General features: G+C 40.5%; 110 protein-coding genes, 1 pseudogene and 1 other annotated feature (2 of these 112 running past the window's edge). Of the genes and pseudogenes, 33 read left to right on the top strand and 78 right to left on the bottom strand.

Translation table 11 applies throughout. The annotated features are described in order from the left end of the window. The 4 genes from essC to AA0Y26_RS03480 form a co-directional block, all read right to left on the bottom strand. Positions 1–3,420 carry the 5' portion of a type VII secretion protein EssC gene (gene essC, locus AA0Y26_RS03495; RefSeq protein WP_413365166.1) on the bottom strand. 1,059 nt of this gene lie to the left of the window's left edge, so 3,420 of the gene's 4,479 nt are visible here — the first part of the coding sequence; the start codon lies at positions 3,418–3,420; the stop codon falls past the left edge of the window. Positions 3,421–3,577: 157 nt separating this feature from the next. Continuing rightward, a complete protein-coding gene (gene essB / locus AA0Y26_RS03490; protein WP_413365164.1) occupies positions 3,578–4,909 on the bottom strand; it encodes a type VII secretion protein EssB in 1,332 nt (443 codons plus the stop codon). A 12-nt stretch (positions 4,910–4,921) separates the two neighbouring features. Beyond that, positions 4,922–5,161: an EsaB/YukD family protein gene (locus AA0Y26_RS03485; RefSeq protein WP_413365162.1), complete on the bottom strand. Its 240-nt coding sequence runs from the start codon at positions 5,159–5,161 to the stop codon at positions 4,922–4,924. 75 nt (positions 5,162–5,236) lie between these two features. Continuing rightward, complete coding sequence (locus AA0Y26_RS03480) at positions 5,237–5,530, bottom strand: WXG100 family type VII secretion target (RefSeq protein ID WP_413365160.1); 294 nt, start codon at positions 5,528–5,530, stop codon at positions 5,237–5,239. A 219-nt stretch (positions 5,531–5,749) separates the two neighbouring features. Here AA0Y26_RS03480 and AA0Y26_RS03475 point away from each other — a divergent pair, with 219 nt between their 5' ends. Further along, a complete protein-coding gene (locus AA0Y26_RS03475; protein ID WP_413365158.1) occupies positions 5,750–6,106 on the top strand; it encodes a DUF5082 domain-containing protein in 357 nt (118 codons plus the stop codon). Between the two features lie 495 nt (positions 6,107–6,601). Here the strand turns inward: AA0Y26_RS03475 and AA0Y26_RS03470 are convergent, their stop codons facing one another. The 5 genes from AA0Y26_RS03470 to pdhA all read right to left on the bottom strand — a co-directional run bounded on the left by AA0Y26_RS03470 (position 6,602) and on the right by pdhA (position 13,104). Continuing rightward, on the bottom strand, positions 6,602–8,017 hold the full coding sequence (locus AA0Y26_RS03470) for a hypothetical protein (RefSeq protein ID WP_413365156.1): 1,416 nt from the start codon (positions 8,015–8,017) through the stop codon (positions 6,602–6,604). A 197-nt stretch (positions 8,018–8,214) separates the two neighbouring features. Next, complete coding sequence (gene lpdA, locus AA0Y26_RS03465; protein ID WP_413365155.1) at positions 8,215–9,627, bottom strand: dihydrolipoyl dehydrogenase; 1,413 nt, start codon at positions 9,625–9,627, stop codon at positions 8,215–8,217. Positions 9,628–9,632: 5 nt separating this feature from the next. After that, the gene (locus tag AA0Y26_RS03460) at positions 9,633–11,000 is read right to left on the bottom strand and encodes a dihydrolipoamide acetyltransferase family protein (RefSeq protein WP_413365153.1); all 1,368 of its coding nucleotides are present in this window, start codon (positions 10,998–11,000) and stop codon (positions 9,633–9,635) included. A 17-nt stretch (positions 11,001–11,017) separates the two neighbouring features. Further along, a complete protein-coding gene (locus AA0Y26_RS03455; RefSeq protein ID WP_413365151.1) occupies positions 11,018–11,995 on the bottom strand; it encodes an alpha-ketoacid dehydrogenase subunit beta in 978 nt (325 codons plus the stop codon). A gap of 2 nt (positions 11,996–11,997) precedes the next feature. Next, complete coding sequence (pdhA, locus tag AA0Y26_RS03450) at positions 11,998–13,104, bottom strand: pyruvate dehydrogenase (acetyl-transferring) E1 component subunit alpha (protein ID WP_413365149.1); 1,107 nt, start codon at positions 13,102–13,104, stop codon at positions 11,998–12,000. Between the two features lie 378 nt (positions 13,105–13,482). On the opposite strand from pdhA, the gene def reads away from it, so the two are divergent. Further along, positions 13,483–14,037 (top strand): peptide deformylase, encoded by a 555-nt coding sequence (gene def / locus AA0Y26_RS03445; RefSeq protein WP_413365147.1) that lies wholly within the window; start codon positions 13,483–13,485, stop codon positions 14,035–14,037. A gap of 159 nt (positions 14,038–14,196) precedes the next feature. Here def and AA0Y26_RS03440 read toward each other — a convergent pair whose 3' ends face one another. Then, complete coding sequence (locus AA0Y26_RS03440) at positions 14,197–14,967, bottom strand: Cof-type HAD-IIB family hydrolase (protein WP_413365145.1); 771 nt, start codon at positions 14,965–14,967, stop codon at positions 14,197–14,199. 365 nt (positions 14,968–15,332) lie between these two features. On the opposite strand from AA0Y26_RS03440, the gene AA0Y26_RS03435 reads away from it, so the two are divergent. After that, on the top strand, positions 15,333–15,542 hold the full coding sequence (locus AA0Y26_RS03435; RefSeq protein ID WP_413365143.1) for a DNA-dependent RNA polymerase subunit epsilon: 210 nt from the start codon (positions 15,333–15,335) through the stop codon (positions 15,540–15,542). A 6-nt stretch (positions 15,543–15,548) separates the two neighbouring features. Further along, positions 15,549–17,216 carry a ribonuclease J1 gene (gene rnjA / locus AA0Y26_RS03430; protein WP_413365141.1) on the top strand — a complete coding sequence of 556 codons (1,668 nt, stop codon included), beginning with the start codon at positions 15,549–15,551 and terminating at the stop codon, positions 17,214–17,216. Between the two features lie 86 nt (positions 17,217–17,302). On the opposite strand, the gene AA0Y26_RS03425 is transcribed toward rnjA, so the two are convergent. Beyond that, complete coding sequence (locus AA0Y26_RS03425) at positions 17,303–17,959, bottom strand: potassium channel family protein (RefSeq protein WP_413365139.1); 657 nt, start codon at positions 17,957–17,959, stop codon at positions 17,303–17,305. Positions 17,960–18,032: 73 nt separating this feature from the next. Then, positions 18,033–18,479: a redoxin domain-containing protein gene (locus tag AA0Y26_RS03420; RefSeq protein WP_413365138.1), complete on the bottom strand. Its 447-nt coding sequence runs from the start codon at positions 18,477–18,479 to the stop codon at positions 18,033–18,035. Between the two features lie 496 nt (positions 18,480–18,975). On the opposite strand from AA0Y26_RS03420, the gene AA0Y26_RS03415 reads away from it, so the two are divergent. The 6 genes from AA0Y26_RS03415 (at position 18,976) to AA0Y26_RS03390 (ending at position 24,647) form a co-directional block, all read left to right on the top strand. After that, the gene (locus AA0Y26_RS03415) at positions 18,976–19,518 is read left to right on the top strand and encodes a helix-turn-helix domain-containing protein (protein WP_413365136.1); all 543 of its coding nucleotides are present in this window, start codon (positions 18,976–18,978) and stop codon (positions 19,516–19,518) included. 15 nt (positions 19,519–19,533) lie between these two features. Next, the gene (locus tag AA0Y26_RS03410; RefSeq protein WP_413365134.1) at positions 19,534–20,637 is read left to right on the top strand and encodes an ABC transporter ATP-binding protein; all 1,104 of its coding nucleotides are present in this window, start codon (positions 19,534–19,536) and stop codon (positions 20,635–20,637) included. After that, entirely contained in the window at positions 20,627–21,430 is an 804-nt protein-coding gene (locus tag AA0Y26_RS03405) for an ABC transporter permease (protein ID WP_413365132.1), read from the top strand. Before AA0Y26_RS03410 ends, AA0Y26_RS03405 begins: the two co-directional genes overlap by 11 nt. Further along, positions 21,430–22,227 (top strand): ABC transporter permease, encoded by a 798-nt coding sequence (locus AA0Y26_RS03400; protein ID WP_413365131.1) that lies wholly within the window; start codon positions 21,430–21,432, stop codon positions 22,225–22,227. Before AA0Y26_RS03405 ends, AA0Y26_RS03400 begins: the two co-directional genes overlap by 1 nt. Next, the gene (locus tag AA0Y26_RS03395) at positions 22,224–23,300 is read left to right on the top strand and encodes an ABC transporter substrate-binding protein (RefSeq protein ID WP_413365129.1); all 1,077 of its coding nucleotides are present in this window, start codon (positions 22,224–22,226) and stop codon (positions 23,298–23,300) included. Before AA0Y26_RS03400 ends, AA0Y26_RS03395 begins: the two co-directional genes overlap by 4 nt. 144 nt (positions 23,301–23,444) lie before the next feature. Then, on the top strand, positions 23,445–24,647 hold the full coding sequence (locus tag AA0Y26_RS03390; RefSeq protein ID WP_413365127.1) for an MFS transporter: 1,203 nt from the start codon (positions 23,445–23,447) through the stop codon (positions 24,645–24,647). A gap of 135 nt (positions 24,648–24,782) precedes the next feature. Here AA0Y26_RS03390 and AA0Y26_RS03385 read toward each other — a convergent pair whose 3' ends face one another. The 12 genes from AA0Y26_RS03385 to AA0Y26_RS03330 form a co-directional block, all read right to left on the bottom strand. Next, positions 24,783–25,901 carry an N-acetyldiaminopimelate deacetylase gene (locus AA0Y26_RS03385; RefSeq protein ID WP_413365126.1) on the bottom strand — a complete coding sequence of 373 codons (1,119 nt, stop codon included), beginning with the start codon at positions 25,899–25,901 and terminating at the stop codon, positions 24,783–24,785. A gap of 12 nt (positions 25,902–25,913) precedes the next feature. Continuing rightward, entirely contained in the window at positions 25,914–26,630 is a 717-nt protein-coding gene (dapD, locus tag AA0Y26_RS03380; RefSeq protein WP_413365124.1) for a 2,3,4,5-tetrahydropyridine-2,6-dicarboxylate N-acetyltransferase, read from the bottom strand. A gap of 77 nt (positions 26,631–26,707) precedes the next feature. After that, complete coding sequence (locus AA0Y26_RS03375) at positions 26,708–27,598, bottom strand: LysR family transcriptional regulator (RefSeq protein WP_413365123.1); 891 nt, start codon at positions 27,596–27,598, stop codon at positions 26,708–26,710. 181 nt (positions 27,599–27,779) lie between these two features. Beyond that, on the bottom strand, positions 27,780–28,223 hold the full coding sequence (gene cbpB, locus AA0Y26_RS03370; protein WP_413365121.1) for a cyclic-di-AMP-binding protein CbpB: 444 nt from the start codon (positions 28,221–28,223) through the stop codon (positions 27,780–27,782). Between the two features lie 274 nt (positions 28,224–28,497). Further along, positions 28,498–28,731 carry a short-chain dehydrogenase gene (locus AA0Y26_RS03365; protein ID WP_413365120.1) on the bottom strand — a complete coding sequence of 78 codons (234 nt, stop codon included), beginning with the start codon at positions 28,729–28,731 and terminating at the stop codon, positions 28,498–28,500. 375 nt (positions 28,732–29,106) lie between these two features. Next, entirely contained in the window at positions 29,107–30,738 is a 1,632-nt protein-coding gene (locus AA0Y26_RS03360) for a putative bifunctional diguanylate cyclase/phosphodiesterase (protein WP_413365118.1), read from the bottom strand. 97 nt (positions 30,739–30,835) lie between these two features. Further along, entirely contained in the window at positions 30,836–33,013 is a 2,178-nt protein-coding gene (locus tag AA0Y26_RS03355) for an RNA degradosome polyphosphate kinase (protein ID WP_413365116.1), read from the bottom strand. Positions 33,014–33,015: 2 nt separating this feature from the next. Beyond that, the gene (locus AA0Y26_RS03350; RefSeq protein ID WP_413365115.1) at positions 33,016–34,557 is read right to left on the bottom strand and encodes a Ppx/GppA family phosphatase; all 1,542 of its coding nucleotides are present in this window, start codon (positions 34,555–34,557) and stop codon (positions 33,016–33,018) included. A 225-nt stretch (positions 34,558–34,782) separates the two neighbouring features. Next, the gene (locus AA0Y26_RS03345) at positions 34,783–35,691 is read right to left on the bottom strand and encodes a chemotaxis protein (protein ID WP_413365113.1); all 909 of its coding nucleotides are present in this window, start codon (positions 35,689–35,691) and stop codon (positions 34,783–34,785) included. Between the two features lie 153 nt (positions 35,692–35,844). After that, positions 35,845–36,714, bottom strand: a complete 870-nt coding sequence (locus AA0Y26_RS03340) for an NAD(P)-dependent oxidoreductase (protein WP_413365111.1) — start codon at positions 36,712–36,714, stop codon at positions 35,845–35,847. 242 nt (positions 36,715–36,956) lie between these two features. Beyond that, positions 36,957–37,148 carry an aspartyl-phosphate phosphatase Spo0E family protein gene (locus AA0Y26_RS03335; RefSeq protein ID WP_413365109.1) on the bottom strand — a complete coding sequence of 64 codons (192 nt, stop codon included), beginning with the start codon at positions 37,146–37,148 and terminating at the stop codon, positions 36,957–36,959. A gap of 68 nt (positions 37,149–37,216) precedes the next feature. Continuing rightward, positions 37,217–37,405 (bottom strand): hypothetical protein, encoded by a 189-nt coding sequence (locus AA0Y26_RS03330; RefSeq protein WP_413365107.1) that lies wholly within the window; start codon positions 37,403–37,405, stop codon positions 37,217–37,219. A gap of 315 nt (positions 37,406–37,720) precedes the next feature. On the opposite strand from AA0Y26_RS03330, the gene AA0Y26_RS03325 reads away from it, so the two are divergent. The 3 genes from AA0Y26_RS03325 to AA0Y26_RS03315 all read left to right on the top strand — a co-directional run bounded on the left by AA0Y26_RS03325 (position 37,721) and on the right by AA0Y26_RS03315 (position 39,371). Next, positions 37,721–37,909, top strand: a complete 189-nt coding sequence (locus AA0Y26_RS03325) for a YkvS family protein (protein WP_413365105.1) — start codon at positions 37,721–37,723, stop codon at positions 37,907–37,909. A gap of 81 nt (positions 37,910–37,990) precedes the next feature. Beyond that, positions 37,991–38,602: a CPBP family intramembrane glutamic endopeptidase gene (locus AA0Y26_RS03320; RefSeq protein ID WP_413365103.1), complete on the top strand. Its 612-nt coding sequence runs from the start codon at positions 37,991–37,993 to the stop codon at positions 38,600–38,602. Positions 38,603–38,660: 58 nt separating this feature from the next. Further along, positions 38,661–39,371: a hypothetical protein gene (locus AA0Y26_RS03315; protein ID WP_413365102.1), complete on the top strand. Its 711-nt coding sequence runs from the start codon at positions 38,661–38,663 to the stop codon at positions 39,369–39,371. A 41-nt stretch (positions 39,372–39,412) separates the two neighbouring features. Here the strand turns inward: AA0Y26_RS03315 and AA0Y26_RS03310 are convergent, their stop codons facing one another. Next, positions 39,413–39,859, bottom strand: a complete 447-nt coding sequence (locus tag AA0Y26_RS03310; protein ID WP_413365100.1) for a MarR family winged helix-turn-helix transcriptional regulator — start codon at positions 39,857–39,859, stop codon at positions 39,413–39,415. 72 nt (positions 39,860–39,931) lie between these two features. Beyond that, positions 39,932–41,338 (bottom strand): ATP-binding protein, encoded by a 1,407-nt coding sequence (locus tag AA0Y26_RS03305; RefSeq protein ID WP_413365099.1) that lies wholly within the window; start codon positions 41,336–41,338, stop codon positions 39,932–39,934. 209 nt (positions 41,339–41,547) lie between these two features. Here AA0Y26_RS03305 and AA0Y26_RS03300 point away from each other — a divergent pair, with 209 nt between their 5' ends. After that, positions 41,548–43,284 (top strand): DUF4080 domain-containing protein, encoded by a 1,737-nt coding sequence (locus AA0Y26_RS03300; RefSeq protein ID WP_413365097.1) that lies wholly within the window; start codon positions 41,548–41,550, stop codon positions 43,282–43,284. 34 nt (positions 43,285–43,318) lie between these two features. Here AA0Y26_RS03300 and AA0Y26_RS03295 read toward each other — a convergent pair whose 3' ends face one another. From AA0Y26_RS03295 to AA0Y26_RS03255, 9 genes and pseudogenes are all read right to left on the bottom strand, one after another. Further along, positions 43,319–44,662 (bottom strand): TrkH family potassium uptake protein, encoded by a 1,344-nt coding sequence (locus AA0Y26_RS03295; protein WP_413365095.1) that lies wholly within the window; start codon positions 44,660–44,662, stop codon positions 43,319–43,321. A gap of 108 nt (positions 44,663–44,770) precedes the next feature. Continuing rightward, positions 44,771–45,526, bottom strand: a complete 756-nt coding sequence (locus tag AA0Y26_RS03290; protein ID WP_413365094.1) for a TerC family protein — start codon at positions 45,524–45,526, stop codon at positions 44,771–44,773. A 290-nt stretch (positions 45,527–45,816) separates the two neighbouring features. Further along, positions 45,817–46,098, bottom strand: a pseudogene (locus tag AA0Y26_RS03285) (SDR family oxidoreductase); the annotation flags it as partial. 120 nt (positions 46,099–46,218) lie between these two features. Continuing rightward, entirely contained in the window at positions 46,219–49,272 is a 3,054-nt protein-coding gene (locus AA0Y26_RS03280; RefSeq protein ID WP_413365092.1) for an efflux RND transporter permease subunit, read from the bottom strand. Between the two features lie 339 nt (positions 49,273–49,611). Further along, a complete protein-coding gene (locus AA0Y26_RS03275) occupies positions 49,612–51,183 on the bottom strand; it encodes a peptide chain release factor 3 (protein WP_413365090.1) in 1,572 nt (523 codons plus the stop codon). A gap of 137 nt (positions 51,184–51,320) precedes the next feature. Continuing rightward, a complete protein-coding gene (locus AA0Y26_RS03270; protein WP_413365089.1) occupies positions 51,321–51,890 on the bottom strand; it encodes a VanZ family protein in 570 nt (189 codons plus the stop codon). 234 nt (positions 51,891–52,124) lie between these two features. Next, complete coding sequence (locus tag AA0Y26_RS03265) at positions 52,125–53,594, bottom strand: UDP-N-acetylmuramoyl-L-alanyl-D-glutamate--2,6-diaminopimelate ligase (protein WP_413365087.1); 1,470 nt, start codon at positions 53,592–53,594, stop codon at positions 52,125–52,127. 2 nt (positions 53,595–53,596) lie between these two features. Then, complete coding sequence (locus AA0Y26_RS03260; protein WP_413365085.1) at positions 53,597–54,658, bottom strand: M42 family metallopeptidase; 1,062 nt, start codon at positions 54,656–54,658, stop codon at positions 53,597–53,599. Positions 54,659–54,961: 303 nt separating this feature from the next. Further along, positions 54,962–55,114, bottom strand: a complete 153-nt coding sequence (locus AA0Y26_RS03255; protein ID WP_413368385.1) for a hypothetical protein — start codon at positions 55,112–55,114, stop codon at positions 54,962–54,964. Here AA0Y26_RS03255 and AA0Y26_RS03250 point away from each other — a divergent pair. Beyond that, positions 55,052–56,338: a two-component system sensor histidine kinase NtrB gene (locus tag AA0Y26_RS03250; RefSeq protein WP_413368029.1), complete on the top strand. Its 1,287-nt coding sequence runs from the start codon at positions 55,052–55,054 to the stop codon at positions 56,336–56,338. The two genes, AA0Y26_RS03255 and AA0Y26_RS03250, sit on opposite strands and share 63 nt — an antisense overlap. Before the next feature lie 266 nt (positions 56,339–56,604). On the opposite strand, the gene AA0Y26_RS03245 is transcribed toward AA0Y26_RS03250, so the two are convergent. Next, complete coding sequence (locus AA0Y26_RS03245) at positions 56,605–57,993, bottom strand: aldehyde dehydrogenase (RefSeq protein WP_413365084.1); 1,389 nt, start codon at positions 57,991–57,993, stop codon at positions 56,605–56,607. 229 nt (positions 57,994–58,222) lie between these two features. Here AA0Y26_RS03245 and AA0Y26_RS03240 point away from each other — a divergent pair, with 229 nt between their 5' ends. Together AA0Y26_RS03240 and AA0Y26_RS03235 are read left to right on the top strand one after the other, a co-directional pair. Continuing rightward, a complete protein-coding gene (locus AA0Y26_RS03240) occupies positions 58,223–58,372 on the top strand; it encodes a hypothetical protein (protein ID WP_413365082.1) in 150 nt (49 codons plus the stop codon). A gap of 163 nt (positions 58,373–58,535) precedes the next feature. Continuing rightward, positions 58,536–59,039: a hypothetical protein gene (locus AA0Y26_RS03235; protein ID WP_413365080.1), complete on the top strand. Its 504-nt coding sequence runs from the start codon at positions 58,536–58,538 to the stop codon at positions 59,037–59,039. 135 nt (positions 59,040–59,174) lie between these two features. Here AA0Y26_RS03235 and AA0Y26_RS03230 read toward each other — a convergent pair whose 3' ends face one another. Further along, entirely contained in the window at positions 59,175–59,750 is a 576-nt protein-coding gene (locus AA0Y26_RS03230) for an RloB family protein (protein WP_413365078.1), read from the bottom strand. A 799-nt stretch (positions 59,751–60,549) separates the two neighbouring features. On the opposite strand from AA0Y26_RS03230, the gene AA0Y26_RS03225 reads away from it, so the two are divergent. Beyond that, positions 60,550–60,867 (top strand): CotD family spore coat protein, encoded by a 318-nt coding sequence (locus tag AA0Y26_RS03225; protein ID WP_413365077.1) that lies wholly within the window; start codon positions 60,550–60,552, stop codon positions 60,865–60,867. A 215-nt stretch (positions 60,868–61,082) separates the two neighbouring features. Here the strand turns inward: AA0Y26_RS03225 and AA0Y26_RS03220 are convergent, their stop codons facing one another. From AA0Y26_RS03220 to isdC, 7 genes are all read right to left on the bottom strand, one after another. After that, complete coding sequence (locus AA0Y26_RS03220; protein ID WP_413365075.1) at positions 61,083–61,910, bottom strand: EfeM/EfeO family lipoprotein; 828 nt, start codon at positions 61,908–61,910, stop codon at positions 61,083–61,085. 11 nt (positions 61,911–61,921) lie between these two features. Continuing rightward, entirely contained in the window at positions 61,922–62,608 is a 687-nt protein-coding gene (gene srtB / locus AA0Y26_RS03215; protein WP_413365073.1) for a class B sortase, read from the bottom strand. Between the two features lie 10 nt (positions 62,609–62,618). Next, on the bottom strand, positions 62,619–63,389 hold the full coding sequence (locus AA0Y26_RS03210; RefSeq protein ID WP_413365071.1) for an ABC transporter ATP-binding protein: 771 nt from the start codon (positions 63,387–63,389) through the stop codon (positions 62,619–62,621). An 18-nt stretch (positions 63,390–63,407) separates the two neighbouring features. Further along, entirely contained in the window at positions 63,408–64,364 is a 957-nt protein-coding gene (locus AA0Y26_RS03205) for a FecCD family ABC transporter permease (protein ID WP_413365069.1), read from the bottom strand. 67 nt (positions 64,365–64,431) lie between these two features. Further along, complete coding sequence (gene isdE, locus AA0Y26_RS03200; protein ID WP_413365067.1) at positions 64,432–65,328, bottom strand: heme ABC transporter substrate-binding protein IsdE; 897 nt, start codon at positions 65,326–65,328, stop codon at positions 64,432–64,434. Between the two features lie 144 nt (positions 65,329–65,472). Then, on the bottom strand, positions 65,473–67,293 hold the full coding sequence (locus AA0Y26_RS03195) for an NEAT domain-containing protein (RefSeq protein WP_413365065.1): 1,821 nt from the start codon (positions 67,291–67,293) through the stop codon (positions 65,473–65,475). A 16-nt stretch (positions 67,294–67,309) separates the two neighbouring features. Then, entirely contained in the window at positions 67,310–68,086 is a 777-nt protein-coding gene (isdC, locus tag AA0Y26_RS03190) for a heme uptake protein IsdC (RefSeq protein WP_413365063.1), read from the bottom strand. 345 nt (positions 68,087–68,431) lie between these two features. Between isdC and AA0Y26_RS03185 the strand changes: the two genes are divergently transcribed. From AA0Y26_RS03185 to AA0Y26_RS03175, 3 genes are read left to right on the top strand one after another with little or no spacing between them, the layout of a single operon-like run. Then, positions 68,432–69,775, top strand: a complete 1,344-nt coding sequence (locus tag AA0Y26_RS03185) for a spore germination protein (RefSeq protein ID WP_413365061.1) — start codon at positions 68,432–68,434, stop codon at positions 69,773–69,775. Next, positions 69,772–70,881 (top strand): GerAB/ArcD/ProY family transporter, encoded by a 1,110-nt coding sequence (locus tag AA0Y26_RS03180; protein ID WP_413365059.1) that lies wholly within the window; start codon positions 69,772–69,774, stop codon positions 70,879–70,881. Before AA0Y26_RS03185 ends, AA0Y26_RS03180 begins: the two co-directional genes overlap by 4 nt. Continuing rightward, on the top strand, positions 70,862–71,986 hold the full coding sequence (locus tag AA0Y26_RS03175; RefSeq protein ID WP_413365057.1) for a Ger(x)C family spore germination protein: 1,125 nt from the start codon (positions 70,862–70,864) through the stop codon (positions 71,984–71,986). The genes AA0Y26_RS03180 and AA0Y26_RS03175 overlap by 20 nt, the downstream gene beginning before the upstream one ends. Before the next feature lie 227 nt (positions 71,987–72,213). On the opposite strand, the gene AA0Y26_RS03170 is transcribed toward AA0Y26_RS03175, so the two are convergent. Then, the gene (locus tag AA0Y26_RS03170) at positions 72,214–72,870 is read right to left on the bottom strand and encodes a thermonuclease family protein (protein ID WP_413365055.1); all 657 of its coding nucleotides are present in this window, start codon (positions 72,868–72,870) and stop codon (positions 72,214–72,216) included. 96 nt (positions 72,871–72,966) lie between these two features. Continuing rightward, on the bottom strand, positions 72,967–73,548 hold the full coding sequence (locus AA0Y26_RS03165) for a phosphatidylglycerophosphatase A (RefSeq protein WP_413365053.1): 582 nt from the start codon (positions 73,546–73,548) through the stop codon (positions 72,967–72,969). A gap of 197 nt (positions 73,549–73,745) precedes the next feature. Here AA0Y26_RS03165 and AA0Y26_RS03160 point away from each other — a divergent pair, with 197 nt between their 5' ends. The 3 genes from AA0Y26_RS03160 to AA0Y26_RS03150 all read left to right on the top strand — a co-directional run bounded on the left by AA0Y26_RS03160 (position 73,746) and on the right by AA0Y26_RS03150 (position 75,498). Further along, a complete protein-coding gene (locus AA0Y26_RS03160; RefSeq protein WP_413365051.1) occupies positions 73,746–74,465 on the top strand; it encodes an alpha/beta hydrolase in 720 nt (239 codons plus the stop codon). Positions 74,466–74,549: 84 nt separating this feature from the next. Next, positions 74,550–75,065 (top strand): YjcG family protein, encoded by a 516-nt coding sequence (locus AA0Y26_RS03155; protein WP_413365049.1) that lies wholly within the window; start codon positions 74,550–74,552, stop codon positions 75,063–75,065. Between the two features lie 4 nt (positions 75,066–75,069). Beyond that, positions 75,070–75,498, top strand: coding sequence for a GNAT family N-acetyltransferase (locus AA0Y26_RS03150; RefSeq protein WP_413365047.1), 429 nt, complete (start codon positions 75,070–75,072; stop codon positions 75,496–75,498). A 188-nt stretch (positions 75,499–75,686) separates the two neighbouring features. Here the strand turns inward: AA0Y26_RS03150 and AA0Y26_RS03145 are convergent, their stop codons facing one another. The 6 genes from AA0Y26_RS03145 to AA0Y26_RS03120 all read right to left on the bottom strand — a co-directional run bounded on the left by AA0Y26_RS03145 (position 75,687) and on the right by AA0Y26_RS03120 (position 78,411). Continuing rightward, positions 75,687–75,932, bottom strand: a complete 246-nt coding sequence (locus AA0Y26_RS03145; protein ID WP_413365045.1) for a stage VI sporulation protein F — start codon at positions 75,930–75,932, stop codon at positions 75,687–75,689. A gap of 12 nt (positions 75,933–75,944) precedes the next feature. Further along, on the bottom strand, positions 75,945–76,121 hold the full coding sequence (locus AA0Y26_RS03140) for a YjcZ family sporulation protein (RefSeq protein ID WP_413365043.1): 177 nt from the start codon (positions 76,119–76,121) through the stop codon (positions 75,945–75,947). Positions 76,122–76,186: 65 nt separating this feature from the next. Next, a complete protein-coding gene (spoVAE, locus tag AA0Y26_RS03135; protein ID WP_413365042.1) occupies positions 76,187–76,552 on the bottom strand; it encodes a stage V sporulation protein AE in 366 nt (121 codons plus the stop codon). Positions 76,553–76,564: 12 nt separating this feature from the next. Further along, on the bottom strand, positions 76,565–77,557 hold the full coding sequence (locus AA0Y26_RS03130; protein WP_413365040.1) for a stage V sporulation protein AD: 993 nt from the start codon (positions 77,555–77,557) through the stop codon (positions 76,565–76,567). Beyond that, complete coding sequence (gene spoVAC, locus AA0Y26_RS03125) at positions 77,551–78,006, bottom strand: stage V sporulation protein AC (RefSeq protein ID WP_413365039.1); 456 nt, start codon at positions 78,004–78,006, stop codon at positions 77,551–77,553. Before spoVAC ends, AA0Y26_RS03130 begins: the two co-directional genes overlap by 7 nt. Beyond that, positions 78,007–78,411 (bottom strand): YhcN/YlaJ family sporulation lipoprotein, encoded by a 405-nt coding sequence (locus tag AA0Y26_RS03120; RefSeq protein ID WP_413365037.1) that lies wholly within the window; start codon positions 78,409–78,411, stop codon positions 78,007–78,009. It abuts the gene before it with no gap. A gap of 130 nt (positions 78,412–78,541) precedes the next feature. Between AA0Y26_RS03120 and AA0Y26_RS03115 the strand changes: the two genes are divergently transcribed. Continuing rightward, positions 78,542–79,051 carry a CotY/CotZ family spore coat protein gene (locus AA0Y26_RS03115; protein WP_413365036.1) on the top strand — a complete coding sequence of 170 codons (510 nt, stop codon included), beginning with the start codon at positions 78,542–78,544 and terminating at the stop codon, positions 79,049–79,051. A 48-nt stretch (positions 79,052–79,099) separates the two neighbouring features. On the opposite strand, the gene AA0Y26_RS03110 is transcribed toward AA0Y26_RS03115, so the two are convergent. The 6 genes from AA0Y26_RS03110 to AA0Y26_RS03085 form a co-directional block, all read right to left on the bottom strand. After that, positions 79,100–79,390 carry a hypothetical protein gene (locus AA0Y26_RS03110; protein ID WP_413365034.1) on the bottom strand — a complete coding sequence of 97 codons (291 nt, stop codon included), beginning with the start codon at positions 79,388–79,390 and terminating at the stop codon, positions 79,100–79,102. 47 nt (positions 79,391–79,437) lie between these two features. Further along, on the bottom strand, positions 79,438–80,814 hold the full coding sequence (gene mgtE / locus AA0Y26_RS03105; protein WP_413365032.1) for a magnesium transporter: 1,377 nt from the start codon (positions 80,812–80,814) through the stop codon (positions 79,438–79,440). Positions 80,815–81,063: 249 nt separating this feature from the next. Then, positions 81,064–81,954: an RluA family pseudouridine synthase gene (locus tag AA0Y26_RS03100; protein ID WP_413365030.1), complete on the bottom strand. Its 891-nt coding sequence runs from the start codon at positions 81,952–81,954 to the stop codon at positions 81,064–81,066. Between the two features lie 12 nt (positions 81,955–81,966). After that, the gene (locus tag AA0Y26_RS03095; RefSeq protein WP_413365028.1) at positions 81,967–82,761 is read right to left on the bottom strand and encodes an NAD kinase; all 795 of its coding nucleotides are present in this window, start codon (positions 82,759–82,761) and stop codon (positions 81,967–81,969) included. After that, positions 82,758–83,429 carry a GTP pyrophosphokinase family protein gene (locus tag AA0Y26_RS03090; protein ID WP_413365027.1) on the bottom strand — a complete coding sequence of 224 codons (672 nt, stop codon included), beginning with the start codon at positions 83,427–83,429 and terminating at the stop codon, positions 82,758–82,760. Before AA0Y26_RS03090 ends, AA0Y26_RS03095 begins: the two co-directional genes overlap by 4 nt. Before the next feature lie 68 nt (positions 83,430–83,497). Then, complete coding sequence (locus tag AA0Y26_RS03085) at positions 83,498–83,932, bottom strand: hypothetical protein (protein ID WP_413365025.1); 435 nt, start codon at positions 83,930–83,932, stop codon at positions 83,498–83,500. Positions 83,933–84,009: 77 nt separating this feature from the next. Between AA0Y26_RS03085 and AA0Y26_RS03080 the strand changes: the two genes are divergently transcribed. The 4 genes from AA0Y26_RS03080 (at position 84,010) to AA0Y26_RS03065 (ending at position 86,704) form a co-directional block, all read left to right on the top strand. After that, the gene (locus AA0Y26_RS03080) at positions 84,010–84,597 is read left to right on the top strand and encodes a CYTH domain-containing protein (RefSeq protein ID WP_413365023.1); all 588 of its coding nucleotides are present in this window, start codon (positions 84,010–84,012) and stop codon (positions 84,595–84,597) included. An 11-nt stretch (positions 84,598–84,608) separates the two neighbouring features. Then, a complete protein-coding gene (locus AA0Y26_RS03075; RefSeq protein ID WP_413365021.1) occupies positions 84,609–85,325 on the top strand; it encodes a lytic transglycosylase domain-containing protein in 717 nt (238 codons plus the stop codon). A 160-nt stretch (positions 85,326–85,485) separates the two neighbouring features. Next, complete coding sequence (locus AA0Y26_RS03070; protein WP_413365019.1) at positions 85,486–85,890, top strand: globin; 405 nt, start codon at positions 85,486–85,488, stop codon at positions 85,888–85,890. Continuing rightward, the gene (locus tag AA0Y26_RS03065) at positions 85,883–86,704 is read left to right on the top strand and encodes a DsbA family protein (protein ID WP_413365017.1); all 822 of its coding nucleotides are present in this window, start codon (positions 85,883–85,885) and stop codon (positions 86,702–86,704) included. The genes AA0Y26_RS03070 and AA0Y26_RS03065 overlap by 8 nt, the downstream gene beginning before the upstream one ends. Before the next feature lie 458 nt (positions 86,705–87,162). On the opposite strand, the gene pepF is transcribed toward AA0Y26_RS03065, so the two are convergent. From pepF to spxA, 4 genes are all read right to left on the bottom strand, one after another. Continuing rightward, positions 87,163–88,971: an oligoendopeptidase F gene (pepF, locus tag AA0Y26_RS03060; RefSeq protein WP_413365015.1), complete on the bottom strand. Its 1,809-nt coding sequence runs from the start codon at positions 88,969–88,971 to the stop codon at positions 87,163–87,165. Between the two features lie 62 nt (positions 88,972–89,033). Then, complete coding sequence (locus AA0Y26_RS03055; RefSeq protein ID WP_413365013.1) at positions 89,034–90,143, bottom strand: competence protein CoiA; 1,110 nt, start codon at positions 90,141–90,143, stop codon at positions 89,034–89,036. A gap of 197 nt (positions 90,144–90,340) precedes the next feature. Beyond that, positions 90,341–90,994 (bottom strand): adaptor protein MecA, encoded by a 654-nt coding sequence (gene mecA, locus AA0Y26_RS03050; protein ID WP_413365011.1) that lies wholly within the window; start codon positions 90,992–90,994, stop codon positions 90,341–90,343. A gap of 490 nt (positions 90,995–91,484) precedes the next feature. Continuing rightward, positions 91,485–91,883, bottom strand: coding sequence for a transcriptional regulator SpxA (gene spxA / locus AA0Y26_RS03045; protein WP_036155737.1), 399 nt, complete (start codon positions 91,881–91,883; stop codon positions 91,485–91,487). 439 nt (positions 91,884–92,322) lie between these two features. Continuing rightward, positions 92,323–92,534: a binding site (T-box leader), on the top strand. Positions 92,535–92,581: 47 nt separating this feature from the next. Here spxA and trpS point away from each other — a divergent pair. Beyond that, complete coding sequence (gene trpS / locus AA0Y26_RS03040; RefSeq protein ID WP_413365008.1) at positions 92,582–93,571, top strand: tryptophan--tRNA ligase; 990 nt, start codon at positions 92,582–92,584, stop codon at positions 93,569–93,571. A gap of 333 nt (positions 93,572–93,904) precedes the next feature. On the opposite strand, the gene fabF is transcribed toward trpS, so the two are convergent. Both fabF and AA0Y26_RS03030 read right to left on the bottom strand, forming a co-directional pair. Further along, the gene (gene fabF / locus AA0Y26_RS03035) at positions 93,905–95,140 is read right to left on the bottom strand and encodes a beta-ketoacyl-ACP synthase II (protein ID WP_413365006.1); all 1,236 of its coding nucleotides are present in this window, start codon (positions 95,138–95,140) and stop codon (positions 93,905–93,907) included. 16 nt (positions 95,141–95,156) lie between these two features. Continuing rightward, positions 95,157–96,092 carry a beta-ketoacyl-ACP synthase III gene (locus AA0Y26_RS03030; protein WP_413365004.1) on the bottom strand — a complete coding sequence of 312 codons (936 nt, stop codon included), beginning with the start codon at positions 96,090–96,092 and terminating at the stop codon, positions 95,157–95,159. A 206-nt stretch (positions 96,093–96,298) separates the two neighbouring features. Between AA0Y26_RS03030 and AA0Y26_RS03025 the strand changes: the two genes are divergently transcribed. Beyond that, the gene (locus AA0Y26_RS03025; protein ID WP_413365002.1) at positions 96,299–96,490 is read left to right on the top strand and encodes a YjzD family protein; all 192 of its coding nucleotides are present in this window, start codon (positions 96,299–96,301) and stop codon (positions 96,488–96,490) included. 143 nt (positions 96,491–96,633) lie between these two features. Here the strand turns inward: AA0Y26_RS03025 and AA0Y26_RS03020 are convergent, their stop codons facing one another. The 3 genes from AA0Y26_RS03020 to AA0Y26_RS03010 all read right to left on the bottom strand — a co-directional run bounded on the left by AA0Y26_RS03020 (position 96,634) and on the right by AA0Y26_RS03010 (position 101,218). Further along, the gene (locus AA0Y26_RS03020) at positions 96,634–98,637 is read right to left on the bottom strand and encodes a catalase (protein ID WP_413368027.1); all 2,004 of its coding nucleotides are present in this window, start codon (positions 98,635–98,637) and stop codon (positions 96,634–96,636) included. A gap of 184 nt (positions 98,638–98,821) precedes the next feature. Continuing rightward, positions 98,822–99,043 carry a hypothetical protein gene (locus AA0Y26_RS03015; RefSeq protein WP_413365000.1) on the bottom strand — a complete coding sequence of 74 codons (222 nt, stop codon included), beginning with the start codon at positions 99,041–99,043 and terminating at the stop codon, positions 98,822–98,824. 51 nt (positions 99,044–99,094) lie between these two features. Then, positions 99,095–101,218, bottom strand: coding sequence for an ATP-dependent Clp protease ATP-binding subunit (locus tag AA0Y26_RS03010; protein WP_413364998.1), 2,124 nt, complete (start codon positions 101,216–101,218; stop codon positions 99,095–99,097). Between the two features lie 172 nt (positions 101,219–101,390). Between AA0Y26_RS03010 and AA0Y26_RS03005 the strand changes: the two genes are divergently transcribed. Then, a complete protein-coding gene (locus AA0Y26_RS03005) occupies positions 101,391–102,089 on the top strand; it encodes a Crp/Fnr family transcriptional regulator (protein ID WP_413364996.1) in 699 nt (232 codons plus the stop codon). A gap of 169 nt (positions 102,090–102,258) precedes the next feature. On the opposite strand, the gene AA0Y26_RS03000 is transcribed toward AA0Y26_RS03005, so the two are convergent. After that, complete coding sequence (locus AA0Y26_RS03000) at positions 102,259–102,573, bottom strand: metal-sulfur cluster assembly factor (protein WP_413364994.1); 315 nt, start codon at positions 102,571–102,573, stop codon at positions 102,259–102,261. 55 nt (positions 102,574–102,628) lie between these two features. Continuing rightward, positions 102,629–103,384 carry a prolyl oligopeptidase family serine peptidase gene (locus AA0Y26_RS02995; protein WP_413364992.1) on the bottom strand — a complete coding sequence of 252 codons (756 nt, stop codon included), beginning with the start codon at positions 103,382–103,384 and terminating at the stop codon, positions 102,629–102,631. 125 nt (positions 103,385–103,509) lie between these two features. Here AA0Y26_RS02995 and AA0Y26_RS02990 point away from each other — a divergent pair, with 125 nt between their 5' ends. After that, a complete protein-coding gene (locus AA0Y26_RS02990) occupies positions 103,510–104,316 on the top strand; it encodes a Cof-type HAD-IIB family hydrolase (protein WP_413364990.1) in 807 nt (268 codons plus the stop codon). A 62-nt stretch (positions 104,317–104,378) separates the two neighbouring features. Here the strand turns inward: AA0Y26_RS02990 and AA0Y26_RS02985 are convergent, their stop codons facing one another. From AA0Y26_RS02985 to AA0Y26_RS02945, 9 genes are all read right to left on the bottom strand, one after another. Continuing rightward, positions 104,379–106,196, bottom strand: coding sequence for an oligopeptide ABC transporter substrate-binding protein (locus tag AA0Y26_RS02985; protein ID WP_413364988.1), 1,818 nt, complete (start codon positions 106,194–106,196; stop codon positions 104,379–104,381). A gap of 183 nt (positions 106,197–106,379) precedes the next feature. Beyond that, a complete protein-coding gene (locus AA0Y26_RS02980) occupies positions 106,380–107,303 on the bottom strand; it encodes an ABC transporter permease (RefSeq protein WP_413364986.1) in 924 nt (307 codons plus the stop codon). Between the two features lie 35 nt (positions 107,304–107,338). After that, a complete protein-coding gene (gene opp4B, locus AA0Y26_RS02975) occupies positions 107,339–108,301 on the bottom strand; it encodes an oligopeptide ABC transporter permease (protein ID WP_413364984.1) in 963 nt (320 codons plus the stop codon). 1 nt (position 108,302) lies between these two features. Then, entirely contained in the window at positions 108,303–109,259 is a 957-nt protein-coding gene (locus AA0Y26_RS02970; RefSeq protein WP_413364982.1) for an ATP-binding cassette domain-containing protein, read from the bottom strand. Then, complete coding sequence (locus tag AA0Y26_RS02965; protein WP_413364980.1) at positions 109,237–110,268, bottom strand: ABC transporter ATP-binding protein; 1,032 nt, start codon at positions 110,266–110,268, stop codon at positions 109,237–109,239. Before AA0Y26_RS02965 ends, AA0Y26_RS02970 begins: the two co-directional genes overlap by 23 nt. Positions 110,269–110,927: 659 nt before the next feature. After that, complete coding sequence (locus tag AA0Y26_RS02960; RefSeq protein WP_413364978.1) at positions 110,928–112,406, bottom strand: alpha-amylase family glycosyl hydrolase; 1,479 nt, start codon at positions 112,404–112,406, stop codon at positions 110,928–110,930. 281 nt (positions 112,407–112,687) lie between these two features. Further along, the gene (locus tag AA0Y26_RS02955) at positions 112,688–113,071 is read right to left on the bottom strand and encodes a YisL family protein (protein ID WP_413364976.1); all 384 of its coding nucleotides are present in this window, start codon (positions 113,069–113,071) and stop codon (positions 112,688–112,690) included. Between the two features lie 283 nt (positions 113,072–113,354). Then, the gene (locus tag AA0Y26_RS02950) at positions 113,355–114,257 is read right to left on the bottom strand and encodes a fumarylacetoacetate hydrolase family protein (RefSeq protein WP_413364974.1); all 903 of its coding nucleotides are present in this window, start codon (positions 114,255–114,257) and stop codon (positions 113,355–113,357) included. A 57-nt stretch (positions 114,258–114,314) separates the two neighbouring features. Further along, positions 114,315–115,343, bottom strand: partial view of a DUF418 domain-containing protein gene (locus AA0Y26_RS02945; protein WP_413364972.1) — the 3' portion only. Its footprint extends 144 nt past the window's final position; the window shows 1,029 of its 1,173 coding nt (coding positions 145–1,173); its start codon lies off the right edge, out of view — the gene reads right to left on this strand; it ends in the stop codon at positions 114,315–114,317.

The following is a 115,343-nucleotide window of genomic DNA, read 5'->3' as shown; positions in this document are numbered from 1 at the left end:
ATAAATCCCAAGCGATTGGCCATCCCTTACAAATTGATTGAAGAATTGCTCGATATCCTGCATTTCCTCTTTCACAAAGTCGAAGTTTTCCACCACGATAAACAGTACCGGCAGGCGCTCTTTACTAATACGGTTGTACAGCTTGATATTGCTCACTTCATATTCCTGAAGCAGCTGCTTTCTCCGTTTGATTTCTTCGCGGAGGAAGCTCATCAGCTTTTCAATCTTGCGTGTATCCTCCATTGTGAAGAAGTCTGCGACATGCGGCAGCTGTTTTAACGGCAGCAGTGAACCGTTTCCGAAGTCTAGTAAATAATAATGCACTTCCTCCGGTGTATAGTGCTGCGCAATACCGAGCAGAATCGTTAGAGCCGTATAGGATTTCCCATAGCCGACTGCACCAAAAATACCGATATTGCCGTCGTCCATCAGGCGGTAGAAGTAAGGAGCCTGACTCTGCTTTTCCGGCTCATCCGTGACAGCGAGCGGGATAAGTTCCGGCGATGGCACTGGATAGGTGCTGCTTGCTATTCTTTCAGCAAGCGGCGGCAGCCACGGACTCTTCAGCATCTGGATTTCATGTTCTTCATGGTGCATTGCAATTTGCTCCACAATTGCATCAATTTCTGTTATACGTGTCTTTCGATTTGGTTCTTTGGTCGAAACGTTTGATAAAGGAATAAGCCCTAAATCTGTTACAAGGGCAATTTCATTTTCCCCCTCAGAATGTTCTGTTAGGTAAGGGGCTCCACTCCATGCAGACTGGAATAGTTCGTAAACCTCATTGTTTCCGACCTGTAAATAGCCTCTACCTGTCACAGTAATAGCCGCAGCATCAGCGTTTTTCAGGATTTCCTTACTGTCGTTTGCATCCTGCACCTTCAACGCAACCTTAAAGCGGGAATTACTCCAGATTTGGTCGTCAATGATTCCCCCTGGCTTTTGTGTCGCCAAAATAAGATGGACACCTAGACTCCGCCCAATCCGTGCGGCACTGACCAGCTCCCGGATAAATTCCGGCTCTTCATTTTTCAGCTCTGCAAATTCATCGGAAATAAGGAACAGATGCGGCAGCGGTTCCTTTGCAATCTGCTGCTTATATAACGTTGTATAGTCGTCAATATGTGATACCTCATATTGATCAAATAGACGCTGCCTTTGCTTTAATTCACTTCGAATGGAGGCAAGCGCCCGGTTTGTAAAGTTCACACTGCTTTCTATATTTGTAATTGTTCCTAAAAGGTGCGGCAGCTTTTTGAAAGGCTTTGCCATTCCGCCGCCCTTATAGTCAATCAGCAAGAACGCCACTTCGTGAGGGTGGAAGTGAACGGCCAGGGACAGGATATACGTCTGCAAAAATTCACTTTTCCCTGAACCGGTCGTACCTGCGAGCAATCCATGCGGACCATGTGCTTTTTCATGAAGGTTCAAATGCACGTAGTCATCCTTCCCCTTCAGTCCAATCGGCACGGCAAGCGATTTTGAAGACTCATTCGATACCCAGTTTTCATAAATCGGCAGCTCTTCTACCTGACTGACATTCATCATTTCTAAAAATGTCACACTTGTCGGGATAGAGTTTGTCATTCCGACCTGATGGTGAAGTGTACGCAGCATCCTTGCAAAATCTTCATTGTCTTTTGTGCGATGTCTATCCAGCTTAAACGGAATATCAACTGTCCGCTGGTTGCGCAGCAGGATATCTCCTTCTGTATCACTGATATAGCGAACCAATGTATGGATATTATCGGACAAGCTCTCTTTTGCATCTGTCGCAAACATAACCGAAATACCGATATTCGCGTAATCCCCTTCTAAGTACTCTAAAATGACGTGGTCCGCAATAAGCGCCGGGTTGGTCACAATAAAGACAATCTGAGGTGTAAAAATCAGGTTATCTTCCTTCTCCATCAAATCCCGTTCCCGGATCATTTCGTAGATGGATGTCAGTAGCTGGTCCCGTGTTGTTTCATTATAGATGAAGCCCCTTGCATGCCGATTTGGCAACACAAAATGCGGCAGCCATTTCATCCATTCGAATTCCTGATAGTCCTTCTCGTCAAAAATGAAAACAAATCGGACATCATGATAGCTATGAAAGAATGCCAGCTGACCGACGATTTGGTGAATTTCGTTTTTTACAACTCGATCTTTCCCAATCAGACCGACTGGACCAACTGAAAAATCGGCAACAATCGGGACTTCTTTTACTTCTTTATAAAGTTTTTCTAAATGCTGCGATTTCTCAATTAAATCATCCAGCTCCCGGTTGGCCATATCATTTGAATTGAGCGTAACCGTATAGCTGGCTGGCATACTGCCCGTTCCGAGACGGAATTGAAGGAAGTCCCTGCTTGTGAGGGAGCGTTCCCAAATACGATCGGATATTTCAGATGTCAGGTACTTCATCCGTTCGAATGCAGGAAAATGGAATTCCATCGCAAATTTTTGCTGATCAGTCAGTGACTGCAATTCCTCACGTTTATCCTCTAAATATTTTCTGTACACACGCACCCTTTTTTCTTCTCTTTCCTTATGGCGCTTTCGGTCTTTAAAATATTGTACAGAGGAAGTAATCATTGTCATGATAAACATCACCATTGAGACAATAATAAAAATACCGCGCGGCTGAATGATGGCAACTACCCCCATCGCAATAAGCATCACTAATGGAGGTAGAATAATAAGCCATAATCCCCTATTAGACATTTCAGTTTCTTGGGCGGGGAAGGAAAGCGAAACTTTCTCTTTGGGCAATTCATAAAGCATCCGTGGTGTCCGTCGGTAAATTGGATATTTCTTCTTCATTTCAGAATAAGGTACCTTGATTAAAGCAAGAGCTGATTCATACTGCTCATAGCCGATTACCTGCAGCACATCTTCTGCTGTAAAACGGAGGAGCAAGCAAGGTGTGAAAATCCAATCTCCAACCTCAATTTTTCGCTTGCCCCCGATTTTTTTACCATTTACATAAACAGAGCTGTCTTCTGGATTGATCATCCACTCGTCTTCATGCTTAAGGAAAGAAAACTGAAGCTGTCCCTTTGCCCCCAATTGATGTTCTGCTTTAAAAATATCAGCCATTTCCAAAGAATCGGAAACAACAATTTCCTCACGTTCTCCTACGTAATAATCTGCCGTTTCACCTTCTGACCGTAACTGAACGATTGTAAGGCTCCGATTGCCGTCCAATATATCAAACGGTCGATTCGCCTCCAAATTACCAATAATCTTGCCGCCTTGTCTGACTTTGTATCCGACAGCATCTTCGGTAATCGTAAGAAACCCATTCGTAAAAGGGAATTGCCTTATCGTCACTGTACGGTCGATTTCACCGCCTATGGTAAACGATTCCATCTTCTTTTTATCCGCTTGCATTATTTGGTAATTATTACCGTAAAAAAATAAAAATACGCTCAATTATTCCACCTTCTCTTGCTTAAAGGTCGCTCCCTCTTATCCTCCATTGAATAGAAGGGGCATACTGCACTCTTAACCAAACCAATGAAGAAATGAGTGAGACAGCATACTGTCAAAATCTGACAAGTGCTTACCAGCTGCATTTCCCTCGCTTGCTTTATGGTGTTGGTGATTCTTCTTTTTGTGTTTCAGCTGGCTTTGCTGGCTGCTGTTCGGGCTGTGTCTGTGCCGGCGCTTCAGATGGAGCATTTGTTCCTTGCTGTTGTTCCTCCACCGGTGCTTCACTATTGTTCTCAGACGCTTCAGCCTTTTCATTTTCCATTAATTCTTGCAATTCCTCGATCTGCTTTTCATAGTCTTTCTTTTCAATATCAATCTCGCTCAGAAGACGTTCACGTTCCTCTTCCTTTAAATCACTATCTAACTTAACCTCTTCCTCATAATGTAATAGAGCCAGCATTATTAAATCTAGATCTTCTAATTGGCGTGAAAGTGTCAAGGCTTTTTCTGCCTGTCCTCGTCCGAGGAAGATCCAGTATTGATAGTAACGAGGGTCTGTCTGTAAAGTAATCGTATTCAGAACATTATCCTTCTGATCTTCTGTCAGCGTTTCATTTATGATATGGGCGATAGATAGCTCGTATTGAATGACTTTCGGCATATCCTCTACCTCATAATCTGAAAGCGTGTTGATGACCTCACTGTATTTCTTTTGAAGGAAATGCTCTTGTGCATAGACATAAGCATCTTGTCGCGGTTCTAAAATAAATACTGAATACCCATTGTAAATACCTGAAGGAATAATTAATAATAAAAGAGCAACGATAGAATAGCGGAGCCAATTACGCTTCACCACTGTCATTTTTGTGAAATTCTTTTCTTCCGCCACAATTTTTTTCATTCGCTTTTGGATGATCGTTAGTAATTCTTCCTCATCCTTAGCCTGCAAGATTTTTTCAACTATCGGTGTTCGTACAATCGAATCGGAAAATTGATGATATTGATCGAAACTGTATTTTGGCTCAATTGCCGCAGCGATTAATGCCTTTGTTTCACGCAATGTACGCTCCGCGTTCTTTTCATACGGCGGAACACTTTCCTTCACACCATAATGCAGGAAGGTCGGTGTCATACTTTCATCAATGACGATGTTTTCTGGACAAACAAATAGATGAAGACGGTTCGATGAATGAGCCGTAACTGCCTTTACTAAATGCGCTGCAAACATCCACCTGCTTTTTTCCTCGTGCTTTATAACCTGGTCGAAAGACATATGATATTTTTCTGGGTGAAATGTCAAGATTAGTTCGTCTTCTGTAAAGGCGATTTCTTTTCGAATGAAGGGATTGGCGCTTTTCAATAACGCCACTTCTAGCTCATCTTGAAACTTAATTTTTTCTTTTTGGAAAGTGATCGTGATACGTTCCGGAGCCGTCTCGATCTTCGCTTCCAGCTGATTTTCAAGATACGTTTGTTTTTTTTCTGTCATCGTATTACTCCCCTACAATATTTCTAGACGATCTCCTGTTGTGACACCACTGGCTGCCAGCTGCTCACTCCCGGATAACATGATTTTTTTATTTTGCACACGTATCCAATATCCCTCTCTTGGAATATCCGTTATGGCTTTCACCTGCCAGACAACATCGACTAATTGCTTAACGGAGTAATAGTCGGAAAGACGGATATCAAAGCTTTCCCCTGTGTAATTCTTTAAATCTACTGTTATTTCTATGTACAATCTATATCACCTCAAAATAAAAGAGCGCCTTTCCTAAAAAACGACGCTCTTCCTGTTTCCTCATGTAGATGATGATTAACCGCGAATTTGACCCGCAATTTGACGATCTGCATCTGCAAGTGCATGTGCAGTCTTTTTCAATTGTGTAGAGACATCTTGTAAAAGTCTTTGCATATCAACGAAAGAAGGTCTTAATGTCGAATATTGATCAGCGAATGCTCGGCTAGATTCACCTTCCCACATTCCTTGTAGTTCTTCAATCATTTTGTCTAGACGAATAATCTGTTCATCTACCTGATTACTTTCATCGGTATAGCGTCCCGCCATTGCTTCCAATTCTGCAGGGGTAACTCGAATAATTCCTGACATAAACATCTCTCCTTTTACAAAATTTAACCTCATTCTAAAATCAACTTTTATGTAGGTCAATAACAATAATGAAAATCAGTTATAATTTACCAACACAGTTAGTAGTATTTTACCCATTCCCACCTTCTCGAAACTGTAGTAACCTACCATTTTAAAATAAATTTTATATGCTATAGTTAATAGTATATGGAAACAAAATCCTTTTAAACGTTAGAGGTGATGTACGTGTCTTTAGCATTTTATTATGCGCTCTTAGCGAAAAAGCAGAGCGATCTGCTGCGCCTGGAAACATGTGAAAGCAATTTACAAACGAAACAAGGGGAATTTGCCGATAATGAAAGCCTTATGACCGAGCCTTCACTGACAACCACAACATGGCATGGGAATTGGGCACAGGCTTTCGATGATATTCGAGAGAATGGTATCCTTGCCAGCTATATTGAAATCGAGACCACACAATTCAGTGCTACGTTTGAAGCTTTGGCTGCAAAGATTAAAGAAATTAAAGAAGAGATCGAACGAATCCAGCAAATTATCGCCCAGCTGCTTGCCGAGCAAAGCGCCCTTTCACAATGAGCCCTCCCTAGTTACTTGAAACATACAAGCACAATTAACTTGCTTCGATGAGTGAGTTTCTTACTATATATAAGGGCAGCATAACGATCGATTGCAAGGTATTTTAAACGCCGCCTTTACTGTAGAAAATACTTCTGGTGTTTTGCCTTATCATTCAGAGCACGCTGATTTGAACATTATGAATCCCTTTTATACACGAGTGGAATTTTGTCTAGTCTTTGGGACACTACTTGCAATTGTCCCTTTTTTATGTGGACTAAAAAGGCCGAAGCTAAAACCCATTATGGCGTGTGCGGCTAACACCATGTTGCCCACAAGCCTTTCTACATGCTTGTGGCAATAATAATAAAAACAAGCCTGTCCTGCTGCCTTTGAATCTATAGAAAAATAGATTCCTGAAATATCCACATGGAGTATGAGATCATTAGATAAAGAGCTTAATCAACTCAAAAAACGGTAAACTTAACGTTTACCGTTCTCTTAATAACTGCTGTTTTAACTCAGCCCATTATAATCTACTGTACCCGCTGCTATCTCACCATTTAACAGAGTATATCGTAAAGGCAGTAGATTAGCAGTTAAATTGAAGGCTGCCGTTAAACCTGACGTATTTACTGGATAGGTAATGCTTGGCATATCAGCTGCATTCGCTACACGTGAATTTTCTGCGTTAGCTGCAACATTTGTGCTGGATGCGCTCGTTGTAAGAATTACAATTCTATTAGTTACAGGCTCATTTCCTTCATGTACAACAGTATATTCAAATTCATCAAGCTGACCTACAGAAGCTGAATCACCAGAAGATGTGTATGTGTAGTCACCCGTAGCAGGATTTATTGTAAGCTGTCCGTATTTACCTTCTATCACCGTTGTTTCATCTTCACTTTCTATAGGTGAAGCATTTTCGCTAGTAAGCGATCTAACTTGCGAAATGGATGCACCGTCTGTAAATGTAACCGTACCTTGTCGTTGAATAGTTTCTCCTCCAGGAATATTACCTGTATACTCTCTTAAAGTAGTATCAGTAAAACTAAACGCGCCGCCGCTGATTAAATCTAAATTAAAATTACTATCAGGAGACGTGACAAATTCATATTCCCCTGGTCCAAAATAAGGTGTTCTAAAGTTGTATTTATTTTGAATAGGGATCCCTAAAAGAGTAAGATAGTCAAAGTTATCATCCCATACTTTTTCATAACCTTCATTTGTTTTTTTATACACTGCCAGGCCAACTCTTCCTGTCCCTACTACACCGCTTACAGTTGCTCTCACATTGAATTTGAATTCTTTTCCTTCCTCTACGATAAAGTTTGCTCCGACATTAGGCGTAGAAAGAACATCAGCACTAATGAGAGGGCTCAATGTCGCGTCAAGCGTTGTAAAGCTTAAATCTGTTGTACCTCTTTGAATACCGCCTAAATCTTCGGTTCTTTCATCGTATCCATAGTTTAAAGAAATTTGGTTTACTTCATACTCGGACCGTATCGCCTGTGTGCTTTGTTGCTTAGCATTATTGTATCTATTAATAGCAAGCTGTAAGAGTATTGTTGCCTCCTCGATTTCTTCTCTTGCTGCACTTTCATTTCCTGCAACTTTTCTTGCATCGCTGATAGCGTTATCGAAAGTATCCGATTCTTCCTGTGTTGTCCACTCTTCATTAGAAGCTACATCACTGCCGTTTTCTGAAATTGTCGCTCGTTCTACCTGCTCAGCTTCAACTATTAATTCCTGTAAGGCATCTCTACTTGCAGAAAGGTCTTCATCTGTTTGTGTGCCTGGCTGCTTTGCATTATTGTAAGCCTCAACAGCCTCTCTTAAATCTGCTGCTGCTGCATCCACTTCTGCTTGAGTCGTTTCCTCGTTTTCCAGTACTCCTCGGGCCTCATCCAGGGCTGCCGTAAAGGTATCCAACTACCTTCTTTTAATAAGATATATACAATGTCACAGGTTTAACTTGCTGGATTGTCTATTAATGAAGGGAATTTGTCTATTAACTCATTAAATTTGTCTATTATAAGCCCAGCTTTGTCCATTATCCCCGTCTCACAGATGCCTAGAAAAAAACACTGTTCGGCAATATGCCGAACAGTGTTTTTAGTATTGCTATATTATTTAGATACGATGTGGATTGGGTTGCCAAGTAATACTTCAGCAGCTTCCATCGTAATTTCACCTAATGTTGGGTGAGCATGGATTGTTAACGCTACGTCTTCTGCAGTCATGCCGCCTTCGATAGCTAAGCCCATTTCAGCGATCATATCAGATGCACCTGCACCTACGATTTGAGCACCGATTAATAGACCGTCTTCTTTACGGGCAACTAGTTTAACGAATCCTTCTGTTTGGTTAAGCGCTAATGCACGACCATTTGCTGCGAATGGGAATTTCGCTGCTTTTACTTCGATGCCTTCCGCTTTTGCTTGATCTTCTGAGTAGCCTACAGTCGCAAGTTCTGGATCTGTGAAGCATACTGCTGGAATTGCCAGGTAATCTACAACTGATTTTTCGCCAGCGATCGCTTCTGCTGCCACTTTACCTTCGTATGAAGCTTTGTGTGCAAGCTGAGGACCAGATACGATATCACCAATTGCATAAATGTTAGGTACTGAAGTACGGCATTGTTTGTCAACTTCAAGTAAGCCGCGTTCAGCAAACTTGATACCGATTTCTTCCAGACCCATTTCATCTGTATTTGGACGACGTCCTACTGTTACTAATACATAGTTTGCTTCGACAGTTTTTTCTTCTCCGCCTGCTTCGTATGTTACAACTACGCCGTTTTCATTTTCTTCTACACCTTTAGCTGATGCGCCAACTACTACTTCAACGCCTTTTTTCTTCAGGCCTTTTTTCACAACTTGCGTCATTTGTTTTTCAAAACCAGCTAGGATGTCTTTTCCACCCTCGATGATTGTTACTTGTGAACCAAGGTTTGCGTACGCAGAACCTAGCTCAGTACCGATGTAACCGCCGCCGATTACAACTAATTTCTCTGGTACTTCCGGTAAAGAAAGCGCGCCTGTAGAGTTGATTACACGTTCAGTGAATTTAAATGTTGGAATTTCAACTGGACGAGATCCTGTTGCTAAAATAGCGTTTTTGAATGTGTAAGTTTGTGCTTTATCGCCATCAATTACACGTACAGTGTTAGCATCTACGAAATAAGCTTCACCTTTTACGATATCCACCTTATTTCCTTTTAATAGGCCTTCAACCCCGCCTACTAGTTTAGAAACAACGCTATCTTTGAATGCTTGTGCTTTAGCCCAATCAAGCTTCACTTCTGATGCTACTACACCCATATCATCTGAATGTTTCGCTTGCTCGAAGCGGTGACCTACTGAGATCAATGCTTTTGATGGGATACAACCTACGTTTAAACATACGCCGCCTAATGCGCCGCGCTCTACAATCGTTACCTTTTGTCCAGTTTGCGCTGCACGAATTGCTGCAACGTAACCACCAGGGCCTGCACCAACGACAAGAGTATCAATCTCGATTGGGAAATCTCCTACTACCATTTTTATTACGCCTCCATTAATAAAAGTTCTGGTTCACTTAGCAAACGCTTTATATGATTTAAAGCATTTTGCGCAGTGGCTCCATCGATCATGCGATGATCAAAGCTCAATGATAATGCTAACACAGGTGCTGCTACAATTTCACCATTTTTTATTACAGGTTTTTCAGAAATTCGACCAATTCCTAAAATAGCAACCTCTGGATGGTTAATGACCGGCGTGAACCATTGGCCTCCGGCAGATCCGATATTTGTAATCGACATGGAGCCACCCTTCATTTCAGCTGGTGCCAACTTGCCTTCACGTGCCTTTGTTGCTAATTCATTAATTTCGCCTGAGACAGCAAAGACAGATTTACGATCAGCATGTTTGATAACAGGAACCAATAAGCCTTTTTCAGTATCGGCTGCTATGCCGATGTTGAAATAATGTTTTTGAATAATTTCTTGCGTTGCGTCATCCAATGAACGATTAAATTCAGGGAATTCACGCAGCATAGACACTAACGCTTTTACGACGTAAGGAAGATATGTTAGCTTTACGCCTTTTTCTGCCGCAATTTCCTTGAAGCGTTTGCGATGTGCTACAAGCGCTGTTACATCTACTTCATCCATTAGTGTAACATGGGGCGCTGTTTGTTTCGAATGGACCATCGCTTTAGCGATTGCCTTACGAATACCGCTCATTTTCTCACGTGTCTCCGGGAAGTCACCTTCTAAGTTGACAGCAGCAGGTGCTGTTTGTACTGTTTCTTCCGCAGCTGATGTTGTTTCTTCTGCTTGTGGAGCTTCTTCTACGTGGCCTCCAGCCATGAATTTCTCCACATCTTCTTTTAGCACACGGCCATTTTTACCTGTACCCTTTATTTGACGAATATCAACATCGTTTTCACGAGCAAATTTACGGACAGACGGCATTGCAATAACGCGGCTGTTTACATCCTGTTCACCTGCTGAGATGACAACACCCTTTTCTTTATCTCCAGCATCGCCTCTTTGCGGTGCTTCTTCTTGTTTTGCTTCTTTTTTATCGATCTCTTGACCTGCTTCAGCAGTTCCTTGAACCTGAGATTCTGTCTCAGCTTCTCCTTCTTCGCCAGCATGGTCATCGCCCTTTAATTTTAAATCCTCGTAGCCCGGCGCATCAAAGCGAATCAGCACATCGCCTACAACAGCGACTGTCCCTTCTTCAACTAAAATCTCTTCTACAGTGCCTTCTACAGGAGAGGGAATTTCAACGACTGCTTTGTCATTTTGCACTTCACATAAAATATCGTCTTCTTGAACTTTGTCTCCCGGTTTTACGAACCATTTAACGATTTCACCTTCGTGAATGCCTTCACCGATATCCGGTAAGCGGAAATTGAATGCCATTATTTATTCACCTCTTCTTAGAATGTTAGAACTTTTTTCGCCGTTTCCACTACGTCTTTGTAGTTAGGCAGCCAAACACCTTCTGCCTGTGGGAATGGATAGATTGTATCTGGTGCCGCTACGCGAAGCACTGGAGCTTCCAGACTTAAAATAGCGCGCTCTGTAATTTCAGCTACTACGTTCGCCGCAATACCCGCCTGCTTTTGAGCTTCCTGCACAACAATTGCACGGCCTGTTTTCTCCACTGATTTAATAATTGTGTCGATATCTAATGGCTGAATCGTACGAAGATCCACTACCTCGACCGAGTATCCTTCTTTTTCTAATTCCTCAGCGGCCTTCAAACTTTCATGAACCATTAAGCCATATGCAATGATTGTAAGGTCTTTTCCTTCACGTTTCACATCCGCCTTGCCGATTTCAATCGTATAAGACTCTTCCGGTACTTCTTCCCGGAATGAACGATACAGTTTAAGATGCTCTAGGAAAACAACAGGGTCGTTATCGCGGATGGCCGAGATCAACAATCCTTTTGCATCGTACGGCGTTGATGGCACGATAACTTTTAAGCCTGGCTGCTGTGTCATTAATCCTTCTAGCGAATCTGAGTGCATTTCTGGTGTATGCACGCCGCCGCCAAATGGTGAACGAATTGTAACAGGAGCATTATATGTGCCTCCAGTACGGTAACGCATACGCGCTAACTGACCGTTAATGGAATCCATTACTTCGTATACGAAACCGAAGAATTGGATTTCCGGTACTGGACGAAAGCCTTGAAGAGAAAGTCCGATCGCTAGGCCGCCAATGCCGGATTCTGCAAGTGGTGTATCAAATACACGGTCTTTACCAAATTCTTTTTGAAGGCCTTCCGTTGCACGGAATACACCTCCATTTACCCCAACGTCTTCACCGAAAACTAGAACATTCTCATCGTTTTTCAGTTCACAGCGGAGTGCATCTGTAATTGCCTGAATCATCGTCATTTGTGCCATGCTTATTTCGACTCCTTCTCTTTATAGATTTCAAGTTGTTCTTTCAAGTTATATGGCATTTCGCTTGCATACATATTTTCAATCAACTCCGACACCTTCTGTTTCGGCGCCTGATCTGCTTTCTTGATTGCTTCTTTGATTTCTTCTTTTGCACGCTCGATTACTTCTTCTTCTTTCTCTTTTGACCAAATGCCTTTTGCTTCTAGGTATTTACGGAAGCGAACAATTGGGTCCTTCAGTGACCATTCATTATCTAAATCTCCCGTACGATAGCGCGTTGGATCATCTCCGGCCATTGTATGCGGACCATAGCGGTAACATAATGTCTCGATTAATGTTGGTCCTTCACCGTTTACTGCACGCTCACGCGCATCTCGTGTAGCTGCGTAGACCGCCAATGGGTCCATACCGTCTACTAAAATACTTGGAATACCTGCCGCAATCCCCTTTTGAGCAAGTGTTTTTGCAGCCGTCTGTACTTCACGCGGCGTTGAAATAGCAAATTGGTTGTTTTGAACGAAGAAAATAGCTGGTGATTTAAATGCACCTGCAAAGTTAATGCCTTCATAGAAGTCCCCTTGCGATGAACCGCCATCTCCCGTATAGGTAACAGCAACTGTCTTTTGTCCTCGCTTCTGAATACCTAGTGCTACACCGGCAGCCTGCACATATTGCGCCCCGATGATAATTTGCGGCGGCAGAACATTTACACCCTCTGGAATCTGGTTTCCTACAAAATGACCGCGGCTGAACAGGAATGCCTTCCATAGCGGCAGACCATGCCATACGATTTGCGGTACATCACGATACCCAGGTAAAATCCAATCTTCCTTCTCAAGAGCAAATTGTGAAGCTAATTGAGATGCTTCCTGCCCTGCAGTCGGCGCATAAAATCCCAGACGTCCTTGACGGTTTAATGAAATAGAACGTTGATCCAAAATACGTGTATAAACCATACGGCTCATCAGTTCTACTAGTTCCTCATCTGACAAATTAGGATTTGCCTCGTCGTTAACAATTTCCCCTTCTTCATTTAAAATCTGGAACATATGAAATTTCTCTTCCACTTCACGCAATGTTGCAGTAGGATCGAATTTATTTTCTCCCATAGTTAACTCTCCCTTTCAACTGTATTATTTTTTTACAAAAATTTATTAGTACAACTTTTTCATAATTTGAGTATAAAGAAGAAAAGAGCATCGGTCAATCATTGATTCTTTTAGAATTTCATTATTTTTTCTTTTTATCAGAAAAATTATTAGTTCTTAAACTGTTATATATCAATGCAGTTACTGTATCACCTCTGTGTTATAAACAAGCTGCTGTAAAATAGTTGACTGCCTAAAGAAACGTAATGTTTCTACTATTCCCATTCCCCGCATTGTACAACTACCTTTTTTCAAATTTCTCGAAGTTTTTTTCATTGCCGTAGACGAAGAGTATTGTATACTTAGCATATACAGAAGAAAGTGAAAGGAAGTTTTTACATGATTTTAATGGAGGACATCGTTCGTGAAGGTCATCCGGCGTTACGTGCACGTGCAGAAGAAGTTGTATTTCCTCTAACAGAGGAAGACCGCAAGCTGGCTCATGATATGTTAGAGTATTTAATCAACAGTCAGGACCCGGAAATGTCGGAAAAATACAATCTGCGCGGCGGGATAGGTCTTGCTGCAAACCAGGTGAACAGCTTAAAGCGTATGTTTGCATTACACCTGGCAGATGAGAAAGGCGAGCAGTTGAGCTTTGTTGCAATAAATCCTAAAATTGTCAGCCATTCGGTTGAACAAACATACATTACATCCGGAGAGGGCTGCTTGTCTGTTGATCGAGCCATTCCGGGATACGTTCCGCGCCATGCACGGATTACGGTTAAATTTATGACAGTAGACGGCGAAGAAAAGAAACTGCGCCTATCAGGTCTCGCAGCTATTGCATTTCAGCATGAGCTTGATCACCTAAACGGCGTTATGTTCTATGACCGTATTGACGAAAAAGATCCATTTAGTGATATCCCTAATTCCCTACCGTATGAAAGATAAGAAAAACGTACTCGCAGCCGGCTTAGCTGCTTGATTTTCGATGCTAAAAAGCTCGACTATGTAGAGAATTCGATAACTTTAAAATTTATACCTTCCAACTATTTTTAAACCGGGGAAATTTCCCCGGTTTTTATTGTAAGAAATACATTTACTTTTTTATTAAATTATTTCCAGCTTCTTCATTACTTTATAAATGCCATCTTCATCTACATGAGGAGCTATTACATCCGCTACTGCCTTTGTCTTTTCATGGCCATTTGCCATCACTACGCCTGTCCCAACAGCTTCCAGCATTTCGATGTCATTCAGTCCATCTCCGAAGGCCACCGCATCTTCCATTGTTTTTCCTACATGGTCGAGTATTTTTTGGATACCGCGCGCTTTCGAGCCGTCCTTTGGCAAAATATCACATGAATACGGATGCCATCTGACGAATTGAACTTGCGGGAATATTTCACGATATAAAGGTTCATCCTTTTCCTGCATAAATATTAACGTTTGATAAACCGGCTTTAGTTTAAAGAAAGAGGCATCAATCCTCGGATAAGGATATTTAAGTGTAGCTAGGCTTGTCTCTACCTTTTCATCATCCGGGAAGGAGGCGATCATTTCCCGCTCATCTAGAAATACGACAGGCTCTCCACGACTTTCACCGAACGCAATGATTTTTTGCAGATACTCACTTGGAATAGAATCTGTGAAGATTACCTCCCCTTGATAAACGACGTACTGACCGTTGAACGTTACATATGTATCAATTTCAAGTTCTTCTAACAGCTCTTTAATCATGAAAGGCGCCCGCCCAGTGGCAATGGCGATTTCATACCCATTTTTCCTAGCGGTGAACAGAGCTTCCTTTGTTGAAGCCGGGAGTTCTTTTTCGCTATTATAAAGCGTGCCATCCACATCAAAGAATAATATTTTTTTCATATATTCCACCCTCTCTTTTTAATAAAGACCTTTACAAATTTCTGAAAATTCGATATAATGAATATAAGGAGTGATGCACTATGTTAAAACGACTCAAAAAGAAATTGTTGAAACGGTTGAATGGCATCCTCGGGAAAAAATCAATTGCGTAAGCCCTTCAGTTTTTGAAGGGCTTTTCTTTATTTTAGGATAGCTGCGTGATAATATAAAGGAAATGCATTTATTCGACGAATTCTTTACACCTCTTTATGTGATTTATACTTCTTCAGACATATGCTTTTACAGAAGTATTTGAGATGACAGAAGACCTGTGTAAAGCAGGACCTAAATGCAACCACTATGTACGTATCAAAAGGAGAGTAATTATGATTTATAAAGTTTATTATCAAGAAAACATGAATGAGATTCCAGTTCGCGAAAACACAAAATCATTATACGTAGAGGCATCTTCAGAACGTGAAGTTCGTGAGTTTCTAAAAGAACGAAACTACAATATCGAGCTTGTGCAATTACTTGAAGGAAATTACCTAGAGTATGAGCGCAACAGCCAGAACTTCCGTCTGGAGAACGCTTAATCGCTTATGAAGTTTGTTAAAAACGATCAAGCGGCTGTTTTCGCACTCGGCGGACTGGGCGAAATCGGCAAAAACACATATGGAGTTCAATTCCAAGATGAAATTATCCTAATCGACGCAGGTATTAAATTCCCGGAAGATGACTTGCTTGGAATCGATTATGTCATTCCTGATTACACATATTTAGTACGAAACGTTGATAAAATCAAAGGTTTATTTATCACACATGGTCACGAAGACCATATCGGTGGTATCCCTTATTTACTGCGTCAACTGAATATACCTGTTTACGGAGGCAAACTTGCCTTAGGCTTGTTACGGAACAAGCTGGATGAGCATGGACTGCTTCGTACAACAAAGCTTATTGAAATTAAAGAAGAAGATGTTATCAAATTCCGAAAAACATCTGTAAGCTTCTTCCGTACAACGCACAGTATCCCGGATGCATTCGGCATTGTTGTGAAGACACCACCTGGAAATATCGTCCATACAGGAGATTTCAAATTTGACTTTACGCCAGTAGGTGAACCAGCCAACTTAACAAAAATGGCGGAAATCGGGCGTGATGGTGTATTATGTCTGCTTTCAGATAGTACAAACGCTGAAGTACCAAACTTTACGATGTCTGAACGTAAAGTGGGCGAAAGCATTAATGATATTTTCCGTAAAGTGGACGGACGAATCATTTTCGCAACCTTCGCATCAAATATTCACCGTTTACAGCAAGTAACTGATGCAGCAGCTGCACATGGCCGTAAAATCGCTGTTTTTGGCCGTTCTATGGACAATGCTATTACAATTGGACGTGAGCTTGGCTATATTACTGCACCGAAGGAAACATTCGTCGATGCGCAAAGCATCAACCGTCTTCCAGCAAATGAAGTGCTAATTTTATGTACGGGATCACAAGGTGAGCCAATGGCAGCGTTGTCGCGTATCGCTAACGGAACACATCGACAAATTCAAATTCAGCCTGGAGATACAGTTGTATTCTCATCTTCACCTATTCCAGGGAACACAATTAGTGTCAATAAGATTATTAACCTACTATTCCGTGCAGGAGCCGAGGTTATCCATGGGTCATTGAATAACATTCATACATCTGGTCACGGTTCACAGGAAGAACAGAAGTTAATGCTTCGGTTGATCAAGCCCAAATTCTTTATGCCGATCCACGGAGAATACCGTATGCTGAAAATGCATACAGAGCTTGCTGTTGATTGCGATGTGCCGCATGAAAATACATTTGTTATGGAAAACGGTGATGTATTAGCATTAAGTGCTAATGAAGCGCATGTAGCAGGCCGTATCCCATCAGGTGATATATATATCGATGGCAGTGGTATTGGTGATATCGGCAATATCGTACTGCGTGATCGCCGTATCCTTTCAGAAGAGGGACTTGTCATTGTCGTAGTAAGTGTCGACATGGCAAATCAAAAAATCGTTTCTGGACCAGATATTATCTCTAGAGGATTTGTTTATATGCGCGAGTCCGGCACCATGATTAATGAGGCCCAGAAAACACTGGCACAGCATTTGAACAGCACGATTCAGGAAAAGTCTCCACAATGGACAGAGCTGAAAAATGAAATTACAGACGTTTTAGGTCCTTACCTTTTTGAAAAGACAAAGCGTCGTCCAATGATTTTACCGATCATTATGGAAGTGTAAAATAATATACTGCAGCCAGTCTCCTAAGGAGACTGGCTCTATAAGAAAGGTTGCTCCCATATTATTGGGAGCAACCTTTTTAACTGTTAAAGTACCTTTTTCATGAAGCGATTGATGTCTACATCTGCACCGATGACTAAAAGAAGATCACCCATTAAAATTGGATCTGTCGGTTCAGGTGTAATAAGAATTTCTTCCCCCCTTTTAATCCCTACAATATTGATTCCGTATTTTGCCCGGATATCCAAGTCTACAAGGGAACGGCCGGCAATTCGGTCACTTACCTTTATTTCCATAATGGAATGCTCGTCCGATAATTCTAGATAGTCAAGCACATTATTAGATATCATATGATTAGCAATCCGAATCCCCATATCCCGCTCAGGATGAACAACAAAATCAGCGCCGATTTTCCGCAGTACTTTCTCGTGGTAGTCGTTGTTTGCTTTCACTGTAATTTGCTGTACACCTAGTTCTTTAAGAATCAGGGTCGTTAAAATGCTTGATTGGATATCCTCCCCGATTGCCACAATAACATGTTCGAAATTTCGCAGACCAAGCGATTTGATAACTGCCTCATCCGTTGTATCTGCTACTACCGCTTGTGTTGCAATATGTGCAAAATCATCTACACGCTCAGGTGAATAATCGATGGCCATAACATTAGCACCTTGGGAAATTAGTTCCTTTACAATGCTGCCTCCGAAACGTCCCAGCCCAATTACAACAAATTCTTTTCTCATTTGTATTCCCCCTGTTCTTCTGTGATTTCAGTGTATATCAAATTAAAAAAAATAAAAAGGCACGGCATACGCCCTACCTTTTATATTCTTCAATGACACGTTGAATGCGCTTTTCAAGCATTCGTAAAGCAGCCCCGCCTGCCTGATAATGCCGAAGCTGACCCTTTTCATCAAATAAATAATATGCTGGTACATATCGATTGCTGAAACGATCTGTAATGAGGAAGTCATTATCTACGACAATTGGATGTTTCATTTTATAGTACTCTACCACGGCCTTCACATTTGGAAGAATCATGTCTTCTTCAGTACGAGGCATATGGACCGCTATGACATTTAATTCACTTGCATATTTATCCCCCAACATACTCACCGTATCTAATCCGTACTTACATAAATCACAGCTAACCGACCAGAAGTGTATGAAAGTCGGCCTTTTTGCAAGCATTTCTGCTGTCATTTTTTTATTATTTAACCAATTGGCTCCATCTAATGAGGGCATTGGAGCACGCATTTTCATATCCCATCCTCCTTGCTCCCTGATATGATATGCAGAATTGGCTAAAGTGTCGCTTGGTCAGACCGTCAATTTGCAGGACATACCCCTCCTGATTGCACTGCCTGAATCATTCTTACTATTTCATCAACATCCCGCTCAATATTATGATGGAAAATTATTTGGTAAGACTGCTCTCTTTTAAAGCTGATGATAAGCAACCCAGACAGGGATGTCCCCCTCTTCTATCAAAACACCATACGCCTTTGATACATGATAGCCCATATCGGCAACGGCAGAAAAATTCAATTTTCCTCCTCCATTTTCCTTTCTACATTCAGTTACATTTTTAACTAATTATGAGTTTTAATATTTTTTTTCGGCTTTACCAGTAAAAACCTCTTGTAATCAGGGGAAAATTCGTTATAATAATTATGTTTTGTAAACTTAAAGTTTGGTAATAGTAAACTTTAATACTTTTTGTTTAGCATTACTAAACCAAGCAGGAGGGATGTGCCTAATGCAAATCGGAGCAAAAATTAAAGCTTTACGATTAAAAAAGGGGCTCACGCAAGAAGAGCTTGGGGAACGTACGGACCTGACAAAGGGTTACATTTCACAACTTGAACGCAACCTAAACTCTCCGTCTATTGAAACGCTATTCCATATTCTCGAAGTCCTTGGCTCTACGCCTAAGGAATTTTTTGATGACACACCTGATGAGCAACCAGTCGTTTATACGAAGGAAGACCACACAAGCTATACCGACCACGACAAAAACTATTCAATTGAGTGGCTGATCCCGACCTCTAATGAAAAGGAAATGGAGCCAGTCATTCTAACTTTACAAAAAGATGGTGAATTCAAGCAGTTTGAACCCTCATTATCTGAAACTTTTATTTATGTAATAAAGGGCCGCATCCGCGTCGTCATCGGCACAGAAGAATATATCGCAGGCGAAGGCCACTCGGTTTATTACGAGGCATCTTCAAACCATCAGATTTTTAATGCACACAACGGACTGACAAGGGTGCTGCTAGTAGCTACTGAATCTTATTTGTAATGAGGAGGACAACTAATGGATAACACGATTATTCGTTTTGAAAACGTAACAAAATCTTATAATGACGGGACGACCGTCCTAAAAAATATCAACTTTGAGCTTGAAAGAGGCAAATTTTATACATTATTAGGTCCCTCCGGCTGTGGAAAAACAACCATTTTACGTATTATTGCCGGGTTTACAGATGCCACGACAGGTGATGTATATTTCAATGGCAAACGTATAAACAATGTGCCTGCTAATGAAAGACAAGTGAATACCGTGTTTCAGGATTATGCGCTGTTTCCTCATTTAAATGTTTTTGAAAATGTGGCATTTGGTCTTCGAATCAAAAAAGTAAAGGAAACGGAAATTAAAGAACGTGTCCTGGAAGCATTGAAGTTCGTTAACCTAGCAGGCTATGAAAACCGTGAAATTTCTGAGATGTCCGGAGGTCAGCGTCAGCGTGTAGCAATTGCCCGCGCGATCGTTAATGACCCCGAAGTAATCCTATTAGATGAGCCGTTATCTGCCCTTGATTTAAAGTTACGAACTGAAATGCAATATGAGCTCCGCGAGTTACAGCAGCGTCTTGGCAAAACATTTGTTTTCGTCACACACGATCAGGAAGAAGCCTTGGCAATGAGTGACGAGATTTTCGTCTTGTCTCAAGGAGAAATTATGCAGTCAGGAACTCCAGTCGATATTTACGATGAACCGATCAACCGCTTTGTTGCAGACTTTATCGGTGAATCCAATATCGTAGACGGTGTAATGATTGAAGATTATAAAGTACAGTTTGCCGGCAAAGTGTTTGAATGTGTGGATGGCGGAATGAAGCCAAACGAGAAAATTGACATCGTCATCCGTCCAGAAGATTTAGAAATTACATCGGTAGATAAAGGCAAATTAATTGTGCGTGTTGATACGCAGCTATTCCGTGGTGTTCACTATGAGTTATCAACATACGATAAAGACGGCAATGAATGGCTTGTTCATTCACTGAAAAAGGCAGAAGTAGGTGCAGAAATCGGTTTGGACTTCGATCCAGAAGCAATTCATGTTATGCGTCTGAACGAAACAGAAGAAGAGTTCGACAAGCGCTTAGAAGCTTACGGGGAAGACGATCATGCAGAGTAAAAATCGCACAGCGTTATTCCCTTATGTCATTTGGATTGCCTTATTCGTTATTGCACCGATTGCCTTAGTACTTTATTATTCCATGCTTGACCTTTCTGGAAATTTCACGCTGGAGAATTATAAAAACTTCTTCTCCGCTATTTATTTAAAAATGACATTCACAAGCTTCTGGTATGCATTTCTCATTACTTTCTTTACATTATTGATTGCATACCCGACTGCTTATTTGCTGACAAAGACAAAGCATAAGCAGCTATGGCTGATGCTGATTATCATCCCATCTTGGATCAATCTGCTGTTAAAAACATATGCATTCATTGGAATCTTCGGCTTGTATGGTCCGATCAATGCCTTCATTGAAGTATTCGGCTTTGATCCTCAGCAAATTTTATTTACTGATTTTAGCTTTATTTTTGTATCGGTATATATCTTCATTCCATTCATGATCATACCGATTTTCAACTCGCTCGATAAATTAAACCCGTCCCTTGTTTTTGCTGCGAGAGATCTTGGGGCATCCAGCTGGACAACATTCCGCCGTGTCGTATTCCCATTAACGATTGACGGTGTAAAATCAGGAATTCAGGTAACATTCATCCCTGCCCTATCACTCTTCATGATTACTCGCTTGATTGCAGGAAATCAGGTTATTACCCTCGGAACAGCCATTGAACAGCAGTTCCTTGTTTCTCAGAACTGGGGGATGGGTTCTACAATCGCCGTATTCCTAATTGTATTCATGGTACTGACGATGATGGTTACGGGACAAAAGAAGAAAGGAGGCCGTGTATAATGAATAAATTATCTGCAGCCTCTAAAGGATATTTGGTTTTAGTGTTCATCGTCCTATATGCACCGATTTTTTATTTGATTTTCTATTCATTTAACAGCGGCGGCAATATGAACGATTTTGAGTCTTTCACTTTGGAACATTACAAGGCTGTATTTGAAGATACACGCCTGCTCGTCATTCTGATCAATACTGTGTTGATCGCTCTATTATCTGGTCTGATTGCCACAATTATTGGAACGCTCGGTGCTATCGGAATCGTTTCGATGAAGGACAAAAAATTACGTAATACATTTCTTTCATTAAATAATGTATTGATCGTTTCTCCAGATGTTGTGATCGGGGCCAGCTTCCTTATCCTATTTACGATGATCGGGGTAAAGCTTGGCTTCACATCTGTACTTGTATCCCATATTGCATTCAGTGTACCGATTGTAGTACTGATGGTATTGCCAAAGCTATTAGAAATGAACACCTCCCTTATTGATGCAGCCCGTGATTTAGGGGCGACAAAACGGGATGTATTAACGCGTGTTATCCTTCCGTATATCGCACCGGGTATTTTTGCCGGCTTCTTCATGGCCATTACGTATTCACTTGATGATTTTGCTGTGACATTTTTCGTGACAGGCAACGGTTTCTCAACTCTTTCTGTGGAAATCTATTCGATGGCGCGCGCCGGCATTAAATTAACAATTAATGCTATTTCCGGTCTTGTCTTCTTAGTAACAGTCCTAGTGGTAATCGGCTACTACTTTGTCAATAACCGTACGAAAGCAAGAATGGGGGAATCTAAATGAAGCAGCTCGTACAGGCAACCAGCGCAATTATTGTCGTCTGCCTTCTTTTATTCTTTGCTTCAAGATCTTTAGAATCTGCCGGGGCGAAAGGCAGTAAAGATACGCTGACAGTCTATAACTGGGGCGAATACATCGATCCTGAATTGATCGATGCGTTTGAAGAAGAAACAGGTATTCATGTTGTATATGAAACATTTGATTCAAATGAAGCAATGTATACGAAAGTTCAGCAGGGCGGCTCATCTTATGACATCGCTGTTCCTTCCGAATATATGATTGAGACGATGATTGAAGATGATATGCTCATCGAACTTGACCATTCACTGATTCCGAACATGAAGAATATTGATCCCTACTTCTTGGACTTACCATTCGACCCAGGCAACAAATACTCTACCCCTTATTTCTGGGGAACCGTCGGTATTGTGTATAATCCATCAATGGTACCTGAAGATTTGACGTTTGAATCATGGGAAGATTTATGGGACGAACGTTTAAAAGATAAAGTATTCCTAGTGGATGGCTCCCGTGAAGTCATTGGGATGGGATTGAATTCACTCGGCTATTCCTTGAATCTGAAGGACGATTTGGCACTTCGTGAAGCAACAGATAAGTTAATCGAGCTAACACCAAACGTTAAGGCTATTATCGGTGACGAAATTACACCGCTTATGATCAATAATGAAGCAACCGTTGCCCTTACGTGGTCCGGCCAGGCAGCCGATATGATGTGGGAAAATGAAGAACTAGATTTCGCGGTACCTGAAGAAGGTTCAAATTTATGGTTTGATAACTTTGTTATTCCAAAAACATCCAAGAATATTGAAGGAGCACATGCCTTTATTAATTTCATGCTGGATGCAGAAAACGGAGCGCAAAATGCTGACTATGTCGGGTATTCAACACCTAATGCTGCTTCTTGGGAGCTCATGGATGAAGAAGTTATTAGCGATGAGCGCTTCTATCCAGATGTTGAGCTTCGTGAACGCCTAGAGGTTTACGAAAACTTAGGCCTCAAATGGCTTGGTAAATATAATGAATATTTTCTTGAATTTAAGATGAATCTAAATTAGATAAAGAACGCACAGCTTTCTGCTGCGCGTTTTTTCATTCCTTTTACCGATATTTCTAATAGAGACACTTACAGTATAATTATGTTAGACTATGTGTATTATCATTTCAAAAGTCGAAATAGTTCATAAGAAAGGCGGTGTGTCATGGCTAAAGCTAATAACAATGTGGCCCTTTATGTATTAATGTTTAACCTTTTCATAACAATGGGAGGCATTGGTATTATCGTACCGGTTATGCCCGCATATTTACAAGTATTTGGTGTAGGAGGACAAGTCCTCGGATTTCTAATTGCAGGCTTTGCACTGGCACAATTTTTACTTTCTCCTATTGCGGGGGAATTGTCTGATCGCCACGGAAGAAAGATATTTATTATCGGGGGACTTGTCGTCTACGGTCTAGCCCAAATTTTATTCGGCCTTGCTGATGCAGTATGGGTATTATTTATTTCCCGTTTCCTAAGCGGTGCAGGAGCTGCCTTTGTTATGCCTCCAATCATGGCCTATGTTGCAGACATTACGACAGTAGAGCAACGCGGAAAAGGCATGGGGATGCTCGGAGCTGCCATGAGCCTTGGCTTTACAATTGGGCCTGGACTCGGCGGGGCTTTATCGGGAATCAATTTACATTTTCCTTTTTATGTAGCGGGAAGCGCTGCATTGATTGCCGCTATCTTATCATGGCTGATCTTGCCGAATATTAAAAATGCCGTCGATACGGCTGCTGCAAGACCACCACGTGAAAACTTAGTAAAACAAATGGTGAAATCAACAAAAACATCATACTTTGTATTTTTAATTGTCGTTTTCACTTTCAGTTTTGGCATCTCTAACTTCCAGGCAACATTATCACTTTACCTGGATCATAAATTTGACTATACACCATTGGATATTTCCATTATTTTAACAGTTGGCGGATTTGCGGGAGTTATTCTTCAAATGTTCGTCATTGATAAATTGTTTAAGAAATATGGTGAAATGAAGGTTATTTTAGTCAACCTTTTATTAGCAGCTGCGACGATGCTGCTTGTCATTTTTGTAAGTGGCTTCTTCATTGTTTTAGTTGTTGCTACTTTGTTCTCTATTGCAACGACGTTTATCCGTCCAGCAGTAAATACGCTAATCAGTAAGGTTGCAGGGAATGAACAAGGCTTCGCTGCCGGCATGAACAATGCTTATATGAGCCTTGGTAATATGTTCGGACCTGCATTAGCTGGTATTCTCTTTGACTGGAATATGGAATCTCCGTATATTTTAGGAACGGTTGTATTGGCTGGCTGTTTTGTACTTGCCTATACATGGACAAACAGGAAAGCCTCCTATCTGCTGCAGCCATCGAAATCGGCTTAATTAAAAAAAGGGTCGCTACGAGAAATATTCTCGAGCGACCCTTTTCTTAATAAGAGGAAGAATAGCGTACTGCAGCTATCCAATTTATGAAAAAAGAGATGCCAGGAAGCTTTCGCTTTCTAGACACCTCCCATTTTATAAGCTTCGAATAAATGCCTCAACAAACCCTGTATTGAACGCCAGCAGCTCTTCATCAGGATTCATCTTCGATTGATGTAGTCCGTATGAGCAATTGGCACCGCTCCAAAACATAGCTCCTGGGATTTCCTTAACAAAATACCCGAAATCTTCCCCTGTCATAGCAGCCGGACAGTGATAGTCCGTTGCCCCATCGTATTCCTTTGCAAAGGCTAATAGACGTTCTGCACATGCAGGGTCATTATTTACTTCATAATACATTGAGCCGTAGTCGATAACCACTGAACATTCGAAAGCGGCCTCTATACCAGCGCAAATTGCCTCTATTCGACGCTTTACCTCCTGCATGGAATCAGCATTCAATGTTCGAATTGTACCTTCTAAACGGGCATTTTCTGCAATAACGTTCTGCACTGTACCGGACGTCATTTTTCCAACAGTAATGACAACACTATTCATCGGATCAATGTTACGGCTGACGATTGTCTGCAGCTGAAGCAAAAGATTCGCTGCAGCAATGGTCATATCCCGTGTTTTATGAGGATAAGCAGCATGTCCGCCAACGCCTTTTAAGTCAATGAAGAGCTCTGATGTATTAGCGAATAGCAATCCTGGACGAGTAGCCACCGTGCCTACGGGATATTCCGGTGCAATATGGAGCGCATAGATTTCATCGCACACAAGATCTGGCCTCTCTTCCTTCAGCCAATTTAACATTGGCTCTGCGCCCCCAGGACCTTCCTCGGCAGGCTGGAAGTAGACAATGACATTTTGCTTTGGTCGATTGGCAGTAAAAGCTTCGACAAGACTAAGTGCAACTGTCATATGACAATCATGGCCGCATGCATGCATATGGCCTGCATGCTTAGACGCATAATCAACACCTGTTTCTTCTGTGACAGGCAGTCCATCGATATCCGTCCGCCAGCCAATCGTTTTAGTTGGACTCGTACCAGCAATGCGTACGATAACACCTGTACGCCAAGTTGTAACTGCCAGATGTTCCTGCGGCAATTCTGCTAAAAATGCCAAAATATACGCCTGTGTTTTAAATTCCTGAAAACCGAGCTCCGGAATTTGATGCAGGGCCCGGCGGATTTCAATCAATGTTTGCATGCATTCACCTTCTTAAATATTTCGTAATGCGTCAATTACTTCTGTTTTTGACTTTGTTTTTTCATCTAACTCTTTTAGTACGCGGGCTGGAACCCCTCCAACTACTGTATAAGGAGCTACGTCTTCAATAACAATGGCCCCTGCAGCTACAACAGCACCTTTTCCAACACGTACGCCTTCTAGTACGACTGCATTGGCACCGATCACTACATCATCTTCAATAATAACCGGCTGTGCGCTTGGCGGCTCAATTACGCCGGCAAGCACTGTACCAGCACCAATATGACAATTTGCACCAACCGTTGCACGTCCGCCAAGAACAGCACCCATATCGATCATTGTTTTTGGACCGATTTCCGCTCCAATATTTATAATTGCACCCATCATGATGACAGCCTGGTCACCAATTGTAACTTGATCACGAATAATTGCACCTGGTTCAATACGAGCATTCACATGTTTCATATCTAGTAATGGTACACCTGAATTTCTTCTGTCGTTTTCAACTACATAGTCTTCGATTTTTTCGCCATGGCTTTGCAGAGCTGCCTGTATTTCGCTCCACTCACCGAACACAACTGCGCTATTACCTTCGCCGAATACCTTTGTATCTTGTCCGTATGATAAAGATGCTACATCTTCACCTTTTACGTATACTTTAACCGGTGTCACTTTTTTTGCAGTGGAAATAAACTCAATAATTTGCTGTGCATTCAACTTTTCGCTCATCTTATTATAACCTCTCTCTATGTAAGAATAATTAACACGTTTTGATTGTACTAAAATTTCTGTCAAATATCACGTAATTAATTTTTATATTCATATAAACAGCGCGCATGATCCTGTACGACATCAACGAAAGCCTGGACCTGACGCAGTTCGAAGGCAGATTCATAGCCGATCAGCCATGTATCCCGTGTCAGCCCCATATCATTATCAGAATGAAGGAGCGGTAACTTATTTACCTCCTCAGAACCATTCAATGTAATAGAAGGTAAAATGGCAAAACCAATCCCATTGAGCGCCATCTGCTTGCACGTTTCAATTTGGTCAACGATGATTTGATGCCGTGGATTTTGATTGAAATGGCGCTGCCACCACTGTAGAATTTCCTGATAATAATCCGAATCACTTTTAAATTGGATGAATGGCCGGTCAGTTGTATGTAAATCATCCAGCGCCTGGATTTCCTTATCGACTAAGTACATCATGTCCCGAAATAAGTGGATTTTCTTCCCTTTCCAGTCCGCCTGCCCACGTACGATACCGATATGTGCTTCTCCTTCATACAAGGCTTTAACAATCTCCGAGCTCCAGCCTGTCATCAGGGAAATTTTTGTATCCGGATATAATGTAACAAAGTCCTTTAACACTTTTGGCAGCCAATTTTGTCCGACGATGGAGGCACATGCAATCTTCAATGTCCCGTGCACCTTTGAATTCAATGCCTGGATTGTTTCAAAGACTTCCTCGCGTCTTGCAATCTGTTCATTTGCATACTGAATGACAAGCTCCCCTGCCGGAGTTGGTGTCAGCCCTCGCTGCGAACGAAGGAATAGCTGTGTTCCCCATTCTTTTTCAATAGACTGTAAACGCTGAGATAGGGCAGGCTGAGTTAAAAACAGTCGTTCTGCCGCTTTTCGCATATTTCTTTCTTCAGCGAGCACTTTAATGATTTCCGCTTCCGTTGCTGTCATCAAATTCCCTCCTTCTTGTTTAATCGATTTTTGCGTTACTGCGCCTTGAGGATTTTCTTTCGCCAAACGTTTGAACATTCGTTAAATAAAATCTTTCTATAGCAGCCGTCTATAGATACAGGACCTCTGCTGAAAGAAGTTAAAAATCGACAAAACCCTTTATGGATTTTGCCGATCATTTTTATCCTTCACTTTGATAAATATATTTTTTTAGTTGTTTTAAAATGACACGACGAGTCATAATACCAGCAAAGGTTCCATCCTCATCCACTACGCAAAGAAAAGCATGGTTAATGACGAGATCAAGAGCACGTTTGAAAGTATCTGTAATTTTTAAATAAGCGACTTCCCTTTCCATTATATCATCTACCTTAATATCTGGTAGACGGTCATATTCAATTCGCTCTAAGCCCAAAATTGCTTCCGTAATCATTTTACTGCTAAGCAATCCCTGTAATCGGTATTTAATATCCAATACAGGTATAGATGAGTAACCTGTACGCGTCAAGACAAGTAATGCATGTTCCGCACTGTTTCCACTTTGGACATGGGCAACCTTCTCAGATGAAATAATAAAGTCTTTGATAGGTATATCCAATAATTCTTTGTTGTTTGTTGAAAGCATGTCATTCTACTCCTTTACTGCCCAAAAATCGAACAGGATAGTACACTCGTAATTATCATATCACACTTGCTTTTAGAGTGCCTATGCATAGGAGCCCTGAAATTCATAAATTTTTCCTTTTATTATTATATAAGAGGCTGCCGCGGTTTCAACATAAATACTGGAAAGCCCGCTCCCCTTTTCTACGGGCAAGCTCGTTAAAAAATGGAAGCAGGAGCACTATAGGCCATATAATTAATCGCCTGCAGTGCTCCTTGTTGGTTAGAACCTTCCGTTATCTACTTGCCGCTGCGTAATAGAAAATGACGATTGCCATGAATATTCCGACAACAAAGTACATCATAATAATAGGGTTCAGCAAAAACGGGTGACGGGCAACTGCCGAACTAATCGTGTCATGCTCCGAACCACGGCGATCAATATGTTTTCCAACAGCTACAGTCGAGTAAGCCGCAATTCCGCATAAAGCAATGACAATAATGCACGCTCCCCACCATAATGCATTCATCCAAACATCCCCCTTTCGTTTCTATTTAGTATGAGCTTATCTGCCGCAAATTTATGCAGTCAGGGCACGAGCGGATTTACGATCTTCATTCGCCAAGGATGCTGTTTCTATCATGCTATTATAACAAGCAGGATTGCTTATTGAGTGAGCTATCTACATAGTAAGAAATGAACGAGTATTTTATATGTATTTTGTAAAAGGAGATATATTGCAGGAATCGGCAAATGCAACACGTAATATTCGCTTTTCGGTACAGCGTAGTATACGGATATAGCCAAAAATGTACATTTCAAAGAGGGCTAATAACTTTGAGCAGACAAATAAAAAAGCTATCCTAGAAAAAGTCAGTTCAATGACTTTCAGGACAGCCCTTCGTTAATTCATTAAGTATTGTGTAATCATTTGTTCAACTGGGAGCGGTTTGTCATAAAGGTAGCCCTGAACTTTTTTACAGTGAAGACTACTCAAAAACTTTTCTTGATTTTCCCGTTCCACACCTTCTGCTATCACTTCTAAACCGAGGCTATGAGAAAGGGAAATAATCGCCTCGACAATCGCTTCATTCTTCTCATCCTTCTCGATATCAGCTATAAACGATTGATCAATTTTTATAATATCAATTGGATAGGTTTTTAAATAACTTAAGGAAGAGTAACCTGTACCAAAATCATCTACCGATACATAAACCCCTATCTTTTTAAGCTTTTGTAACGCAAGTGTAGTATCCTCTACATTTGTCATAGAGCTTTCCGTTATTTCCAGCTCTAATAAAGCAGGATCTAGATCATAGCGCTTAATCAACCGCTCAATCTTGTTTACGAAATCCGCCTGCCTAAATTGCTTTGGTGAAATATTTACAGCAATGCGGACCGGTCTATATCCTTTTTCTCGCCACTCCTTCATATACTTGCCGACTCTCTCTAGTACCCAATCACCAATCTCTAAAATAAGACCCGATGATTCTGCAAGGGGAATAAATTGGCCGGGTGTGACAAAACCAAACTTTCGATTATGCCAGCGAATCAATGCTTCAAAACTATCAGTTCTTTTAGACTGTAGATCAATTTGAGGCTGAAAATGGATGGACAGCTCATCTAATTCAATTGCTCTCCGCAGATGAGCCTCTAGCAATGCTTCGTTCGGGAATACTTGATTCATTTCTTTTTGATAGAAGCTATAATGGTTCCTGCCATGACTTTTTACATGGAACAATGCCTGGTCTGCATGGTGGAGCATTGTATCCAGCTGCGGGCTTTGTTCCGCAATACTAATAGCGATACCGATTGAAGCAGTCACATAATAATCTTGCTGTTCAACAACAATCGGTCTCTTAAGCAGCGTCAAAATGTGCGCGGCTAGCGTCTCTACTTCTTCGTGCTCCTGATAATGGAAGGTAAAGACAAATTCATCCCCGTTGTAGCGAAAAACCTCACACTTCTCATTTCGCAGTCCTTTAAACCAGCTGCTAATAATGGCTATCATTCCATCCGCCATTGGCTTTCCAAGCGATTCATTAAATTTCTTGAATCGATCCAGGTTGACAATCAGAAGCGCTGTATTCAGCCCCTTCTTTTGTTCCATCATGGCTTCCCAACGATCCTGCAAAGCCCGGCGGTTCAATAAACCTGTTAATTCATCTTCGTAAGCAAAATGCTCATGGTCGGTGACTGGTCGTAAAACGACAAAGAATAATGGTTCGTTATTTACTATAAGGTTCTGGATATAGCAGGCATACTGCTTTCCTGCTTGAATATTTATGTATTGTACTCCTCGGCTTTCTTCGGCAACGAAAGCACGTATCACTTCCCAATCCTCTGCCCCAAAGAAGCGCTCAGCCTCCAATTTTTTTTCTGGAAAATTACCGAACAATCGGATGGCCCTTTCATTTGTTTCTTCAACGATATAACGGCACTGCACTTCTTTCAACATGACAACAGCATCGAATGGATTTAGTCGAATGATTTGCTGTAAAGCCTGTTCTCTCTCTTCTGGTATGATTCTTATCACCTCGGACCCTCCCATCCAACAATCACCATGATGCTTTTTCATTTTATATAGCCTCACTAATCAGCAAGGCTATACTAATACCAGTCATCACTCTACTCTACTCTTCCACAGGCTCTCCAATTGCCTCCTGCAAGAAGATTTCCTGGCTATTGATTTTCTTGTCGCTATTATGGTCTTCTTTATAGTGATATTTTCCATTCGAATCCTGTATACGGGCTTTTTGAGTATCCTGCAGCTGCAGTTCCATAATGCGCTGAATTCGCTTTTTAATATCCGCAGCATAAACAGGAAATAAAATTTCTACCCTTTTAATCATATTACGTGTCATCATATCTGCTGAAGATAAAAAGATTTTATTTTCACCATTGTGGTGGAACCAATAAATACGAGAATGCTCCAGGAAACGCCCAACGATGGAAGTGACCGTAATGTTTTCACTAATTCCCGGAATGCCCGGCCGTAAGCAGCAAATCCCCCGGATGATCATCTCCACCTTCACTCCGGCTATCGATGCTTCATAGAGTTTCATCATTAAATCTTTATCCGTTAAGGAATTCATTTTGACCCGGATAAAACCGTTGCCATGTTTTTTATGACATTCGATTTCCTCATCGATGAGACGGATGAATTCGTCCCGAATATCAAATGGCGCTACGACAATATGATGGAATTGTGGTTTTTCTGTGTAGCCGCTTAAATAATTAAAAAAGTTAGTTGCATCGATACCGAATTCCTTATTAGAGGTGATGATGGCCATATCCGTATAAATCTTCGCTGTAGCGTCATTATAGTTTCCTGTGCCAAGGTGGACAAACCGTTCAATCTTCCCTTGGCGGCGGCGGACAACTAATGTAATCTTTGAATGCGTTTTTAAATTGTTCATCCCATAAATAACAAGACAGCCCGCCTGTTCAAGCAGTTTTGCCCAGTGAACATTGTTCTCTTCGTCAAAGCGTGCTTTCAATTCGACTAACACCGTCACCTGCTTGCCATTCTCAGCTGCTTGCTTCAACGCTTGAATAATAGGAGAATTACCGCTCACACGATATAACGTTTGTTTAATTGCAAGTACAGATGGATCGCTTGCTGCCTCTGTAATGAAATCCACAATCGGGACAAAGGATTCATAAGGGTGATGGAAAAACAAGTCCTGAGTCAATGACTTTTCAAAAATATCTTCATCTGATCCTAAGTCCAGCGGTGGTTGAGAGATAAAGCTTTCATACTCGAGATGCTCGCGTCCTATAGAAATAGCCTTTACAAAGGAAAACATAAATGTTAGATCAAGAGGACCATCAATTTTAAATACATCTGATTCGCTGATTTCGAATTCATCGAGCAAATAAGCAAGTACCTCTTCATTCATTTCGCCATCACGTACTTCCAGACGTGAACCGACTCCCCACTTACGTTTTTTTAGTTCTTTTTCGATTTCAGAAAGAAGATCTTGAGCTCCTTCTTCATGAATCGTCAAGTCTGCATTTCTTGTCAGTCGAAATGCCTGTGATGACTTGACCTTATAACCGAAGAACAATCGATCGATATGGCTTGTAATTACATCCTCTAACAACACAAATATTGCTTCATCTTCATCAGATGGTACTTTAATAAACCGATCTAATACTGATGGAACTTGTACAATGGCGACACGATCTGGATTTTCTCCATCCGCCTGATTATTTTCCAACCTAACAAGAAGGTTTAATGTCTTACCAAGCAGTGTGGGGAATGGGCGATAGGCATCCACAGCTACCGGCGTTAGCACAGGAAAAATGGTTTCTTCAAAAAGTTCATTAATATATTGCTTTTGTTCTATCGACAAATATTTGAAATCTTTTATATGAATCTTTTCCTCTGGCAGACACTCATCGACTAAAAAACGGTACACCTCTGTTTGGCGACGTACGAGTGCTTGTGTACGTTCTGCAATTTTCGCTAGTTGCTCTTTAGGTGTGAGACCGGATTTATTTTCAGGTTTATGGAAGCCCGCTCTAATTTGATCTTGAAGACCGGCAACACGTACCATAAAAAATTCATCAAGGTTTGAGCTGAAAATTGCCAGAAACTTCAAACGTTCTAAAAGCGGATTATTTTCATCCTCTGCTTCCTCGAGTACACGTTCATTAAAGGCCAGCCAGCTAAGCTCCCGGTTATTATAATATTGAGGTTTTGCAATTTCATCGAGTATTGCTGTGTTTTCAAAATCGGTCGCCGCCGTCTCCGCAAGCCCAGGGTTCAAGTATGCCTTTTGCAGTTCTTCAAAATTGATTGTCATACTCATTTCCACCTTTCTTCTTTAAAATGAAGCTGCACCTCACGCTTAAATACACGTTCAATATGTTTTTTTGCCTTTTCTGCCTGATATATTTCGGCTATTGCGCTTCCTTTTATAATCACCTGTATATGAATAACTTGATCAATCATTTCTAATGTTACCTGCTTCGCTACGTTTCTTTTAGATACGTTTAAAGCATAGACGAATTTCAATAATGCCCCGAAGTCTCTTAATTCCTTCAATTCCTCTCTCGTTAGCCACGTCTGGAATGGAGCTGAAAAGCGGCGGAAGTAATCACGATTTTTATAGGAAGCTAATAGTGCCAGCTTGATTCGATTAATATGGTTCATCCCTGCAATAGACTGATTCGACAATAGGTAAAAAGTATGTTGGCTCGAGGAGTCGAGCTCAATATACTCACCGATCCCAAATACCTTTGCTGCCCGTTGAATTAATCGCAGATCCTCCTCTTTATAGTTGAATAATTCTAAGTCACAGCACTCTCGATATAGCTGTCCACTTAACTGATGAAGAGTGTCCATTTCTTCCTCAGAGCGCCCATATTCAAAAGCTATCCTTTTCGCATTTTCCGCAAAAACATTATATTTATCAAATGCTTTTGCATCTCCCTGCAGCACCCGATTAATAATGAGTCCTTCACGCAGTCCTTTTTTGCTTAATTGAAAGTTCTCTGTACCTACTACATTCATAAGTGTCGTAAATACCTCCAGGGCTGGCACAATAATATCAGCCCTATCAGTTGATAGCCCATCTAGTTGTTTTAGCTGTTCAAATGTCATTTTGCTGAGATTTCTCTTCAACCCTAGTAAATCTGCTTCCCGCATTTCATATTGATGAATACCTGAAAGAGGATATTGGATTTGCTGCTGATGAACCTGCGCTACATTCCTGGCACTTCCACCAATCGCAATGATCGGCAAATTCACTTTCCGAATCCAATTTAGCGTTTCAAACTGTTGTTTCACATAGACGTGCAGTGCCTGCCGTTCCTCCTCATTCATAATGGAACCACTGACGAATTTTTGCTTCAAGCTCACTGTGCCAAAAGGGAAGCTATAGGTTTTTTGAAGCTTTTTGTTTTTGAATAGCGTTATTTCTGTAGAACCGCCGCCTATATCGATTGTGACAGCTGAAGGTGTATCCATGGAATTAACGACTGCCAAGAAGCCAAAATAGGCTTCCTCCTCTTCAGACAGAATGTCCAGTTCTATTCCCGTCTCCCTCTTCATGCGTTCTACAACTTCATCTCTATTAACCGCTTGGCGTACTGCAGCGGTAGCGGCAGCAAGTATATCTGTCACTCCATAATCCTCTAATATTTGCTTGAATGACAAAAGTGTTTGCGATAAAAGACGTATGCCCTCTTCGCTCATTTCACCGGAAGGGAGCAGATACGTACGCAGGCGTGCTGCTGTCTTGATGTTGCCAAATTCATGAAGCCCTTCATTTTTATCGTATTTATACAGCACAAGCCGAATTGTATTCGAGCCGATGTCAATAATAGCTGTTTTTAAGTTATTCATGCGGTTCACTTCTTTCTCTCTTTAATCAGCAACACAGCTATCCATTAACATTCATCCCGATTTTTCTCTATCATACAAAACTCCGAAACCTTTTCATTTTAGATGCGGTCTATTGCGCTTCAAGCCTTACTATACATTTCTATCTTTACTTTGAAAAAAAAGCCGGAATACCATAATAGCACCCGACTTTTCTCATCATATTTTACTGATTACAGGCACTGTTATTTAGAGAATCAATTGATCCATACGTAAAATAAGTTCTGCAATTTCCGGTTTTGAAATTTGATCCTCTGCTCCTACTTCCTCCCCTTTATGGCGAAGGTCGTCTGTGATTAAGCTCGAGAAAATGATAACTGGAAGCTTCTCCAAATCTGGGTTAGATTTAATTTTCTTTGTTAAATGATGCCCGTCCATTTGCGGCATTTCAATGTCTGTTACCACCAGTTGAACATGCTTTTCAATATTTTTATCGGCCTTTACAAGCGCCTCCAAATAGTCGTACGCATCCCGGCCATTTTCAAAGAAATCTACATTTGCATACCCTGCTTCTGACATCGTATCGAACAGCAGTTTACGCAGCAGCGGTGAATCTTCTGCAACAATCACCTTCTTTTCAGTACGATCACGCTTCCCTAACTTTTTCACCGATTCTACACTGATACTAGAGGCTGGATTAATATCCACCATAATGCGCTCAAAATCAAGCAGGAGAATCATCTCATTATTGTATTTTACTACCCCAATAACCTGTGATGCCCCGCCTTGATACATATCCGACGGCTTTTCAATCTGATCCCAAGAAATACGGTGAATTTGTGTCACATTATCAACATGGAATACAACACGCTGCTTATTAAATTCCGCAACAATATATTTTTGCTGTGGATTACGCTCTGCATGTGGGATGCCTAACACTTTCAGCATATCTACTACTGGCAGAACCTCTCCACGAAGCTGGATAATCCCCTCTACATGCGGATGTGCATGAGGAATAAATGTCACATTCATAGGCTGAATAATTTCTTTCACCTTAATTACATTAATACCAAACTTATTATTAGCGACTTCAAATTCTACAATTTCAAGCTCATTTGTACCGCTTTCTAATAAGATACCTTTGTTTTCCTTTACCAAAACTTGCCCGCCCCTTTCGACGTTTACCTATATATACAGTAATTGTATCATAGACAGGGCATTTCTCCTATATTCGATTTTTAGGATAATTCCGAAGGGCATGTGACAAAATGGGCGTTTTTTCACAAAAGGAACATTGCTTTTTTGCTTGTTCTACTTTTCTGTATAGTATTGAATTAATGCCTGTGTTCCTTTTTCCCCATAACCTCTTCTCACCAGCTCTTCATATAAATCTTTGGCTAATGTAAGGCCCGGCAGCTGAAGGTTCATTCTTTCCGCCTCTTCAATGGCAACTTTAATATCCTTGACCATATGCTTTATATAAAATCCTGGTTCTAGATCACCCTTTAGCATTCGCGGTGCCAGATTAGTTAATGACCAGGATCCTGCAGCCCCGGAAGTAATCGATTTCAGGACATCTTCCATAGAGAGACCAGCCTTTAAACCATAGGCCATCGATTCACATACTCCAATCATTCCTGAGGCAATGACAATTTGGTTGCACATTTTAGCATGTTGCCCGGCACCAGCCGAACCATGGTAGACTATATTCGCACCAAATATTTCAAGAATAGGCAGCAGCTGATCGAATATTTCTTTTTCTCCTCCAACCATAATAGAGAGTGTGCCATTTTGCGCTCCTACATCTCCACCAGATACCGGGGCATCTATAATATGTATCTCTTTTTCTCGACCCAGCTCAAATAATTTTTTCGCTAGACTTGGCTCTGATGTCGTCATATCTACAGCAATAGCACCGGTTTTCGCTGTCCGAAAAATTCCATTCTCGCCTGTAAACACTTCCTCCACATCTTTAGGATAGCCTACCATCGTTAAGATAATATCCTGCCCTTCACTTGCTTCAGCAGGTGTCGATGCCCACTTCGCTCCGAGTTTCACAAGTCCATCTGTTTTACTCTTTGTCCTATTATAGACTGTCACTTCATGACCAGCCTTGAGTAAATGTTTAACAATGCTTGTACCCATTACACCTGTACCGATAAAGGCAATATTCTTTTTCATTTTACATTCCTCCTTTTTATTAGTGTATCAAATCTCAAGAGGAATAATCTGAAAAATTCGAATGGATGTAAAATTTTATAAACTGACCAGATTAGGAGTCGGATTAAAACATCTTTATTACTTTATTACAAAAAAAGAGAGCAGCTGCTTCTCGGCATCTGCTCTTAAGGGGGAAATGAGAATGTTGCTGTGTTCAAAAGTATTATTCCCACTATTTTAAGACTTAAACATTTTTTTAAAATTTATTGCAGAAAGTTTTTTTGAATAAATTCATTTTCCTTTTCATCCGTACTTAGCATATCGAATTCATTTAGCAATTCATCAAGTCTTCTACTTAGTTGGATTGTTTTTGCATTTTGAAAGCCATGCTTCAAACCGGATTGAATCATGAGTGTACGTGTAAGTTCTACTTGCTTTAAAATGCCTTTTTCCATTGGTTGCCCCCCATATGAAATAAATTATTAGTTTATTATACGATAAATTGAATGTAATGGGAAATATTTCATGTTCTAGGAGCCTTTAAAAATGTAAAAATTATATTCCCGCCTTGTTTCGCTTCCCCACGGAAATGCTTAAACTGCGAATCCTTTACTAAAACCTCACGAAAGGCTAAAAATTCCGCCTTTGAAATTTCTACCTTCTCTATCTCACCACTTCGTAACTGATCTAATAATTGTTTATATGTTTCCAAATTTTACTCCACCTTTTCCTTAGTAACCCACCCCTATTATACAATTGAAACACTTGTATGAGGTGAAAAGACAAATTTTGATGTTAATTTTCCCGAAGCTGTATTGGCTTTCTCAGCGCGGCGCATGCTCCTGGCTCTTGTAACATTATAAGAAAAAGAAGCTGGCACTTTCCATCTCTAAAAGCTATACGGGAAAATAGGCTTAAATTATAAAAAAATACTATTTCTTATTATTAATTATTCAAAAAACTCTTTACCTTTTCCCAAAATTGAGGCACACTGTAAAGTATTAGTCGATAAAGGAGCTGACTGCTTGTGAAAATAGCTGAAGTTGGGAATGTTGTCGAATTTAAAGACGGTCTGCAGGGACTAGTGGAGAAAGTAAACGAAAATTCCGTTATTGTTAATTTGACAATCATGGAAAACTTCCACTATCTAGAAATGGAAGAAAAGACAGTGGTAAATCATAAAAGATATAAAATACTACATAGTAAAGATGCATAAATGTTTTCACTCCTTTTCATCTTAAAAAGATGATGAAGGGGTGTTTTTTTGTTACACTGTAATCCAGGAGGGAACTAGAAAATGATGAAACATAAACAAACGATCGTGCTCCTTCTATCTTTACTTTTCGTTTATGCTATGCTGATCTACACATTTGGGGAGGAAGCTATTTTTTGGTACTTGTATGCTTTTACTCTCTTAGTGGGAATCGCTATCGCCCTTATTTTTGGGAAGCTCGAGGACCAGCTTCCAACTTGGCGTTATTTAATTTACGGAATAGGGTATGGAACGATTACATACGGCCTTGTCAAATTAGGATATGTATTGCTTCCGTATATCGATAGCTCCGCTGAAAAAGACATCGCCAAATTTCTGGCAACATATGGACCAACAAATATTTGGCATTATTTAATGCTAATTTTCATTATCGTAATCGGTGAAGAGATTTTTTGGCGCGGCTATGTTCAGCAACAATTAAAGCGCTTTACTTCTCCTTTATATGCGGTATTCATAACTGCTCTTTTATTTTCCATTTCCCTCGCAGTCAGCGGTTTCCTGCCAGGCGCTCTTGCAGCGATTATTGCTGGCTTAATATGGGGTGGATTATATGAATGGAAGAAGAGTCTGCCATTGATTATTGTCGCCCACCTTACTTTTGTGTTGTTATTATTTCTAATTTTGCCTATTATTTAATTAAACGGAACTTACTTCCCTGCAACACGTCAAATTATTAACAAGGAGGACAAGAAGGATGAAAAAACAAACATTACTTTTTACATCGGCATTATCAGCAATGCTCCTACTCGCAGCTTGTAATACTACGGAGGAAGATAATACTCCAGTTGACGAACAAACAGCAGGTTCTGCGGATGAAACAACAGAAACGCAAGACGAAAACAAAGGTAACGAAGAAGAAACATCTAACGAAACTTCTGAGGAAGCAGCATCCAATGAAACTTCTGAAGAAAGTGCAGGGGAAAGCGCTCCATCTACTATTCAGTATGTAGATGAAAAAGGTCAGGAAACAGAAGCGAAATTATCTTGGACATCAAGTCCAGAACAGGATTACGAAATTGCTTTAGCGGAAGGCTTTACACTGACAGCTGAAGAGCCTGGTAGCGATATGGTCACATATGATGCTAACGATCAAATTTCAATGCGTATTGAAACATTTTCAAAAGATGAAACACATTACGAAGAAATGGCACGACAAACGGAAAGTACAGTAGGAGTTACCGCGCCGGATGGCCAGTATCAGCCTTATGATATTCAAAGTTTAATAGAGAAAAATAAAGAAATCCAGCATGCTACTGGATTCATTGTGACATTTGCTGAAGATGAAGAACAAGTAGTTACAGTCATCTATGAAAAAGAATCAAAGATTGTCCGTTTAACTGTATTTGACCGGACATCCTCAGAAGTAACAAACGCCCTGTTAGAAATGGGCCTAACAGTTAAATAACTGAGTAATAAAAGGAGCCTGCTAAATGCATGCTCCTTTTTTTAGTATGACAAATCTTTAATTGATCGCCCTAGCTTTTTTAACAGCTCAATTGCTACTTCTTTTTCCTCGGGTGATAAGGCACCCATCAGCTCGTGAAGTTCTTTTTCATGTTCGGGAAAAATTTCTCCCATAAAAGCAGAACCTTCTTCAGAAATCTCTGCATATGTTACACGGCGATCCGTCGGACAGGATACGCGTTTTAGAAGGCCTCGCTTCTCTAACTTGTCCACTACATATGTAATGGATCCGCTTGCAAGCAGAATCTTGTTTCCGATTTGTTGTAACGGCTGTCGTCCTTTATGATAAAGTAACTCTAATACGGCGAATTCCGTAGGGTTTAGACCTTTTTGCTGGAAAAATTGATTTGTCGTCTCACTAATCGCTTTTTGAGCACGTGATAATACGATAAATAGTTTAAGCGATTGTTTTACCTCTTCTGTTGCCATTGACAAATCATCCTCTACTTTTTATTCTAATTGCTATTATAGCCAGTAGAAAAAAGCTTTGTCAAAGTGATTTTAACCGGGCAATACATTTCCGCGCTGCAGAATTACTTGATTTGTGAGAGCATTCGGGAATGTAAGGATAAACGTCGTCCCAATATTCAACATGCTCTCTACCTCAATTACCCCGTTTAAATCATCCATAATTTTTTTCACAAGCGGTAAACCCAGCCCTGTTCCTTGATCTTTTGTTGTAAAGAATGGCTTAAATAAGTTTTTGTATGCTTCCTCACTCATTCCTACTCCTTCATCTTGTACACAAAGCTGAACATAGTGTGAAGCGGCATGAAGCCGAATAGAGATATTCCCTTGATTATTCATTGCTTGAATTGCATTTTTTATCAGGTTGATCAACATCTGCTTAAGTCGGCCTTCATTCCCTAACACGATATGGGGAAGCTGTTCATCAACTTCTAATTGTAGAATGACATTGTGCATTAATGCTTCAAACTGCATGAAATCAATTGCTTCTTTAGAAAGTGCCACTAAATCTACCTTTTTCAATGAAGATTTGCGCGGAGCCGATAAAAATAACAGTTCAGATAATATAGAATCCAGCCGTTGGAACTCCTCATCCATAATAGAGAAGTAGCTTTCCTGCCCTGCTGGAGCCTCGCTTTTAATCAGTTCCATAAATCCTTTTAAAGCGGTTAACGGATTCCTAATTTCATGAGCAATGGAAGCACTCATTTGGCCTAACTCTTTTAAATAACATTGTTCCTTAACCTGCGCCTGCAATCTCATGTATGCTGTATGATCAAAAAGGGAAATAATATATAAATCATTATCATGATCATACATGGCCTTTATTTCATAATAAAAATGTTCTGCACTATCACTTTTTTGAAGGAGTAGTGTAGAAGGCGTCTTTTTTTCTATATTTTCAAAAAATTGAGAAGCTGCTGAATACTCGTACGTAAAATATTTCAGCATCTGCTTATAATGTTTTGTAAGTACCTCTGTCTTACTAAAACCGATGTATTGCAGAGCTTTTTGATTTACATCCAGGATATGTCCCTTTGCATCAAAAACCACCATACCTAACTCAATCTGGTTGAACATCGAAATACCTGGCCAACTTGACTGTACTCGAGCCGGTTGCTTTATATCTTGGACTGTAACAATTACAACATCATAGAGCTCATCATAATTACCGCTAACGGTAATAGTAGTCGGAGTTGATGTTTGTACCTGAATTTCACTACAAGCCTCAGATTGCCTGCATGCTTGTTCTATGAATTCCTGCCATATCTTAATAGATTCCTCGGCAATCGGTAAAAAACATTCGTTCTCTGTTAGCTCTAGCAAATTTCTTGTTTGCTTACTGATAAAAAGTATTTCCAAAGATTTAGAAACAAATATCGTACATTGATTGGCTAGCTGTGAATCTTGGTGGAAATCTGTGCTAGGGGTTAATACCATGGTCATTCCTCCCTTTCTTTCAAGCTCAGATAACGTATTTTATGTTGAAATCTCTCATCTTATACATACTATTTATTTTTTTCCTAATTATATCTTACAAGTAGTATAAATTATTCCATAATTTAGGTTTGAATAGAATGGGTAATTTTTATCATATTGTTCACCCACCATTACACTGTTACAATATAGTTCGTGAAGGAGATTAGAATATGAAAATAATTTTAGCTACTCTAAATGCCAAATATATTCATACGAATTTGGCCATCCGTTATCTTAAAGCAAGCGCTCGTCCTGAATTTGACGCTGAACTTGCCGAATATACAATCAAAGACCCTGCTTTTAATATCGTCTCGGACTTGTTTCAAAAGCAGCCTGATGTCGTTGGATTCAGCTGTTATATTTGGAATATCGAAGAGACTATTAAAGTCGTGCGCATGTTGAAAACTGTGCTGCCGCAAACAAAAATTATACTGGGCGGTCCGGAAGTCTCTTATGATGTCCATGATTGGCTTCGAAAAATACCAGAAGTAGATTTTATTATTATGGGGGAAGGAGAAGTTTCTTTCAAGGAGCTAATGCATCACTTTGATGGCAATCTCCCTCTAGAAGAAGTACGCGGTATTTGCTACCTAGAAAATAATAAGGTTAAAATCCATGCACAGCCGCCTAAAATAGATCTTCGGGAACTAGCATCACCGTTCCGTTTTGAAGAGGATCTCCCTCATTTGGGCAAGCGTATTCAATATATTGAAACGAGCCGGGGCTGCCCTTTCCAATGTCAGTTTTGTCTATCAAGCATTGAGGTTGGTGTCCGCTATTTTAATCGTGAGAAAATCAAAGAGGATATCCGCTTCTTAATGGATAACGGGGCACGGACGATTAAATTTGTCGACCGTACTTTCAATATCAGCCGCAGCTATGCAATGGAGATGTTTCAGTTCCTCATTGATGAACATAAACCGGGTGTCGTATTCCAGTTTGAAATTACCGCTGATATTATGCGCCCTGAAGTCATCCAATTTTTAAACGATAATGCACCTGCAGGACTTTTCCGCTTTGAAATCGGTGTACAATCGACAAACGATTTGACAAATGATTTGGTAAAACGCCGTCAAAATTTTGATAAATTAAAACGTACCGTGACGATGGTAAAAGAAGGAGGTAAAATTGACCAGCATCTTGATTTAATCGCAGGTCTCCCTGAAGAGGATTACTACTCCTTCCGGAAAACGTTTAACGACGTATTTGCCATGCGCCCAGAAGAATTACAGCTTGGCTTCCTAAAGCTTTTACGTGGTACTGGGCTTCGTCTTGAGGCACAAAAATATGGCTACACATATGTTGACGTAGCTCCGTACGAAATCTTTTCCAATAACGTCCTCCCTTTTGATGATATCGTGCGCATCAAACACGCAGAAGACGTTTTGGAGAAATATTGGAATGCCCACCGGATGGATGGGACAATGGAATACTTAGTTACAGATGTATTTGAGACGCCTTTCGACTTTTTCCAAAGCTTTGGTACGTATTGGGAAGACCGAGGATGGTCCCGTATCGGTCATCAGCTAGAGGACTTATTCCTAAGATTGCTGGAGTTCTTAAGTACCTTGCCGCATGTCGATTTGGGTATTGTTAAAACCCTAATGGTAATCGACTACTTTAAACCGATGTCATTCATCCCACGCAAAACGTGGTGGGATGAACGTGTATCAGAAGATAAGGCAAAAGAACTTTATAAAGCAATCCGCTCAGATGCATCAATAGCAGGTAAAGAATTCGCCTCGATGAACATCAGTGAAAAGGACCTGTTTAAGCATTCTCTTATACTGCCATCAAGTCTTTCTATTAAAGAATTGCGTCAAGGACAAGTAGTTAAAAAAGAAGGTTATTTATTCACATACTTCCGCCAGGGACAAGCTCCATATATAGCGGATGTGAAACTATAAAAAAATCGTGGGCACTTGCCCACGATTTTTCTTTTTATCCAATAATCACGCGTTCTTTAGGATAATGATAAGTTACCCTTTTCGACTTTCCTCCTAATGTGTAAAGGAAAGAAATAAGGCCAACTCGCCCAATAAACATGAGAACTATAATCACTATTTTCCCGACAATAGATAAGTCATTTGTAATACCCAGGCTCATTCCGCATGTTCCAAAAGCTGATGTAATTTCAAAAATGATCTGCGTTGTCGTGGCATGAGGCTCTGTGATTAATAAAATCATCGTTGCTCCAAGCACCATAAACAGCGCAAGGAAAATAACTGCAAAGGAACGAAATACATCGATTTGATGAATTTCTCTACCAAAAATCTGTACTTCATGTCTGCCATTTGCAAATGTAATCAAAAATAGGATGGCAAGGGCAAATGTGGTCGTTCGAATTCCCCCGCCTACCGAGCTTGGGGACGAGCCAATAAACATAAGAAAGCTCATGAAAATATCAGTCGCTTCACTGAATGTCCTCACATCATATGTTGTCAAGCCGGCAGATCTTGTCGACACTGAATGATACATGGCGGAAAAAATAGCTTCATGCCATTTCATTCCTTTAAATGATTGGAAAATCTCAAGTATATAAATACCAAGAGAACCAATGACAAAAAGCGCCCCGTATGTAACTGTCGTAATTTTAGTAAATAAGCTGAACCGGAACCCGGGTGTCCTCCGCAAGAGAAATGCCTTGATTTCAATTAATACTGGAAATCCAATTGCTCCCAATACAATAAGCAGCATTGTAACAAACTGTACAAAGTAATCTAAATGAAATTGTTGCAGGCTCATCCCCGTTATATCAAATCCGCCATTAGTGGTTGCTGATATAGAAGTGAAAACACCATGACTAAACGCTTCCCCCCAGGTCTCATAATAGCGTTTAAAATGAATCGATAAAACGAGCGCTCCAAATGCCTCAATGGCCAAAAGAAGCTTAGCAATTTCCTGTATGAGCTGGACAACTCCCGCTATGCTCGTCTGATTATGGTCAATCATAATGAGCTGCCGTTCCCGCATTCCGATTTTTTTCCCCACCAGCAGCCAAATAAAGGTACCAAGCGACATAATGCCAATTGCACCAAACTGTAGGATAATGACAAGCATGACAATCCCAAAACCTGTGTATGTCTCGGATATATCAAAGACGGTGAGACCTGTTACACTAACAGCGCTGACCGCCGTAAATAGCGTATCAATAGCTGAGACCTCTACACCTGGCTTAAGTACCCACGGTAAACTCAGTAAACCAAATGAAACCGCTATTGCTATGAAATAATATGAGACGAGCATTTGGAACGGCGTGATTCCCTGCTTTGTTTTCTTTTTCATTCGCACAGCCCGTTCTCCTCCTAAAAAAACGTATATAGCGAAATTTACCACAAAAATAAAAGATGCGCTATAGGTGTTATACCACCTTTAGCACATCTCCATTCTTACTTAAGCCTCTTTTTTATTTTTCACTACACTAGTTAAATAGCCGCCAATCGCAAGTCCAAGCAGCACTACCCAGAAAATAGCTTTCCATGTTGTGGAATGCGGGAAGTGCGGGTCAATAATTGCAAGTTTCTCATGCCCTAGTGCCAATACCGCTAATTTTACTCCAACCCATCCTACAATCAGGAATGCGGCTGTTTCAAGAGTCGGGTAATCGTGCAGCACTTTTACGAACCATTGAGCTGCAAAACGCATAATTACTAGTCCAACAAATCCACCAAGGAACATTACAGCAAACGGACCTGCATTAATACCGCCGATTTCGAAATCCCCAAGATGAGGTAATGTCATAGCGATTGCTACGGCAGCAAGCATAGAATCGATTGCAAAGGCAATATCAGCAAGCTCTACCTTTACGACTGTCATCCAGAAGCTAGATCCCTTGCCCTCTTTAATCTCGTCATCGTCGGCCTTCTTAAAGTGATTATCATACAGATGTTTGATAGAAATGAACAACAGATATGCTGCTCCGATCGCTTGAATTTGCCAGTAATTAGCCAAAATCGTAATTAAGAATAGCGCGATAAAGCGGAATACGAATGCTCCTAATAGCCCGTAGAATAGAGCCTTTTTCTGTTGCTCACGTGGTAGATGTTTTACCATTACCGCCATTACTACCGCGTTATCAGCAGCAAGCAGCCCCTCTAGAAATACGAGTACGAGCAGGACCCATGCGTACTCTAACAAAATTGCTTCCATAAACGTAAATTCCTCCTTTTTTTGTATAACCAATTTTTGTCCAACTCAACAAGGCAAAGCTGAAAAATCCGTTTAAAGACAAAGAAAAAGACCCATGCCTAAAAAATAGGCAAAGGTCTTGCTAAGCACAATTTTATGCTATCACACCCGATGGCTCCAAACCATGTCATGACGAATGTGAAGTAAGTAGTTTCCTACTTATAGCTACTCCCCTTTGACAAAATGTCAACGGATATTCAGTTACTTTGTAATACAAGTATAAACGATACCCAGCAAAGAATGCAACTATATTATTTGATAGGAATTAACAATTCTTTGTGATTTTTATTTTTCTTATAAAACTCTACTAATATGGGCATTATTTCAACTACTGCTGGACAAGAGATATTAGTATTCCTTAAGCATTTCTGAACAGTGCATACATCGAACCCAGCATTCTCTCCTGTCTTAGTAGGCCCGCAAACAATTCCTAGTCGAATAACCGTGAGAGGAATTTCTGATCTCAACTCCTCCACATGCACTTCTGCTTTATGCTTTGTTTCTTCGTAATCATTCTTTGATGCAAGCAGGTGTACGAGCTCTGTCTCTAAAAGACGCCTATATCATCTGCATGCTAAAAGGCGGCGGGCTAAGTGACTTGCTATAAACCGAGGAAATTCAATCAATAGGATGCACCCACCTTTCACTTCCCCTTATGAAGCCCTTTTCCTCGTTTCTTGATCGATCAAACTATAGATGATTGGGACAATAAATAGAGTCAGCAGTGTCGAAGTAAATAATCCCCCGATTACGACAATGGCCATTGGCTGGTTCATCTCGGTTCCTTCCCCAATTCCGAGAGCCAGCGGCACAAGACCAAGCATTGTAGTGAGTGCAGTCATTAAAATAGGACGTAAACGGTCCTGTGCACCAACTATAATGGCGTCATAAGTACGATACCCTTCTGCCTTCTTCTGATTAATATAGTCAACAAGGACAATACCATTGTTTACTACAATACCAACGAGAACTAGAATCCCGATCACAGCCGTGATACCAAGTAATGTATTTGTCAGCCATAATGAAGCTGCCACACCAATTACCATTAGCGGTACACTTAAAATCATGATAAATGGATATCTCAATGATTCAAATTGGGCCGCCATAACAATATAGACTAATATAACGGCTAGTCCGACAGCAAGGTACAAATCACTTTTTGCATTTTCATAAAGCTCCCGGTCTCCACTGAATACAATTGACGTTTCTGAAGGTAATTCCGCCTTTTCAATTGCTGTGTCTACTTTTTTCGAAATACTGCTTAGTGACTCAGCATTTTCGTATTGAAGAAAGAAAGCAACGGCAGCTGCTTGATCTGATCTACGGATAGATGTCTGGCTGGCAGCAATGGAGACGTCGGCTACATCTTGCAGTTCAACAAATACACCGGCTGCTGTGCGAAGTTTCATTCTTTTTACAGATTCTACATCCGTCTTATACGTATCACCAAACCCTGTATAGACCGATAGTACTTCGCCATCATCTGCTAATATTTGAGTAGTTAATACCCCCCGCATCATAGAATAAACGGTTTGGGCTATTTGAGCCGGCATCATGCCATATTCATTTGCCGCCTCACGATTGACAGTAATTTGAATTTCATCAGCCGTGGCATCTAAATCTGTCGTAACCTCTAAAATGGCTTCTACCTTTTCTAGCTCAGCCTGTATTTCCTTCACCGTCTCGTTCAATCGAACTTCATCCGAATCTGTCACCCGGAAAGTCATAGTATTCGGTGATGAACCAGACGACGTAGTTAATGAAAAATCAACCTCTCCCCTGTCACCGACAATTCCCTTCACATCTGCCTCTACTACTTCTGTAAACTCAAAGATTGACCGATCGCGTTCTGATAGCGGGACAAGTTTTACATAGAGCTGAGCTTTATTTGAAGTTGAAGTTCCTCGTGAAAGGGCTTGCTGGTCGCCGCCGATCATGCTAACTAATACGTCCACTTCCGGCTCCTTTTCTATCCGCGTTTCTACTTGTGTGATTATTTCTTCTGTAGCAGCAAGAGACGTTCCACGTGGCAACTCTACATCTACCGTCACATATCCCTCATCTGTCGGCGGGATGAACTCTGTGCCTGTCTTAAACAGCGCAAAGCAGCTTGCAGCAAATATTGCCCCAATTACAAATAAAACAAGGAAACGATTGTGCAATGTCCAGTTTAAGGCTTTTCGATAAGACTGATAAAATGCTGAATGGGCTCGCTGCTCATTTAAATTTCCATTTTTCGTACTTAAAAATTTACTAGCAAGCATCGGCACTACCGTAAGAGCCACAACCAGCGATGCAAATAGGCTAAAGGAAATTGTCAGCGCAAATTCAGTGAAAATCCGGCCAATCAGCCCTGAGGTAAAGATGACAGGAACAAATACGGCCACCGTTGTCAGCGTAGATGCAATAATGGCCACTCCAACTTCTTTTGTACCTATCGAAGCTGCCTCTTTTGGAGATTTACCAAGCGCTATGTGCCGTTCGATATTTTCAATGACTACTATGGCATTATCGACAAGCATCCCTATCCCAAGCGCCAAAGCACCAAGTGTCAAAATGTTCAGCGAAAAATCCGCGAAGTACATAAGGACAAATGTTACGATGACTGAATACGGAATTGCGAGTCCGACAATCATAGGGCTTTTTAAGCCCCGCAGGAAAATAAACAAAATAAGCATGGCAAAAATGGCACCGTAAAGCAAAGAAAATCCAATATTACTAATAGCCAGGTCGACATAATCTCCTTGGTCATATAAAATATCTGCCTGAACACCGGAAAACTCAGGCTTAGCTAATAATTCATCCAGTGCTTCTTTGAAGTTTGTTGATACTTGCGCAGTATTTGCTCCCGATTCTTGCAGGACAGACATTAATACCGCGCTCTGCGCACCTGCGCGGGTAATGATTTCCTGCTCTTGCTCTGCCCGCTCTACATTCGCTATATCCTTCATTTTTATTTCCTCTCCTGTCAACGGATTGACAGAGAGCGTAAGATTAGCTATTTCTTCTGCAGAAGTGAAGGTGCTTACTATACGTGTCGTTAACATGCGCCCTTCCTCTGTATTGACGGACTCACCTGGAAGAGAGATATTGTTCGCCTGAATGAGCTGAACGATATCTGATTGGGCTAAATTGCGTGCCTCCAGTGCTTCTGCGTCTAGGGCAATCTGAATTTCTTCAATGATTTTCCCTGACACATTCACACTGGCCACACCATCTTGCCGCTGCAGCTCTAATTCCAATTGCTCTGCAATCTTTCGAATATCTACCTCGTCTGTTTCAGCTCGCAAAGCCAGTTGAATAATAGGCAATTGAGAAGGATCAAATTTTAAAAAGCTTGCATTTGCCTCCTCCGGCAGGTTAACCATATCCAGACGCTGAAGCACCTCTGATTGAACCTCACTTATATCTGTTGACCAATCGAACTCCAGCACAATAAGATTGGTGCTTTCTTGAGATGTCGATTGCAGCTTCTGTATACCAGGCAATGTAGCGAGACTGGACTCCAGAGGCTTCGTTACTTTTTCATTTACCTCTGTAGGACTGGCCCCTGGATAAGTAGCCACCACTACCCCAATCGGTGGATTCAGCTCCGGAATGAGGGTAATTGGTATTTTCAATAATGATACTGCACCCAATAAGATGACGAGCACCATTGTTACAAATGTAAACACAGGCCGCTTTATTGAAAAATCAGTTATTTTCATATAGAAATCCTTTCTAGCTGTATGCTCGCTTATATATTCGTTTCTTGTCGATTTATTCCTTTCTTGATAAAGGGAAATCTTTTCTCTACGAGGTAATGTTGCCTTATTTTAGCCAAAATTTCAAATTTCTCTTCCTTTTTAGCTTTGCACATAAACCAAATGCTCTCAAATGCTTGCCCACTCCTGTTAAGCGCCAGAGGCTTTAACCACGAAGATTGGAAAGCCTATAATACGTTCTTCGGCAGAGCGACGATTTCCAAATGATGAAATAGAAAATGGTCTCTAATTTTCTGAACAGCAAAAAAACCGTTTCCTGCTAAGTAGGAAACGGTTTGAAAATTATAGTAGGCTATATAGTTTGATTTGCTCGTTTTTCTCTGAAAACCAACGCATAGCAAATTCATTTTCAAATAGGAAAACAAGGTTGTCATAACGGTCCTTCACAAGCATCGAACGTGCAGAGTTCATTGAATCCTTCACGTCTTCTTCATTTTCGACCCAACGTGCCATTTTGCTGCCGATCGGCTCCATACGCACTTCTACATTATACTCATTTTTCATACGATGCTCGAATACCTCGAACTGTAACTGACCAACTGCTCCCAAGATTACTTCTTCTGTATGCAGCGTCTTGAAGTATTGGATAGCACCCTCTTGCACTAGCTGCAGCACGCCTTTTTGGAATTGCTTCCCTTTCATAACGTTTTTCGCTGTCACACGCATGAAAATTTCAGGCGTGAACTGAGGCAGCTTTTCAAATTGAAATGTCTTTTTCCCGCCGATGACCGTGTCGCCGATTTGGTAATTTCCTGTATCATATAGACCGATAATGTCACCAGCAACTGCGATATCCACTGTTTCACGATCATCTGCCAAGAACTGTGTAGATTGTGTTACTTTAAAAGACTTGCCTGTACGTGCGAGCGTCATATTCATCCCACGCTCAAATTGTCCTGATACAATCCGCACAAATGCGATACGATCCCGGTGTGCTGGATTCATGTTTGCTTGAATTTTAAAGATAAAACCTGAAAAGTCCTTATAATCAACTGGATCAATGAACTGCTCATCTTCTGTAATCCGCGGCTGCGGTACAGGTGCAAATTTCAAATACGTATCCAAGAATGTCTGTACACCGAAGTTCGTTAATGCAGAACCGAAGAATACAGGTGTTAACTCACCACGGCGGATTTTCTCCTCCGAATATTCATTCCCAGCTTCATTTAATAATTCGATATCATCCATCGCCTGCGTATAGTAGGATGTTACTTTCATTGGGTGATCCACTGCCAGCTCTCCGTTGTCATCTACGGGCAAATAGCGGTCTGCTTCTTCTGTACGGAACTGTTCGATTCGTTTATTGTATCGATCATAAATACCGAGGAATTCTTTTCCCATACCAATTGGCCAGTTCATTGGATATGCATGGATACCGAGTACTTCCTCTAGCTCTTCAATTAGCTCTAGCGGCTCTTTCCCTTGACGGTCAAGCTTATTAATAAATGTAAAGATTGGAATACCCCGCATTTTACATACTTTAAATAGCTTCAGCGTCTGCGCCTCAATCCCTTTGGCAGCATCAATAACCATGACGGCACTGTCTACTGCCATCAATGTACGGTACGTATCTTCCGAGAAATCTTGGTGACCTGGTGTATCCAGGATATTAACACGGCATCCTGAATAATCAAACTGCATCACTGAAGATGTTACCGAGATCCCACGTTGTTTCTCGATTTCCATCCAGTCGGAAGTCGCAAATTTCCCTGTCTTTTTTCCTTTTACTGTTCCGGCGTCGCGAATAGCGCCCCCGAATAACAGCAGCTTTTCCGTAATCGTCGTTTTACCAGCATCAGGGTGACTAATGATAGCAAAGGTACGACGTGATAATATATTTTGTTCTAACGTCATTCGTTTCGTCTCCTTTTTCAGCGGATAAGCAATGAATTGATAATACATCCGCACGAGAAAGACACCAATTGCCCCTCTGCTGCAGGACATGTGCCTTTCCAACATACTTACTTATTTTAAAAGAGTTATGCTGCCCGTTACAACCTTTTTTGCTCATTCTTCATAAATTTACTAAGCCAGACCATTATTCGATAGAGGAAGCAGCCGATTAAAATGGCTATTGCATTCAAAATGACATCGTCGATATCCGTACTTCTTCCGATAAAATACTGTACCCCCTCAATAAATAAAGGGATAGCAAGAGCTATGATAAACATTCTTCCCCATTTTCTGAAGGAAGACCATAAAAGCGGAATAAAAAAGCCAAATGGGATAAAGAGAACCACATTTCCTGCCAAATTATAAAAGGCTATACGGGCGAGCGGCCCCTGAAGCTGTTCTGTGTAGGCAGAAATAGTAGCAAAAGGTACAAGGTTATTACTTCTGTAAGTATGAGCGGCCACTTCAATATGGCCGTTTCCTATCCAAAATTGTGGAATAATCGTTTGTGAAAAAATACTGACGCTATAGAAAAAGAACAGCAGCATGGTAACTTCCCTGCCAGTACTCTTTTCCTTGTTTCTTAACCAAAGGAAGCGTGCAATCACATAAACCGGTGCCAGGATTATGCAATAAACAACTGTGCTTCTTAAAAATTCTTCTATCATCCTGTTCACCTCTCTATCTATCACGCTTTTTACTCGCGAAAGTTTCCTTATTTCTCCCATAACCGAGGCTGATAAGTGGTATTTTGTTATTTTCTTTTAAGAAGGTTATTGCAATAGAGCTTCATTATGGCAGCTACTTGATCAAATAAGCCAGTGCAGCCAGTTTTTTATGAAGTTTCCAGTTAGGCTGTCAAAAAAGAAAGGGCTTGCCCCTTTTAGGACCAGCCCCTCTTCTTATACGAATTTTAATTTCCCTGCTTCAATAGCGATTTGCGCGTCGCTGTGTGGATATTTTTTGTTTTCGATAATCTGATAATCTTCATGTCCTTTACCCGCAAAAATAATGATATCACCAGGCTCTGCGATTTCCACTGCATGGCGCACTGCTTCTGCACGGTCACCGATGCACGCATAGTTATCATGGAGCATTCCTTTTGCCAGATCACCTGTAATACTGTCATATGCTTCGTAGCGTGGGTCATCTGTTGTCAATATCACATAATCAGCTATTGAGGCTTTTTCTGCCATGGCCGGTCTTTTTGATTTATCCCGGTTTCCTCCCGTTCCAACAAGGAAAATAAGCTTCCTTCCTTCCTTTTTATAGGGAAGTGCAGCATCAATTGCTTTTTCGATTGCATCCGGCGTATGTGCATAGTCGATGAAAATTTGTATCGGCAGTTCTGTATGTACCTTTTCCATACGGCCTTTTACTGGCGGGAGATTTTCAATTTGTTCGATAATCAACTCCAAAGCAAAACCGCGTGAATAGAAGGTTGCCGTAGCTGCAAGGATATTATAGACATTAAATTCACCCAGCAAATGCATAGCTACCGGGAAAGTCCCTTCCGGTGTCAGCATATCAAAATAGGTCATGCCATTTTCATAACGGATATTTTCAGCGCTGAATACTGCCTGATTTTTAAGTCCGTATGTCCAAATTGGAAACGGCGTCAGCTTTGCATACCGCTCGCTCCAAGGGTCATCTGCATTTAAAACAACACTTTTGTTTTTCGATAAGTCTTGTCCGAGCTGTGAAAACAGCAGTCCCTTTGCATTTCCGTACTCCTCCATCGTGCCATGGAAATCCAAGTGGTCATGTGTCAAGTTCGTGAAAATAGCTACATCATAATCTACCCCAGCCAAACGGCCAAGTGTCAAACCATGTGAAGAGACCTCCATGACCATTGCACGGCAGCCTTCCATTTTTGCACGGAAAATCATCTGCTGAGTATTGAGGGCATCACTTGTTGTGTTCGCTGATTCGTACAGCACACCATTTAAATTAAAGCCAATCGTACCAGAGAGGGCTGATTTCTCACCAAGTCCAACTAAAATATTGTGAATGATACCAGCTACACTCGTCTTTCCGTTTGTTCCTGTTACCCCGATCATCGTCAAATCATTAGACGGATAATCAAAGAACTTTGCCGATAACAACCCTAGCGCCCGGTCTGTACTGTCAACAACAACCTGGGCAATATTCCCTTTTAAATCAAGTTCACGTTCTGTTACAACTATTGTTGCACCAGCATCCACAGCCTTTTGGGCAAAGTCATGCCCATCTACTGTATAGCCTTTAATACAAATGAATAGCGTACTCGGTTGTACACCACGCGAATCAATTGCGATATCTTTAATATTATTCGGCAAACGCCCAATGACTTTTTTGTGCGGAAGAGCGCTCAAAATTTCTTCTGCATACATGCTTAATCCTCCATTTCAACTAGTGGTGACATAATATAAGCAAACAATAGCTGTGCCGTAGCTTTCAGGGAATCGATATGTGTACGTTCATAAGCATGGCTTGATTCTATTCCCGGTCCAAACAGCGCATGACGGATATCGTACCCTGCACGGATTGCTGCAGAGGCATCCGAGCCGTAGTAAGGGTAGATATCGAGCTTATAATCGATCTGATTAGCTTTTGCAAGCTCAACAAGATGGCGAGTTAATTCATAATGGTATGGACCACTTGAATCTTTCGCACAGATAGAAACGGTATACTCATCGCTTGTCTGTCCATCACCAATAGCTCCCATATCTACTGCTATATATTCAACCACTTCAACTGGAATATTTGAATTTCCTCCATAACCGATTTCTTCATTGTTGGAAATATAGAAATGCGTTGTATATGGCAGCTTTATATCGTTTTCCTTTAGATATTTCATCACTTCTAATAAAAGTGTTGTACTCGCCTTATCATCAAGATGACGAGATTTGATAAAACCGGTTTCCGTCTTTTCAAAACGAACATCAAAGGATACAAAGTCTCCTACCTCAATCCCCATTTCCCGTGTTTCTTTAGGTGATGAAGTCTTTGCATCAAGTCGTACTTCTATATGATTTTCATCACGCTTTAAATTATCCGCCCCGCGGTATACATGGACAGTTGTTTCATGCATTAAAATTGTACCACGAATTTTATCGCCTGCGGCAGTATGAATTGTACAGTATTCTCCTTCTACCGCATTCCAATTAAACCCGCCAATCATCCCCAGTTTTAAGCGGCCGCTCGGCTTAATCTCTTTTACAATAGCGCCTAATGTATCTGTATGAGCTGTCAACAGGCGTTGTTTTTCTTTATTTTCACCTTCGAACGTTACGATAAGGGCACCTTTATTCGTTTTCTTATAATCAATCCCTAAATTATGTAGATATCTACCCATAAAGCGCATAATCTCTGTCGTATACCCAGATGGACTTGCTATTTTTACCAACTCTTCTAACAAATTCACAGCGTTTTCTTCATTAAAATTGTAGTTCATGTCAAATACCCCCTCGATTTTATTTATCATAACAAAATTCAGCGTTTATCGACACAGGGAAATCATGTATCATGAAAATATTAACGTGATTTGAGGTGCATGATGCAGCAATTAGAAATTTTGCATAAACGCAATTTGTTCATTTACTTTTCCATGACAATCGCTTTTTTTATTTATTTTATAACAATCATTGCAGGAATATTTGAATATAGTCACAATTATCCTTTTATTGCCACTGCTTCTATTGCACTCATAGGTCTTTTATTTTCCCTAAAAATATCACCAAAAGTTATACGAATCACCTTACTGTGCACTTGGAATTTTCTCATCGTTTTCAGCATTTTGAGCAATCAGCAGATCATTGCTTTCTACTGGTTTCTGTTTTTTATCCTGATGGTGAGCATTTATCAATCTTTTATCATTACCTTGACCGCCTCCCTTGGATGCAGCGTTCAAGCCGCCTTTATTCTGTTCTTTCTCTTCGAGCCAACGTACCTCCCGTCATCTGCTGTCCATGAGATGTATATTTTTTTTCTTTTACTGATTGTTCTATTAGGAACCATACAACTATTATATATACGTCGGTTTTGGAAAACGGTTGAGCATACTAATCTTGAGCGAGAACGAAGGCTTTCTTCCACCGAGGCATACTTGCATTTGTTTTTTGAGCAAGCTGAGGACGCCATTGCTGTGTTTGATTTAGAAGAAAAAACGATCGAGGTGAATCCCGCATTTGAAAGATTATATGGATGGAGCCGGAAAGAATGTATCGGCCATTCCCTGCCTCTTATTCCTTCTGCCAATTCAGCGGCAGCAAAAGAAAGAATAAACCGATTGATGAAGGGGGAAAGCTTTCACCTTCTGGAAACCCAGGATATGAAAAAAGATGGTACTGTCTTTGATGCGCAGATTTCCTTATCGCCCATCTATAATGAATATGATGACATTATTGCAATTTCTGTCATCTCCCGTGATATCTCACTAATTAAAGAACACGAGAGATTAGTAATGCAATCCGAAAAGTTAAATCTAGCTGGCGAAATTGCTGCAGGGGTAGCACATGAAATTCGCAATCCGATGACTGTTATTTCAGGATTTGCCCAAATGATGGCATCTGATAAAGACTCTCCCTACTATAGCTACACAGGGACGCTTCAGTCAGAGATCGAACGAATTGATACGATTATCTCAAACTTTCTCATTCTATCGCGACCTCAGGCAGAGACATATAAACGAATCGACCTTCTTGTCATATTAGATGAGGTAATAGAGCTTTTTTTATTGGAGTTCCAGAGCCGCCAAATCCATTTTTCGATAGACGCTCAGAAGCAGCGTACAATCATTAACGGAAATGCCAATCAAATCAAGCAGGTATTTATTAACTTGATTCAAAATGCGATTGAGGCAATTGGCTACGAGGGCAGAATTACACTTACATTAAGCAATGATGATGATCATCTATTTATCCACCTAATGGATACTGGAGCCGGCATTCCTCCCCATCTGCTAAAACGAATTTTTGAACCATTTTATACAACAAAATCAAAAGGGACTGGCCTTGGTATGATGATTACCAACAAAATCATTACAGAACATATGGGATCCATTACGCTGCGCAGTCAAGAACAAGTCGGAACAGAGATTTCTATTACTTTTCCTCTTCTTCCATTAGATAACTAATCATTATATCTCATCGATGAATATACTTTCCGCTACTTTCTCTCCATTCAATTACTATGAATTGTCCAAAGTCTGTTTCTATACTAAAAAACCAGGATGGGTAAGCTTTACCCTCTCCTGGTTTATTTTTGATTTTTTTATAATTAATTACAACACGGCTTGATTTTTAAAGAAACTCTCATTATTTCTCCAATAAAGCCTGGAAATAGTTATTAAACATGGTTAAATAGGTACCTTACGTCCCTTATCATCAGGCGAATAGTACATTATTTCATAATTGTACGTACTAATTTTACCTTTTGCTTATATGGCGGGAACAATAGATTGTTTGCCAGCTTTGATGACCGTTTTAAAATGGACTTTGGATGTGTAAAGTTCTCAAAGCTTGCTTTACCATGATAGGCTTTAACCCCTGAAGGTCCTACGCCTCCAAATGGTAGATGGGCATTCCCTACATGTGTTATTACATCGTTAATACAGCCGCCGCCAAATGGCAGCTCCTCTAGGAAGTATTCGATTGCACCTTCATTTTCAGAGAATAGATAAGCTGCAAGAGGCTTTGGCAATTGGCGCACACAGTGTATAACGCGCGGCAAGTCTTCATAAGCCATGATTGGCATGATCGGGCCAAATAATTCGTCTTCCATCGATGGGCTGGACCAATCTACATTTTCTAAAATCGTAGGCTCAATATATAAATCATCGGCTTCTGTACGGCCGCCAAACGTAATATTCCCAGCTTCCTGGTCTAAAATTGACTGCAGGCGGTTAAATTGCCGTTCATTAATAATACGGCCGAAGTCCTTACTTTGCTGCGGGTCTTTTCCATAAAATTGTGTAAGTGTTTTTTGCAGCTTTTGCACAAACTTCTTATAAACGGAACGCTGCACAAGCACATAATCCGGTGCTACACATGTCTGGCCGGCATTATTGAATTTCCCCCAGGCAATACGTTTAGCAGCTACGTCTAAGTTTGCCGTCTGGTCTACGATTGCCGGACTTTTACCACCTAGCTCCAAAGCAATTGGTGTCAGTCTTTCAGCAGCAGCCTTCGCTACGATTTTGCCTACTGCGACACTCCCTGTAAAGAAGATATAGTCAAAAGAAGCGTGAATAAGGGCTGTTACTTCTTCTTTCTCGCCCTCAACTACACGAACGTAATACGGTTCAAAAGTTTCTTCTAAAATTGTTTTTAGTATCGCTGCCGTATGAACACTGGACTCCGAAGGCTTGACGATAGCAGTATTTCCTCCAATAATTGCTCCGAGCAGCGGCTCGATGACAAGCTGGAATGGATAATTGAACGGTCCAATAATCAATACTACCCCATAAGGTTCCCTTACGATAAAGCTCTTACCAGGCTGGAACTGAATAGGTGTCTTTACCGCTTCCGGCTTCATCCATTCATCCAAGTGATCCAGCATATAGGAAATGGAGTCATAGACTATTCCGATTTCCGTTGCATAAGCTTCAAATTCACTTTTATTTAAATCCAGCTTCAAGGCCTGAATAACATCTTTTTCATACTTTTTAATTGTTTCCTTCAGCTTTACAAGCTGTGATTTACGAAATTCTATATCCTTTGTAGCCCTTGTAAAATAATACGTTCGCTGCTCTTCAATCATATTTTCTACATCTGCTTGCGTAAAATTCATTGTCTATTTTCCCCCTCTTTTTTTAATTTGAATGCATAATCCAACTGCTTGCTCACATATTAACTATATATACATTACATCGGTAATGTTAAACCCTTTCCGATGATGCATGTTGGTACAAAAATCGTAACACTTGCACTGAATGTTTACAAATAAAATCGCTAGGGTACAGTTTATCAACAACAAAACGGAGACTTACTATTTCCACTAAAAGAAGGAGGCAATTTTTATGATTATTACAGAGACATGGTGGGAGACTATTTTTTCTGGCGTACTAGCAATAGGAATCGACGAGAAAAAACTGCATCAACTAGAAGACGAATCATTCCTATATTTCAAGGAACAATTGCCTGAAATTCAAGATGAAACTGAATATTAATGTAAATAACTAAATATGAAAATTTAATCTAAAGCGCAGTCAGGCCGATCGGAAAGCTTATGCTGCGCTTTTTTACATTGTCTTTTATTCCCTCCACTTTGCATTTCCTTCCCATCCCCCGTATAATCGCTAAAGAGATTGACTATAAACGTGGAGGGGCTGTATGTTTAGAAAATTCACGAAGCTTTATATGGTTTTTTTATTAATTTTGATTGTTATTGGGGGAGTGGGCATTTTTCTTTCGGATAAGCCGGATGAAGATGATCTCGCAAGTCTCGAGGAACAAGCGGCTAAAAAGACACCTGGTTACGCGACAATGACTTCACTAGCTCAAATTGCTGAAAAGCATCTACTGGAAGATTCAATTCTTGATATCCAGGTCTCTCCTAACGGCAACCGGGAAGATGCATTGTTACAATTACAGACAACCGAATTTCTGACAGAGGATACACTCCTTAAAAACACATTTAACATGCTGCAGGATGTACAAAAAGTCGATACACTTAATACATTTACAATTGCCTGGTTTATGCAGGAGGAAAGTGAAAATGTAGAAGTATTGACGCTCACAATGGATAGAAAGACGCTGGATCAGTTACATACCGTTCGTTATAATGACTTACCTGAAATCGCTTCTTCCTATGAAAAGCATGAAACTTTACAATAACTGAATTTCCCGGCAGTGAGGGTTCCATGCTAGTCCCTATATTGCGATAAAGTATCGCCTATTTCACTAGCTTCCCTCACTTTTTTTGGATAACCGTTACCTGCCTATTTTCTCTGATTTCTCTTTACGCCTTGTTTAAAAGACAGTCCTAATCATTTCATGGACGTTGCAGTAAGGGTTATCCAGACTATTCCCCTCTCTTGATTCCATCATGGCCGTACAATTACGGATCGCAATTTCATGACGAAGAGCGATAGGAGCGATGACCTCCACATTCCCCTTATTTCTTCTGTAGCGTGAAACACCAAGATATTCCTCCATTTTTTCATTTAACAGCGCCCTCGGATAAACTTGACTAACGTCAATCTGCTCAAAGTGTAAAAGTAACCACAATTCAAATGATTCATTAGTATAAGCAATACGGATATTGTGCTCCGTGCAATAAACATTGACCTCTAGTAATTGCTGAGTATTTAAATCATCTTTGTCAAAGACAATCCACACCTCATCAAACGGCTGATGGCTTGCATCACGGTATGCGTGCTGTGCCAGCTTCATAGCAGAGCGTTTCGCATTCTTTATTTTTACGCTGGCCATTTTTGAACGTTTCAAAATACGGATCTGCTCAAAATAAATCCTTTCTGTTTCACCTTCACAATAAATAAGGACTTTTCTGCGTAAGGCGAGCCATCCTCTTTTCCTCATTCCCATCGCTTTCCCTCACTTATCGGTAATCTTGATTTCTCTCGCTCTACAGCTGTAACCAGCAGGCTACAGAAAGTTTCAGTGACCCCTTTTCATTAATAAGTTACGCGTATCCATAAAGCGATACTGCACCAAATAATTACCGTCCTTTTACCGAAATGACAAGGCCTCTAAAATCATGATTAAGAAAGTAATACTGCTTTACAACAAAGGATATGATACAGAGACGTTTTCGTATGCAAGCTTTATCTTGAACGAATAATAGGGGGATGTAGTTTTACGGAGGACAAAGAGGCAGCTAGTAGCTGTGCACCATCAGCAACAGGAAATCTAACAAGTAAATAAGCATTGAGCACCTATTCGCTTAATTAGGAACCGGAAACCATTCGTCACACAAATTCTGCTGCATAACATATTGTTTTGGCCCTGAATTCCTCTCTAAATTAATATGTACTTGTAATAAAAGCCTGGCCTGTCCCGCTGAAAAAAGATAGGCGCTTCGCATGCCTCACTCTGAAGACGAATCAGCATGTTTACACTCTTCTAACAAGCCTCTACTTACATCACTTCTACCTATTACTTACCTGATGACACACTATAATAGAAGAGAGCTTGTCTATAGCACCATTTGCCCTCATTTATCACCCCAATAGGAAACAGATTATGCTATTCAACAATTTCAATTGAGTCTCTCGTGTACCTTATTGTTATTTTTATTGTGAGAAATAGGTATATAACTATACCAGTAAGACCTGCCATCATATGTTAATAAGGAATTACATTATAGGATAAAGGAGGCTACCCAATGTACGGAGGAAATTGGTTCAATCAAGGTAGAAACGGCTTCGGTCAATCTCCTTACAACTCTGCACCTCAAGTATTCCCTGATACTTTCGAACAGCCAATCGTTTCACCGACACGTGAGTTTGTCCGGACAAATATTTACAACACTTATGTGCCGCGCATTCACCCATCTCATACAACAACAGTCAATCGACATATGATTCACAATCAGCACTTTTTCCCGCATACTGAATCTGTAGTAAATGAATGCTTTGAAACAAATACAATCTGCGGCATGCCACAACACGGTTGTGGTTCCTCAAGAAAAAGACGATTCTAACTCTCTTCCTGCTATTGCCTAAAATTTTGGACGCCTATTAAACAATATCCCGGCTCTTCACAGCCGGGATATTGTTCTTTTTTTGAAAGTTTTCATGAATGAAATAATCTCGCAAAATAAGCCGGCTACCTAGACATTTATACTATGCAGCAAGTAAATACTATCTTTCATAATAAAAAAGTCTACGCATTATTTCTGCGTAGACTTTTAAACAACTATTGTATGGATGCATTCATTTTTTCTAGTGCATGGTGAACATCTGAAAGTGACTGAATCAATTCCTGCTTTTGGGTATTTGTAAAATAGCTATAGTTCACATAATCTTCCTTGCCAACTTCATAATAAGCGATAACCTCATTTAGCTTTGTTACTTTCTCTGTGACAGCCTCCGCTTGTTCTGCATCCGCACGGTTCATAAAAATTTTCACGATTTCTTCCACAGCCTCAGTATTTGCCTTCACATCATAAATATGGGCTCCCGCATAGCTTACTTCTTTGTCTGTCAATTGCTCTTTTGTTATTTGCGCCAGCATATTTTCTGTATCATCTAACAACTTCTGCCCTTCCAGCTCCACTTTCGGCAGCTCTTCATTTAACTTTTTAATATTTGCCACAAGTCCCTCTGCCACTGCTTCATAGCCAACAGTCTCTTTTTGATTGAACAATCCGTATTCCAAACCTCGGAAGCCTGCTGCTTCATCTTCTTTGTCTGCAGTAATTGGTACGTCAATTTGTGTATCTAGTTCAGAGAAGCTTGCTTTTATCGGCTGCAATCGTTCATAATACATCCGAACAAGCGGGTAAAGCTTCTGCGCTTCCTCCAGCTTTCCGTCCTTCACATACCCTGCTAGCATTTCTGCATCAGCGATGAAGGCCTCCATCTGTTCTATTGCAAATGTACGGAACTGTTCTGTTTCAGATGATAGATCAATTTCTTCTTTCACTGCTTGCTCTTCTTCCGTCTTTTCTGTTTTATCACTGCCACATGCAGCAAGTGCAGCCGTTGCCAAAATAACAGCAGCAAGTCCTTTTTTAAATGTCATTTTTCTCACCTCTAGTAATCCGTCTTTTCTATTACCCTTGCATGAACAACGAAACGTTCCTTATCATTGACAGATGTCGTACATGTTGAAAATGTAACAATTCGATCCCCTGTTCGGATTTGTACCGGCATAGTAATTTCAGATCGCAACTGAATTTCTTCCAAAAATGCAGCATATGAGTCATCAGTGAAGTCAGTTTCAATATAATAAAAATCAGTCGTTGTTTTATAAGCAGCAAACACTTCAAGTTCATAACGCTTCTCAGGCGTTTCATATAGAAAAGCTGGATGTGCCTCTGCATAAGCCTGATCAGCAAATTTTGCTAACTCTCCAAACATTGTTCCATTCCTTAGAACATGCCCATAAAAAATGGTATGCCGGTCAAGTACGCGGCTGTTTCGATAATCCATGAAGATGCTGCCCCCGCGGCTTTCTTCGTCCAAATAATTATGCCTCAGATAAAATTCGTTGTCCGCTGCCTGCAGGACAGGATTATCCAGCCTGGTTCCCTCCAGTGAAAGCCAGCCAATAATACGTGAATTTACTTGCCGCAGCTCATCTAGCTCCTTTTGATTGGCAAAATTCTGGATCTCCTCCAGCTCGTTATCAATCTTCACATACGAATACATATATCGAACAATTTGCATGCCTGCATATACCATGACTACGATACAGGCCAACTGAATAACTTTTTTCATTCAACATCCCTTAAATGCTTAGCGGCATCATATAAAGGCCGAGTTCCTCGTCTTCATGGAACACTGCATTTACACCGTATACTTCTTTGATGATTTCTTTCGTAATGACGTTCTTCGGCTCCCCTTCTGCTACAACCTTGCCGTCATTCATTAAAATGATATGGTCACTATAGCGAATCGCCTGATTGATGTCATGCAGGACCATCACGATCGTGAGCTCATGTTGTTCATTTAACTCTTTCACCAGTTCCAACAGCTCTAACTGATAATAAATATCCAGATAAGTTGTCGGTTCATCCAAACATAGCATTTCCGACTTTTGTGCTAAAGCCATGGCAATCCACACACGCTGGCGCTCTCCCCCGGATAATGCAGACAACTCATTTTCACGTTTTCCCAGCAGATTCGTACAGGCCAGCGCCCATGTAACTGCCTCTTCATCTTCTTGCGTCTTCTTTTTTAGCAATGACGAATAAGGTATCCGTCCGAACATGACAAGTTTTTCTACTGTTAAGTCCTGTGGGATATCATTTTGCTGATAGACAATAGCAACCTTTTTGGCAAACTCCTTTGGCTTGTATTCCACCAGATCTCTGTTTTCGAGACGCGCCTGCCCCTCTAATGGACGGTTATTGCGCGCCATGACACTTAATAGCGTTGATTTTCCACAGCCGTTCGGACCGATGATTGTTGTAATTTTCCCTTTTTGAATCGCTGTCGTGACACCGTTTAAATGATGTTTTGTGCCATCATGCGAAACAATCACTTGATTGATTTCCATTTCGTTTGTCACTCTTTTCTATTTATCTTTGCGGATCAGGAAGATTAAAAATGGTCCGCCAATAATGGCCATAATTGTAGATGCCGGGATTTCCATCGGCGACAGCATTGTACGGCCGATTGTATCAGCCAGCAAAATAATGAACGCCCCCAATAAAGCTGTGAATGGGATCAGTATTTTATGATCATGACCGACCAACCGGCGGGCGATATGCGGCACAAGGATACCGACAAATGAGATCACTCCTGCCACCACAACAGAAACCGCTGACAATAAGACAGCCACTGCTGCTATGGCGATACGTGCTCCCGTCAAATTGAATCCAATGCTTTTTGCGGTTTTATCAGAGAGAACCAGTACATTGCACCACGCATACATGGCGAATGCGAGGATAAGACCGATTGATCCGTATGTAGTAATTACCGTCACATCATCCCATGTTTTTAGTGTCAGGCTGGATGTGATGGAGCCTGCTGAAGAGGCACCAAAGCTGATAAAAGCTTCAGTCAAACCAGAGAACATAGCATTGATCGCAATTCCGACAAGGATTAACTTTAGTGGGTTTAGGCCGGATTTCCATGACAATGCAAACACGAGCAAACATGCAATCGCCCCACCGATGAATGCAGCAATGGGTGAGAAGAAAAAGTAAGCCGGGAAAAATGAGACAATGAACAGCTTTGTAAAAGCAGCTCCTGAGGATATCCCGATAATACCCGCATCTGCCAGCGGGTTTCGCATAATTGCCTGTAAGAGCACCCCTGCCACTGAAAGAGCGGCCCCTGCAAAAATAGCGACAAAAATGCGCGGGAAACGCAAATCCCGAATAGCTGCCATTTTCTCGTTTGTGCTATCAAATAAGCCTGTGAGGAACTCCATATAACTGATTTGGACACTGCCAGTAGTAGCTGCATATATGATGGTCAAACCTAATAAACCCATCACAGCAATAATACTTACTATTTTTTTCGTCACAATAAAACACCCTTTATTTCCTGTCTATATGGCATTTCTAACACTGGTAAGCCATTGCCGGCCAGTATTACTTGCTGTAGAAAATCTCTACCAATGTATCGAGGGCTTCCGGTACATTCAAAGCTGCTGTTGTACCAAAAAGCGCTTCCTCCAAGTCATAGACACGATCATTTTTTACAGCATTAAAATGCTTCCACACATCATTTTTTTGGAATTCCTCATCAAACATCTCTACTACTTCTTCCGGCATACCATGTGCCAAGCGCAGAATGATATCAGGATTAGCATCATACAGGTATTCAGTATTGGATGCTAAATACTCCGCATCCTGACCGGCCATGACATTTTCTCCGCCTGCAATTTTTACAAGGTCGCCTGCATATGAATTTTCAGTAGCCACTAAGTAGCTGCCTGGTACGCCAAGCAGGATCAGCACTTTAGGCTTTTCATTTTCATGAGCAACAAGCTCTACCGCTTCAATTTCTTCCTTTAATTCGTTCACTAAATTCTCAGCTTCCTGGACACGATTATATCGTCCGCCAAGTTCCTTGATTTCATCAAGCATACTATCAATACCTGTCAAATCAACAAAATCAACTGGAATTTTATACTGCTCAAATGAATCTTTCAAATCATACTCCAATGTAGACACGGATAATACCTCTGTCGGATTCAAGGACTTAATAATTTCCGCATCCGGGCTCATCGCGTTTCCAATCGACGGCAGTCCTTCGAAACGTTGCGGCAGCTTCTTCTCTGTCTCTGGAACGGCAACCGCATCAAGATCCAAGCGGTCCAGAATTTCGGCAAGCACGACTGTCCCAGCAATAATACGGTGCTCCTCCTGTGTATTTGCCGCTTCTTTTGCTGTACCGGCAGCTGCTTTTTCGTTTGCTTCTTCGTTATTGCTACAACCTGCGAGCACAGCTATAGCAAAAAGGAAGACCCACAACCATTTTTTCATGTCGTTTCCCCCTGCTTATTCAGATTGAGGTAAATTTTCATCCAAAGTCGACAACGATGGAAATTTACCTCAATCGAATATGTTTCAAAATATGACAGTAGCTCCCTCACACAAGGGGAGGAAGCTGTCTGTCGAATGTATTGATTATAAGTTTACAAGCACTTCCAACGCATTATTTAAAACTTTTGCCATTTGGTCACGTGTAAGCGGTGCTCCTGGGTTTAGCTTACCAGATGAGCCTGTCATGATGCCTAGTGCATTCAATTGAGCAGCGGCTTCATTTAGCTCTTTGTCATTTGCCGGTACATCGCTGAATGGCATTTTTGCATCCGCAGCCGGCTCATAGCCTTCCTTCACCAATAGACGGTAAATCATTTTTGCTGTTTGGGCACGTGTGATTTTATTGTAAGGAGCGAACGTTTCTTTATTAATACCATTAATCACACCGTAGCTGTTTAGTGCCTTAATGGCAGAAAGCGCCTCTTCATCTAATTTTGCAATGTCTTTGAAGTTTGTAGTTTCTGGTACTTCAAGCTCCAATGCACGGAATAGCATTAATGAGAATTGATAGCGTGTTGTCGTATTATACGGGTTGAATTTCTCACTTTCTTTGAAAATACCGTATGAATATAAGGAGACGATCGCACCGTAGTTCGCCAGCTTTTGAATATCAGTGAACGGGTTCCTTTCACCACCGAATTGCAGCTGAACATTGTATTTTTCATCATAGGCAAAATCACCAAAGCGCACTGATAAATCAACTGTCGCTGTGTAGATTTTTGACAGGTCATCAACTGATACTGTGTAAACTTTCACTGTATTACTGCCAACAACTTCCTCTGATTTTTTTGCTACTGTGGCACCTTCCACAATGAAGTTATTTAAATGCTGACCTTCCGGGAATGTTACATCTACTTCATAGCCAGTTTCTGTTGCCGTCACTTCCACTTTATCTGCCAAGTATCTTCCGTGCATGATAGACAATTCGTTTGAGCCGTCTTGGTAAACGTAAGCAGGTAAAGTTTCTGATTCACTAGCATTATCTTCTTTTTCTGGTAAATCTAAACCTTTATCAACAGCGATTTTGAAATCATACCATTGATCGTGTGTACCAGCTACTACATGTAGTTTTGCTGATGTTAAATCATTTAAAGATGTCAGCGGCAGACGGACAACATGTGGATATTCTGTTAGAGAGCCCGTAACTGTTTCCGCTTTTACATATTTATCTCCCACAAGTACTTGATATTCAGCAATCATACCGTTCGATTGTTCTGTCCCGCTGATTTCTAAGAAGTACTTGCCATTCTCCACAACTAATGTAGCTTCTTCATTTAACTGACGTGTAATTGCTGCGTAATTTCCTTCACCCGTTTTTGGATTGTAAGCATCAAACGTTACTTTATATTTACCATCAGCAATTTCACCGTAAGGCGTAGAAGGCTGTGTTGGTTTTTCCTCCGGCTTTTCTTCAGGTTTTTCTTCCCCTGCTTCTTTAATAGATTGTGCATCAGGTGTTAACGTTGCTGTATAGTCACCTTTAGCCACTGGAGAATTCACTGTAAATACGCCTTCGACTGGAGAATAATCTTTATCTACCGGTATTAGTACAACTTTTTTACCGCCGATTTCATGCAATGCTGATTCACCTTTTACAGTAACCGCTGTAAGCATGGATAGCATCGTGTCGGAAAGGTTTATTTTGATATACTGCTGACCATTCTGCTCAACTAGTTCACCTGGTCCTTTTACAAAGTTAGCTAACATGCCTGTTTCGTCTGTTACTTTAAAGTCAATTGTGCGCACAGCCGTCTCACCAGCAGGTGCTGCAGCTTCTTTTGTCGTTGCCTCTGTTCCATTTACATTTTGTGTTTCACCTGCATTTGCTGATACCGCAGCAGGCGTGATAGCCGATACAGCCATTAATGCGGCCAATGCCATTTTTGTGTTACGGTTCTTTGCCATTCTTGATTCCCCCTGATTAATTTGTTTTTGCTTGCTTTGTTCGAACAAAAATAATTGCAGCTGCCATGAATGCCACAAGAGAAGCTAGTGGCAATGCATCGCTCGTCTCGGGATTTTCTACTTCTACCTCTTCAGTTTGCGCTGCATCCTGTTGGTCTTTGTTTTGTGCTGCTTCTTGCGAAGTATCTGCCTCATTCTGTACAGGTTTTGACTGTTCAGCTGTAGAGGTTTTATCCGCCTTCCCACTTGCAGTGGCAGGCTCTTTATTTGAAGAAGTGTTACTTCCTGACGACGGAGATGGATTTGACTTTGGCTCGGTAGTATTATTGGAAGGAGCTGCTGGTGGTGCTGTTTCCTGCTGCGGCTTTGCTTCAGGAAGACCAGAACCATCAAATACAAAGTCTACGCTATAAGCGTGATGGTAATCGATGTCCTCTATGTCTATTTTCATCCCAACTGTCAACGGATTAAATGAACCGATATTGAATTGAACAACTCGTTGATCAGCTCCTGTATTAGAACTGATAACAGATGCCCCTCCTGGTGGATTGAACTGTGTCACCCAGGAGCTGTTTTTTATCGTTAATTGAATACTCATCTTACCGTTATTGACTGTTAGCTTAGCAGGTTTTAAAAAATAGTCATTTGCCATAGAAGCAGAATTGCTGCCCGGCTTGTTTACCTGGTAATTCACGCTGTATGTACCGTCAGCGATTGCGGCACTAGTAGTAGTCGGTAATACGAGGAATAACATGAAAATTACAGGAACCAGTAATGGAAAAATCTTTTTCATTTTGTCACGTTTCCCTCCCTCTGAATTGTTTTCCATCTACTAGAATGCCATAAATAAGATTTATTCTCAATTAGAATTCCATTTAAATTTACATGATTGTCACATTCTCCTGACTTTTCGACACAATTTTTCTGGAAATAGTGAAAAGCACCGCTCTATCTCCAATAGAACGGTGCTCCTGCTAAAATAAAGTATTTATACAATAAAAATAAAATTATATTTTGTTATAAATACTACTCATCACTACTTTAAATCCATAACATTTCAGCTCTTTTCATGCATTACACTCCACTAATTGGGACATTCTATTCACAACTCTTACTATAGATGATTGGGGGAGGTTAGATGTCTTCGTTAGAGACAATTATATGGATTAATGAGCAGTTTAAAGATACGAACGAATTAACACGAAAAACCTTAGAATATGAAGATAAATACGCCTTATTATTCTATATTAAGCCTCTTATTGATCAGGAGTTGCTTCAAAAATTACTAATTAAACCCTTTTTTGAAATGGAGACAGAAAATCAATTTAAGCTCTACTTACAGGCGTTGCCCCAATTTCAAGAAAGTCAATCGAAAGAACAAATTCGATCAGCGGTCCTGGATGGAAATACTATTATCCTTATGCAAAATCAATTATATTTGCTTGATGTAAAGCTGTCTAATAATGATCAAGTCAACGCAACATCCGTTGAAACAACGATACATGGTTCTCAATTAGCCCTAAGTGATAACCTTTCCACAAATATCAATGTAATTCGTTCTAATTATCAGCAACCTTCCTTATGTGTTGAATATGTAACAAAAGGAGAAGTAAATCAGCCTAAAGTGGCTATTATCTATGACAGTGAAAAAGTAAAAAACGGTGTATTGGAGGCAATACGGGAAAGACTTCAGCATATTGACAAACAGGTAATTACATCCACTACTCAGTTGAATAATTTTCTGAATGGTAGGCGCTTTTCCTTGTTTCCCCAAATGATTATGACGGAGCGTCCAGACCGGATTGTCTATAATATTGCGGGCGGCAAAGTAATTTTAGTTCTAGATAGAAACCCACAAGCGCTGGCTACACCCGCTGTCTTTTTCGATTTTATGACTACTATGGAAGATAATTATCATACTATAATGATTTCAACATTTTTAAGGATTCTCCGTTATATTGGATTGTTTATCAGCCTTCTTTTACCCGGGCTATATGTAGGCATTACTTCCTTTGCTCCCGAGGTCTTTCGAACCGAACTAGCTTTAACTATTGCCGGCAGCAGGGTAGGCGTCCCTTTTTCTTCTTTCCTTGAAGTGTTATTCATGCTGTTCTTTATGGAGCTGCTATTAGAAGCAAGTATCCGTCTTCCAAAGGCAATTAGTGCCACTGCTACTACTGTAGGAGGATTAATTTTAGGAACGGCAGTAACGGAGGCCTCACTTGCATCCAATATTATGGTCGTGATCGTTTCGGCAGTAGCGATTTCAACCTTTGTCATCCCAGTAAATGAAATGGCGTTTTCCATACGAATTGTCCGCCTATTATTTATATTCATTACAAGCATATTTGGTTTAGCAGGCTTAACACTCGGTTTATATGTATTAATTATGTATTTGATCAGTATAGACAGTTTTGGCGAACCTTATTTGCAGCTATATGTTTCCCCGAAAAATAAACCTAAAATGGAGGGTGAGACTTGAGCCGGTTTTATTATTACTTAATCTTAATTAATATGGTGGCAAATATTATTGCTTCTGTTCCCGTTATTCTTTTGCATTTCCATAAGGAAGGTGCTGTTTCTTCCATGCTCTTGGCGGTAGTTGCAGGTACTATTCTTATCACTCTCTTTACCCGTTTTTTTAATTCCTTCCCTGGCATGGCACTGCCTGAGCTGCTGCAAAAAACATCCGCTCGATGGTTTCATCTTCCGGTTGTATTTCTTTTAGCTGTTATGTGGTTTATTGCGGGATTGATTACATTAATCACATTTACGTTTCTTCTTATTCGTTACCTTTCTCCAGAGATGCCTATTATTCAAATCGGTTTGACAATTATTATTCCTGTCATCTTTGGAGCCCTAATGAAAACCGCCCGAGTATTATATACGGTTGAAATCATTCTATTAATCACCTTCCCACTAATCCTTTTCATCTTTTACAAGGCATATACGAGTCAAAACCTGGAATGGGATTTCGTAAAGGAAGCCGCTTTATACGTCAATCAATTGCCTAATCTAAATGCATTCTCTGCTTGCTTTTTTTTATTTTTGGGAGTTGTCAATCTTTCTATCTTTAATCGTTTCTTTACTGAGAAACAAACCTTTGGCTGGAAACAAATTATTATCATAACTATTGTGTCAGTCTCTACGTTATTTACGACTTATTTTATCCCGATTGGCTTTAACGGCTTTGAGGCTATTGATGAGCTTGTTTATCCATGGATTTCCACAAGCGATTCATTAAGAATGGATTATTTTATCATTGAACGTGTTCTGTATGTTTTCTTATTGTTCTATTTAGGCATCGCTTTTCTAAGTATTATTATTCACTGGCATGTCGCTATGGAGTTTTTAAAGTTTGTGTTTAAATTAGACAATATAAAATATAAGGGGAAAAACATTGGAAGATTTCTTCCTATTCCATTCTTTATTGCAATTCCCCTGTATTTTATTCGTGAATTGAATGAATATCAATTATTTCGTTATACAAGCCTATTTTATAATACTTTAATTGTTGCTTTTCCTTTAATGCTCATTTTATTTTTCTTTATCAAAAGGAGGATGAAAGGTGCCAAACAAGCAAGCTAAAACTAATCTAGCGTTTCTTTTGCTAGTACCATTACTCCTTCTTCTTACAGGCTGTGAATTTAAAGATATTGATAAAGATGTTTTTGTTTCCATGATTGCTATTGACCAATCGGATAATCCAGACAAACCATACAAAATCACCTTAAAATTATATGAACCCACCGGCTCTTTTAAAGAGGCACAGAAACCTGAGTATTCGTATCTCACACAAAATGGAGAGTCCTTATCTGAAGCGATTCGCTTATTAGAATCCTATTCCGATAAAGAACTTGAATTTGGACATTCCAAACTGATTGTTCTCGGTGAAGACTTAGTAAAGGATGATAAAAACAAGGAAGTTTTGGATTTTTTAATAAGACGACCCGATATTCAGATGATTTCCTGGATGGCTGTCGGGAGACCGTCTGCTGAAGAAATTATTAAAATGGTTCCACAAGGTGAATCCGCTGCTTACCCGGAATTATTCAATTATTTTGATGATAATGGAACAGAGAGTCAATATATCGTAACAACGTATTTATTTAACCTCAGAAGAAATCTAAAAGAAGAAGGGATTAGTCCGATTTTACCTGTTATTAGGATTAATGAAGAGGATTCGCATTTTGAAATTAACAAGTCATTAATATTGGAGACAGGCAAAGAACCTCATGAACTGGATTTTCTCGATACAGCAATTTTTAATATGCTGTCACAAAAGGCAAATACCGCAGAACTAGTGGTAAATGAAGAAGGAGAATATTTTATTGCAAAAATTGATTCTTCAAAGACTAAGCAGAAATTGAAAGTCCAAAGTGATAACAATTTAAAGCTTGATATAGAAGTAAGTTTATATGGCTATATATCAGAATCCAAAAACGCTTTAAAAAGTCAGCTATTGCCGCATTATAACGAGCTGCTCAAAACAGAGGCAGAAGAAAAATTAATGGAGTTTTTCGATAAAACTGTAAAGCAAGGGTATGATCCTCTAGGTTTTGGGATCCAGTATAAGGCTCAAACACTTCACAATAAACGCATGAGTAATAAAGAATGGGAAGAAGCTTATAAAAGTGCGGAAATCAACGTAACGGTAAAGGCCGCTCTTAAAAGTACAGGATCAATTCAGTAGTTTATATCTATTCATAACCGGCAATTCTCCCGAACTATTTTTTCTATCTATGCAGCTAAACCACGCAGAAAAAGAAAAGAAGCTGTACAGAATATTTCCCTTTCTGTACAGCTCCATTTTTTAAAATAGTCACTCATAGACTGCATCCAGACGCTGCCGTCAATAGATAAAGAAAACCTTTATAGAAACCTTTTAAAAATTCATCTTCTATTAGATAAATTTTCTTCCTACTTCTGTATAGCATCCGCATGGAAGCCGTCTTTTTGGAAGTAGCCTTCATGTGACCAAATGTTGATGCCTTCCTTCTCTGCATCTTCTTGAATATCTAGGAAATGCTGTTCAAGCGAATTGTTTGGCTTATTTACATAGCGGACTGCTGCCAAGCCTTCTTCCAGTAGCTCCTCCTGCAGCATTACACCATCTACATACACATAGGCAAGTAAGCGGTCGTAATGATCTGTTTCCGGTCCTTTATCAAAAAGCAGTTCTACTGATTCCGCTTTTTCCAATAGATCAATTGTAAATGCTTTTGCATCCTCAGCATACGGCATTGGTTCGCCTTTATTATAATTCATCTCCGGTGTATCAATCATAAGGAGGCGTACACGTTTTTTCTCTCCATCCATCTGCACACTGATTGTATCACCGTCATTTGCAGATAAGTATTCAACGGCCACTGCCTTGTTTCCTGTCACCTTCTCTGCTTCTTCCAAGGGAATAATGGCCGAACTCTCTTCCACACTGCCATTCAATGCAGATTCTGTCTGCTTCTCTTGTCCTTTTTCATCCTTTTCCGGGGGAGGATTGCCAAATATCATATATAGTGCAAGCGCCAATAAAACGGTGCCGCTCGTGATAAGTGTTTTAATATCTTTAAGCTTCATTTAATTGCTTCTCCTTCACTGAATATACTATCAACTATTTATCATAAGCGATAACTAGAAAAAACGCCATTTACGAAAACGCAAATGGCGAATCACTTACTCTTCTGGTTTTGTTTTTGGGTTTGGGCCGAGCACAACTGGCGGTACATCTGCAAATGTCTCTCCCTCTTCCTCCAAGTCCCGCATTCTATGTGCAAGACGAGAAGCAGCACAGGCTGCAATGCTCGCCACTAAATCATCAAGAAATGTATGGACACCGCCGCCTGCTTTTGTATCAAGCTTTTCAATCACACCAATTTTTTGCTTATCCAAATGACCGAATGTTGTAACGGCAATACTTCCATAGGTAAAAACTGAGCCAAGTGCAATTGTTTCATCAACACCGAATAGCCCTTCATCGCTTTCCACAATCGACTGCAGCGGCTCAGATAACATTTTTTTCTCCGCTAACTCGTCAAGTTCTACCCCAACGAGAACAGCGTGCTGCACTTCCCGCTTCAGCAATACTCGTTCTACTGATTCTATGCAATGCTCAATCTTCAAACCAGGGTTATAAGGCTTTTGCATTTCATATACAATGTCCGCTACAGCTTCTACTGTGACACCGCGGCGTTCTAAAGCCGCACGTGTAGCAGCTGCTACTTCATCGGAATGGACACGAAGTTTCTTATTCTGCATAGGGAATCTCCATTTCTTTATTTAGTCATATATAATCGGCTCAAAACAATAGATAGAAATTGAGACAGGATCCTATTTCTAATAAGTCCTTTCCCATCTAATTGAACCCGTAAATAGAACAAACGTTACCTACATATTACACCTTTATTATTCAATATGATACAATTTCGTTACAACTATGAGAAGGAGTGACATATGTGGATAAAGGAACAGTCAAAGATGTTAACTTTTACAGTGAATGCCTGCAGGAACATATGCAGCTGCTGGTTTATATCCCTGCCAACTATACTCCGTTATACAGGTATAATATTCTAATCGCTTCAGACGGAAAAGACTATTTCCAGCTTGGTGGTATTCCTCGTCTTGCTGATGAATTGATTGACGACTACGAAATCGAACACTTGATCATCGTTGGCGTTCCTTACAAAAGTGTGGAAGACCGGAAACGCAAGTATATTCCTTCCGGTGACCAGCATGAAGCTTACTTACGCTTTTTAGCACATGAGCTCGTACCTTACTTGGACAGGGAATTCTCGACAAATGCCCTTGGTTCAAATCGCGGGCTGATCGGTGATTCCATGGCAGCTACAGTCTCACTGCTTGCAGCCATCAAGTATCCGAATATTTTCGGCAAAGCCATTCTTCATTCTCCCTATGTAGATGATCTAGTGATAGAAAAAGTGCGCTCAGCCAAGGAGTTTGATCAGCTTTCTGTTTATCATGTGATCGGAACAGAAGAAGATAAAGTGGTTCTGCATGATAAAACGGAAAAAGACTTTTTGACGCCTAACCGCCAAATGCATAAAATGATGGTCGAGATGGGTTATGATACATTTTATGAAGAGTTTACAGGCAATCATACTTGGAAGTATTGGAAGCCTGATTTAAAGAGGGCGTTGATTGAAAATTTCGGATAATCTTTTCAACAATTGCGAAAAAGACTGTTCAATCTGTTATACTAAATATGAAGAGAAAATTGATTTTTCGGGAGGTAATGAACTTTGAAGTACGGCATTGTTGCATTTCCATCAAAAAAACTACAAGATTTAGCGAATACTTACCGTAAACGCTATGACCCACACTATGCGCAGATTACACCGCATATGACTTTGAAGGACGTATTCGAAGCGGATGAAACAGAGATTGGGGATATTACAAAGAAGCTTGCAGAGATCGCTAAGCGCTTTGCCCCACTAACAATTCATGCTTCGCGTATAAGTTCCTTCTTCCCAACGACAAACGCGATCTATTTCCGGATTGAGCCGACACCTCAGCTTGAAAATATTCATAATGAAATCCAGGAGCAACTGCAAATCGGCAAGCCAAAACATGTCTTCGTTCCACATATTACGATTGCTCAAAAAATGACAGATTCTGAACACGATGACATTTTAGGCCAATTACGTATGAGCGGTGTAGATGAAAAAGAAACAATCGACCGTTTCCACCTTCTGTACCAATTGGAAGATGGATCATGGACGACTTATGAGACATTTAGATTGAGTGGAGCTGAATAAGTTCGTGTTTATTGTTAAATTAGTTACTACTGAAGAAGAAAAACAACTGGCATTTGATGTACGGAAAAAGGTTTTTGTCGAGGAACAAGGTGTTCCACTCCACTTGGAGCTGGATGAATTTGATAAAACAGCGGCACATTTCATTGTTCAGGAAGATGATCATACCATTGCAGCTGCCCGTGTACGTGAAATCTCCCCTGGTGTCGGGAAAATTGAGCGTGTGTGCGTATTAAAAGAGTACCGCGGCAAGCGGCTGGGTGTATTGATCATGGAGCAGGTAGAGAAATACGCTGTAGAATACGGCTGGGAAAAGCTGAAGCTAAACGCTCAAAGCTATGCTATTCCATTTTATGAAAAGCTTGGTTATGTAGTTACTTCACCTGAATTTTTAGATGCCTATATACCTCATCGGGCAATGGAAAAAGTAATTTAAAAATCAAAGTTGCTAAAGCTTCTGCTCAGCTCTGACGAATGTTTTTGAGCATGTAAGGAGAATGAGACCTTACTCTCAAAGACGGGCCCAGGCTGCTTCGCTTTAGCCTATAGATATGAGCACACAGCAAAATGGCAGAATTCTTTAAATGAAAACGGATTTCCGTAACTATACGGAAATCCGTTTTTTTATCTCATCATTTTTTCAATTTTTCCTAGATCAAGAGATTGACCATCTTGCATAATCGATTTTACGATTTTATCTTCCAATGCTGAATCGACTGGGCGATTCGCCAGTTTGCCTACTTTACGAACAATTTTACGCACTTGTTTTTCATTCGAAAAGTCCGCGTGTTGAATCGCATTGGCAAGCGCTAGTATTTCCTCGAACTGCACACCGGTCTTTTTCTCAACCTGTCTAAAAAACGGTTCCACACGCTTCCCTCCTTAGATGATTACGCTACCTACGATAATTAATAAAATGAACAGTACCACGATCAACACGAACATATTGCCGCTTCCACCATAGCCACCGCCATAACCTCCGCCGTAGCTGTAGTTCGAACAACTCTGCTGGCCTCCAACATTTCCGCCTTGCCAGCCATAGTTATAATAGCCGCCCATAAAAAAACACCTCCCTTCTATTTGCTAATGTATGTTACATAAGCAAATGAAAGGAGGATATTCGTCTAGTCGATCGTTCCTTTTGGCTTAAAAAGTAAAGCTCCGATAAAACCAAATACAATGGCGGCACTAATACCGGAACTCGTCACCTCAAACATACCTGTCAGCACACCGATCCATCCGTGCTTTTCAGCTTCAGCCAGGGCTCCGTGTGTCAGTGAGTTCCCAAACGATGTAATAGGTACAGTAGCTCCTGCACCAGCAAAATCAATCAAATACTCATATAGACCAAAGCCATCTAAAACGGCACCTACGACTACAAGAATGGACAGTGTATGACCTGGCGTGAGCTTGCCCACATCCATTAACAGCTGGCCGATAACACAAATAAGCCCCCCCACAATGAAGGCAAATATAAATGAGTAGATCATCCCTGTTTCCTCCTATACTGTTAGTTCAACTGCGTGCGCGATACAGGGAATCGTCTCCCCTTGCTGATAGGAAAGTGGTGATAACAGAGCACCTGTTGCTACAAGAAGTACTTTTTTATAGCGTCCTGTTCTCATTTGAAGATCGACATAGCTATAGAACACAGAGGCTGAGCATCCTGCACCGCTTGCCCCTGCCTGGAAGCGTTCATCTTCACCAAAATACTCATCTCCTCCATCCCGGAGAATATCAAGTTCCTCACTTTTAATGCCATCTTCAGCAAGCATCGCCTTTAATAGCTTAAGACCAATTTTCCCAAGGTCTCCTGTAAAAATAACATCGTAATCGCTGATTTTCTGGTTACGTTTCTTTAAATGGGTAGTAATGGTACTGTAGGCGGCCGGTGCCATTGCACCACCCATATGAAGCGGGTTTTCTTGTCCGTAATCTACTACTTTTCCTACAGTAGCAGCAGCCATATACGGCATTCCCTCATGATATTTACCAACAAGAGCAAACCCAGCTGCTGTCACTGTCCATTGCGCTGTAGCAGGTTTCTGCGCACCATAATCGACCGGATAACGGAATTGACGCTCTGTCGCATTATGATGACTACTTGCTCCTGCAATAGCAAAATTGGATGCACCTAGCTCTGTTAAAAGGCCTGCAATAATAACAGATGAGACAGCTGTAGCACACGCTGCAAACAAGCCAATAAATGAAACGGCAAGCTCTCTTGCCGCAAAACTGGTTGGCGTCATTTGATTAACGAGATCCCCGCTTAAAAAGTAATCAATATCTAAATTTTTTACATCTGCTTTTTTTAGAAGAACTTGGCATGCTTCCTGTACAAGCACCATTTGTCCTTTTTCATTCGTATTTTCTTGAAACCGTTCATCATCCATAATGGAATCAAAATAGGACTTGAATACACTTCGTTTTTCAAGCGGACCCGTGACAGCCGCGCATGCTAAAATTGCGGGCTTCCTCTCAAACACGATTACCATGATACCACCCCAATTGTTACTAAAATAAGTTTAATAAGCGCTACAAAAAACGCTGACACAACCCCAAATAAAATAACTGACCCGGCAAGCTTGAACATATTGCTGCCGACACCGAGAACAAACCCTTCTGTACGGCTCTCAATAGCAGCTGAAATAACGGCGTTACCAAATCCCGAAACCGGCACTGCGCTGCCCGCCCCGGCAAACTGGCCGAGCTTGCGGTACAAACCAAATCCTGTCAACAACATGGCGATAAAAATAATTGTCGCCACTGTAGGATTTCCTGCCGTTTGTTCAGTAAAATCAAAGAAAATAATATAAAAGTATGAAATTGCTTGTCCAATTGCACAAATCACTCCCCCTACTAAAAAGGCTTTGAGCATATTCATCGCAACAGGGGGTTTCGGGCTAATTTGCTGTTCGATTGTTTGATAGCGCTGTTCGTTCATTTACGTTTCCTCCTTCGCTAGTTTCCTTAAATCTTCAATTTTTTCGCTTAAATTTTTTGTTTCATTCTTTTCGATAAGCTTTGCTGATTCCCAGTGCAGTTTAAAATCGGCAGAAACAATTAGTTGTAAGTTCGGATACTCCTTTTTCAACTCTTCTTCCACCTTCTTTTCGATGGATTTCTTTTTGTACTTCTTCCATGGCTTTACCTGCATTGCAACAAGAAGCTTATCTTCTATAAAAATGACATTGGCATGCTCGATATCCTGTTGCTTATCCAACATTTTCTCGATTCCTTTTTCTTTCTCGCCATCATATGTAGCATAAAAAGTTGTCAGTTTTTCGTTCGTATTGCTGCATCCCACAAGTAGAAGACAACAGCAGACAATGAGTAGCTTTCCTCTCAATTTCCTGCACCTCCTTTTTGTGCATAGTATCGTCTCTGACAGTAAATTTTATTCAACCGTAGCAATCGCCCTAATCGCTATTGCACACTTTCATATTGTAGAAAGAGTTCACAGACAGGGAGGTGAATATATGGGTTGTGGAAGAGATAGCGTAGGTGGATTTGGCGGCGATAGAGGCTGTGTATGTGAAGTTGTGCGTGCAATTCTAGATATCCAAAACCAAGCTACTGAAGAGGATTGTCCGACATGTACTACAAACTGCTTCTTAGAACCGCTTGGCGGTATTGTAAGTCCTGCTCGTAAAGCAGCAGACACACGCGTATTCAAGTTACTAACAAAAACAGGCACACCATTCATGGCACAATTCTCATCAGAATTTTATGAATACTGTACATCTGTATTCTTCCGTGTAGAAGATATCTTTGATGACTGCTGTGCTACTTTACGCGTTTTAGTCCCGTTATACGAGTACGGTGGTGATGCTGTAAATTTACTATCTGATTGCGGAACAAAGGTAAACCTTGCTGAATTATGTGAGGTTAACCACTTTGCTGCATCAGACAGCTGTATTACAGTCGACTTAAACTGCTTCTGTGCTGTACAATGTGTTGCAGACGTAGATCTTAACATTTGTAACTAAGCAAAAGAAGTGCAATAAAAAAGAGCAGATGCATAATGCATCTGCTCTTTATTTTGCCGTAATGTAAGCAATTGATTCCGCCGCCAGCCAAATCTCCTGATTCATCGCGCGGATCAGCACTTCTTCGCCTTTCACTTTCTCGATAATGCCGTTTAAATGCTCTCCGTTTTTTAATTGGAAGTACAATTGTCTTTCTTTATTGACCGGGCGTGCAAAGTATCGAAGCTGATGGAGAATCAGCGAGGGTACTGGCTCCTTCCTTACATAGATCGATGTACTTTCATCATCGATTTGACGCGCAGGGGGCGGGGTATGAATGTACAATAACGGATACTCCAACCATCCACATCCTTTTTTCCTTACGATATGCTATGGAAGTTTCATTGCTACATAATTTGACTTAAAAACATGGTTGCAAGCCCAAGGTAAATCATTAAGCTTGTCACATCATTCAATGTAGTGATGAAGGGACCCGATGCTACTGCTGGATCAATCCCCATCTTATGAATCAGGAGTGGAATGAATGACCCTGCAAGCGTCGCCACTAAAATTGAACAACTGATAGCTCCACCGACAAGGAGACCCATCACAAGACTATGCTTCCAGAAGTAAATAATCCCTACTACAATGAGGGCACATACAATACCCATTATTAGTCCAGTCAATAGTTCCCGCATCAGCAGCTTCATCTTACTTTTCTCACTTACTTCACCAGTAGCAATTCCTCGTACCGCTACAGCGAGCGCCTGTGTTCCACTATTTCCGGACGTGCCTGAAATAAGTGGAATAAAGAGGGCTAGCAATGCTACCTGATCTAGGGTTTCTTCGAAGCGGCTCATCAGGTTGGCTGTTAACATACCTAAAAACAAAAGAATAATAAGCCATGGCAGCCGATTTTTTGCTGATTCGAATGGACTATCATCTATGTCTTCTACATCCGAGATCCCTGCAAGCTTTGAATAGTCATCACTTGCCTCTTCCTCGATGACGTCGATAATATCATCGACCGTAATAATTCCCTGCAGCTCCCTGTTTTCATTCACAACCGGAAGAGCCAGGAAGTTATAATCTTTCATAATTTGAGCGACCTCTTCTTGGTCATCCTTCAATCCTACAAAGACAACGCGGTCACTCATAATTTCCTTTATAAGTGTATCCTCATCAGCAATTATTAAATCTCTCAAGGATAGAACACCTGTCAGCTGATGCTCATCATTGACAACGAAAATATAATAAATAGTTTCAGCAGTCGGAGCTTCCTTGCGCATAACGGTCATAGCAGAACGAACTGTAGAGCTTTCTAGAATCGAAACATACTCTGTCGTCATAATGGCTCCTGCCGTATATTCGGCATATGCGAGCAGTTCATTGATCTCTTCAGCTGTCTCACTGTCCATCATTTCTAGATAACTTTCTCGTTCTTTATTATCCAACTCATTTAATACGTCTACCGCGTCATCGGTATACATTTCCGATAACATGGCGGCCCCGTAGGAAGTATCCATTTCTTTAAGAAAATCTTGATATTCATCATCTTCTAACTCTAGCTCACGAAAGATAACTGCCAATTCCTGAGGAGATAAGAAATGATACATGGTCTCCCGTATATCAGGTCCAACCTTCTCGTAAAATTGCGCTTGATCGTAAGGATGAAGTGCTAAAAAATGTTCACGGAATAATTGAATATTTTCTTCCTTAAGCAGTTCATAAAGAAGCTCCTCATTATACTGGACGTCATCCTTTTCATTTTTATATTCGACCATGTAATCCCTCCTCTCACATTACATAATAGTTGTGTGAGCTGCCATTCGTAAATGATTATTTATCGTTCCCACAAATTTTTAACATTTCAGTTGGATGCACTCCCAATCTGTTCCTTTTTCTTTCTAAACCAAGTGAGGTTTATAGAAAATAGATTATATATGTATTTAATAAATTGATTAAGAAAAACTGATGGTGCCTCTTCTCATGAAATAAATAAAAGATGCTCGTCTATTCCGAACATCTTTCATCTATTTTATTATATTCATCATATCAAGCGGCAATATACATTCAAATACAAGTGCTTTACTAGTAACAGGATGCAGCAGCTGAAGCTTCACACAATGAAGCGCCTGCCTTGTAATAAGCTTCCTGCTCCCTCCATAAAGCTCATCCCCAACTAAAGGATGACCGATATGCGACATATGCACCCGAATTTGATGTGTGCGTCCCGTATGCAGCTTCAGCCGGATATGAGAATACGGCTGGCCTTCAATTGTCAATTGTTCAAGCAGAAAGACATCTGTATGTGCATATTGTCCATCATCCCTTACTTCCCGTTCAATAATGCTGGATTCTTTTCTGCCAATAGGTGCAATAATTGATTGGGGCTGCACATGTCCATGCACAATTGCTTCATATTCCCGGTGAATAGATCCAGCGCGTTGCATAAGACTTGCCAGATGATGAATATGCCTATGCTTGGCAATGCATAACAAACCAGATGTATCCCGATCCAGCCTCGTAACCACATGTACGGTAGAAGCAATGTCTTGCTGTGAAAAATGGCCGGCAACAAAGTTTGCTACACTGCCATCCGGATGCTCCCTCGATGGAATCGTACTCATATAAGCCGGTTTATTCAAAATAAGAAGTGCTTCATCTTCATAGACAATATCGAGATTCCCCTGCTGCGGAATAAGACCATTACTAATCTGTTCCTTTGGGAATATGATAGTGATTTTATCCCCAGCTTGCAGAATATAACGAACATTTTGCTCCCGCCCGTTGACAAGAATTTCCCCACCATCAAATTTAATAGCGGTCAGCGCTCGTTTAGAAATACCAAATTCGCTAATTGCTTCACGCAGGAGCTGTCCTTGTTGTTTCGCAATAAAAGTCACTGTAAACCTATTATTCATATTTCCCTTATCCTATTCGTTTGAAACAAATGAATCGTGCACGCGCTCCCAAAATGGGAAGGGTCGGAAACGGGCAAAGCGTACACGCTCATTTGCTACATTGAATGTAATTGACTTAACGTCCGTTTGTATAATTTGAATATGGTCGATTGTCATATTAAATTTCTGATCATTCACTGGTTTTAATACACAGTTATGATGCGCTGGCAGTACAAGTGAGGAGCCAACTGTACGGAATACACGGTTATTGATCGAAGCCATCTCTGTTAGCTGGAATGCATGCAGCGTCGGATGAATGATCGCGCCGCCAAGCGCCTTATTATAGGCTGTACTTCCGGATGGCGTTGATACACACAGACCATCCCCCCGGAAACGCTCAAAGTGTTTGCCATTCAACTCAATGTCCATCACAAGCGTAACGTCTGGAGACTTAATTGTTGCCTCGTTCAAAGCCAAATACGTACTTGAATCCGAATTATTACGATGCACCTGCACCTCAAGCAGCGGGTACTCTACTGAATTAAATTCTTTCTTCGCAATTGATAGAACCAGCTTCTCTAATTCAGACGGCTTCCAATCTGCATAGAAACCTAGATGCCCTGTATGAATCCCTACGAAGGCGACTTTATCCAGCCGGTGAGAATAACGGTGAAACGCATGCAAAAGTGTACCGTCACCGCCGATCGACAAAACGATCTCCGGCTCTTCTTCATCTATTTCTAATCCGAAATCCTGCAAATAGGTTTTGGCAAGCTCCATCAATTCATTCGACTGTACATCGCGGCGTGATTGAATGGCAAACTTCACTGTTTGTCACGCTCCTTTTCTGAGTTATTTAGTATCGCTAGATCGTCTTTGTATTCATTAAAGTAAGCTTGTGCCTCTTGAATTTCACTGCGAATTTGACTCATCTCTTCATCTAACCGAAAGGCAGCCTCCGCAGCATTTTGCAGCCTGTCTTTAATCTCTTCAGGAAATTCTCCCTTGTATTTATAATTTAACGAATGCTCAATTGATGCCCAAAAATTCATGGCCAATGTACGAATTTGGATCTCAGCCACTATGATTTTCCGTCCTTGTACCGTTTCGACAGGATATTCAATAATCATATGATGAGAACGATATCCGCTTGGTTTACTATTCGTAATATAATCTTTTTCTTCAATGATTTTCATATCTTCCCGCTGACGAATCAGTTGCGTCACAGTCGAGATATCATCAACAAATTGGCACATGATGCGCACGCCTGCAATGTCCTGCAGCTCCGATCCCAACTTGTCGGAAGGCTCGAATGGTATGCCCTTTTGCAACGATTTATCATATATGCTTGCCAAAGGCTTTACTCGTCCTGTTACAAACTCAATTGGTGAGTTTGCATTCACAGTGCCGAACTGCGAGCGCATTCCCTTCAATTTTATTTTCAGCTCGTCCACTGCTTGCTTATAAGGGCTTAAAAAAACGTCCCACTGTCCCAAAATAATTAACCTCCCAACAATGAGGCGACGAAAATCACTTCGTCAGCACATCTTTCCACTTTCTTATATTATACTTCATCATTTGCTAAAAACGCTTGAAAAGCTGTTTCTACACGGGCGACAAATTCTTCACCGTAATTACTGTTGCCTTCGATATTATAAATCAATGCTTCTAATTCTTCATGGAATTGCTGTAATTCTATGAACTGCTCTCCTAGCGAAAGGAGAGGGTCCTCCCCGTGCAGCAGCATTTCCAACAAAGCAGGCCAAGTACTTTCTCCAAAATGTAAATAACTAAACTCCTTGTCCTCCTCAACGATATAAATAAAGGCATATTGATCTGAATCTACAATGACCTTTCCTGCCGGGAGTATTTGAATGTCCTGTACCTTTTCATTTACACTGAAGGTAATTTTATTATGTATTTCAACATGATTTTCGATATTATATACGTTACGCAATGGACGTCTTCCTTTCCACTTTATCTTTTCATATTTTAACATACAGCTTTCGTGTATGCAGTCTGCTTTTTAGAATTGGGGAACGGAAATATAAACAACCGAGAAGAAAGGATGATTAAATGAGCCAGCAGTTGGAAATTGAATTTAAAAATTTATTAACAAAAGAGGAGTATCACCGTCTCCTCACTTATTTTAATATTCAGCAGGAGCAAATTGTGCGACAGGAAAACCACTATTTCGATACACCCGGCCAGCACTTAAAAAAAGCGATGAGTGGACTCCGTATTCGTGTACTGCCTTCTCACATCGAATGTACATTAAAGGAACGGTCTACAGAAAATGCCTACCTGGAAACAACCGACCGATTATCCGATGATGCTGCAACGGAGATGATTCAAGGAACTGGATTCCATGCTCCCTCGGTCAAACAACGGCTAGCTGCAATGCATGTACAGTCCGAGCAATTACAGCTATTCGGTACATTGGCAACAAACCGTGTAGAAATAGAATATAAAGGCGGAATACTCTTTTTGGACCATTCTTTTTATTTGCAATGCGAGGATTATGAAGTAGAATATGAAACAAATGATGAACAAACAGGTATTGACATTTTTCAACGTTTTTTGGCAGAGCACCATATTGAAAAAAGACACGCAAAGAAAAAAATCGCGCGCTTTGCAGAGGCTTTAGCGCAGCAATCTGAGTAAGGGACGATGAAATGGATATTCAATCATTACGCACATTAATGGAGATACAGGCAATTCAATCGGTTGGCGGAGACAATCAAACGAATTCGGTTTTAGGGACCGGCTCCTCTGATTTTTCAGGGCTTATAGAGGAGCTATTAGAAAGTATGGGGAATGGACAAGCTTTAGAACTGTCTGATATGCTTGGAAGCCATGCCAGCTTAGCGGACATTTATGGAAATAGTGAGAAAAAAACAGCGGACTATTTGCAGTCGCTGATCTATGAAGGGCAGCTTAATGTACCAGCATCCGTGCTTGAATCACTTTCTTCTTCGTCTTCTGCTATCCCTAAACAAACTGCTATTGCTTCTAATACAGATTTTAAAACGGCTATCGAGGAGGCTGCTGCAAAATTCAATGTTCCTGCCAAGTTGATAGAAGCGGTTATTAAACAGGAATCCGGGTTCAACCCTAATGCCGTGAGTTCAGCGGGAGCAACAGGCCTTATGCAGCTAATGCCGTCAACGGCTAAATTCCTCGGCGTAGCAGACGTAAAAGATCCTTTCCAAAACATTATGGGCGGGACTAAATATTTACGCCAAATGTTAGATAAATTTGATGGGGACATGTCTTTGGCGCTTGCTGCATACAATGCGGGACCAGGTAATGTCTCAAAATATAAGGGAATACCCCCTTTTAAGGAAACGCAAAACTATGTAAAAAAAGTATTAAATACATATAATACTTAACATATTTTTACATCCCTTTTGTCATGTCAGAGCTCTTTATTTGTGAAAAATGAAAGTCGTTGTTAGAATGAACATATCGTCTACTAAATACGTTTGTGAAGCAGCAAAGTATACATCATCACGTATACTAGAAGAAGTTAGACATAAAGGAGTAGCACCTATGAATCGAAAATATACGATTCCTTACGAGGAACTTGGCGCTGAAAAGCTTTCGGAGCTTATGCATGCTTTTTATGCACGCGTCGCAAAGCACCCACACCTCATTCCAATCTTCCCTGAAGATTTAACCGAAACAATTCGTAAGCAAATCCAGTTTCAAACTCAGTACCTAGGTGGACCTAATTTATATACAGAAGAGCATGGTCATCCGATGATGCGTGCTCGCCATATGAACTTTAAAATTACCCCTGATCGTGCGCAGGCCTGGCTGGAATGTATGGCTGAAGCTATGGATGAGGTTGGTTTAGACGGAAAATTCCGTGAAACGTATTTCCAACGTCTTGTTATGACTGCTCATCATATGATTAATGCAGAGAATGAAGATGAGGAGGGATTCGATGAATAATGTTCAGCTATTACCACAGCCTGTCGCACCTTCTATTACTACTTATAAGCCGGTAGAATTATATATTTTCATTGACCCGCTTTGCCCAAAGGCATTCGCAATGAAAAGTATATTGCGCAAGCTTCAACTTCAATATGAACATTATTTCACGTGGCGCTATGTATTAAGCACAGAACTGTCTGCGCTCAATTCTTTAACAAAGCGATTGAAAGGTTGTTATAACGGGGATGAACTAGATATTACCCACCCTGTCCTTCCGTCAATCGCCATCAAAGCAGCTGAGCTTCAAGGGAAACGCGCAGGTTCCCGTTACTTGACGAAATTGCAGCAATACGCAGTATTAAAGACAAAGAATGTAAATTCACATGCTACTCTTCTCGAAATAGCTGAAGAGGTTGGGCTGGATATGAATGAATTCGCCATCGACTTCGGCTCCAAGGAAGCGGCTCGTGCATTTCAGTGTGATCTCTATATCACACGCGAGATGGATGTAGATGAAGTACCAAGCATCGTCTTTTTCAATGAATGCATCGAAGAAGAAGGGTTGAAGGTAAGCGGCTCCTATCACTACGAAGTGTATGAGCACATTTTAGAAGAGATGATTGGCGAGGAGCTTGTGCCCCAGCCTATTCCTTCGATAGAAGACGTATTTAAGCGATACGAACTTCTGACAACAGCAGAAATAGCAGAAATCTTCTCCATCGATTATACTGTGGCAGAGCGTGAATTAAAAAAACGTATGCTTCAGCAAAAAATCGAACGTATTACAAATGAAGACATAACAGTATGGCGTTTAAATCGCAATTATAGATAGTTTCTTTTATATTTTCATAGTTTATTAGAGTCGTCGCTCAAGCTTTCGCTGGGCGGCTTTTTTTATTAGTTAAAATTATACGAAAAATAGATTCTCCTAGAAAAAACAAAAGAAGCGCCCTAACCTCGACAGATAGGACGCCTCTTTTTCACAAAGGGGATGGGAGAAATGTTCACGTTCAAACAAAGGGGTGTATGTTTGTTATGTGATTTATTTCACATTTATAATTTAGCATACAATAATAATCGTTGCAACAAAATACATATAAATTCACAAATCCGTCAAATAGAAAGCGCTTGCAAATAACTGTTATATCAACACTTCTCTTCTATTCTACCGAAGCAATATACTATATTTATATAATCACCTATTATTATTGCAGCAAAACAAAGTGTGAGCGAGAAAAATGCTTTCTGAAACAGAAAAAGGCCGTTAGAACGACTCTAACGGCTTTTGTCCTATTTATTTAGAAGCAGTTTTTCAAGTTCATTTAGCTTTTCTTCAAATACTTTACAAGCTTCTGCAATCGGCTGCGGTGATTCCATATCGACACCAGCTGCCTTTAATACTTCTATTGGGAAGTCTGAGCAGCCTGCTTTCAAGAAGTTGTTGATATAGCGCTCAACAGCAGGTGTACCCTCTTCCAGGATCTTTTTGCTTAATGCTGTTGCAGCACTTTGTCCTGTTGCATATTGGTAAACATAATAGTTGTAATAGAAGTGAGGAATACGAGCCCACTCTAGGCCGATTTCTTCATCTACCGTTATTGCATCTCCAAAATATTTTACGTTCAGATCATAATACACTTCTGTCAGTCTATCTGCTGTCAATGCCTCACCTTTTGCATCCATCTCATGAATCATATGCTCAAATTCAGCAAACATTGTTTGACGGAATACTGTGCCACGGAAGCTGTCTAACCAGTGGTTCAATAAATAAATTTTTTGCTGTGGATCGTCTATTGTTTTTAGTAAATAATCAAATAGCAATTCTTCATTACATGTAGAGGCTACTTCTGCCACAAAGATTGAATAGCTGGCATATGGATACGGCTGATTTGCCCGTGTATAATAGCTATGCATACTATGGCCAAACTCGTGGGCCAATGTAAACAAATTATCCACATTATTTTGCCAGTTCATTAATACATACGGGTTTGTACCGTATGTACCTGAAGAATAGGCACCGCTTCGCTTCCCTTTGTTCTCCATCACATCTACCCAACGGCTTTTCAGCCCATCTTTTACAATGCTTTGGTATTCTTCACCTAATGGTGCGAAGCTTTCCACCATTAATTCTTTTGCTTTTTCGTAAGGCATATCCATCTTCGCTTCTTTAACAAGCGGTGTGAACAGGTCATACATATGCAATTCATCCAGTCCAAGAACTTCCTTGCGAAGGGCTACATACCGGTGCAGCAATGGCAGATATTCATGAATCGTTGAGATGAGTTGATCATATACCTTTTCAGGAATGAAGTTATTACTCATCGCAGCATGGCGTGCCGAATCATATTTCCGTATACGGGCCCTCACATTTTGGGCCTTTACATTACCAGCAAGTGTTGATGAAAATGTATTGCGAAACTTCCCGTATGTTTCGTAAACTGCCTTAAATGCCGCTTCTCGCACATTCCGGTCAGTACTTTCTAAAAAGGAAATATAAGAGCCATGCGTAACACGCACTTCTTCCCCGTCTTCATTTTTAATTTTCGGGAATTCTAAGTCAGCATTATTCAATTTGCCGAAAGTATCACTAGAAACGCCCGTCACCTCAGACATTTGGGCAAGGAGCTGTTCTTCTGCTGCAGATAAAATATGCGGACGTCCCATGTTTAATTCCTTCAAGGACTGCTCATACAGCTTCAAAGGTTCATAGCTTGCTACATATTCATTAATTGTCTCCTCATCAAGCGACAAAATTTCCGGCGTTAAAAAAGACCATGCCGCACTAAGCTTTGCTCCTAAAGAACGCACCCGGCTATCCGTTGCCTGGTATTTGCCATTCGTTGTATCTTGGTCATGCTTCAAATGGCTATATACATATAATTTACTGAAGCGCTCATACATCTGGTCACCAAACTGCAAAGCGTCATACAGACTTTGTGCACTCTCCGTTGCTTTTCCCTTATAGCTTTTTGCGTGCTCTTCCAATGCCTCTATTTCCTTAAATTCCTCTTCCCAAGCCTCATCCGTTGAAAAAATCGGCGTTAAATCCCATGTCAGTTCTTCAGGAATTTGATCTCGTAATAATACTTCTTTTGCCATTTTATCTATCCTCCAATAACATATTTCGGTATTCGAAGTTCTATTTCATTTTCTCAATATTTCTAATTAATTGCAATCAATTCATTAAAAACCACTTGAATTAACTGCTCTGTTGAATAAGCTGCCCCTACTTCCCGAATCGAAAGTGTCTCTAAAATGCGCATATACTCCTGTACTGCTTGAAGGGCTTGCTCTGTAGCCGGGAGACTCGCCCAGGACAGGAAATAATAGATTGTTCTTTTCTTCATATTTTTACATGACAAACCATGGCAGTACAGGAAGTAAAGAAGCATCAGCTGCCACTCTGCCGTAAAAACAGGTATAGCCCTTGCATGTATTACAGGTATACCGATAAATAAAGGAATCTTTTCGCGGGGGAGCCGCAATTCGTAAACAGCTCGTAAAAACAGATCATTTACCCCTTTTTTGCTGTAAAAAAGACGATTGTTTAAAAACTTCAGACGATACCTAGTATATTCTGAAAACATTTCATTAAATCCTTCTTCTTTCAGCTTTTTTGGCTCATAAAAAGGGAAAACTTGCGCTTTCAGCGGCAGACTTACTAATCGGGCTAAAAATGTATTACCCTGCAGAAAGATGAAATGACAAAAATAATGAAATTGTGCCGTTTCAGGGGCATAGGTAATCAAATAATCCTTTTGGATGAATTGCTGATGGAACTGCGTGAATGAGGCTTTGAGAATAGATCCTTTTTGTAAAAAAGAGGACGGCGTTTTTAATAACCAGATGGGGATGATCTGTGCATTTTGATAGCCCTGTGTCCGTTCCTCAAATAAAGAAATAGGAATCCGGCTGCACTGGAACTCAATGGCATATGGCTGCTTTTTTCTAATGAGTAAATCCGGTCGCTGCTGTAAATGGGGGAGATAGCATTCTAGCTGAACATCTTCTTCTAATTGCTGCAACCTGTTGAATAACTGTTGTTTTCCTAATAAATGCATATAGGATTCACCTTCTGTAAATAAAGAGGCACATGCTGTATTTGCAGTATGAGCAAAATGAGGAATTTTAATAGCACCCGCTTTTAAAACTACCCGCTCTTTACAATGAGGACAAAATGCTTTCGTTTTACGCAATTGCAATAGGGCTGCTTCCGTTAAGCTTTCCGTCAATGGCAAATAGTCTCCTTGCTCATTGATTGCGACAAGCATAACAAAACCTCCTTTGCCACATTGTAAAAAAGGTACCCTCATCGTTCAAGTGAAAAATTGTTTTTTGTTCAAAATTTTATTTTGGCTCTGTGTAAGGGAAATAGATGGCATACTTCCATTTACTGAACCAGCGAACGTCAAATAGCATTATTTTTTTCGCACAAAAAACCCGCACTTGGAAAAGTGCGGGAAATCATCTATGCAAAATATTCAAGAACCGTTTCAAAGCAATTGTTTTCCATGATTAGATTGCCGTACTCATCTAAGCGGTGGATTGTTAAGCGTGAAGGTCTTAAATATTCTTTAATAAGCGCTAAAGCATTTTTACGTTCACGTTGTTCTGGTAGATCAGTGAAATCAACATGTAAATAATAACGCTCCTCAAATTGATATAGCGAAGATGTCAATCCCATAGGGACGATACGCTTAGCAAGCGGTATTAGTTCATCTATATCCTTGAAAGCGAAACGGGCGTTTGAAATCGTCATATCTTCGTCAGAATCTGTATCAAACGATTCAAAGATGACACTTTCCATTTCCCGTAATTGTGCTGCTACTTCTCGATTTTCGTCGAAGCTATCCATCATGGCTGTCGCCTCTTGATCAGGATGTAGGTTGGCACGTGTGACGATGACTTCAAGTCCCTGCTCGGAAGCGTTGATATGAATCCAGATTGGGCCATCCATATCAAAATAATCCTCTGTATTCACTTCACCGATTACATCCCAAAACAGTTCCTCGCCTTTTGAGCGGTTATACCAGATCTCCTCACGGCTATAGCCGCGATCTTCAATATCACTGTACGTAATAAATAACTTCAGTGTATTTTCATTAATGCGTTCGATGTCCATAAGACTTCAACTCCCTTCACAGTCATTCGTTGAAACACATGTAAACCAAGGTTACCTTACTATTTGTTTAAACCATCAAAAATCATACATGCTCTTTCCAACTTATGAACACTACAAACTTTCTATAAAGTTCCGAGAAGCAATTCGAACTCTATAACTCTATTGTATGATGTTCCTGCATAAAATGAAAAGGAAAAACACTATTCCCCATAAATAATTTGAATATTGAAATTGTATTGTACTACATGTATGAAACCAAGGGCAATTTTTCTGTCTCAAAGAGAAGCTAGCAAAGGCTTTGGTGTAATAGGCGGGAACAAGGAAATCCGCTTTCCTTTTCCTATATAAAAAGTCTCTTTTTTGATTCAGTAATCGTTATACTGGAAAGCAGCAACCGAACTAATCGCGCTGATTATTTAGTAACACGAGGCGATGAAAAGAAAAAAGATGCTACAAACTTTCTCACGTTGCAACATCTTTATAGGAGTATTTAATTTACCATTCGCTGTGCTTCCTGTAATTGGTAAGCACGCACTTTACGCGGTAAAAATCGGCGAATTTCATCTTCATTATATCCTACTTGCAGACGCTTTTCGTCTAGAATAATTGGACGACGGAGTAATCCAGGATGCTCTTGAATTAATTCATAAAGACGTTGCAATGTTAATGTTTCCACATCAACATTTAGTTTTTGGAAGACTTTAGAACGTGTCGAAATGATTTCTTCCGTACCGTCCTCCGTCATTCGAAGAATTTCTTTAATTTCGCTGATTGTTAAAGGCTCCGAAAAAATATTACGTTCTATATATGGAATCTCATGCTCTTCAAGCCAAGCTTTGGCTTTACGACATGATGTACAACTTGGCGAAGTAAATAATGTAACTTGCATGACTACACTTCCTTCCTAATTTATACTCAATCTATTAACGTCTTCTTACTTTAGAATTAATTTAATGTAAAACACTTTATTCATTATACAACAATCTTGGTCATTTGGATATAGAATGTCAATAAAATATGCATCTTTTAAGGTACATATTTATTCGACTTTTTTCTCGAAAAACCTTGATTTTACTACTTCTATTTTCTGTTTGTATTATTACAATACCCCTAAACTAAGGCATTAAAACGCCTGTAAAAAGCGCTTTATTCTCATTTATACGAAAATAAATGAGAATAATTCCCCATTTCCCTGCTTATAGCGAAAATGATGAAAAATATTACCGGCTCTGTTCTTACAAGTATGTTCTTTTCATGGAAAGCGTATACTAATCAAAAAAGGAATTGCTTTTTCTCTGTTGCATATAATATAATTTTAAAAATAAAATGTAAAAACAATGACGAAGAATAGTACATTTGAATGTCTTTTTCAGAGAGTCTGTGGTTGGTGAGAACAGATGGAGACGCAGATGGAATGGACTTCCGAGTTAGCTTGGGGAATTTTAGTATCCTTGCTCGTATCCTTCACGTTACGAAGAAGAGTGGCCCTTAATGGGCAAGCTGGGTGGTACCGCGGATTTAAACATCATTCGTCCCTTTTTATATGGGAAGCATGATGTTTTTTTACGTTTAAAGGAGGAATTTTTTATGTCAACTATTTTCTCAGGTGTCCAGCCGACAGGAACCATTACATTAGGAAACTACATCGGGGCAATCAAGCAATTCCCTGCATTGCAGGATGAAGGGCAGGCTATCTATTGTATCGTAGATCAGCATGCCATTACCGTACCGCAGGAGCGACTGGAACTACGTAAGAATATCCGCAGTTTAGCGGCTATGTACATTGCTGTAGGAATTGATCCAACGAAATCTATTTTATTTATCCAATCCGAAGTCCCAGCCCATGCCCAGGCCGGATGGATTTTACAATGTATCGCTTCTATCGGTGAATTAGAGCGAATGACGCAATTTAAGGATAAATCATCAGGTAAGGAGTCTGTATCAGCTGCGCTTCTTACGTACCCGCCGCTGATGGCTGCAGACATTCTTCTGTATAATACGGATATTGTACCGGTTGGAGATGATCAGAAGCAGCATATTGAATTAACACGTGACCTTGCTGAGCGCTTTAATAAACGCTATAACGATGTGCTGACGATTCCAGATATTCGTTTACCAAAGGAAGGGGCTCGTATCAAATCCTTGCAGGAACCAACGAAAAAAATGAGTAAATCAGATCCAAATACAAAAGCAACAATTCGTCTGCTAGATACACCGAAGGAAATCGAGAAGAAAATCAAATCAGCTGTTACAGATTCAGAAGGATTGGTAAAATATGATGTTGAAAACAAGCCAGGCGTTTCCAACCTTCTAACAATCGAGTCTGCCCTATCAGGTGCTTCTATTAATGAACTAGAAAAGAAGTATGAAGGTAAAGGCTACGGCGATTTTAAAGCCGGTGTCGCTGCTGCTGTTATTGAGCATTTGGCACCGATTCAAGAACGCTATTACGCCCTGATCGATTCGCCGGAGCTTGATTCGATTTTAGATGAGGGTGCTGCAAAAGCAAATGCTATCGCCTCTAAAACTCTTAAGAAGATGGAGAACGCGATGGGCCTAGGTCGTAAACGACGCTAAACAGAATAATAAGCGATCCAATGGCCAAATAAAGCTCTGTTGTATGCAGCAAAAAATTGAATACAGCAGACCATGAATAGCCAAGTGTCCGGTAATTTAAATATAAAATGCACTGTGTAATGGACGTTACACATAATCCGTAGCTCACAAGAAAGAGCACGTAACGAAACATCTCTCCATCCTTTCTATAAAAAAGTCACCTCTTTTTGGGTGGCTTTTTTCATGAAGCACAGCACGTCCGTTCTGCCCCCCTGGACTTCTTTCTCTTTGCTTGCCTGTCCTTTTTAGAACAGCCAAAAAGAAAAACCAGCAGCTACTGCTGCTGGTATTAGTTTATTCATATTTTTTAAATAATAGACTTGCATTATGTCCACCGAATCCAAGAGAGTTACTCATCGCATATGCAATGTCAACGTGACGTGCTTCATTTGGCACATAATCCAAATCACATTCTGGATCTGGTTCCTGCAAATTGATTGTTGGAGGCAAAATACCTTCTTTTAATGCCAGTACCGTGAAGATTGCTTCTACTCCACCAGCAGCCCCTAATAAATGTCCCGTCATTGACTTAGTTGAACTCATAGCCAATTTATAGGCATGTTCCCCGAACACCGATTTTACCGCTTGTGTCTCGAACAAATCATTGTAAGGCGTACTTGTACCGTGAGCATTAATATAATCTACTTGTGAAGGGTCTACATCTGCTGTTGATAATGCCATCGCCATCGCTCGTGCTGCTCCCTCGCCTTCTGGAGCAGGAGCAGTAATATGGTGGGCATCTCCTGTAGAGCCGTAGCCTAACACTTCACCATAAATAGTTGCACCACGTGCTAGCGCATGTTCCAATTCTTCAAGAATCAGTATTCCAGCTCCCTCTGAAATGATAAAGCCATCACGATTTTTATCAAACGGACGCGATGCCGTTGATGGGTCCGGATTTGTCGATAGAGCTGTATTTGCACAGAAGCCTGCTAACGCCATATTAACGATCGGCGCCTCTGCTCCCCCAGTTACCATTACATCTGCATCGCCGCGTTCGATCACTTTAAAAGCATCACCAATCGAATTTGTTCCAGAAGCACAGGCAGTCACCGAGCAGGAGTTAGGTCCCTTTGCACCAAGATAAATGGAAACCTGGCCAGACGCCATATCCGGAATTAGCATCGGAATGAAGAACGGACTTACACGGCGTGCCCCACGCTCTTGGAATGTCAGAAACTGCTGTTCATATGTTTCCATACCGCCAATACCCGAGCCGATCCATACACCTACCCGATGCGCATTTTCTTCATTAATCTCTAAGCCTGAATCTTTATGTGCCATCAGTGCAGCAGCAAGAGCATAATGAGTGAAACGGTCCATTTTTCGCGCTTCCTTCCGTTCTACGTACTGCTCTATATCAAAATCTTTTATTTCTGCCGCTACCTTGGCTGGAAACTTCTCCGAATCCACACGTGTCAACGGGCCGATCCCAGATTTCCCTTCCTTTATAGCAGACCATGTTTCTTCAGCCGTATTTCCTAAAGGCGTAACTGCCCCGATTCCTGTTACTACTACTCTACGTTTCATACATACTCCCCCTTCTTTATTTTCCCCATTTGATTGTGACAGCACCCCATGTTAAGCCGCCTCCGAAGCCGACTAGAACTAGAATGTCATCATCTTTTACCTTTCCTTGCTCCAGCTCTTCCATTAATGAAAGACCAATTGAGGCCGCCGACGTATTGCCGTATTTATGTACGGTTTTAGACATCTTCTCCTCTGGCAGGTCTAATCGCTCACGGGCAGCTTCCATAATACGAATATTTGCTTGGTGCGGAATTAAAAAATCACAATCCTCTTTATTAAGGCCTGCCTTTTGTAAAACGGATACAGCAGATTCTCCCATCTGACGTACAGCAAATTTGAATACTTCACGTCCATTCATCGAAATATGATGATTTTTATTCAAATATAAATGCTTGCCGCCGGAGCCATCCGCACCTAATTCATATGATAGAATCCCCCGTCCTTCCGATACTTTCGAAATGACAGCAGCACTTGCACCATCTCCGAATAATACAGCAGTATTGCGGTCTTCCCAATCCGTCAGCTTCGATAACTTTTCAACACCTACTACTAATATATATTCATAACTATTATTTTCCACGAATTGCTTTGCCGTGACAAGCCCATAAATAAAACCAGAGCATGCCGCCGCAATATCCATTGCAGCACATTGTATCCCAAAATGCTCAGTTATTTGACACGAAACACTTGGGAATGCCTGATCTGGAGATACTGTTGCTACTAAAATCAAGCCAAGCTGATCAGGTGTAATTCCTGCATTTTGCATTGCTTTCTCTGCAGCTTTTATTGCCATATGCGAAGTGTTTTCATCTGCCGCTGCAATGTGCCGCTCTTGGATTCCAGTTCTTGTACGAATCCATTCGTCTGTCGTATCAAGGACTTTTTCTAAATCCGTATTTGTCAGCACTTTTTCCGGTACATAACTTCCCAGTCCGATAATGCCTGCATTCATCCTAACATCCCCTTTATTTTTGACACTAACATTTAGTAGTTGGTCATAATTATAGCTCATAAAAAAATATTATACAACGTTAAATTTCAAAGGTTGTTCATGAAATGTTTGCAAAAGTTTATTTTTCTTTTCATAAAACGTATGGTATGATAATGGGTGTGTAATTAGATAATAAGATTCCATAAAGTTTGATAGAGGTGAAATTGATGCAATACATTATGACGTTTGTATGGTCATTACTACTAATTTCTATGTTGAACTACGTAGTAAGTTCAGTAATGAATGTACCATTCGAGTTCATGACTGGTGTAATCGTTTCTGTAGCATTCTCCGTAATTGTTTTACTTATCGCAGCGGTGATTCCGAACGACCCAGTAGAACATGCTGACCATCACTAATTAGAAGGCGCTCCAGTAAGGAGCGTTTTTTTATTGTTAAAATTTATTTTTGCTTCCTCCAACAGATATACTATTACAAAACAGAACAGGCTTGCCTGAAATTCTCTTTCAAGCAAGCCTGTTTACAGATTTGGAAATTATTATTATGGTTTACCGCTGCGGTCCCAGAAACGTGCTTCTGTTACCGCTTCAATATAAGCATCAATATTATTTTGTACGACTCCTGCACCTCGCACGTTTGCAAGCCCATCCAGAATATGACTTCCTTCATTTAATGAACCAACAGGCTTATAATGCAGAAAAGCTTCTTCTACAAAGTCAGGTGCTTCTTTAGCGAAGGTCGGTGTTTTCCCTTCTTTGCTTGCTACAAGGACAGCATCAAACAACACCGAATCTGCTGTTAGTAATGTGTGTTTGACCTCTAGCTCTGTCCCATCTTCACCTACAATCTTACCATGGTGGTCACTAATGATTTCAGGTATTGTTCCTTTGCTCTTTAACGTCTGCAGCCATATTGGGAGATCTTTTGAGAAGCCGTCAGCGGCGAGAACAGCGATTTTTCGAGTATCCGGCTTTTTCACTGTATTCATTTGACTTAATGCTGGTGATGTTTTATCAGTTAAAACCGGCTTGACAGATGGAACAGGAAGACCAAGGTTTTCTGCAACACCTTTTACCAAGTCATGGCTGACATTTGAGAACATTTCAAGCACCTGAATGCGTACGGACTCGGTTTCACATTTTCCAAGCTCGAAGCTGAGTGCATTGATCATATGCTCTTGCTCTACATCTGACATACTGTTCCAGAACATCGTTGCCTGCGTGAAATGATCGTCAAAGCTCTGGCTTCGCGCACGTACTTTATGACCCTCTACCTTTTCCTGATAGTGCTCATAACCGCCATTTTCCGCTGAAATTGGATGTGGTGTGTTATTTGCCAAGCTATTTTTCGAATAGCTTACCTTTCCAACATTGATTGTATGACGTCCATAGCCGTCACGCTGATTGTTGTGGAACGGGCACACCGGGCGGTTAATCGGCAGCTCATGAAAGTTTGGTCCTCCTAGACGGATTAATTGTGTATCTGTATAAGAGAATAAACGACCTTGTAGCAGCGGATCATTGGTAAAATCAATGCCCGGCACAACATGACCTGGATGGAATGCTGCCTGTTCTGTTTCAGCAAAAACATTTTCTACATTGCGGTTCAATGTCAATCTGCCGACACGCTGCACTGGTACATCCTCTTCCGGCCAGATTTTTGTTGGATCCAACACATCAAAATCGAATTTGAATTCATCAGCTTGGGGAATGATTTGTAAACCTAATTCCCACTCAGGGTAGTCTCCATTTTCAATACTTTCAAATAAATCACGGCGATGGAAATCCGGATCTTTGCCATTAATTTTCTGTGCCTCATCCCAGCATACTGAATGAATACCTAGGAGCGGCTTCCAATGGAATTTTACAAAGAATGCTTCTCCAGCTGAGTTCACAAGGCGGAATGTATGCACACCGAACCCTTCCATCATGCGGTAGCTGCGTGGAATCGCACGGTCGCTCAACTTCCACATAATCATATGGGCACTCTCTTGATTATTGGCTATAAAATCCCAGAATGTATCATGAGCTGATGCTGCTTGCGGTATTTCATTATGAGGTTCTGGTTTTAAAGCATGAACTAAATCAGGAAATTTAATTGCATCTTGGATGAAGAATACAGGCATATTATTACCTACTAAATCGTAGTTACCTTCTTCTGTATAGAACTTCACCGCAAATCCACGGGCATCGCGGGGGACATCCGCTGATCCTTTTGAGCCAGCTACCGTGGAAAAGCGAACAAATACCGGTGTTTTTTTCGTAGGATCCGTTAAAAACTTAGCTCGCGTATAACGCTCAAGCGATTCATAAACTTGGAATTCCCCATGAACGCCATATCCACGCGCATGTACGATTCGCTCTGGTATACGCTCATGGTCAAAGTGCGTCATTTTTTCCCGAAAGTGAAAGTCTTCTATAAGCGTCGGACCGCGATCTCCCGCTTTTAGTGAAAATTCATCGTTTGCCATTTTCAACCCTTGATTTGTTGTAAGCACTTTTCCCTCGTCAACAGCATGATATTGTTCAAGTTGCTCTAATTTCATATTTGACACTTTTTTTGGTTCTTTTTCCTTCAAAATATCCCCTCCTCAAAAATTCGCTCTACCCCTCTCTTACCTCTTTTTTATGTAAATAAACAAAAAGGACTATCAAGTAAGCTTAGCTCTCCTGATAGTCCCCTGTGGTTTATTACGTATTTCCATAAAATTTTGTTCTTAACAATGCTGCCTATTTATATCTTCGTTCTGAACCAGAAGTCGACTTTGTTGCCTCGTGATTATCTTCGTCTTTCACTTGGTCATTTAATTCTTCCATCGGTAATGGATCCACCGTCTTCATGTCTTCATGCATATCAAATAAACTTTCTTTCTGTGTATCTAGCATATCCGGATTGTCCATTTTTCCTTGCTGCACTTTTTTATTTTTACCGTTACCTTCTCTTTTTTCCATACTTCACGCCTCCTTTTTTTATACCATACCCAAAGGAGACATGCTGTTAACTTATTTCACACTGATTTCTCCATCTTTTAAAATCAGCTCGATCATTCCGCCGGGCACTACTTCACCACGCAGCAGTTCTTTTGCTACGGCCGTTTCCAAATAGCGCTGAACAAATCGCTTCAGCGGCCGTGCACCGAATTGCGGGTCTGCCCCATGCTCTACTACATAATCAATGACATCATCCCCAACGACAAGTTTGATTTCTTGTTCAGCAACACGTTTTCCGAGTGCTTCCACGTATTTTCGTACAATTGCATGGAAGTGAGCATGTGTTAGTGCATGGAAGGTAATGATATCATCCACCCTGTTCAGTAATTCCGGCTTAAAATGCTGCCGAAGCGCCAGCATAATTAAATCTTCCGTTTCCTTTTCGTTACTTGGATTTAATAAATATTCCGAACCGATATTAGAGGTCATGATAACAACTGTGTTAGAGAAGTTCACCATACGGCCCTGCGAGTCTGTAATGCGCCCGTCGTCCAATATTTGCAGCAGAATATTTGCCACATCCGGATGTGCTTTTTCGATTTCGTCAAGCAGCACAACGGAATATGGATTACGGCGCACAGCTTCTGTCAGTTGACCGCCTTCTTCATATCCGATATATCCAGGAGGTGCACCAACTAGACGTGAAACGCTATGTTTCTCCATATATTCACTCATATCAATACGAATGAAATGCTCTTCGGAATCAAATAGTTGGGCTGCCAATGCTTTGGCAAGCTCTGTTTTCCCGACCCCTGTCGGACCGAGGAACAAGAAGGAACCAATTGGCTTTGTGGGGTCCTTAATCCCTGAACGTGCACGCCATACAGCCTCCGTTACAAGAGAAACGGCCTGCTCCTGCCCTACAACACGCTCATGCAGCGTCTCTTTTAAACGAAGCAGCTTTTCGCGCTCTCCTTCTACAAGCTTTGTCACAGGAATGCCTGTCCAACGAGATACAATTGAAGCAATTTCCTCTGCTGTCACTTCTTCACGTAAGATACGGTTATCAGCTGTTTTCGTAATTTCTGCCTCTAAGGTCGCTAGCTCCTTCTCAAGTGATGGAATTTTTCCGTGGCGAAGTTCCGCAGCCTTGTTTAAATCATATTTACTTTCTGCTTCTTCTAAATCCCGGCGATATTTATCAAGCTGTTCTCGTTTTTTCTGAATCTCCTGCAGTCCAGTCTTCTCAAGCTCCCACTGTTTTCGCAGCTGCTCTGTCGAAGTGCGAAGGTGATTAATTTCCCCTTGAAGGGCTTCCAGCCGCTTTCTGCTTGCCTCATCTTTTTCCTTACGCAATGCCTGCTCTTCAATTTCCAGCTGCATTAGACGACGCGTTACGATATCAAGTTCTTGTGGCATCGAATCAATTTCTGTACGAATCATTGCACATGCTTCATCAATCAAATCAATTGCTTTATCAGGCAGGAAGCGCTCGGTAATATAACGATTTGACAGCTCAGCTGACGCAATAATAGCGCGGTCATGAATACGTACACCGTGATGAAGCTCAAAACGCTCCTTCAAGCCGCGTAAAATGGATACCGTATCCTCAATAGACGGCTCACGTACCAGAACTTGCTGGAATCTGCGCTCAAGAGCTGGATCCTTTTCGATATACATCCGGTATTCATCAAGTGTCGTCGCCCCAATGCAATGCAATTCTCCACGTGCAAGCATAGGCTTCAGCATATTCCCTGCATCCATTGCTCCATCTGTCTTGCCGGCACCAACAATTGTATGAATTTCATCGATAAATAAAATAATACGTCCTTCAGATTCTTTCACCTGCTTTAATACGCTCTTTAACCGCTCTTCAAATTGTCCTCTATAGCTTGCTCCTGCAATCAAGGCACTCATATCTAGTTCATATAATAGACAGTCTTTCAACCCTTCAGGAACATCTTTACGCACAATACGCTGTGCAAGGCCTTCTACAATTGCCGTTTTCCCAACACCAGGCTCCCCGATGAGCACCGGATTGTTTTTTGTCTTACGACTTAAAATACGGATAACATTTCGAATTTCCTCATCTCGCCCAATGACCGGGTCCATCTTGCCGTTTTTTACTTCCTCCACTAAATTACGACCGAATTGCTCCAGTGGCGGACGATTATCTTGTGTTTGTGTAAACTGCATAGCCTCTACCTCCTATAAAGTTTGACCATCTTTGACTAATGAAATTATAAACTATATTTTATTGAAAATCAAAAATATGTATTCACAAAATTTTACTCTTATTACCAAATCCCTTATGTTATCATACTTATAAGGAAATTTTATGTTTTCATCATACGTTTAGGATGTGATTATGATGGTCGCTTTACACAATGCTCCATTGAACATTCACCATTTATTTAAAGAGTACGGATTGATTATTAAAGTGAAGAAAGGCAGTCACATTTTCCGTGAAGGCGAACGTGCTGAGAACATTTTTTTTGTTGAGCAAGGTGCCATTCAAATCAGCAAAGAGACAGAACAAGGGAAGGAATTAACTCTACGCATCTGCGGACCACACGCGATCATGGGAGAAAGTGCAATGTTTTGTAAAGCAAGCTATCATTCAACTTCCGCAAAAGCAGTAGAATCCTCTCAATTACTTACACTACAAACTGATACCCTTGAATTGTTATTGTCGGAAAACCCTCCATTAATGCTTGAATATATAAAATGGCTGCAAACGGAAAGTTTGAAGCATCAAAGCCGGCTGCGTGACCTCATGTTAAACGGAAAAAAAGGGGCTCTTTTTTCTACACTTATTAGACTCGCCAATACATATGGCGAATTCCGAAGCAACAATGAGGTATTTATTGATTTCGCCTTAACCAATACTGATATCGCCAACCTTTGTGCAACAAGTAGAGAAATGATTAACCGTATGTTAAATGACTTGAAAAACAATGACATTCTCAGCTTTGAAAAGGGGTACATTACAATAAACAATCTGCAATTTTTAAAGGACGAAATTTCCTGCGAAAACTGCCCCCTGTCCATTTGCCGCATTGACTAAGAAAAGGCGCTTTCCCGCCGGACTTGCTGCGACCAGCTACAACAAGTTTTGGAAGCCTGCACCTTTCCTTTAGTACAGATAATAAGACAATCCTGTAAACCCCGAAGTTTATAGTTTTTATCTAAAAAATCCCGCGTTCACTACGAACGCGGGATTTAAATTACAATGCTTATCGAATGCCGAGTGCCATCTTAGCGTAACGCGACATCATATCTTTAGACCATGCCGGCTGCCATACGATATTCACTTCGATATCCTTAATTTCCGGTAATTCTCCTAAAGCTGTTTTTACTTGGTCAACGATAACCGGACCCAGCGGGCAGCCCATCGATGTTAATGTCATCGTAACAGTCGCTACCCCTTCTTCATTTAAATCAACATCATATACTAAGCCAAGATTAACGATATCAATCCCCAACTCAGGATCGATTACATTTTCCAAAGCGCCTAACATGCTATCTTTCATATCTTGATCAATTGCCATTTCTGCATCTTCCTTTCACACAGTTGTGTAGGTTCATCATATCAAAAGTGTAGCTTTATGCCAAATGTTCAGCCAGCCATGCGGAGACAGCAAGCACACCCGTACGTGAAACAGCATGTCCAGCCTTTTCATCAGCTATGTATTCCACTTTCAGGGGATTTCCCTGCTGAACAAGCTCTTCGTAAAATGGATAAGTCATATGGAATGGTACAACCGGATCTTTTTTTCCGTGCCAGAACATAACAGGAACTTTTTCAAAAATCTCAGGTCGCTCCATAAGGTCGTATGGCTGCAGTGCTTCTAAAATAGCATGCTGTTGTTCTTCTGTAAGCTGAAGATCCACCCCCAGCTCTTTCATTTGCCGGAGTTGATATTGAGCCATTTCAGTATAGCTCACCACGCCCATTAAAATACCAGCCGCATCAATCCAGTCATATATCTTCAAACAGCCAGCTGTTGTAATACCGCCCATAGATGTTCCACAAACGCCCACTTTTCCTGTAAATCCTTTTCCCTGTAAAGTATCATATAAACTTTGGACTTCTTTTATATTCTTTACAATAATACGCCAAAATATTGAATTCATTTGTGCTTCCGGTAAGTTTTCTGAACGTTCACCATGCATAAAGGCATCCGGCAAAATGACACGCACACCTTTTTCTACAAGATTATAAGCGTAATGGAGATTGTGTTCCTTGGCACTCATAAATCCATGCAAAAAAACGACGGTTGGCGCATCTTTCTGCATTCTTTTATTATATACATGTAATAAGGGAATTCCTCCCCAGTTTTCTTTCTGTACAATCACCATTTTCACTCCTTCATTATCTTTACATTAGTAGCGTATCAAAAATTAACTGGTTATGGTTACAATATTTTGCGAAACGGAAAGAATAACGATAAAATTGAACCAATGTCGAAAGGAGCTTTTCTATCATGAAACAGCATTTAATCGTATTAGATTTGGACGGTACATTATTAACCGATGACAAAACGATTTCACCATACACAAAAAGTATATTGGCAAAAGCCCGTGAAGCAGGCCACCAGGTGATGATCGCAACTGGACGTCCTTTTCGTGCAAGCCAACTATATTATAAGGAATTGGACCTGATAACACCAATTGTCAACTTCAACGGTGCTTTTATCCACCACCCTCTCAACCGATCTTGGGAAACAATGCATTCCCCTATATCCATGAGCGTTGTCCACGATGTAGTGGATTCGGTGAACAAATTCCAATATGAAAACTTAATCGCCGAGGTAATTGACGACGTTTACCTTCACAATGAAAATGAAGAATTACTGAATGTATTTAATATGGGAAATCCGAGAGTCACAACCGGTAATCTAAAGCTCACTTTGCATGAGGATCCGACAAGTCTTCTCATCCAGGCAAATGAGCATAATGTGCCAATTATTCGCAAGCATTTAGAGGATGTCCACGCTGAACTGATCGAGCATCGAAAATGGGGGGCGCCGTTCCCAATCATTGAGATTGTCCGTAAAGGGCTGAGCAAAGCAGTAGGCGTATCTAAGATAGCCCACGAATTTGAAATCCCGCAGGACCGTATCATTGCGTTTGGTGATGAGGACAATGATCTGGAAATGATCGATTATGCAGGCATCGGTGTAGCGATGAGCAATGCAATCGACGAACTAAAATCTGTAGCAAAAGAAATTACATTAAGCAACAATGAAGACGGTATCGGGAAATTCCTGGCTGACCGGTTAAAGCTATAGATAAAAAAGACGAAATCATCCAAAATGGAGATTTCGTCTTTTTTGCTGCTTGCTGCTGCTAATTAATTACCTGCAATCGGCTCTTCAGCTACAAGCTCAATTTCTTGTAAGTTATCTCCAGTTGCATCGTTGTAATCAACTTTGTAGTTTTTCACACGTTTGTTCACAGGGAACAATTCATAGCGGAACTGCATTGGGATTACCACTGCATTTTCTTCCATGTACTCTTGGTAAGCACGGAACTGTTCAGAACGGTATGCACTGTCCATCGCTTCTGGAGAGTCAATGTTATTTAAGATTGTTTCTAATTCTTCAGTTGTGTAACGACCTAAGTTATTAGCTGATGTTCCCGAATACGTAGCGAATGGAGATGGATTTGTACCAGTTCCCCAAGCACCCATAAACACATCGATTTCCGGATCGTCAGCACGGACTTTGTCATAGAATGAGTTGAAGTCGATTAGACGGCCAGTAGTCAACACTACATTCAACCCAACATCTTTCCAGTTTTGCAGGTAGTAAGAAATAATATCTTCCTGTGTTTGGTCACCAGACATAGCTGCCAGCCTGATTTCAAGTGGTTGGCCGTTTTTATCTTCACGCATGCCGTCACCATCTACATCCTTGTAGCCAGCTGCATCTAAAATTTCAATTGCTTTCGCTTCATCATACGTGTAGCCTTCTAATGAATCGTCAAAGAATGACGAGAATACTGGTGGAATCATAGAATTTGCACGCTCACGTAACCCGTTGTAGTACACTTCTGAAACTTCTTCGATGTTTAGTGCATAGCCCATTGCTTTACGCAGCTCTACATCACCCATTTTTGAATTTTCAAAATCAGAGACAACTTGCTTGTTCGCAGTATCGTATTTACCAAGCTTGAAGCTTAAGTAAGAATAGTAAAGCTCTTGGCGACCTAAAATATCGATGTTATCCAGGTCTTTTATTTCTTGCCATTGTGTAGCATTGAAGTACTGGGCTAAATCATATTTACCCTCTTTCATTGCTACAGAGATAGAACTTGGTGGTACAACTTTCACTAATACACCGTCTAATTTCGGCTTACCTTTCCAGTAGTGCTCGTTTGCAACAAACTGAACAGATTCACCTGGAACAACTTTATCAAATTTAAATGCACCTAATGTTACAGGGTTTTTACGTACTAAATCATGTGCTAGTAAGTCAGCTACAGGGATATCAGCCATCAAGTGTGATGGTGCTGCATAAGCCCAAAGTCCGTCGCCGCCATAGAATACTGCTGGCGATAATTTTTTGAAGCTGATTTCCAACGTTGTTTCGTCAATTTTTTTCAAGCCTGAAATTGTTTCTGCTGTACCAGCATGAAACTCTTCAGCACCGACGATATTTTGGAAGTCGCCATCATAGCGTACGCCTTCATAATCAGGATCTGCAATAATTTCGTAAGGTAAGATTAAGTCTTCAATCTTTAAAGGCTCACCGTCAGACCATTTTACACCCTCGCGGATTTTAACAGTCGCTTTTAGATTTTCCTCATCTACTTCTAAAGAAGCAATACCTTCGTCTGTAAATTTAAACTCGCCATCAGTCTCAAAGAGTACGTTTGATGACCAATTCATTAACTCAGAATCATAGCCGTCATCATAAAGTTCCCAGCTGAAAATACCTTGGAAAGGCTCATCCTTTACCAACGCTACTTGAAGAACACCGCCTTCAATTGCGTCGCCTTCATTTTCTACGCTCAGGGATAATGATGCATCATTTGAGCCAGCTTCTTCTTCACCTTTCGGAGTTGAAGAACCTTCTTCTTTTGTTGAATCGTCGCTATCGCTACATGCAGCTAGAACTAAAAGTACCGCAAGCAACATTGCAAGTAATGACCAACTTTTGTTTTTCATTAGTTGTTCCTCCCTTTTTTCTGCTAGCTTTCTCTGATTTTACTAGCAAATTATATATACAAACACATTACGAAAATGTGCAGGTACCAAAACTATCATACCTAAAATTAAGAGTATAGTAAATATTCAGTCTATTAAAAGGATAGCATAAAGACTAACGAATTAGTCTTTATACTGGCCTTGTTAACCTAGACGTTGCTTCGCATCCGCCGCGCGACGCAGAGCTTGACCGATATAGTTGATCGCCAGCATCATCAGCAGGATAAAAATGGCTGCCGGCAGCCAGCACCACCAATATTCATAAAGCACCAATGGGTTATTTGCATAACTCACTAGTGTACCTAATGATGGGGTGGATGGTGGAAGACCGAATCCAAGATAGGAAAGTCCTGTTTCAATCCCTACATTTCCTGCAAAATTCAGCGTCATTTCAACAATTAAGATAGAGCTCAAGTTGGGCATGATTTCCTTAAAAATAATGATAAAATCATTTGTACCAAGCGTTTTGGAGGCATTAACATAATCCCTCCTGCTTTCAGATAAAGCCTTAGATCTTACGAGACGAGCTGTCCCCGTCCAAAGGAAAATACTCATAATCATTATAAAAACTGGTACATCATACTTTGGAACAATCGTAACAAATACGATGATCAACATCATCGAGGGAATTGTAATGAAGAAATCAATAATACGCATAAACATACTATCAATCCATCCTCCAAAGTACCCGCAAACCATTCCAACAACAATTCCAAATATACCTGTAATTAATGTAATCGCAATGGCAATCGAAATTGAATTTTTAGCACCAATAATCAGCTGCCCTAAAATATCACGGCCGCCTTGGTCTGCTCCAAGTATATATGAGCCAAGTCCACTATAATTCTCGGTGCCTGGTGCTGCATATTTGTCACGAAGCGAGATTTTCATTAAGGCATCCTGATCGATGAACAGCGCCCAAATAAATACGCCAAAAATGACAACAATCAGCCCTACTAATGAAACCATTGCAACTTTATCTTTTTTAAATTCTCTCCAGATGACCTGCCAACCGGTAGGAGGAGGGCTCACTGTTAATTCTTTATTTTCAGTTAATTCGATAGACATTTTTTTCACCTCTCCTTAATGTTTATTAGTTTTGTCTATTCAATTCGAATACGCGGGTCCACAATGCTCATAATGATATCCGACAATAGACTACCTAATAACGCTAAGAAGCCATATAACATAACAAGTGCTGTAATAACACTGTAATCACGGGATGTAATGGATGAGATAAATAATTGTCCCATACCTGGATAGCCGAAAATTGTTTCGATAAAGATAGAGCCGCCCAGTAATCCTGTAATTGTAAAGCCTAGAAATGCAGCAATCGGCAATAAGGAATTACGGAAAATATGACGTGAATATACTTTCTTCATTGGGATTCCTTTACTGCGTGCTGTACGGACATAATCCTGTGTTTTAGCATCGATGATTTCAGAACGCAAATATTGGATGACCGTTGTTGTAGCTAATACTGCATATGTTATCGCCGGTAGTAGCATATGATAAATTTTACTCATTATATAACCGAACGTTCCCGGATCGTACTTGATGTCTACTGATCCACTCGTTGGGAACCAGCCAAGCGTATAGCCGAAGAAGAATAGGAATAGCAATGCCAGAATGAATGTTGGAATCGCATACGATACAAAACTGTATAAAATAATTAATCTGTCCAGCCAAGAATTGTGATAACGCCCTGCTAGTACTCCTAGTGGAATAGCAATCGCATATAGAATGATGACACTTGCCAGCGATAGCCAGAATGTATTGACAGCTCGTTCCCCTATCAATGCACCAACATCACGTTTAAATGTATAGCTCATTCCGAAATCACCTTGGGCTGCATTTCCTATCCAGCGTATATACTGTTCATACCATGGATCATTCAATCCGTGCTTCTCACGCAGTTCCTCAATACGCGTCGGGTCTGTCTCTGGTGTTATCATCCCGGTGAATGGATCACCTGGCATGAATTTGGCCATCATGAAAATAATTAAACTTAAAACGAACAGCTGTGGAATCATAATTAAAAAACGTCGAACTATCGTTTTCCACATATTAGATTCCCTCCTTCACTTGCAAACCTGAAGTTGAAGCCGCCACTAAATGCGTATCTGTAAGCGTTACCAAATCGAATACACGGCCATTTTCATCAAAGTATTGCGCATGTTCCTGCTGATAGTTTCTCTCTACTTTAATTCTTTCGCGTTTCCGTTCTTCACGACCGACTGGTGTAACATCCGGAATCGCAGATAATAAACGTTTTGTATAAATATGCTGCGGATTACTGTATATTTCTTGCTTCGTTCCTGTTTCTACGAATCTACCTTTATACATAATATTAATATAATCGCACATATGTTTAACAACACCTAAGTCGTGGGAAATAAATAAATAACTTAGACCGTATTCATTTTGGATATCTTTCATAAAGTTCAGTACCTGTGCCTGAACAGAAAGGTCAAGCGCTGATACCGGCTCATCCGCTATGATTAATTTGGGGTTTGTGGCAATAGCACGTGCAATCCCAAGACGTTGTTTTTGCCCACCCGAGAATTCATGCGGATATTTTACTTTCGCATCTTCAGGCATGCCGACAATTTCCAGTAGTTCGCTGATTTTTTTTGACTCCTCTTGCGGAGTTAAACTTAAGAAGTTACGGATTGGTTCTGCCAAAATATCCTGAACGCGCTTTCTTGGATTCATACTAGAATGGGAATCTTGGAAAATCATTTGAATATCACGATTGTAAGAGGAATTACGATCGCGTCGACGATTTGTAACATTTTCCCCTTCATAAACAATCGTTCCAGAAGTGATTTTCTCTAGCCCTATAATAGATTTACCTGTTGTTGATTTACCACATCCCGATTCACCAACAAGACCGTATGCCTTGCCTCGTTCGATTTCCATTGTAATACCATCAACGGCATAGACATGGTCAATCACTCGATTGAAAAATCCCCCGCGAATCGGATAATGGACTTTTAAATCATTTATTTGCATAAAGCTCATGATGTATGTCCTCCTTTTCGCCTTTAAAGTAGAAATGATTATGACATGAACATCTTACAAAATGACCTTCTGATAGTTCATGCAGCTTTGGTTCTGCCTCGTGAGCTGATTCTGGCACCCAAGAAATACGGGGAGCAAAACGGCAGCCTTGGCGCGGCAGTTTCATTAAAGAAGGAACAATTCCTTCGATTACATTTAATCTCTCATTCCCACTGTTCATCTGCGGAATAGAATTAAATAGTGAACGTGTATATGGATGTTTAGGATTTGCAAACAATTCTTCAACAGGCGCCAGCTCAATAATTTGCCCAGCATACATGACTGCTACTCGATCTGCCACCTCTGCTACGACACCAAGATCATGAGTAATTAAAATAATCCCTGCCCCTGTTTCCTTTTGCAAATCAATCAATAAATCTAAAATTTGTGCTTGAATTGTCACGTCTAACGCTGTCGTCGGTTCATCTGCAATGATAATTTGTGGCTTACAGCTAATGGCAATCGCAATGATCACCCGTTGACGCATTCCACCAGACAACTGATGAGGGAACTGGCGTGCTACTCGTTCAGCATTCGGAATTCCTACTTGATTTAACAGTTCTAAAACACGTTCCCGCCGTTTGTTTTTTGTCAAATCAGTATGATAAATAAGTCCTTCCTCAATCTGCTCACCAATACGCATTAAAGGATTCAAAGCTGAAAGAGGGTCTTGGAAAATCATGCCGATCTCCAGACCACGAATTTCATTAAAATCACCTTCTGTCATGCGTGCCAGATTTTTATTTTTAAATAAAATTTCTCCTTGCACACGTGTTTTGTTGTGGTCATGCAATCCGATAATCGATGTGGCCAACGTACTCTTTCCACATCCTGATTCTCCTACAATGGCTAAAATTTCATTTTTACGTAATGTAAGTGAAACACCATCTACAGCATCAAAATAATTATCGCCGATTCGGAATCCTGTATGTAAGTCTGTAATCTTCAAAAGTTCCTCTGACGTTCTCAATTGTTTGCTCCTTTCCAAACTTTATAGGTGTGAATATTTAGAATATTTACGCTGTGGTTTAAGAATAAAGAATGTCGATAATCCTAAAAAGCGATCAATTATAATATTCATTTATGGATGTTTTGAATTATAACCTCTTAAATTAGGCCTAGTCAATATATACATTACAAATTATTCTGACATAACTAAATAGTTTGTATATTTATCGTTTATATATTTTTAAACAACATTTAGTGCTTTAGCGCTTTAAATCGACATAATTAACCCGCAGTTTTTACCTTTTTTGTAATAGACTATTGTTTTCCTCTTTTCCCTTTGTTATTTCAAGAAAACTAAACACATGAATAAAGACTGTATTTTTATTCTTTTTCTGCATAAAAAACATTTTAAGTTTACCAAGGGAGACTACACAATCATCTATATCTTTCTATAAAACCTTTGATAAGTATGTATGCCAAAAATCGCTCATATATTAACTAAATTTTCAGAATTAGCATGTATGACGTCTACTGATTAGACTTCATAACTGTACCTACAATATCTTTTTTGTAAAAAAAATGCAAGGTAAATTTAACCATTTCCATAAAATGTTTGTCCTCTATATGCTTTTATAGTTAAAAAACGGCCTCGGGTGCTGTCTGCATCCAAGGCCGTTTTTTTTATCTTTGTGCATCCTGTTCTGCTCGGCGTTTACGACCACGCTTCACTATAAGCACAACGAATATTGTAAATAAAATATAAACGATTGCCAGTGTAATTACATAAGACATATTGATGCCGGTTTCATCAATTACCTGGTAGACTTCCACACTTTCGCGGTCTAGAATGACTGGATAATTCCCCTCTTTATTTACACGAATAATATCGCTTTCGAACATTCCCCGCAGCTCTTTCTCTTCTCCGATGACATCTGATGTAAGATCTATACGATTTGTAATACTTGTATTATTGATGACTACAATCCATGATTCTTTTTCTGATTGACGTTTAAATACTAGGAAACCATCTTCATTTTTCAACACCTCAAAATCGCCATGTCGGAGTGTTTCTGAATCATTACGAAGCGACTGAAGATTTTTGATAAAGTCGATGAATTCTTCATCTGTTTTAAAATTATATAATTGGTGAGATTCGGGACCAACTTCCCCGTTCATTCCAATTTCCGTACCATATTGAATGACTGGTACACCTGGCATTAATAACGTTGCTGCATAGGCTAATGGCAGCCGGTTCGGAGGATAATGATTTCCTTCCTCTGACATAACTGCGTAAGTGAAGCGATCTGTCCAAATGGAATCGATCATCAGCTGTGAAGGTTTGGCATCTCCCTCTACTACACCCTCCACATACTTTGTCACTTCATTTGATGATAAGTCTACATTTTTGTAAGATCCACTGAATAATACTGGTGTTTCTGCGTGGAAATCCGCATCGAAATCAGCATCACTTTCCTCATTTGAAATGACATAAATATCTTGGTTGACACCTTTAATGGAACTGATTAATTCGTTAACAAAGGCTGTATCAGCTTCCCCCAAATTTGTTAAACGGATGCCCCCTACTTCATATGTAGAAACAAAATCCACAACTGCTGACTTAAGCCCTGCTTGGAAATCTGCATTTTCTAAATCAAACTGAGCGAGTCCATCAGCTGTACCTGCTACCCATTCTTTTTTAGAAGGGTCCTGTACCCATTCATGATTTGCACTAACATTCGTTAATGGAAAATCTACCATGACCTCGATATCCTTATCATTAAAGAATTTTACCATGTCGATAAATTCCTCGGACGTCCCGAAGTGAGGTTCAAATGCTGTATAGCTTGTTACTAATGAGCCATCGTACTTTTCCGTCGCAAAAACAGAGCCGATCGATAAAACCGTATAGCCCATATCAATAACATGATCCCCGCGACTAATTAAACCTGCAAAGTCCCCTCCTGCAAATTGCGTCGGGTCCTGTGTATTTACATTTTCATCATTTGCCCCGGAGCCGTTAAAGTAACGGTCCACCAGCACATCATATATACTCTCATCAGCGATAGTACGTGCTTCCTCCGCTTGCATAGGAGCTGCTGAAAAGCTCATCGCAAGCAATACACTCGCTGCAGCTGTACCGATCCATTTCTTAAATCGCAAATTAATCCCTCTCTTTCAAACCAATCCATTGTTCATTTTACCAAAATTTTATTTCATATGTAGTGAGTTTTCGAAAATAAACAGCCAAATATACGTCAAATCCGTGACAAGCGTTCTGCTCGCTCGTCTCTGTATATTTTTAGTCTCCGCCTTATAATACCGCTAATTATTATCGTTTGAATATTATTGTAGATTAATAATCTTTTTCCTATTAAATATGTAGGAAAAACCACTGCAAAGAAAAAAGCTTTGAAGATGCCTACATCTCCAAAGCCTTTCGATTAGAATAAATCCCAGCCAATTCCGCCGCTTAAGCCTAAGTATAATGTCACTAAAAATACGATGGCGAATAATACCCAGAAAATATTAACCGATTTTCCTTTATTTTTACGAGCTAGAATCATTTCCATAAAGCCAATTACAAGAATACCAAATAATACTTTCATGTCATACGTCATTCCGCTGCCATCATTCATGGCTGCAATTGTATCACGGTGCTCAAGGAATAAAGCGCCCCCTGTGATAATAATCAGAATGTAGAAGACACGCAATACCATGTGTACACCTGTAAGCTTCTTCGCTGAAACAGCAGCGATGAAAAATAGAATCAATGCAATGATCCACGTTGTAAGATGCAGGTGTGTGCTGCTTGTTAAAAAGTCCATTTATTGTTCCCACCTTCTATTTTTTCTCTACATGCAATATCCTACCATGCCAAAGCCCGCGTATTCAATGAATTCGTTTATATAAACCCTTCCTATATAACAAATTTGTCAGAATGAAGACTTAGAAAATAAGAAAATTGCACATTATGCATTCTTTACAGCAGTAAGAGATAATTTTCTATTTCTCTAACCTAAAACTTTTTCTGATATAAAAAGAGCAAAGCTGATTGCTCAGCCTTGCCCTTCTGTTTTTATTAATATTATTGAAAGAACATTAACTCTGTTAGGCAAAACGGTTTGCCAATGTACCGATTCCTTCAATCGAAATCTTCACTTCGTCCCCTGCCTTCAGGAATTGCGGTGGGTTCATAGCCTTCCCTACTCCTTCAGGCGTGCCCGTTAGTATAACATCCCCCGGTTCAAGCGTTACATATTGTGAAACAATCGAGATGATATCCGCTACCGGGAACATCATATCCTTTGTCGAGCCGTTCTGGCGTATTTCCCCGTTCACTTTTGTTACAATTGTTAGATTTTGAGGATCTGGAATTTCATCTTTTGATACAAGATAAGGTCCAAGTGGACATGTACCATCCAGACTTTTCCCTAAGAAGAATTGCTGATGACGGTACTGTACATCCCTTGCTGATAAATCATTGCCGATTGTATAACCAAAAATATAGTCATATGCCATTGCTTTCGGGATATTCTGACCGCGCTTGCCGATTACTACCGCCAGCTCCCCTTCATAATCGAGGGAATCCGTTTTATCTGTATGAATCGGTAATGTCGCTTCATCCGCTGCAATAGCAGTCGGGGATTTTGTAAATACCATAATATTTTCCGGTGCCTTTTCAGCTCCCATTTCAATAGCATGTTCATTATAATTTTTCCCTACGCACAAAATATTTTTCGGTGTACGTGGAATTGGAGAAAGCCATTCAATTTCTGAAAATGTATACTTAAAAGCATCTGCCTTCTCACTTGTAAGTGCTGCTTCCACTAATTTACGTGTCTGCTCTACAAAATCAAATCCTAGAGAGATACCGTCAATAATTGTAGACGGGAAGGTTGGAAGGACGTTCAATTCTTCCTGAATTTTTAATACGTCCCAGACTGCATCTTCTTTTTTCACTTTTGGTCCGAATTTTACTTGTCCGTCTAGCTTAAACGATAATAGTTTCATAGTGTACAAGCGCTCCTTCTTTTTTCTTCATCATACCGCAAAATTTCATAAATTTCCTTACTTTTCCGAATACATTTTTCCATAAGTTAATCTCTTCACTGCTGCTTCAAGCGGGCCCTGTTTGAATTTGGATAACCATAGCTCCGCAATAATTACCTGAATCGCATAGATTCCCAGTACAATATACACGGCTGTTGGTACATCGATTTTACCGTACAGTCCAAACCCATAATTATAAAAAAGGGTTGTACAGATAACTGATTGCAGGATATACATCGTCATGGACATACGGCCTATTTTAGCAATCGGCGATAGTCCCTTTAATAGGAGAGGAACCATGCAGAGCAGGACAACAATGGCGATATAGCCTACCGATAACATTGGGCCGCCTACATAAACTTTTAAATAGTATAGTAGATACGTATAAGAAAAATTGCTCGGTGCACTTTTAATGAATAAGCCCGCTGCCGTAAATGCAATAGCTAGAAAAACCCAGAGGCCTTTCAACTCTTTAGCGCGTTCGATAAGACGCCATTTTGCCGCTGCTGCACCCATGAGCATAAATGGTAAAATAATAAACAATGAACTAAACCACATGCTCACACTCATCTGCAAGGATAAATCATGTAAACGCTGCATAAATGCTTCCATGTAGCCGCCTGTGGAATAGGCTGTCACCGCATTCTGCACACTTTGAATATCCACCGCTGTTCCGCTCATTTCTTCGTTTATCATGCCGCTTAAGCTGAACATTAATAAATACAGCCCGTGAATAATTCCCTGCAGCAGTAGGCTGATCGCTAGCAGCACCCAGCTATTACAGCGGATGAGCGCCAGCACAAAAAAGCCGCAAAAAGCATACATGGCAATGATATCTCCCCACCATATGAGAAAAGCATGCATAAGTCCGATAATCAATAGTATGATTAGACGTTTTGGGGCGAATTTATAAAAATTTGTACCCTTTTGCTGCGCTTTCATGTACTGCATTGCTAAACCATACCCGAATAACATTGAAAATAACGGATAAAAACTACTTTGTACATATATATCCAGCACCTGGTGCCAAATAATATCGACTGCCTC

The organism is Lysinibacillus canaveralius, from assembly GCF_047301505.1.
GTDB lineage: Bacteria > Bacillota > Bacilli > Bacillales_A > Planococcaceae > Lysinibacillus_B.
Note: the sequence above shows the minus strand (reverse complement) of the source record. Positions and strands in the feature narration are given on the sequence as shown.

What these genes read in the sequence shown, in the direction of transcription:
- essB (WP_413365164.1), bottom strand. Translation starts at nt 4,909, where the DNA reads ATGACAGAAAAAAAACAAACGTATCTTGAAAATCAGCTGGAAGCGAAG.
- AA0Y26_RS03480 (WP_413365160.1), bottom strand. Translation starts at nt 5,530, where the DNA reads ATGTCAGGAATTATTCGAGTTACCCCTGCAGAATTGGAAGCAATGGCG.
- AA0Y26_RS03475 (WP_413365158.1), top strand. Translation starts at nt 5,750, where the DNA reads ATGTACGTGTCTTTAGCATTTTATTATGCGCTCTTAGCGAAAAAGCAG.
- lpdA (WP_413365155.1), bottom strand. Translation starts at nt 9,627, where the DNA reads ATGGTAGTAGGAGATTTCCCAATCGAGATTGATACTCTTGTCGTTGGT.
- AA0Y26_RS03460 (WP_413365153.1), bottom strand. Translation starts at nt 11,000, where the DNA reads ATGGCATTCAATTTCCGCTTACCGGATATCGGTGAAGGCATTCACGAA.
- AA0Y26_RS03455 (WP_413365151.1), bottom strand. Translation starts at nt 11,995, where the DNA reads ATGGCACAAATGACGATGATTCAGGCAATTACAGATGCACTCCGCTGT.
- pdhA (WP_413365149.1), bottom strand. Translation starts at nt 13,104, where the DNA reads ATGGGAGAAAATAAATTCGATCCTACTGCAACATTGCGTGAAGTGGAA.
- def (WP_413365147.1), top strand. Translation starts at nt 13,483, where the DNA reads ATGATTTTAATGGAGGACATCGTTCGTGAAGGTCATCCGGCGTTACGT.
- AA0Y26_RS03440 (WP_413365145.1), bottom strand. Translation starts at nt 14,967, where the DNA reads ATGAAAAAAATATTATTCTTTGATGTGGATGGCACGCTTTATAATAGC.
- AA0Y26_RS03435 (WP_413365143.1), top strand. Translation starts at nt 15,333, where the DNA reads ATGATTTATAAAGTTTATTATCAAGAAAACATGAATGAGATTCCAGTT.
- rnjA (WP_413365141.1), top strand. Translation starts at nt 15,549, where the DNA reads ATGAAGTTTGTTAAAAACGATCAAGCGGCTGTTTTCGCACTCGGCGGA.
- AA0Y26_RS03425 (WP_413365139.1), bottom strand. Translation starts at nt 17,959, where the DNA reads ATGAGAAAAGAATTTGTTGTAATTGGGCTGGGACGTTTCGGAGGCAGC.
- AA0Y26_RS03420 (WP_413365138.1), bottom strand. Translation starts at nt 18,479, where the DNA reads ATGAAAATGCGTGCTCCAATGCCCTCATTAGATGGAGCCAATTGGTTA.
- AA0Y26_RS03415 (WP_413365136.1), top strand. Translation starts at nt 18,976, where the DNA reads ATGCAAATCGGAGCAAAAATTAAAGCTTTACGATTAAAAAAGGGGCTC.
- AA0Y26_RS03410 (WP_413365134.1), top strand. Translation starts at nt 19,534, where the DNA reads ATGGATAACACGATTATTCGTTTTGAAAACGTAACAAAATCTTATAAT.
- AA0Y26_RS03405 (WP_413365132.1), top strand. Translation starts at nt 20,627, where the DNA reads ATGCAGAGTAAAAATCGCACAGCGTTATTCCCTTATGTCATTTGGATT.
- AA0Y26_RS03400 (WP_413365131.1), top strand. Translation starts at nt 21,430, where the DNA reads ATGAATAAATTATCTGCAGCCTCTAAAGGATATTTGGTTTTAGTGTTC.
- AA0Y26_RS03395 (WP_413365129.1), top strand. Translation starts at nt 22,224, where the DNA reads ATGAAGCAGCTCGTACAGGCAACCAGCGCAATTATTGTCGTCTGCCTT.
- AA0Y26_RS03390 (WP_413365127.1), top strand. Translation starts at nt 23,445, where the DNA reads ATGGCTAAAGCTAATAACAATGTGGCCCTTTATGTATTAATGTTTAAC.
- AA0Y26_RS03385 (WP_413365126.1), bottom strand. Translation starts at nt 25,901, where the DNA reads ATGCAAACATTGATTGAAATCCGCCGGGCCCTGCATCAAATTCCGGAG.
- dapD (WP_413365124.1), bottom strand. Translation starts at nt 26,630, where the DNA reads ATGAGCGAAAAGTTGAATGCACAGCAAATTATTGAGTTTATTTCCACT.
- AA0Y26_RS03375 (WP_413365123.1), bottom strand. Translation starts at nt 27,598, where the DNA reads ATGACAGCAACGGAAGCGGAAATCATTAAAGTGCTCGCTGAAGAAAGA.
- cbpB (WP_413365121.1), bottom strand. Translation starts at nt 28,223, where the DNA reads ATGCTTTCAACAAACAACAAAGAATTATTGGATATACCTATCAAAGAC.
- AA0Y26_RS03365 (WP_413365120.1), bottom strand. Translation starts at nt 28,731, where the DNA reads ATGAATGCATTATGGTGGGGAGCGTGCATTATTGTCATTGCTTTATGC.
- AA0Y26_RS03355 (WP_413365116.1), bottom strand. Translation starts at nt 33,013, where the DNA reads ATGACAATCAATTTTGAAGAACTGCAAAAGGCATACTTGAACCCTGGG.
- AA0Y26_RS03350 (WP_413365115.1), bottom strand. Translation starts at nt 34,557, where the DNA reads ATGAATAACTTAAAAACAGCTATTATTGACATCGGCTCGAATACAATT.
- AA0Y26_RS03340 (WP_413365111.1), bottom strand. Translation starts at nt 36,714, where the DNA reads ATGAAAAAGAATATTGCCTTTATCGGTACAGGTGTAATGGGTACAAGC.
- AA0Y26_RS03335 (WP_413365109.1), bottom strand. Translation starts at nt 37,148, where the DNA reads ATGGAAAAAGGCATTTTAAAGCAAGTAGAACTTACACGTACACTCATG.
- AA0Y26_RS03320 (WP_413365103.1), top strand. Translation starts at nt 37,991, where the DNA reads ATGATGAAACATAAACAAACGATCGTGCTCCTTCTATCTTTACTTTTC.
- AA0Y26_RS03315 (WP_413365102.1), top strand. Translation starts at nt 38,661, where the DNA reads ATGAAAAAACAAACATTACTTTTTACATCGGCATTATCAGCAATGCTC.
- AA0Y26_RS03310 (WP_413365100.1), bottom strand. Translation starts at nt 39,859, where the DNA reads ATGGCAACAGAAGAGGTAAAACAATCGCTTAAACTATTTATCGTATTA.
- AA0Y26_RS03305 (WP_413365099.1), bottom strand. Translation starts at nt 41,338, where the DNA reads ATGGTATTAACCCCTAGCACAGATTTCCACCAAGATTCACAGCTAGCC.
- AA0Y26_RS03300 (WP_413365097.1), top strand. Translation starts at nt 41,548, where the DNA reads ATGAAAATAATTTTAGCTACTCTAAATGCCAAATATATTCATACGAAT.
- AA0Y26_RS03295 (WP_413365095.1), bottom strand. Translation starts at nt 44,662, where the DNA reads ATGAAAAAGAAAACAAAGCAGGGAATCACGCCGTTCCAAATGCTCGTC.
- AA0Y26_RS03290 (WP_413365094.1), bottom strand. Translation starts at nt 45,526, where the DNA reads ATGGAAGCAATTTTGTTAGAGTACGCATGGGTCCTGCTCGTACTCGTA.
- AA0Y26_RS03280 (WP_413365092.1), bottom strand. Translation starts at nt 49,272, where the DNA reads ATGAAAATAACTGATTTTTCAATAAAGCGGCCTGTGTTTACATTTGTA.
- AA0Y26_RS03275 (WP_413365090.1), bottom strand. Translation starts at nt 51,183, where the DNA reads ATGACGTTAGAACAAAATATATTATCACGTCGTACCTTTGCTATCATT.
- AA0Y26_RS03270 (WP_413365089.1), bottom strand. Translation starts at nt 51,890, where the DNA reads ATGATAGAAGAATTTTTAAGAAGCACAGTTGTTTATTGCATAATCCTG.
- AA0Y26_RS03265 (WP_413365087.1), bottom strand. Translation starts at nt 53,594, where the DNA reads ATGTATGCAGAAGAAATTTTGAGCGCTCTTCCGCACAAAAAAGTCATT.
- AA0Y26_RS03260 (WP_413365085.1), bottom strand. Translation starts at nt 54,658, where the DNA reads ATGAACTACAATTTTAATGAAGAAAACGCTGTGAATTTGTTAGAAGAG.
- AA0Y26_RS03250 (WP_413368029.1), top strand. Translation starts at nt 55,052, where the DNA reads ATGGTGAGCATTTATCAATCTTTTATCATTACCTTGACCGCCTCCCTT.
- AA0Y26_RS03245 (WP_413365084.1), bottom strand. Translation starts at nt 57,993, where the DNA reads ATGAATTTTACGCAAGCAGATGTAGAAAATATGATTGAAGAGCAGCGA.
- AA0Y26_RS03240 (WP_413365082.1), top strand. Translation starts at nt 58,223, where the DNA reads ATGATTATTACAGAGACATGGTGGGAGACTATTTTTTCTGGCGTACTA.
- AA0Y26_RS03235 (WP_413365080.1), top strand. Translation starts at nt 58,536, where the DNA reads ATGTTTAGAAAATTCACGAAGCTTTATATGGTTTTTTTATTAATTTTG.
- AA0Y26_RS03230 (WP_413365078.1), bottom strand. Translation starts at nt 59,750, where the DNA reads ATGGGAATGAGGAAAAGAGGATGGCTCGCCTTACGCAGAAAAGTCCTT.
- AA0Y26_RS03225 (WP_413365077.1), top strand. Translation starts at nt 60,550, where the DNA reads ATGTACGGAGGAAATTGGTTCAATCAAGGTAGAAACGGCTTCGGTCAA.
- AA0Y26_RS03220 (WP_413365075.1), bottom strand. Translation starts at nt 61,910, where the DNA reads ATGACATTTAAAAAAGGACTTGCTGCTGTTATTTTGGCAACGGCTGCA.
- srtB (WP_413365073.1), bottom strand. Translation starts at nt 62,608, where the DNA reads ATGAAAAAAGTTATTCAGTTGGCCTGTATCGTAGTCATGGTATATGCA.
- AA0Y26_RS03210 (WP_413365071.1), bottom strand. Translation starts at nt 63,389, where the DNA reads ATGGAAATCAATCAAGTGATTGTTTCGCATGATGGCACAAAACATCAT.
- isdE (WP_413365067.1), bottom strand. Translation starts at nt 65,328, where the DNA reads ATGAAAAAATGGTTGTGGGTCTTCCTTTTTGCTATAGCTGTGCTCGCA.
- AA0Y26_RS03195 (WP_413365065.1), bottom strand. Translation starts at nt 67,293, where the DNA reads ATGGCAAAGAACCGTAACACAAAAATGGCATTGGCCGCATTAATGGCT.
- isdC (WP_413365063.1), bottom strand. Translation starts at nt 68,086, where the DNA reads ATGAAAAAGATTTTTCCATTACTGGTTCCTGTAATTTTCATGTTATTC.
- AA0Y26_RS03185 (WP_413365061.1), top strand. Translation starts at nt 68,432, where the DNA reads ATGTCTTCGTTAGAGACAATTATATGGATTAATGAGCAGTTTAAAGAT.
- AA0Y26_RS03170 (WP_413365055.1), bottom strand. Translation starts at nt 72,870, where the DNA reads ATGAAGCTTAAAGATATTAAAACACTTATCACGAGCGGCACCGTTTTA.
- AA0Y26_RS03165 (WP_413365053.1), bottom strand. Translation starts at nt 73,548, where the DNA reads ATGCAGAATAAGAAACTTCGTGTCCATTCCGATGAAGTAGCAGCTGCT.
- AA0Y26_RS03140 (WP_413365043.1), bottom strand. Translation starts at nt 76,121, where the DNA reads ATGGGCGGCTATTATAACTATGGCTGGCAAGGCGGAAATGTTGGAGGC.
- spoVAE (WP_413365042.1), bottom strand. Translation starts at nt 76,552, where the DNA reads ATGATCTACTCATTTATATTTGCCTTCATTGTGGGGGGGCTTATTTGT.
- AA0Y26_RS03130 (WP_413365040.1), bottom strand. Translation starts at nt 77,557, where the DNA reads ATGGTAATCGTGTTTGAGAGGAAGCCCGCAATTTTAGCATGCGCGGCT.
- spoVAC (WP_413365039.1), bottom strand. Translation starts at nt 78,006, where the DNA reads ATGAACGAACAGCGCTATCAAACAATCGAACAGCAAATTAGCCCGAAA.
- AA0Y26_RS03115 (WP_413365036.1), top strand. Translation starts at nt 78,542, where the DNA reads ATGGGTTGTGGAAGAGATAGCGTAGGTGGATTTGGCGGCGATAGAGGC.
- mgtE (WP_413365032.1), bottom strand. Translation starts at nt 80,814, where the DNA reads ATGGTCGAATATAAAAATGAAAAGGATGACGTCCAGTATAATGAGGAG.
- AA0Y26_RS03100 (WP_413365030.1), bottom strand. Translation starts at nt 81,954, where the DNA reads ATGAATAATAGGTTTACAGTGACTTTTATTGCGAAACAACAAGGACAG.
- AA0Y26_RS03085 (WP_413365025.1), bottom strand. Translation starts at nt 83,932, where the DNA reads ATGTTAAAATATGAAAAGATAAAGTGGAAAGGAAGACGTCCATTGCGT.
- AA0Y26_RS03080 (WP_413365023.1), top strand. Translation starts at nt 84,010, where the DNA reads ATGAGCCAGCAGTTGGAAATTGAATTTAAAAATTTATTAACAAAAGAG.
- AA0Y26_RS03075 (WP_413365021.1), top strand. Translation starts at nt 84,609, where the DNA reads ATGGATATTCAATCATTACGCACATTAATGGAGATACAGGCAATTCAA.
- AA0Y26_RS03070 (WP_413365019.1), top strand. Translation starts at nt 85,486, where the DNA reads ATGAATCGAAAATATACGATTCCTTACGAGGAACTTGGCGCTGAAAAG.
- AA0Y26_RS03065 (WP_413365017.1), top strand. Translation starts at nt 85,883, where the DNA reads ATGAATAATGTTCAGCTATTACCACAGCCTGTCGCACCTTCTATTACT.
- pepF (WP_413365015.1), bottom strand. Translation starts at nt 88,971, where the DNA reads ATGGCAAAAGAAGTATTATTACGAGATCAAATTCCTGAAGAACTGACA.
- AA0Y26_RS03055 (WP_413365013.1), bottom strand. Translation starts at nt 90,143, where the DNA reads ATGCTTGTCGCAATCAATGAGCAAGGAGACTATTTGCCATTGACGGAA.
- mecA (WP_413365011.1), bottom strand. Translation starts at nt 90,994, where the DNA reads ATGGACATCGAACGCATTAATGAAAATACACTGAAGTTATTTATTACG.
- spxA (WP_036155737.1), bottom strand. Translation starts at nt 91,883, where the DNA reads ATGCAAGTTACATTATTTACTTCGCCAAGTTGTACATCATGTCGTAAA.
- trpS (WP_413365008.1), top strand. Translation starts at nt 92,582, where the DNA reads ATGTCAACTATTTTCTCAGGTGTCCAGCCGACAGGAACCATTACATTA.
- fabF (WP_413365006.1), bottom strand. Translation starts at nt 95,140, where the DNA reads ATGAAACGTAGAGTAGTAGTAACAGGAATCGGGGCAGTTACGCCTTTA.
- AA0Y26_RS03030 (WP_413365004.1), bottom strand. Translation starts at nt 96,092, where the DNA reads ATGAATGCAGGCATTATCGGACTGGGAAGTTATGTACCGGAAAAAGTG.
- AA0Y26_RS03025 (WP_413365002.1), top strand. Translation starts at nt 96,299, where the DNA reads ATGCAATACATTATGACGTTTGTATGGTCATTACTACTAATTTCTATG.
- AA0Y26_RS03020 (WP_413368027.1), bottom strand. Translation starts at nt 98,637, where the DNA reads ATGAAATTAGAGCAACTTGAACAATATCATGCTGTTGACGAGGGAAAA.
- AA0Y26_RS03015 (WP_413365000.1), bottom strand. Translation starts at nt 99,043, where the DNA reads ATGGAAAAAAGAGAAGGTAACGGTAAAAATAAAAAAGTGCAGCAAGGA.
- AA0Y26_RS03010 (WP_413364998.1), bottom strand. Translation starts at nt 101,218, where the DNA reads ATGCAGTTTACACAAACACAAGATAATCGTCCGCCACTGGAGCAATTC.
- AA0Y26_RS03005 (WP_413364996.1), top strand. Translation starts at nt 101,391, where the DNA reads ATGATGGTCGCTTTACACAATGCTCCATTGAACATTCACCATTTATTT.
- AA0Y26_RS03000 (WP_413364994.1), bottom strand. Translation starts at nt 102,573, where the DNA reads ATGGCAATTGATCAAGATATGAAAGATAGCATGTTAGGCGCTTTGGAA.
- AA0Y26_RS02995 (WP_413364992.1), bottom strand. Translation starts at nt 103,384, where the DNA reads ATGGTGATTGTACAGAAAGAAAACTGGGGAGGAATTCCCTTATTACAT.
- AA0Y26_RS02990 (WP_413364990.1), top strand. Translation starts at nt 103,510, where the DNA reads ATGAAACAGCATTTAATCGTATTAGATTTGGACGGTACATTATTAACC.
- AA0Y26_RS02985 (WP_413364988.1), bottom strand. Translation starts at nt 106,196, where the DNA reads ATGAAAAACAAAAGTTGGTCATTACTTGCAATGTTGCTTGCGGTACTT.
- AA0Y26_RS02980 (WP_413364986.1), bottom strand. Translation starts at nt 107,303, where the DNA reads ATGTCTATCGAATTAACTGAAAATAAAGAATTAACAGTGAGCCCTCCT.
- opp4B (WP_413364984.1), bottom strand. Translation starts at nt 108,301, where the DNA reads ATGTGGAAAACGATAGTTCGACGTTTTTTAATTATGATTCCACAGCTG.
- AA0Y26_RS02970 (WP_413364982.1), bottom strand. Translation starts at nt 109,259, where the DNA reads ATGAGCTTTATGCAAATAAATGATTTAAAAGTCCATTATCCGATTCGC.
- AA0Y26_RS02955 (WP_413364976.1), bottom strand. Translation starts at nt 113,071, where the DNA reads ATGGACTTTTTAACAAGCAGCACACACCTGCATCTTACAACGTGGATC.
- AA0Y26_RS02950 (WP_413364974.1), bottom strand. Translation starts at nt 114,257, where the DNA reads ATGAAACTATTATCGTTTAAGCTAGACGGACAAGTAAAATTCGGACCA.